Annotated in this window: 73 protein-coding genes, 7 pseudogenes and 1 riboswitch; of the genes and pseudogenes, 25 read left to right on the forward strand and 55 right to left on the reverse strand. The window is 72.8% G+C overall.

Annotation, left to right across the window (positions count from 1 at the left end):
• Positions 1-782: 782 nt before the first annotated feature.
• From ACH5AO_RS00005 to ACH5AO_RS00030, 6 genes are all read right to left on the reverse strand, one after another.
• A complete protein-coding gene (locus ACH5AO_RS00005; protein WP_383614157.1) occupies positions 783-1,589 on the reverse strand; it encodes an SDR family NAD(P)-dependent oxidoreductase in 807 nt (268 codons plus the stop codon).
• Between the two features lie 738 nt (positions 1,590-2,327).
• Positions 2,328-3,485 (reverse strand): polysaccharide pyruvyl transferase family protein, encoded by a 1,158-nt coding sequence (locus ACH5AO_RS00010; RefSeq protein WP_398920097.1) that lies wholly within the window; start codon positions 3,483-3,485, stop codon positions 2,328-2,330.
• A 405-nt stretch (positions 3,486-3,890) separates the two neighbouring features.
• Positions 3,891-4,052, reverse strand: a complete 162-nt coding sequence (locus ACH5AO_RS00015; RefSeq protein WP_383614151.1) for a hypothetical protein — start codon at positions 4,050-4,052, stop codon at positions 3,891-3,893.
• Positions 4,049-5,374 carry a zinc-dependent alcohol dehydrogenase gene (locus ACH5AO_RS00020; RefSeq protein ID WP_398920099.1) on the reverse strand — a complete coding sequence of 442 codons (1,326 nt, stop codon included), beginning with the start codon at positions 5,372-5,374 and terminating at the stop codon, positions 4,049-4,051. Before ACH5AO_RS00020 ends, ACH5AO_RS00015 begins: the two co-directional genes overlap by 4 nt.
• Before the next feature lie 107 nt (positions 5,375-5,481).
• Positions 5,482-5,700, reverse strand: coding sequence for a hypothetical protein (locus tag ACH5AO_RS00025; RefSeq protein WP_398920101.1), 219 nt, complete (start codon positions 5,698-5,700; stop codon positions 5,482-5,484).
• Between the two features lie 95 nt (positions 5,701-5,795).
• On the reverse strand, positions 5,796-6,977 hold the full coding sequence (locus tag ACH5AO_RS00030) for a PP2C family protein-serine/threonine phosphatase (protein WP_398921055.1): 1,182 nt from the start codon (positions 6,975-6,977) through the stop codon (positions 5,796-5,798).
• An 870-nt stretch (positions 6,978-7,847) separates the two neighbouring features.
• Here ACH5AO_RS00030 and ACH5AO_RS00035 point away from each other — a divergent pair.
• Both ACH5AO_RS00035 and ACH5AO_RS00040 read left to right on the forward strand, forming a co-directional pair.
• Positions 7,848-8,081 (forward strand): DUF5133 domain-containing protein, encoded by a 234-nt coding sequence (locus ACH5AO_RS00035; protein WP_398920103.1) that lies wholly within the window; start codon positions 7,848-7,850, stop codon positions 8,079-8,081.
• Between the two features lie 50 nt (positions 8,082-8,131).
• The gene (locus ACH5AO_RS00040) at positions 8,132-8,305 is read left to right on the forward strand and encodes a hypothetical protein (RefSeq protein ID WP_398920105.1); all 174 of its coding nucleotides are present in this window, start codon (positions 8,132-8,134) and stop codon (positions 8,303-8,305) included.
• 399 nt (positions 8,306-8,704) lie between these two features.
• Here ACH5AO_RS00040 and ACH5AO_RS00045 read toward each other — a convergent pair whose 3' ends face one another.
• From ACH5AO_RS00045 to ACH5AO_RS00055, 3 genes are all read right to left on the reverse strand, one after another.
• Positions 8,705-9,115 carry a DUF2795 domain-containing protein gene (locus tag ACH5AO_RS00045; protein WP_398920107.1) on the reverse strand — a complete coding sequence of 137 codons (411 nt, stop codon included), beginning with the start codon at positions 9,113-9,115 and terminating at the stop codon, positions 8,705-8,707.
• 34 nt (positions 9,116-9,149) lie between these two features.
• Entirely contained in the window at positions 9,150-10,301 is a 1,152-nt protein-coding gene (locus ACH5AO_RS00050; protein WP_398920109.1) for a Vms1/Ankzf1 family peptidyl-tRNA hydrolase, read from the reverse strand.
• A 231-nt stretch (positions 10,302-10,532) separates the two neighbouring features.
• On the reverse strand, positions 10,533-10,727 hold the full coding sequence (locus ACH5AO_RS00055) for a DUF2795 domain-containing protein (RefSeq protein ID WP_398920111.1): 195 nt from the start codon (positions 10,725-10,727) through the stop codon (positions 10,533-10,535).
• Positions 10,728-11,088: 361 nt separating this feature from the next.
• Here ACH5AO_RS00055 and ACH5AO_RS00060 point away from each other — a divergent pair.
• The 3 genes and pseudogenes from ACH5AO_RS00060 to ACH5AO_RS00070 form a co-directional block, all read left to right on the forward strand.
• Positions 11,089-11,781, forward strand: a pseudogene (locus tag ACH5AO_RS00060) (glycosyltransferase family 9 protein); the annotation flags it as partial.
• The gene (locus ACH5AO_RS00065; RefSeq protein ID WP_398920113.1) at positions 11,778-12,644 is read left to right on the forward strand and encodes a glycosyltransferase family 2 protein; all 867 of its coding nucleotides are present in this window, start codon (positions 11,778-11,780) and stop codon (positions 12,642-12,644) included. The pseudogene ACH5AO_RS00060 and the gene ACH5AO_RS00065, both read left to right, overlap by 4 nt.
• Positions 12,641-13,516: a glycosyltransferase family 2 protein gene (locus ACH5AO_RS00070; RefSeq protein WP_398920115.1), complete on the forward strand. Its 876-nt coding sequence runs from the start codon at positions 12,641-12,643 to the stop codon at positions 13,514-13,516. The genes ACH5AO_RS00065 and ACH5AO_RS00070 overlap by 4 nt, the downstream gene beginning before the upstream one ends.
• Before the next feature lie 106 nt (positions 13,517-13,622).
• Here ACH5AO_RS00070 and ACH5AO_RS00075 read toward each other — a convergent pair whose 3' ends face one another.
• From ACH5AO_RS00075 to ACH5AO_RS00085, 3 genes are all read right to left on the reverse strand, one after another.
• Positions 13,623-14,114: a hypothetical protein gene (locus tag ACH5AO_RS00075; protein ID WP_398920117.1), complete on the reverse strand. Its 492-nt coding sequence runs from the start codon at positions 14,112-14,114 to the stop codon at positions 13,623-13,625.
• Entirely contained in the window at positions 14,111-16,606 is a 2,496-nt protein-coding gene (locus ACH5AO_RS00080; protein ID WP_398920118.1) for a molybdopterin oxidoreductase family protein, read from the reverse strand. The genes ACH5AO_RS00075 and ACH5AO_RS00080 overlap by 4 nt, the downstream gene beginning before the upstream one ends.
• A 398-nt stretch (positions 16,607-17,004) precedes the next feature.
• Positions 17,005-18,468, reverse strand: a complete 1,464-nt coding sequence (locus tag ACH5AO_RS00085) for an aminotransferase class I/II-fold pyridoxal phosphate-dependent enzyme (protein WP_398920120.1) — start codon at positions 18,466-18,468, stop codon at positions 17,005-17,007.
• Positions 18,469-18,662: 194 nt separating this feature from the next.
• Here ACH5AO_RS00085 and ACH5AO_RS00090 point away from each other — a divergent pair, with 194 nt between their 5' ends.
• From ACH5AO_RS00090 to ACH5AO_RS00105, 4 genes and pseudogenes are all read left to right on the forward strand, one after another.
• Positions 18,663-19,859 carry an amidohydrolase gene (locus ACH5AO_RS00090; protein ID WP_398920122.1) on the forward strand — a complete coding sequence of 399 codons (1,197 nt, stop codon included), beginning with the start codon at positions 18,663-18,665 and terminating at the stop codon, positions 19,857-19,859.
• A 3-nt stretch (positions 19,860-19,862) separates the two neighbouring features.
• Positions 19,863-20,132, forward strand: coding sequence for a short-chain dehydrogenase/reductase SDR (locus tag ACH5AO_RS00095; RefSeq protein ID WP_398920124.1), 270 nt, complete (start codon positions 19,863-19,865; stop codon positions 20,130-20,132).
• A gap of 80 nt (positions 20,133-20,212) precedes the next feature.
• Positions 20,213-20,497, forward strand: a pseudogene (locus tag ACH5AO_RS00100) (CBS domain-containing protein); the annotation flags it as partial.
• A 122-nt stretch (positions 20,498-20,619) separates the two neighbouring features.
• On the forward strand, positions 20,620-20,838 hold the full coding sequence (locus ACH5AO_RS00105) for a DUF5133 domain-containing protein (RefSeq protein WP_398920126.1): 219 nt from the start codon (positions 20,620-20,622) through the stop codon (positions 20,836-20,838).
• A gap of 50 nt (positions 20,839-20,888) precedes the next feature.
• On the opposite strand, the gene ACH5AO_RS00110 is transcribed toward ACH5AO_RS00105, so the two are convergent.
• The 4 genes from ACH5AO_RS00110 to ACH5AO_RS00125 form a co-directional block, all read right to left on the reverse strand.
• Positions 20,889-21,173 (reverse strand): SpoIIE family protein phosphatase, encoded by a 285-nt coding sequence (locus tag ACH5AO_RS00110; protein ID WP_398920128.1) that lies wholly within the window; start codon positions 21,171-21,173, stop codon positions 20,889-20,891.
• A gap of 260 nt (positions 21,174-21,433) precedes the next feature.
• Complete coding sequence (locus ACH5AO_RS00115; RefSeq protein ID WP_398920130.1) at positions 21,434-21,760, reverse strand: plasmid stabilization protein; 327 nt, start codon at positions 21,758-21,760, stop codon at positions 21,434-21,436.
• Between the two features lie 53 nt (positions 21,761-21,813).
• Entirely contained in the window at positions 21,814-22,002 is a 189-nt protein-coding gene (locus tag ACH5AO_RS00120; protein ID WP_398920132.1) for a hypothetical protein, read from the reverse strand.
• 85 nt (positions 22,003-22,087) lie between these two features.
• Entirely contained in the window at positions 22,088-24,220 is a 2,133-nt protein-coding gene (locus ACH5AO_RS00125) for a SpoIIE family protein phosphatase (RefSeq protein WP_398920134.1), read from the reverse strand.
• A gap of 116 nt (positions 24,221-24,336) precedes the next feature.
• Here ACH5AO_RS00125 and ACH5AO_RS00130 point away from each other — a divergent pair.
• Positions 24,337-24,420: pseudogene (locus ACH5AO_RS00130) on the forward strand (flavodoxin family protein); the annotation flags it as partial.
• Between the two features lie 184 nt (positions 24,421-24,604).
• Here the strand turns inward: ACH5AO_RS00130 and ACH5AO_RS00135 are convergent.
• The 4 genes and pseudogenes from ACH5AO_RS00135 to ACH5AO_RS00150 all read right to left on the reverse strand — a co-directional run bounded on the left by ACH5AO_RS00135 (position 24,605) and on the right by ACH5AO_RS00150 (position 27,893).
• Positions 24,605-25,834, reverse strand: a complete 1,230-nt coding sequence (locus tag ACH5AO_RS00135; RefSeq protein WP_398920136.1) for a cytochrome P450 — start codon at positions 25,832-25,834, stop codon at positions 24,605-24,607.
• Positions 25,835-25,904: 70 nt separating this feature from the next.
• Positions 25,905-26,559, reverse strand: a pseudogene (locus tag ACH5AO_RS00140) (SDR family NAD(P)-dependent oxidoreductase); the annotation flags it as partial.
• The gene (locus ACH5AO_RS00145) at positions 26,558-27,088 is read right to left on the reverse strand and encodes an STAS domain-containing protein (protein WP_398920138.1); all 531 of its coding nucleotides are present in this window, start codon (positions 27,086-27,088) and stop codon (positions 26,558-26,560) included. The pseudogene ACH5AO_RS00140 and the gene ACH5AO_RS00145, both read right to left, overlap by 2 nt.
• A gap of 394 nt (positions 27,089-27,482) precedes the next feature.
• A complete protein-coding gene (locus ACH5AO_RS00150; RefSeq protein ID WP_398920140.1) occupies positions 27,483-27,893 on the reverse strand; it encodes a four-helix bundle copper-binding protein in 411 nt (136 codons plus the stop codon).
• Positions 27,894-28,505: 612 nt separating this feature from the next.
• Here ACH5AO_RS00150 and ACH5AO_RS00155 point away from each other — a divergent pair.
• Together ACH5AO_RS00155 and ACH5AO_RS00160 are read left to right on the forward strand one after the other, a co-directional pair.
• Positions 28,506-28,877, forward strand: coding sequence for a toxin glutamine deamidase domain-containing protein (locus ACH5AO_RS00155; RefSeq protein WP_398920142.1), 372 nt, complete (start codon positions 28,506-28,508; stop codon positions 28,875-28,877).
• 1 nt (position 28,878) lies between these two features.
• Positions 28,879-29,160, forward strand: coding sequence for a hypothetical protein (locus ACH5AO_RS00160; protein ID WP_398920144.1), 282 nt, complete (start codon positions 28,879-28,881; stop codon positions 29,158-29,160).
• 84 nt (positions 29,161-29,244) lie between these two features.
• Here the strand turns inward: ACH5AO_RS00160 and ACH5AO_RS00165 are convergent, their stop codons facing one another.
• The 3 genes and pseudogenes from ACH5AO_RS00165 to ACH5AO_RS00175 form a co-directional block, all read right to left on the reverse strand.
• Positions 29,245-29,622, reverse strand: coding sequence for a transposase (locus ACH5AO_RS00165; RefSeq protein WP_398920146.1), 378 nt, complete (start codon positions 29,620-29,622; stop codon positions 29,245-29,247).
• A 321-nt stretch (positions 29,623-29,943) separates the two neighbouring features.
• Positions 29,944-30,444, reverse strand: coding sequence for a tyrosine-type recombinase/integrase (locus ACH5AO_RS00170; protein ID WP_398921057.1), 501 nt, complete (start codon positions 30,442-30,444; stop codon positions 29,944-29,946).
• 287 nt (positions 30,445-30,731) lie between these two features.
• Positions 30,732-31,055 (reverse strand): annotated as a pseudogene (locus tag ACH5AO_RS00175) (integrase); the annotation flags it as partial.
• A gap of 526 nt (positions 31,056-31,581) precedes the next feature.
• Here ACH5AO_RS00175 and ACH5AO_RS00180 point away from each other — a divergent pair.
• Both ACH5AO_RS00180 and ACH5AO_RS00185 read left to right on the forward strand, forming a co-directional pair.
• Positions 31,582-31,992 (forward strand): FKBP-type peptidyl-prolyl cis-trans isomerase, encoded by a 411-nt coding sequence (locus ACH5AO_RS00180; RefSeq protein ID WP_398920148.1) that lies wholly within the window; start codon positions 31,582-31,584, stop codon positions 31,990-31,992.
• A 596-nt stretch (positions 31,993-32,588) separates the two neighbouring features.
• The gene (locus ACH5AO_RS00185; RefSeq protein ID WP_398920150.1) at positions 32,589-34,052 is read left to right on the forward strand and encodes an endo-1,4-beta-xylanase; all 1,464 of its coding nucleotides are present in this window, start codon (positions 32,589-32,591) and stop codon (positions 34,050-34,052) included.
• A gap of 391 nt (positions 34,053-34,443) precedes the next feature.
• Here the strand turns inward: ACH5AO_RS00185 and ACH5AO_RS00190 are convergent, their stop codons facing one another.
• From ACH5AO_RS00190 to ACH5AO_RS00215, 6 genes are all read right to left on the reverse strand, one after another.
• Complete coding sequence (locus ACH5AO_RS00190) at positions 34,444-35,979, reverse strand: glycoside hydrolase family 43 protein (protein ID WP_398921059.1); 1,536 nt, start codon at positions 35,977-35,979, stop codon at positions 34,444-34,446.
• A gap of 415 nt (positions 35,980-36,394) precedes the next feature.
• Positions 36,395-37,417 carry an ABC transporter substrate-binding protein gene (locus ACH5AO_RS00195; RefSeq protein ID WP_398920151.1) on the reverse strand — a complete coding sequence of 341 codons (1,023 nt, stop codon included), beginning with the start codon at positions 37,415-37,417 and terminating at the stop codon, positions 36,395-36,397.
• A 35-nt stretch (positions 37,418-37,452) separates the two neighbouring features.
• Entirely contained in the window at positions 37,453-38,226 is a 774-nt protein-coding gene (locus tag ACH5AO_RS00200) for an ABC transporter ATP-binding protein (RefSeq protein WP_398920153.1), read from the reverse strand.
• Positions 38,226-39,329 carry a FecCD family ABC transporter permease gene (locus ACH5AO_RS00205; RefSeq protein ID WP_398920155.1) on the reverse strand — a complete coding sequence of 368 codons (1,104 nt, stop codon included), beginning with the start codon at positions 39,327-39,329 and terminating at the stop codon, positions 38,226-38,228. The genes ACH5AO_RS00200 and ACH5AO_RS00205 overlap by 1 nt, the downstream gene beginning before the upstream one ends.
• Before the next feature lie 122 nt (positions 39,330-39,451).
• Positions 39,452-39,531, reverse strand: a riboswitch (cobalamin riboswitch).
• An 86-nt stretch (positions 39,532-39,617) separates the two neighbouring features.
• Positions 39,618-39,965, reverse strand: a complete 348-nt coding sequence (locus tag ACH5AO_RS00210; protein WP_398920156.1) for a (2Fe-2S) ferredoxin domain-containing protein — start codon at positions 39,963-39,965, stop codon at positions 39,618-39,620.
• A gap of 54 nt (positions 39,966-40,019) precedes the next feature.
• A complete protein-coding gene (locus ACH5AO_RS00215; protein WP_398920158.1) occupies positions 40,020-41,000 on the reverse strand; it encodes a ferric reductase-like transmembrane domain-containing protein in 981 nt (326 codons plus the stop codon).
• A gap of 231 nt (positions 41,001-41,231) precedes the next feature.
• Here ACH5AO_RS00215 and ACH5AO_RS00220 point away from each other — a divergent pair, with 231 nt between their 5' ends.
• Entirely contained in the window at positions 41,232-41,468 is a 237-nt protein-coding gene (locus tag ACH5AO_RS00220) for a hypothetical protein (protein ID WP_398920160.1), read from the forward strand.
• Positions 41,469-41,806: 338 nt separating this feature from the next.
• The gene (locus ACH5AO_RS00225; protein WP_398920161.1) at positions 41,807-42,634 is read left to right on the forward strand and encodes an SDR family NAD(P)-dependent oxidoreductase; all 828 of its coding nucleotides are present in this window, start codon (positions 41,807-41,809) and stop codon (positions 42,632-42,634) included.
• A 334-nt stretch (positions 42,635-42,968) separates the two neighbouring features.
• Here the strand turns inward: ACH5AO_RS00225 and ACH5AO_RS00230 are convergent, their stop codons facing one another.
• Positions 42,969-44,396, reverse strand: coding sequence for an endo-1,4-beta-xylanase (locus ACH5AO_RS00230; RefSeq protein ID WP_398920163.1), 1,428 nt, complete (start codon positions 44,394-44,396; stop codon positions 42,969-42,971).
• Between the two features lie 725 nt (positions 44,397-45,121).
• Between ACH5AO_RS00230 and ACH5AO_RS00235 the strand changes: the two genes are divergently transcribed.
• Positions 45,122-46,588 (forward strand): non-reducing end alpha-L-arabinofuranosidase family hydrolase, encoded by a 1,467-nt coding sequence (locus ACH5AO_RS00235; RefSeq protein WP_398920166.1) that lies wholly within the window; start codon positions 45,122-45,124, stop codon positions 46,586-46,588.
• A gap of 385 nt (positions 46,589-46,973) precedes the next feature.
• On the opposite strand, the gene ACH5AO_RS00240 is transcribed toward ACH5AO_RS00235, so the two are convergent.
• Entirely contained in the window at positions 46,974-48,893 is a 1,920-nt protein-coding gene (locus ACH5AO_RS00240; RefSeq protein WP_398920168.1) for an ABC transporter ATP-binding protein, read from the reverse strand.
• 947 nt (positions 48,894-49,840) lie between these two features.
• Here ACH5AO_RS00240 and rpmF point away from each other — a divergent pair.
• Together rpmF and ACH5AO_RS00250 are read left to right on the forward strand one after the other, a co-directional pair.
• Entirely contained in the window at positions 49,841-50,011 is a 171-nt protein-coding gene (gene rpmF, locus ACH5AO_RS00245) for a 50S ribosomal protein L32 (protein WP_398920170.1), read from the forward strand.
• Between the two features lie 425 nt (positions 50,012-50,436).
• A complete protein-coding gene (locus ACH5AO_RS00250) occupies positions 50,437-50,868 on the forward strand; it encodes a Fur family transcriptional regulator (protein ID WP_398920172.1) in 432 nt (143 codons plus the stop codon).
• Between the two features lie 60 nt (positions 50,869-50,928).
• Here ACH5AO_RS00250 and ACH5AO_RS00255 read toward each other — a convergent pair whose 3' ends face one another.
• Positions 50,929-52,017, reverse strand: coding sequence for a saccharopine dehydrogenase NADP-binding domain-containing protein (locus ACH5AO_RS00255; protein WP_398920173.1), 1,089 nt, complete (start codon positions 52,015-52,017; stop codon positions 50,929-50,931).
• 94 nt (positions 52,018-52,111) lie between these two features.
• Between ACH5AO_RS00255 and ACH5AO_RS00260 the strand changes: the two genes are divergently transcribed.
• Entirely contained in the window at positions 52,112-53,035 is a 924-nt protein-coding gene (locus tag ACH5AO_RS00260) for an NAD(P)/FAD-dependent oxidoreductase (RefSeq protein ID WP_398920175.1), read from the forward strand.
• Between the two features lie 44 nt (positions 53,036-53,079).
• Here ACH5AO_RS00260 and ACH5AO_RS00265 read toward each other — a convergent pair whose 3' ends face one another.
• The 14 genes from ACH5AO_RS00265 to rpmG form a co-directional block, all read right to left on the reverse strand.
• Positions 53,080-55,080 (reverse strand): condensation domain-containing protein, encoded by a 2,001-nt coding sequence (locus tag ACH5AO_RS00265; protein WP_398920177.1) that lies wholly within the window; start codon positions 55,078-55,080, stop codon positions 53,080-53,082.
• On the reverse strand, positions 55,077-56,501 hold the full coding sequence (locus ACH5AO_RS00270) for a class I SAM-dependent methyltransferase (protein WP_398920179.1): 1,425 nt from the start codon (positions 56,499-56,501) through the stop codon (positions 55,077-55,079). Before ACH5AO_RS00270 ends, ACH5AO_RS00265 begins: the two co-directional genes overlap by 4 nt.
• Positions 56,498-57,856, reverse strand: a complete 1,359-nt coding sequence (locus tag ACH5AO_RS00275) for a class I SAM-dependent methyltransferase (RefSeq protein ID WP_398920181.1) — start codon at positions 57,854-57,856, stop codon at positions 56,498-56,500. The genes ACH5AO_RS00270 and ACH5AO_RS00275 overlap by 4 nt, the downstream gene beginning before the upstream one ends.
• Entirely contained in the window at positions 57,834-59,564 is a 1,731-nt protein-coding gene (locus tag ACH5AO_RS00280) for an ABC transporter ATP-binding protein (protein WP_398920183.1), read from the reverse strand. Before ACH5AO_RS00280 ends, ACH5AO_RS00275 begins: the two co-directional genes overlap by 23 nt.
• A complete protein-coding gene (locus ACH5AO_RS00285; RefSeq protein WP_398920184.1) occupies positions 59,561-60,382 on the reverse strand; it encodes an ABC transporter permease in 822 nt (273 codons plus the stop codon). The genes ACH5AO_RS00280 and ACH5AO_RS00285 overlap by 4 nt, the downstream gene beginning before the upstream one ends.
• The gene (locus ACH5AO_RS00290; RefSeq protein WP_398920186.1) at positions 60,379-61,359 is read right to left on the reverse strand and encodes an ABC transporter permease; all 981 of its coding nucleotides are present in this window, start codon (positions 61,357-61,359) and stop codon (positions 60,379-60,381) included. The genes ACH5AO_RS00285 and ACH5AO_RS00290 overlap by 4 nt, the downstream gene beginning before the upstream one ends.
• Positions 61,356-62,921 carry an ABC transporter substrate-binding protein gene (locus ACH5AO_RS00295; protein WP_398920188.1) on the reverse strand — a complete coding sequence of 522 codons (1,566 nt, stop codon included), beginning with the start codon at positions 62,919-62,921 and terminating at the stop codon, positions 61,356-61,358. The genes ACH5AO_RS00290 and ACH5AO_RS00295 overlap by 4 nt, the downstream gene beginning before the upstream one ends.
• Before the next feature lie 46 nt (positions 62,922-62,967).
• Positions 62,968-69,684 (reverse strand): SDR family NAD(P)-dependent oxidoreductase, encoded by a 6,717-nt coding sequence (locus tag ACH5AO_RS00300; RefSeq protein WP_398920190.1) that lies wholly within the window; start codon positions 69,682-69,684, stop codon positions 62,968-62,970.
• Complete coding sequence (locus ACH5AO_RS00305; RefSeq protein ID WP_398920192.1) at positions 69,681-73,823, reverse strand: amino acid adenylation domain-containing protein; 4,143 nt, start codon at positions 73,821-73,823, stop codon at positions 69,681-69,683. Before ACH5AO_RS00305 ends, ACH5AO_RS00300 begins: the two co-directional genes overlap by 4 nt.
• A 115-nt stretch (positions 73,824-73,938) precedes the next feature.
• Positions 73,939-74,691 carry a class I SAM-dependent methyltransferase gene (locus ACH5AO_RS00310; protein ID WP_398920194.1) on the reverse strand — a complete coding sequence of 251 codons (753 nt, stop codon included), beginning with the start codon at positions 74,689-74,691 and terminating at the stop codon, positions 73,939-73,941.
• Positions 74,692-74,945: 254 nt separating this feature from the next.
• Positions 74,946-75,188, reverse strand: a complete 243-nt coding sequence (gene rpsR / locus ACH5AO_RS00315) for a 30S ribosomal protein S18 (RefSeq protein ID WP_398920197.1) — start codon at positions 75,186-75,188, stop codon at positions 74,946-74,948.
• 119 nt (positions 75,189-75,307) lie between these two features.
• A complete protein-coding gene (locus ACH5AO_RS00320; protein WP_398920199.1) occupies positions 75,308-76,477 on the reverse strand; it encodes a GTP-binding protein in 1,170 nt (389 codons plus the stop codon).
• The gene (locus ACH5AO_RS00325; protein ID WP_398920201.1) at positions 76,474-76,731 is read right to left on the reverse strand and encodes a type B 50S ribosomal protein L31; all 258 of its coding nucleotides are present in this window, start codon (positions 76,729-76,731) and stop codon (positions 76,474-76,476) included. The genes ACH5AO_RS00320 and ACH5AO_RS00325 overlap by 4 nt, the downstream gene beginning before the upstream one ends.
• A gap of 5 nt (positions 76,732-76,736) precedes the next feature.
• Entirely contained in the window at positions 76,737-76,901 is a 165-nt protein-coding gene (rpmG, locus tag ACH5AO_RS00330) for a 50S ribosomal protein L33 (RefSeq protein WP_037927404.1), read from the reverse strand.
• An 81-nt stretch (positions 76,902-76,982) separates the two neighbouring features.
• Here rpmG and rpmB point away from each other — a divergent pair, with 81 nt between their 5' ends.
• Entirely contained in the window at positions 76,983-77,219 is a 237-nt protein-coding gene (gene rpmB, locus ACH5AO_RS00335; protein WP_398920203.1) for a 50S ribosomal protein L28, read from the forward strand.
• Positions 77,219-77,524 carry a 30S ribosomal protein S14 gene (rpsN, locus tag ACH5AO_RS00340; RefSeq protein WP_398920205.1) on the forward strand — a complete coding sequence of 102 codons (306 nt, stop codon included), beginning with the start codon at positions 77,219-77,221 and terminating at the stop codon, positions 77,522-77,524. Before rpmB ends, rpsN begins: the two co-directional genes overlap by 1 nt.
• A gap of 99 nt (positions 77,525-77,623) precedes the next feature.
• Here the strand turns inward: rpsN and ACH5AO_RS00345 are convergent, their stop codons facing one another.
• Positions 77,624-77,836: an MbtH family protein gene (locus ACH5AO_RS00345; RefSeq protein WP_398920207.1), complete on the reverse strand. Its 213-nt coding sequence runs from the start codon at positions 77,834-77,836 to the stop codon at positions 77,624-77,626.
• 93 nt (positions 77,837-77,929) lie between these two features.
• On the opposite strand from ACH5AO_RS00345, the gene ACH5AO_RS00350 reads away from it, so the two are divergent.
• Positions 77,930-79,051, forward strand: coding sequence for an alpha/beta hydrolase-fold protein (locus tag ACH5AO_RS00350; protein ID WP_398920209.1), 1,122 nt, complete (start codon positions 77,930-77,932; stop codon positions 79,049-79,051).
• A 164-nt stretch (positions 79,052-79,215) separates the two neighbouring features.
• On the opposite strand, the gene ACH5AO_RS00355 is transcribed toward ACH5AO_RS00350, so the two are convergent.
• From ACH5AO_RS00355 to ACH5AO_RS00380, 6 genes and pseudogenes are all read right to left on the reverse strand, one after another.
• A complete protein-coding gene (locus tag ACH5AO_RS00355; protein WP_398920210.1) occupies positions 79,216-80,916 on the reverse strand; it encodes an ABC transporter ATP-binding protein in 1,701 nt (566 codons plus the stop codon).
• Positions 80,903-91,831, reverse strand: coding sequence for an amino acid adenylation domain-containing protein (locus ACH5AO_RS00360; RefSeq protein WP_398920212.1), 10,929 nt, complete (start codon positions 91,829-91,831; stop codon positions 80,903-80,905). Before ACH5AO_RS00360 ends, ACH5AO_RS00355 begins: the two co-directional genes overlap by 14 nt.
• A gap of 57 nt (positions 91,832-91,888) precedes the next feature.
• Positions 91,889-93,676, reverse strand: coding sequence for an ABC transporter ATP-binding protein (locus ACH5AO_RS00365; protein ID WP_398920213.1), 1,788 nt, complete (start codon positions 93,674-93,676; stop codon positions 91,889-91,891).
• A 40-nt stretch (positions 93,677-93,716) separates the two neighbouring features.
• Positions 93,717-93,959, reverse strand: a pseudogene (locus ACH5AO_RS00370) (iron-siderophore ABC transporter substrate-binding protein); the annotation flags it as partial.
• A gap of 352 nt (positions 93,960-94,311) precedes the next feature.
• Positions 94,312-94,515 (reverse strand): annotated as a pseudogene (locus ACH5AO_RS00375) (iron ABC transporter permease); the annotation flags it as partial.
• Between the two features lie 23 nt (positions 94,516-94,538).
• Positions 94,539-95,900, reverse strand: a complete 1,362-nt coding sequence (locus ACH5AO_RS00380; protein ID WP_398920215.1) for a lysine N(6)-hydroxylase/L-ornithine N(5)-oxygenase family protein — start codon at positions 95,898-95,900, stop codon at positions 94,539-94,541.
• Between the two features lie 266 nt (positions 95,901-96,166).
• Between ACH5AO_RS00380 and ACH5AO_RS00385 the strand changes: the two genes are divergently transcribed.
• Both ACH5AO_RS00385 and ACH5AO_RS00390 read left to right on the forward strand, forming a co-directional pair.
• A complete protein-coding gene (locus ACH5AO_RS00385; protein ID WP_398920217.1) occupies positions 96,167-97,111 on the forward strand; it encodes a methionyl-tRNA formyltransferase in 945 nt (314 codons plus the stop codon).
• Between the two features lie 129 nt (positions 97,112-97,240).
• Positions 97,241-97,726 (forward strand): VOC family protein, encoded by a 486-nt coding sequence (locus tag ACH5AO_RS00390; protein WP_398920219.1) that lies wholly within the window; start codon positions 97,241-97,243, stop codon positions 97,724-97,726.
• Between the two features lie 49 nt (positions 97,727-97,775).
• Here ACH5AO_RS00390 and ACH5AO_RS00395 read toward each other — a convergent pair whose 3' ends face one another.
• A complete protein-coding gene (locus tag ACH5AO_RS00395; RefSeq protein ID WP_398920221.1) occupies positions 97,776-98,750 on the reverse strand; it encodes an RNA polymerase sigma-70 factor in 975 nt (324 codons plus the stop codon).
• Between the two features lie 108 nt (positions 98,751-98,858).
• Entirely contained in the window at positions 98,859-100,016 is a 1,158-nt protein-coding gene (locus tag ACH5AO_RS00400) for a cellulose-binding domain-containing protein (protein ID WP_398920223.1), read from the reverse strand.
• Between the last annotated feature and the right edge of the window lie 198 nt (positions 100,017-100,214).

Genomic DNA, 100,214 nt, shown 5'->3' on the forward strand with positions numbered 1-100,214 from the left:
GAGGCGGGCAGGGCGTCGTGACCGGATGCCGGAGCAACGGGCGACACGGTCCGCCTCAGGTGCGCCGCCTGGAGGCCGGCGGGTTGCGCTGATTCTCGTGATGCATGACGATCCCGGCACCAGCGGGCCGGTCCTGTCCGACGCGCAACAGCGAACTTGTGCACGCCTGCATGCCGGCGTCCGCCGTCCTTGTTATGGACGAGCCGGCGGCGATGGGGATCGTGGCCGGTGTCGTCCCGCGTATTCGCCGTATGCACAGCCGTCTCGGCGTGTACGGTGCGTGATCACTCGCGGCGCACCGGTGCGCCGCCCTCTCGAAAGGAGAGCGGACACCGGCGACGCCCACATGGTCCTTCACTCCTGAGTCGGCGTCGTCGCCGCGTCCGCCCGATCTCGCTCGCGTGCGAGTGCCCCTCCGGACGCCTGACGGTGGATCATCTCTTCACGCATGACGAACAGCAGGAAGAGGAGCGTATGGAGCCGTATGGGCGGTCGGTCGGCGCATCGTGAAGTCAGTGCTCGAGGAACAGGGCGTGCCCGACTTCGGCAGACTGCCGCAGGCGCCCGGCGGGGATTGTTCGGCGGCTTGTGACTCAAGCGACCGTCGAGCTCGGAGAGACGATGACAGGGTCGGGCGCTCCGGGTGAGTCGGTGACCCGGGTCAAGGACGGCCTGCTGTTCTCCGGGCGCGGCCGGTTCACGGAGGGTGGGGCATGAGGCGTTCGCCGAGCGAACCGTGGCGGGGTGAGCCCACGCTTTCGGCACGTCGTCCCGCTCACCTCTCATTCCTGGGGCCCGGCGTCCTTGCCGGTTCCCGGTTCCGCCAGTTTCCGATGCGCCGCCGCCTTGACGCTGTCCGGCAGCGCCTTCCCCGCCGCACCCATCGCCTTGGCTTTCAGCGACCCGGTGACGGCCTTCTTCTCGCCCTTCACGATCGCCGTGAACGCCTGCTCGGCGACCTGTGCGGGATCGTCCTTCCGCGAAGTGCCCATCCGGGTGTCGTCCGCCATCCCCGCCCTGCGGAAGAAGTCCGTCTCCGTCGCGCCCGGCATGAACGACGTGATCGTCACGCCGGTGTCCCGGGCCTCCTCGCCCAGCGCCTCGGCGAAGGACTGCACGAACGACTTCGAGGCGTTGTAGACGCTCTGGAAGGGGCCGGGCATCATCGAGGCGACGGACGAGGTGAAGGCGATCCTGCCCGCGCCGCGCGCCAGCATGGCGCGCAGCAGCGGCTTGGCCAGCCGGACGGTCGCGGTGATGTTCAGATCGATGACGGCTTGGTCGTCGGCGGGGTCGGTGTCCACGAAGGCGCCGCCCCGGCCGACCCCCGCGTTGAGGGCGGCGACGTCGACCGTGAGTCCGTCGACTGCGGCAAGCAACTCCTCCACGCCCTCGCGGGTCCGCAGATCGGCGCGTACGGGACGTACCCGCGCGCCCGTCTCCCGCAGGCTGCGCGCGGCGGAGTCCAGCCGTTCGTCCTCGGCGTTGACCACGAGGTCGTAGCCGTGCTCGGCGAACTGCCGGGCCAGTTCGTATCCAATTCCGGCGGAGGCGCCGGTGATCAGGGCGAGAGGCCGTGTGTCGGTCATGCCGACCGGGTAACCCGCATGCGAATCGCCAAGCTCAGCCGGCGGGAAAGGGTTACCGGCACCGGCGGTGGTCACTGCCGCCCGTCGTCCCAGGACGAGCGGAGAGTGAACGCCGCTCCGTCGTCGGGCGTCGCGTGGGAAGGCTCGTGCCGCATCCGGTCCGCGACCTCGCCCCAGGCGCGGGACATCATGGCGGCAGGGCCGAGTGCGTCGGTGCCGAGGAGACAGTGCCGTTCCCGGCCCGTAAGGAAGGACCTCGGGGTCGGTGCGCTGCCGGGCCGCGGCACCGACAACAAGCTCAAGGACATGCCGACCGGCCGGGACACCGTGGTGAAGGTCCTCGGCGCGGGCAAGGGCCCCGCCAGTTGTCCGGCCGGAGAACCGGCCCAGGGCGATGCCGTTACCATCGGCGCCGACGACGCGCAGAAGATCCTGCGCACGAGGGCCGCACATGAGGTACGGCGCCTGCCGATGATCGACGGGCACGACCCGGTCGGCCGGCCGACACCGCCCATTCCCTGCCCGACCCTCGGATCGGCGACCTGTTGCGGGCGCTCTCCACCGAACCGACTACTGTCGTCGGTGATATCTGGCCGGTCGTCACAGTGCCGGTTACCCGACAGCGCCTCCCCCACCGTGTCCTTCGCTCTCTGCCTGATCATGAAACCGCGGTCGCAGTCACCGTGCAGGATCGCGGAGGCCGCGGCCTCGGTTCCCGGCGGTGCTGCTCCGTCCTTCTCACGTCTTGTCCACGGCCAGAAGCGGTCGCACTCGTACCGGGTCCGGCGCTCCACCGGTGTGGCTGTGGAGGCCGTCGAGTAGGGCCCCGCAGCGGACACCGGTCTCTCGTGCGAGGTCCTGCAGGTCCCGGACGCGTGCGAGAAGCTCCGGACGGCGCTGCGGGAACTCGTCCCACAGCCGGTCCAGTTCCGCCAGCAGCAGCCCGGACTGTTCGCGTGCCACGCCGACCAGCATGGGTGCGCCCAGTCGGCGGGCGAAGTCGAACACCTTGCCGGCGTAGGGCAGGGGCAGCACCGGCAGGCCGGCGAGCGCCGCGAAGATCAGGAAGTGCAGGCGCATGCCGACGACCAGGTCCAGGTGGCGCATCAGTCCGAGGATCTGTCCGGGGCTGTAGGCGCCGTTCAGAGTCCGGCTCCGGTCGGGCGCCGCCATCTTGGACAGGACGGCGTGGGCGTGCCGGACGTCCTGGCGTTCCATCGGCACGAAGAGCACCCGTGCGTCGAGGCGCCGGGCCAGGAAGTCGGCGACGCCGGCGAGCAGCGCGTGGTAGTCGCCCTCGTTCAGGTGCTCCGCCGCCCGGCCCGGCTCCCGCACCGACATCCCCACCAGGCGGGCACCGGCCGGGACGCCCTCCTGGGCCATCATCTGCGCGGTGAACGGCTCCGGCGGCAGCAGCAGCGCCGGGTCGGCGGTGACGGTGACGTCCCGCTCGAGGCCGGCCTCCTCCAGGACGAGCCGTGACTCCTCGTCGCGCACCACGACCTCGTCCATGGCGGACAGCACCGTCCGCACCGCCTCCCGGTCGTCCGGCTCGCGCAGGGGCCCTGCGCCGACCGCGTAGGCGAAGGTCCGAACGCCGCCGAGCTGCGCCGCCCTGACCAGTCGCAGGTAGCGGCGCGCCTCGCCGTCGTAGAGGATGCCGCCCCCGCCGAGCACCAGCAGATCCAGGCCCGAGAGGGTCTCGAGCAGCTTCCTGTGCGCGACGCCCTCCCGGGCCGGTGCCTCGTCCGCGAGCGGCTGGTGCGCGCGGGTGTGCTCGGCGTCGCGGCTGAGGACGACCAGCCGCGCCTGCGGGCGGCGGGCGCGCAGGCAGGTGAGGACACAAGTGAGGATCGCCTCGTCACCCGTGTTCAGGCCGCCGTACGAACCGAGCACTCCGATACGCAGCCCCGGTGGGACGGTCGGACGGTCATCCGGATCTCCTGTCGGAAACGCGAGGCGCACGGGGCGGAACATGTGAGTGGCTGCCGGGCGTGGCCGTCGCCGGACGACTGCGGAGGCGGACAGGGAGCCACACGGGGGTGTTACTGCTACGGCCACCCCATCCATACCTGCGGGGCACCCTGCGGCGAGGTGACGAATGGACGGGGGATCCACGGAACGGGGTCGGTATCTGGACCTCGGGTCCGGCCCTGAAGAAGGGCTGCGCCCCTGATCGGCGTGGATGGCACCGGAGCGGCAACCCGCGTGGCAGGTCTCCTTCCACAGCGGCGCGGAGCATGTGCCGCGCCCCCAAGACGGCCACTCCCAATGGAGCCGTATGCCTCCGGTCGACTCCGTTCAGGACTTGTTGCCCGGCTCGTTCCTGCGGGTCTGGAACTCATTGTGGCCGTTGGGGCAGGACGGGATCTTGTCGCCCTGCTTCACATGGACCTTCTCGCTGCACTCGGCGCAGTAGAAGTCTCCCGTCTTCTGCGCCTTCTCGCCCGCTTCGGCCGTCATGGCCGGTCGCCTCCGCTTTCCTGATTCGTCGCTACCGGTCCCTGCGTGCCGGCGGTGGTGGCGGCGCCGGTACCGGCCGCCTCGCCCAAGCCAGGAGCGACCGAGCCGTCGCCGGCCACGCCGAGCGCCACCTTCGTCCAGCCCGCTTCCCGCCGGTCGAAGGTGCGGTAGGCGTCGACCGCGTCCTCTGTACCCACCCAGCGGGTGATCAGCGGAGTCGGGTCCAGGCGGCCTGCCGCGACCATCGACACCAGCTCGGGCACGTACCGGCGGTGGTTGCAGTTGCCCAGTTTGAGCGTGAGGTTCTTCATGAACGCCTCGCCGAACGGATAGTGCTGGACCTGCGGAGGGTAGACCCCCACGGTGCCGACCGTGCCGGCCTTCGCCGCCATCTGCACGGCCCAGCGCGCCGCCAGCGTCGGGGCGTCGCCCGGCACCCACGTCCTCCCGTCCGGATTCTGCTCGGGGGCGGCCTCGTCCCGTTCGTGGTCGAACTGCCCGGCCTGTTCGCGCAGCGCGTCGGCGGCCGGTCCCCCCGAGGGCCGCTGAGCGTCCACACCCACGGCCTCGATCACCCGGTCGGCACCGATGCCACCGGTCAGTTCCAGCACGGTTTGCACCGGGTCCTCGGCGTTGAAGTCCACCGTCTCAGCGTGTTGGTCGCGGGCCAGCTCCAGCCGGTCGGCCATGCCGTCGACGACGATGACCCGTCCCGCGCCCCGCAGGCGGGCGCAGGCGACGGCGGCCTGCCCGATCGGCCCGGCACCTACGATCGCCACGGTGTCGCCGTCACCGATCTCGGCCAGTCTCGCCCCGAACCACGCGGTGGGGTAGATGTCGGACAGAAGGATGGCCTGCGCGTCGTCGACCGTGTCCGGCAGCGGGACCAGTCCGACGTGCGCGAAGGGAATGCGGGCGTACTCGGCCTGCAGCCCGTCCAGCCCGCCCGCCGCCTCCGGGCCGCCGAAGAACACGGTGCCCGCACGGGAACCCTGCGGATTGGCGTTGTCGCACTGCGCGTAGTAGCCCGCACGGCAGTAGCTGCACGTCCCGCACGCAACGGTCGACGGCACCACCACACGGTCCCCGGGCCGGAGGTTACGCACTCCCGACCCCACCTCCTCCACGACGCCGACGGCCTCGTGACCGAGAATCCGCCCCTCCCGCATGCCGGGCATGGTGCCACGGACGAAGTGCAAATCCGTGCCGCAGATGGCAGAGGCCGTGATCCGCACGACCGCGTCGTACGGGTCCTTGATCTTCGGCTCCGGCACGTCGTCCAGACGTATGTCCCCCAGCCCGTGCCACACGACAGCTTTCATACGGACCCTCCGTTCGTACGCCCTGGTACCCCGCCACCCATCCGAGGTACGGAGCCGACGGTGACATCACCTGGTTCGTCAGATTTCCTCCCGGAGTTTCCCTTCGGTCAACCCCGAAACCGGAACGTCTGATCCGGCACCGTTACGCAACCGGCGACGATCAGACGGGTGAGCCTGGTGGAGCCCAGGAAGGTGACACCGGGCAGGCCCGCGAATACCGCCTGGCCCTCACGCTGCAGGAGTGGCTGCAGGGCGTCGGCGAGACGGCGGGCGGTGTACAGGTCGAGATCACCCGCGACCGTCACAAGGTGACGGTCGGCGGTCACGGGGTGGACATGCACGTTCAGGGTGGCCTGCCGGCCGTAAGGGGCATGAGGTTGGTCGGTGCTCGCGGAACGCTCCTGTCCTGCAGGACCGCGGTTCACGGAGTCAACTCGTCCTGGTGGCCACCGCGCCATTCGACGAGCAGGACGGTGGCGTCGTCGTCGAGTTTTCCGCCGTGGTGATCCATGACGGCCGCCATCAGCCGGCGCAGGGTTTCGTGGAGGGTACGCCGGCCGGAGTGGTGACGTTGGATGAAGTCGACGAACCGGTCCCGACCGAACTGCCTGCCCCGGATATCGCGGGCCTCGATCACACCGTCGGTGTACAACAACAGGCGGTCGCCGGGCTCCAGCTGCTCGGTGCACACGCTCACCGGCAGGTCCAGGCCCGCGCCCATGGGGCCGGTCGGCGGGCAGGCCAGCTCGGTCGTCCACCGGTTCCCGCGGATCAGGATCGGCAGATGATGACCGCGGTTGACCCAGGTCAGCCGCCCGGTGTCCATGTCGAGGTCGGCAAGAATGCCGGTGACGTAGCGGCTGGCGCCGAACTGCTCCAGCAGCGTCTGTTCCACCAGTTCACCGATCTCCGCCAGTGACGCGCCGTGGCGGCGGGCATGGCGGCAGGCTGCCACAGCGACGTTCGCGGTGATCCCGGCAGTGGTGTCGTGCCCCATGGCGTCGAAGACACCCAGGTGCAGCACGCTGCCGGCCACGGCGTAGTCGAAGGCATCCCCGCCGACCTGGTAGGCCGGTTCCATCACCGCGCCCACCGTGGCGTCATGTCCGGCGTAGGCGGGCGGAGGAGTGAGATTCCACTGCATCTCCGCCGCCACGTTCATCGGCTCGGTACGCACCAGGCGCGCGTAGGAATCGCTGAAGGACCGCTTGCTGAGCAGGAGCAGGGCCGTCATCGACGCCAGATCGCGCACGGCTTGGCGGGTCGGCTCGTCGTCGGTGTCGGTATCGGTCCGCAACACGCCCAGACGCTCCACGCCGTCGGTGACCGCCACCCACCAGCGTCGCCGGCCACCCGGCGCGTTGCCCGTCGTCGGCTCGGTGAGCAGGTCCACGCGCTGATATGCCTGGCCCGGCAGGCTGCCCCGGACGGTGAACTCCTGCCCGTCGTTCCCGGCATCCGGACCCTTGCCCGTGAGCCGACGCAGCACACTCTCGCGGATGTCGACGACGAAGACGGCCGCGTCGTACATCCCGGCGCCGGCAGCGTGCTCGGCGATGAGGTCCGGCAGCTGCTCGAGCGTAGCGGTGTGGCTGGTCTGCATCAGCCGTACCAACGCCAGCGCTGCCACACCTCTGTCAACCACGGCCGACATCCGGCAGGGAGCGAGCACCCCGGACAGGCAGCCACAAGGCGGACGAGGATGTGCACATCCGGCGCGGATCCTTTTCGCCTCTGCCGGTCCGGGTCATACGGACACGTCCCGGCGGTGTCTCACACCCTTGCAGTCGTCCCGGCAGCGCGGGGCGGACGATCGGCATGGCGGCTTCCCTCCCGCCCGGCATATGCCGGGCATTCGGTTACTGCGGTGTCTACCCCCTTCCTCGGACAACTGCACGCAACCCGCACCGGCAGTCCGCACGCATTCCATGCGTGCGGGGCGGTCGTCCGCGCTCGGCACGCGACGAGAACGCGGCCCGCTTGCCGCCCCTGCGGCACGCGGACGTGAACTTTCCGAGCCTCTCCGGCTTCCACACCTGAGCCCCGGTCAACGGGATGCCGTGACCGTTGCGCGGTCCTTACCCCGGCCCGACCCCGGTACCAAGGCCACAGTAAGGGAGTGGGCGCGGCGCGAACGCTCGACGAGAATCAGTAGCGGGCGCCTGCGGTACGAGCTCTCGGAGGGATGGGACGACTCGGGAACCGCGCACCGCTGTGTGGCGCGGACCCGGTGCGGACGGGCTGTGGATCGAGCCGCCCCGCGGGGCGCTGCGCCGGGTGGCCAGGATGGTCTGTCGGCACCGGGGGACGAGGAGGAGAGATCCGGGGCCGACGGCTTCCTGCCCCAGGACGAACAGGGCGCTTGGGGACGTCACCGGCTCCATGGTGGCTGTGGGGCGTGCGGGGCGGAGAACCGGGTAACCGAGCGGACGACCTCCCCTGGGTCCGTGGCAGCGCGGAAGGAGAATCCCTGATGTTGATGGCTCACCCCGCAGTGCTGCGGGACCTGATCGAGCAGTATGAAGCCCTGACGGCCTTGAATGCCTCCGGGGCGGACAGCGCACGCGTGCGGCAGCGGATGGAGGACGTCGCCTACACCTTGTGTGTCTCCACCGGCACCCGTGACATCGACGCGGCCCTGATCGCGGCCCGTCACCAGTTGCCCGGCGCCCGCCTCCAGGACGATTCCGTCCTGAGTGACAGCTGACCCTCCCCGCTCACACTCATGCCCACATACCGAACAGAACGGACGAAGACGTGGATGCCACTGACAGAGCTGCTGCGCCGATCTACGACCGCTTGATAGTCGAGCGCGGCGACGTCATCGCGGTGGCCGCACTCACCGCGGAACAGACCCGACGCGAGGTCGCCGAGGTTCTGGACTTCGGCTCTTCGAGCGTGGGCGGCAACGTGGAGGACAACGAGAAGTAGAGTCGGCTGCCCGGGGCAGGTGGGGCATCGCCCGCAGTGGCGGACGCACAGCTCTTGGCCCGACATCAGGCGTATCGACGCGGGCAGGCGATGGCTGGTAGCCGTGTCCATAAGTGGTCATGCCACGGCGTGCGGCTCGGCGCCATGCTCGCACCGGCTCTTCGCCGACTGCTCCGGCTTCTTGGCACGAGAACGCACGCCACCATGTGTCCAGCTCCCGCTCGAAGCGAGTGACGTCCTCGGTGACGTGATCGCGCCGCTCGGACCGTGTGCCGTACGAATGCGCGGTGCCGGGTACCGTCGGCACCGCGGGGGCCGGGCTGTACCACTTCTTTCTCGGCGTCTCACCTCCCGTGCGTGATCCGGGCCGCGCGGGAGCCGTCCGCCGACTTCTCGTCGTCACCGTGTCGGTCGGTGGCCGAGCGCCTCGACGATCTCGGTCACGTTGGTGTACGTGCCGTCCTCCGGCAGGCGCCGCGCCGCCTCCAGCACCGGGTCCGGTGCGTGGTGTGCTTCCAGGGCCTCCAGCACCGACCGCCGGTCGGCGGGGAAGGCCGTGCGGTCCAGGTGGCGTGCCAGTTCGAGGCGCAGGGAGTCCGCCTCCGCCTCGGCGCGCGCCCGGTCGCGTTCCTCGCCTGGAGGGGGAACCGGTCCGCCCGGGTCCACCCGGATGTCGTCGTCCGCCGGCGGCTCCGGGTCGCTCGCTTCCTCCACGTGGGTCGGCCGGCCGGAGCGCAGGTGTCCTTCCAGCTCGTGCTTCATCTCGTCGTCGGTACGCGGACTGATCGGGTTGCTGCCTCGTTCCGTCATGTCTCCACACCTCGCTTTTTCGCCTGTGTCGCCGTCACGCCGGAGTCGTCTCGTAGGTCCAGCGCAGAAGGGCGCCCAGGCCGCCCGTCGGAATGTCCGTGGCGTCCGTGCCGTCCTCGTCCGCCGGGGGGACGACCAGTACGTCGGCGGCGGTGACGGCGGCTGCGCGCAGCAACGCGTCGTCCGCGCGTACCGCCGTCGGCTCGCTCTCCCCCAGCGTCCGGGCGTCACTCCGGCGCGCCGCGACCTGTTCGGGCCGGGCGCCCACCCATGTCTCACGGTCCAGCTCCGGTCCGTCGGGCCGGACGAGCAGCGTGTCGATGCGGTGTTCCCGAGCCGCTTCCACCAGCGCCGGGATGCCTTCCACCGCCTCCGTGGGCCGGTCGGTGCCCGCACGGCCGGCGCGGAAGCGGTCGAGCGCCTCCTCGACACGGTGACGCGTGTACCGCCGCCGGGCCTGCTCGATGGCCTCCTCCAGCGCGGGGGAGGCGGACCCGGCGGCGCGACCGCCGTGCTCGGTCTCCGTCGTGACCCGGCGGACCGCTTCGGGGAGCCTCTCGTGCACGGCCGGCCGCTCGCGGGGGTCACCGGCCAGGACGACCAGGTCGGCACCGGATTCCTCGTAGGCCGCACTCAGCACTTCGGCGATCTCGGCGGCGTTGCGCTCCCAGGTGTTCTCGACCTTGAGCTGGAAGTGCCGCTCGGACCAGTCGGACGAAGCCGTGCGGTGCACGGGGTGTCGCTCCCCCTCGACCTGCCCCGCGGACCGCGGACCGGCCGCCCCGCGCAGCTCGAAGTCGGCACCCGTCCGGTCGATGTACGCCACGAGGCAGACCGGGTCCTGACCCGCCAGTTCCAGCAGCGGCGTCAGCCGGGGCAGCGGGGCCCAACAGGCGATCGGCCGCTGCGGCGGGCGGGAGAGCCGGTGGCTGAGCACCACCTCACCCCCGGCCGCGAAGAGCACTCGGCCGGCCGGGTCCTCCGCGGGTCCGATCCGCAGGAGGGCGTCGCGTACCGCTTCCGTGGTCGCGGCGTCGGCACCCTCCTCCTCGAGCGTCCGGCACGCTTCGCGTACGGACAGCTCACGCCGCTTGGCACCCGACTCGTCGTTCTGGGCGGGGTCGAAGTACACGGTGGCCCACGGGCCCGGGCGGTCGAAGAGCGGTTGCAGGAAAGACAGCTGCACTTTTCCTCCTTCGGGCCGTTGCCGGACCGGGTGCCCGAAGCAGGGCGAGAGACACACGACGAACCCGGCACGCGGGGCTCATTCCGCGTGGTCCGGCTGCGGCCGGAGCGCCGTCGGTGCCCTCGGAGCGGCGGACGGTTTCTCCGCCCGGCTGCGCCGGCCCACCGGTCCCCATGACATCCTTCGAGGGAGTCGGCGACCCGACACCGGCGTCCTCGACAGCCGTCCGGGCTATTCGTTCCCGAACACGGCCTTCTGGACGTCGTTCGGGCCGTCGAACTCGTCCGCGGGGGCATCGGCGAGCTTCTCGACGAGGGTGTCGTCCGCACCGTTGTCCTTGGCCAGCGTGACCAGGTCGTCACGGCTGGCAGGGTACTCGGCGCCCTTGAGCGCCTTCTGCAGGTCGATCGGGCTGATGCTCGCCATGGCGGTCTCCTCGCTGTCCTGACGGTCCTCCGGCGGGACCCGTCGTACCGGGTCGCCGGCAGGTACATCGTGGCCACAGCAGAGGGGGCGGCGCATGTCGGCCCGTGCGTCCCGGTGCCTCGACGAAGTGGGCGACACCGCCTGCGGCAGGGGCCGACTCCGGTTCCGTGGAGGCCTCGGTCCGCCCGGATGCGCGCGGAATCGTGTCGGCCGGTCGCACGCTACGGACCTCGTGTGATCACTCAGGGGCCACCGAAGCGACGCGCGGTCACCAAGCGGGCACGACTGCACGCATGCGGCAACCCGATCCGGCTACTCACACCGACATCCGAGTCGACGCGAGAGCGAGGAGGGACCCGTGAGCGGACACCCCTGGCGCAGGGCCCTCCAGACACTGTCCTCGCGGCGCCTGTTCGCCTTCGCCCACCCGGAAACCCCGGAGATCGACGGACCTCCGTGGCGGGCCGAGGAACACGAGCGGGACCGCTGGTGCCGCTTCCTGGAGTTCTACGGCGTCCCTGCCGACCCCGCCGACCTGCTGCTGCCCCGCCCCGCGGGCCTCTCCCCCGCCCCGGGGGCGGTCGTGCTGCGCCCCGGCGCCGGCGCCCCCTCCCGATGCTGGCCCGTCGACCGCTACGCGACCGTCGCCACCGCCCTGCGCCGGCGCGGCCACCGGGTCGTGGTCACCGGCGGTGCGGGCGAGGACGACCTGATGGCGCGGCTCGCCAAGCAGGCCGGCCTGCCCGACACCGACGTCCTCGGCGGCGGCCTTCCGTTCGACCGGCTCTCCGCCCTGGTCGCCGGCGCCCGCGCCGTCGTCAGCGGCGACACCGGCATCGCCCACCTCGCGGCCGCCCACGCCGTCCCCACCGTCACCCTCTTCGGCCCCGTCCCGCCCAGCCGTTGGGGCCCGCCCGCGCACCCGCGCCACCAGGTGCTGTGGCACCCCGGCCCGCAGGGTGACCCGCACGGCCGCCGCACCGACCCGGCACTGCTGCGGATCGATTGCGAGCACGTGCTGGACGCCCTGAATCTCCTCCTTCACACGTCATGAGCCACACACCCACGGGCGTCGTCATCGCCACCCGCGACCGCTCGGAGAGACTGGCCCGCACCCTGCGCCGCCTACTCGTCCTGCCCGAGCGGCCCGAGATCCTCGTCGTCGACAACGCCTCCACCGATGGCACCCGCGCCATGCTCGCCCGCGACTTCCCCGAGGTCCGCGTACTGGCGCTGCCCGTCAACCACGGCGCCCTCGCCCGCAACCACGGCGCCCGCGCCCTCGACACCCCCTACGTGGCGTTCAGCGACGACGACTCCTGGTGGGCCCCCGGAGCCCTCGGCCGGGCGGCCGGGCTGATGGACACCCACCCGCGGCTCGGCCTGGTCTCCGCCCGCACCCTGGTCGGCCCCGCCGAAGAACCCGACCCGCTCAACGACGTCCTCGCCACCTCCCCGCTCGGCCTGGCAAAGGACCTGCCCGGCACGCAGGTCCTCGGCTTCCTCGCCTGCGCCTGTGTGGTCCGCCGTGAGGCGTACCTCGAAGCGGGCGGCTTCCACCCGCTGCTGTTCTTCGGCGGCGAGGAGACCCTGCTCGCCTACGACCTCGCCGCACGCGGCTGGGGCGTCACCCACTGCACGGACGTGATCGCCCACCACCACCCGGACCCGGCTCCCCGCACCGGCCGCCCCGCCAGGATGCTCCGCAACGAGGTCCTCACCTCCTGGCTGCGCCGCCCCCTGCCGCACGCCCTCACCCGCACCCGTGCCCTGGCCCGGGACGCCCCGCACGACCCGGCCGCCCGGCAGGCCCTGCGCGAGACCCTCGTACGTCTGCCGGCCGCCCTGCGCGCACGCGCGCCCCTGCCCCCGCATGTCGAGCGGGCCGCCCGCACGCTGGACGGAGCACACCCGTGACCGACCCCCGCACCACCGTCGTCGTCATCGCCCACAACCGCCGCACCGAGTTGCTGCGCACCCTCGAACGACTGGCCGGACTGCCCGAGCGGCCACCGGTGATCGTCGTGGGCAACGCCTCCACCGACGGCACAGCCGACGCGGTCGCCCGCCACCACGCGTGGGTACGGCTGCTGTGCCCCGGCCGCAACCTCGCGGTCCGCGAGGTGCGTACGCCCTATGTGGCGTTCTGCGACGACGACTCGTGGTGGGCGCCCGGCTCCCTGGCCGGTGCGGCCGACCTGCTCGACCGGCATCCGGCGCTCGCCACCGTCACGGCCCGCATCATGGTCGAGCCCGAAGGCGTGGAGGACCCGATCGTCGAGGAGTTGCGCGACTCGCCCGTACCCGGCCCCGAGTGGCTGCCCGGCCCTGCGCTCGGTTCCTTCCTGGCCGCCGCGACCGTGCTGCGCGCCGACGCCTTCCGGGCCGCGGGCGGCTTCCACCCCCGGCTGTGGCTGGGCGGCGAGGAGGAGCTGCTCGCCGTCGACCTGGCCGCCCAGGGGTGGTGGTTGACGTACGCCGATCACCTGACGATCCACCATCAGCCGTCCCGGATGAGGGACGCGACGCTGCGCCGGGCGCACGGCATCCGCAACACGCTGTGGTTCACCTGGCTGCGCCGCCCGGCCGGTCCCGCGTTGCGCCGCACTCTGCACCTGGCCCGTACGGTGCCGCGCGACACCGTGTCGCTGCGGGCCTTCGCGCAGGCCGCGGCCGCGTGGCCGTGGGTGCTGCGCGAGCGCCGGGTGCTGCCGGCGGAGGTCGAGGCGCGGATGCGGGTGCTGGAGGAGGCGCAGCGGTGCTCGTCCGCCCGTCGTTACATGGGCTGACGTCCGGGGAGCGCGGCCACCCCGACGGGGCGGGTCCCCCGGGAGCCCGGCAGCGTGCCGATGGAACGCACCAGGGTGGAGTCGACGTCGGTGTCCCGGCCGGCCGCTAGAGGCTGGTCAGGATCTGCGGGCCAAGGTTCTTGATCATGGTGTTGGTCCAGCGCGTCTGCCGCAGGGTCTGCGGGTGGCAGTGCGCGGCAAGGGTGAGAAGCCGGTTGTCCCGGGTGGCTTGGGCGGCCTGGGCGAGCATCTCCCAGTACAGCGAGTTCTCGGTGGCTCCCAGGTGCAGGTCACGCAGATCGCGCAGCAGGAGCAGACCGGGCTCGGGCCGGCGTCCCACGGCCTGAGCCGCCTTCTCCCGGAGCATCGTCAGGACGCCCAGGTCGGATGTGTCGGGAGCCTCGTCGAGGTTCAGGCCGTAGTGGCGGCCCGTGTCGGCCAGTCGTTGGACGTGTTCACGGGACCAGAGGGCCAGGTCGGTGGCGACGTGGTGGATCTCGTGCTCGGTGCGGTGGCGCTCCGCCACCGCGGTCAGGTGCTCGGCGAGGTGCTTCTCGCCGTGGTGCAGCGCGCGCAGGACCAGGGTGACGCCGTTCACCGGGTGCCCTCCTCACGGCCGTGCCACGTGGCCTCGTCGGACTGTGTGACCTGCGCGGTGGGGCCGCCCTGCGTCGGGGGGACGCCGGCCTTGCCGGTCCCGGACGGTGCGGAGGCGGTGGTGGTCGGCGCGGGGGCGGCCCGGCCGTCGCCGCGTTCGACGAGGGTGAGGGCCGCAGCGGCGGTCTTGAACAGCGGCTGCTTGGAGGCCGGATCCCAGTCGGTGATGGTCGTCTCGTTGGCGGCGCGCCCGGGTGTGTTCTCGTCCGGACCGTGGCCGGCCGGGGTGTCCCAGTAGCCGTAGTGGAACGGCACGAACAGCAGTCCCGGCCGGATGTCCGTGACACGGACCCGTCCCCGCAGAGAGCCGCGCGGCGTGGAGACCTCCACCAGGTCGCCCTCGTTCAGACTCCGCCCGGCCGCGTCGGCCACGGACACCTCCACCCAGACGTCAGGCGCGGCGGCGTTCAGCTGCGGGGCGCGCCCGGTCTTGGTCCGGGTGTGGAAGTGGTAGATCGTCCGGCCGGTGGTCAGCTGGAACGGATGCTCCTCGTCGGGCATCTGGTGGAGCGGCAGGTAGGCCGCCGCTTTGATCATGGCCTTGCCGTCCGGGTTGAGGGAGCGGTACTCCACCACGCTGTCCGAGGCGCCGGTGACGAGGTCCTTGCCGTAGGTCTCGCACACGTCGGGGTGGGCCCAGGCGATGCCGTCGGTGTAGAGGCGTTCCGTTCCCTGCGGGGCGTGCTCGTTGCACGGCCACTGGATACCGGAAGGGCCGCGCAGCTTGTCGTAGGTGAGACCGGTGTAGTCACATGGCCGGCCCGCGCTGCACCGCTTCCACGCCTCGAAGGCCGACTCGGGATCGTGCCAGTGGACCAACGGGCCGCCGTCCTTGTCGCGGAAGTCCATGCGGGCGGCGTAGTCGAGGAAGATGTCCAGGTCCGGCTTCGCCTCGCCCGGCGGGTCGACGGCCTTCTCGGACAGGTGCACGGTGCGGTCGGCGTTGGTGAACGTGCCGGTCTTCTCACCCCACGTCGCGGCGGGCAGCACCACGTCGGCCAGTTGGGCGGTCTCGGTCAGGAACAGGTCCTGCACCACGACGAACAGCCGTTCCTGGGACAGGATCGAGCGGATGCGGGACAGCTCCGGCAGGGAGACGGCGGGGTTGGTGCCACTGATCCACAGCATGCGGATCGAGCCCTGCTCGGCGTAGCGGAACATCTGCATCGCGTGGGTGGGCGGCGCGTAGTGCGGGATCTGCTCCGGTTCGACGTTCCACACCTTCGCCAGGTCCGCCACGTGCTGGTCGTTCTGCCAGTTCCGGAAGCCCGGCAGGTCACCGTTGGCGCCGCACTCCCGGGTGTTCTGGGCGGTGGGCTGCCCGTTCATCTGCAGGATGCCCGCTCCCGGTCGGCCCAGCATCCCGAGGAGCAGATGGATGTTGTTGACCTGCACGGCGGCGGCGGTGGCCTGGTGGGACTGGTAGACGCCCTGCAGCACCGTCGACAGCAGACGGTCGGCCGAACCGAGGATCTCCGCCGCCTCCTCGATGCGCGCGGCCGGCACGTCACAGATCTCGGCGGCCCACGCGGGTGTGCACTCCTCGACCCGGGCCTCCAGCTCCTCGAAACCGACGGTGTGGGCCGCGACGTAGTCGTGGTCGACCCGGCCGGTGCGGATGATCTCGTGCAGCAGCGCGTTGAGCAGCGCCACGTTCGTCCCGATGCGCGGGGCCAGGTGCACGGCGGCCCTGCGTGCCACCTGCGTCGGCCGGGGATCCACACAGACCAGGCGGGGCGGGTCGCCTCCTTCGAGCCGGTCGAGGATGCGCATCCACTGCACCGGCTGCGTCTCGGCCAGATTGTGCCCGAAGAGGGCGATGACGTCCGCGTGGTCGATGTCGTCGTAGCTGCCGGGCTGGCCGTCGCAGCCGAAGGACTCCTTGAGCGCCTCCGCGGCCGTCGAGGTGCACAACCTGGTGTTGCCGTCCAGGTGGTTCGTCCCAATCCCCGCCCGGGCCAGCACCGCCAGTGTGTAGTACTCCTCGAGGAACAGCTGGCCGGACGTGTAGAAACCGATCGAGCCGGGACCCCTCTCCCCCAGAAGTGACCGGGACCGGGACACGATCCTGTCCATCGCGGTCGCCCAGTCGGTCTCGACCAGACGGCCGTCCTGGCGGACGAGGGGCCGACGCAGCCGGTCCGCGGAGGCGTTGGCCTGCCAGCCGAAGAGGTCCTTCGGCCCGAGACGGCCGTGGTTCACCCGGTCCTGCGCGCGGCCCCGGACGCCCACCATGCGGCCGTCCATGACCGCGATGTCCATCGCGTCACCGTCGGAGTGCAGGATCGAGGCGGCCCGCACCCACTGCTGCACGTCGTCCGGTGTGACGCCCTCCGCAAGCCGGGTGTCCACCCGCGCCGGCCACGCCTCGTGCCGCCCGTACGGAGTACGACTGCCCCACGGTTGCGCGATACGGTCCACCGAAACGTCCATGCCCCAGCTCCTCCATCGCATCCGGTACCGGCCCTCCAGCCGCGTCATCGGTACCCGGCACCACCCGTGTGTAACGCCGCACCACGGGGCTCTCGACATTCCCTCCGGCTGCAACCGGAGGAGCGTCGGCCGCCGACCGGAGCCATCGCGGGGCGACCTTCCTGTCACCTGCCGGCCGAGATGTCGAGTGTCGCCCTAGCGAGTCGCGGCGTCGCCTGCTCCGGTGACATGGTGTCTGCGCCTCCGCGGTACCGGGCAGTGCCACGGGCATCAGCGCATCAGTCTGCCTCTGGACGCGGTGAGTTGCGGACGTCACGGTCAGTGTCATCCGCGACCAGGGAGCGGCGAACCCGGAACCTCGGACCCGGTTGTCCGAGCACGTCTTCGATCAACCGTCGTCAGTCCCGCGCCACCACACGGAGCGTCCTGACCGAAGGGTCGGCCGCGTCCGGGATCAGGACCCCGTGCTCGACGCCACTGCGCAGGTAGTCCAGTACCTCGTCGGTGATGACTTCACCGGGAGCGACGACAGGCACCCCCGGCGGGTACGGGCTGATCGTCTCCGCGGCGATCCGTCCCGCCGCGCGCTCGGCGGGCACGTGCTCCACCGGGGCGAAGAACGCCTCCCGCGGCAGCATCGCCTGCTCCAGTTCCAGGGACGAGGGCTCGGGCAGGCGCACCGGCGGCCGCTTCTCGATGGAGTCGGCGCCCTCGACGAGCGCGCGCAGGGCGTCCAGCAGGACCTTCTCGGTCTCGTCGTCGTCGGCGTGCGTGATGGACGCGCTGATCCGGCAGGTGTCGGAGCCGCCGACGTCCACCCGCCGGTTCGCCCGCAGCCACTCGGCCGCCTGCATGCCGCTGATGCCCAGCTCCCGTACGTCGATCACCATCTTCAGCGGGTCGAACGCGGCGGCGAACCCCTCCTGGACGACCTCCCCGCCCATGGGCCGCAGGCCGGGCAGATCGCCGGCGGCCGACCGGATGCGCTCCGCACGGCGCAGCGCGGCGTCCAGGAGATCGTGTCCGTGTTCGACCATCTGACGGCGCCAGCCGTCGAGGGTCGCGTAGACCAGGGAGGAGGCGCTGGTGGTGCCCAGCAGGTCCTCCCGCTGTTTGAGGGCCTCCGGCGACACCCGGTCGTACTGGAGGTGGAAGACGGAGCTCTGCTCGATGGCCCCGCCCATCTTGTGGACGCTGGTGACCACCAGGTCGGCCTCGGCGTCCATGCCCCAGGCCGGCAGCCCGGGATGGAACGGAAGGTGGGCCCCCCACGCCTCGTCGACGATCAGCGGGACGTCGAACTCGTGGCAGACCCGGGCCACGCCCGCCACGTCCGCACAGGTGCCCCAGTCGGTGGGAGTGATCAGCAGCATGCCCTTGGCGTCCGGGTGCTCCTCAAGGCGGCGCCGGACGTCCTCGGGCTCCGGCGGGTGCGCCAGGTGCCGTTCGGCGTCGAACTTCGGGTGCACCCAGATCGGCTCCACACCGTTGACGACGACGGCCGCGATCACCGACTTGTGCGCGTTGCGGGACAGCAGCAGCTTCTCGCCGGGACCGGCCACGGCCAGCATGGCGGTCTTGACCGACAGGGAGCTGCCACAGGTGGAGAAGAACGCCTGTTCGGCCCCCACCGCGTCGGCCATCAGTTCCTGGGCCTGACCGAGCACGCCCTGGGACTGACGGCGGTCGTCCAGTCCGTTGAGGGACAGTACGTCCGACCGGAACACGTCGAGCCCGACGATGTCCGCCACCCGCGGGTCCACGCCTCGGCCCTGCTTGTGCCCCGGCGGGCCGAAGACCACGTCCCCGCGCCGCCGGAACTCCTCGAGCGCCTCCAGCACCGGTACCCGCGAGTGATCCATCGTTCCTCCCAGCGGTCGTCCTCCACCCGGCCGTTTTCGGCACGGCGACGTCGCTCCGCGTCGTCCGGGAGCGCACCGGACGTGTTGCACCGGTTCCCCGGTCGAAACCCGGAGGTGTCACGACGCCCGGTTGACGGCACCCGGTGGTGCACGACGCGAAGACCGACGACCGCACCTTGATCCGAGGAGGCCAGGTGACCCGTACGCCTTCCGGCGACGACGTGAATGCCGACGTCCACGAGAGACTGCGCGCGGAGGTCGCGAAAGGGGCGGATTTTCTGTGGGAGACCGCCCTCGAGCTGCACGCCCACCCCGAGCACGCCTTCTTTGAGCACCGGGCCGCGGCGCTGCTGACGGACGCGCTGGAGGTGGCCGGTTTCGAGGTCGAGCGCGGGACGGCCGGGATGCCCACCGCGTTCACCGCCCGCTCGGGCCACGAGCGTCCCGCCGTGGCACTGCTGCTGGAGTACGACGCCCTGCCGGGTCTCGGCCACGCCTGCGGGCACAACCTCATCGCGGCCGCCGGTCTGGGAGCGGCGCTCGCGCTGAACGCGGTGCTGGACGCCTCGGCCGGACGCGTCATGGCTGTCGGGACGCCGGCCGAGGAGGCCGGGGGCGGAAAGGTCCTGGAGGTGGAGGCCGGCGTGTTCGACGACGTCGACGCCGCGCTGATGTTCCACCCCGGCGTGTACGACTGGACGCGGGCCCCGCTGACCGCGCAGGTGCAGTACCGGGTGGCCTTCCACGGCCGCGCCGCACACCCCACCGGCAACCCCACCGAGGGCGTCGACGCCCTCCTGGCGCTGGTCGAGCTGTTCAACGTCCTGACCGCCCTGGGCAGGCGTCTGCCGGAGGCCTCCCACATCCAGGGAATCGTCACCGACGGGGGCAGGGCCACCAACATCGTCCCGGAGTACGCGGAAGGGCTGTTCGGCCTGCGCGCGGCGACGACCGAGGCGTTGGAGGACCTGACCGGGCGGTTGCGCGCCGCCGCCGAGGGCGTCGCCCACGCCACGGGCACCCGGGCCGAGGTGGAACGGGCCACGCTCCGCTACGAGCACTTCCGTGACAGCGGCCCACTGTCCGAGACGTTCGCCGGACACCTGTCCGGGGCGGGGATCGGGCTGACGCCGCCCGCGCCGGGCGTCTACCTGGGATCGTCGGACATCGGCAACGTCAGTACGCGCGTGCCCGCCATCCATCCCTTCGTCGCCATCATGGACGACGGGTCCGACCACACCCCCGAGTTCGCCGCGGCGGCCGCCTCCCCGCGGGCCCGCGACGTGCTCGTCGCCGTCACCGGCGCGCTGGCCTGCACGGCCGCGGACCTGCTCCTCGACGCGGACTTGCGCGAGGAGGCGTGGAGACTGCACCGGGAGGCGGGACGCTGAGCCATGTCCGCCACAGCCGTCTTCACCAAGTCCATCGCCCCGCAGCACCAGCCTCGTTTCCCCTGGCCGACCTGGACCGTGCTCGATCTGACAGGCCGGCGCTTTGCGGGCGACTACCTCACGAAGCTGGGCAGTTCGGCCCCGACGGGCCGGGCCTCCCAGTCCGAAGAGGCAGACCCCGCGTACGTCCACCTGGTCTCGGACACGGACTCCAGCTTTCCGGTCAGCGAGGTGACAGTCGTCACCGGTGGCCTGACCGGCACCCGGCGGTGAACGGGCCATGAGAGTCGTAGCCACCCGCCGGAGAACGCAAGACGGTGCACATGGGAAACGACGGTGACGACGTCACCGGTCTGAAGGGTGTCCTGACCGACCGGGACGTCGTGGTGAAGGTCCTGGGTGCCGGAAAGGACCCGGGCACCTGTCAGGCCGGGGAACTGGCCCAGGGTGAGGCCGTCACCATCGGTGCCGACGACGACGTGCAGGAGATCCTGCGCACCATGTCCGCGCACAAGGTGCGCCGCCTGCCGGTGATCAACGGGCACGACCTGGTCGGCATGGTCGCCCAGGCCGACGTCGCCCGCTCCCTGCCCGACCCCCAGGTCGGTGATCTGCTGCAGGCGCTGTCCACCGACTGACGCCGTCCCCGTCCCGAGCCCCGGCCCCCTGTCCCACACGACGTGAGACTGCGGGCCGGGGCTCGGGGCACCCAGGTCCGTATGCGACCCAAGCGAGCGGCGGCGGCCAGGGGAGACCCCCGATGCTGATGACACACCCTGTCGTGCCGAAGGACCGGGTCGAGCAGTACGAGGCGCTGCACGCAGAGAGCGGCGGCGAGGAATACCGGCGACACCTGGACGGCGTCAGCTCCACCCTGTGCGTGTTCACCGGCACGCGTGACATCGACTCCGCCCTCATGGCGGCACGTCACCAGATACCTGTGGCCCACCGCGCGGACAACTCACTCCTCACGAGCTGAGAGCCTGGTCCGCCACAAGCCCACGTTGGGCTGATCCTGTTCTGGCGGCATCACGGCAGCATGATCGAGGAGGGCGGATCACCCCCGCCCTCGATGCGCTCGCCCTTCAAGGCAGAAGGATCCTGTCGAGTTTCGGGAAGCGGGACCTCGTCCGCGTGGTGGCGGACGAGGAAGTCGACGAAGCGGTCGGGTCCGGACATCCGTCCCGTGGCGTCGCGGGCTCCGGTGATGCCGTCGGTGTGGAACAGCAGCCGGTCACCGGGTTCCAGCTGCTCCCCCGGCAGACGGTGGAAGTCAGACCGGGATCGGTTCGGAGAGGATGCGTGGGCGGGCACTCCAGGGTGATGAGCAGCGGCTGCCCCGAATACGGAGCAGGTCCGTACCCGGTACGCGGAGGCGTACCGGGTCAGGCACCTTGAAGCCCAGGAAGCGGCATGGCGCCACGCCACCCGACTGACCGAGTACGTGAGCGCGATACGCACGCAGTCAAGGCCATGCCACCGGGACAGACCACAGCAGAAGCCGAAGCGAGGATCAGCTGGGCAGCAGCCACCTGGCCCCGTCCGTCTTCCAGCCGACGGTGTGAAACCTCGGGTCAGCGGCCCAGGGCGTTCTCCAACTGCTTCTTACTCATCGAGGAGCGGCCCTGGATGTTGCGCTTCTTGGCCTCTTCGTACAACTGGTCCTTGGTGGGCCCCTGCGCGCCGCTGTGTGAGCGCTGCCCGCCGCGCTGGGACGCCGACTTGGGGTCACGCGTCGAGGTCCTGCTGGCGCTCTTCGACTCGCCCGACCTGGCCCGCTCCTTGTTGACCGTCCGTGCGGCGATCTCCTTGGCGCGCTTCGACGATGCGCCGCGGTCCTCGGCGCCCTCCTTGATGTGTTCGTACTGGCGCTCACGCTTGGAGCTCGATCCGGCCGGCATGGCGTATCTCCCTTCTCGGGTGGATCGGTGACTGCGACAGGTCGCCGGGAGGGTTACGGATGCTCGGTCTGCTGGTCCGGCGGCACTCCGCCGCCTTCTCCGCCGCCCTTGTCGCCCTTGTCCGTGCCGTGGGCGCTGCCGCCCTTCGCCTCCATCTCGCGGGCCTTGTTCTCGCCGCTCTGCTGGGGCGTGCCGCCGCCCTTCTGACTGCGTCGCTGTTCTGGCTGCTGTGGATTGGGCATGTGTGAGCACCTGTCTCGTTTCGGAGATTGTTCGGGGCGACGGGTTCCCCTGAAGGACCACCCGAAGCATGCAGCCGTCGTGCGGTCAGCCCGCGTCGTGGTGCACCGCGTCGTGGTGAAGGACCAGGAGAGCGATGTCGTCGGCACGCTGCCCCTCCATGCCGGCTTTGCTGAGCAGGTGGTCGATGAGCAGGTCGAGGTCCCGTTCGTCGGCATGGGCGAGATGGTGCGCGAGGCCGGCGATGGCGTCGTCGAGGTCGATCCCCGGTTTCTCGATGAGGCCGTCGGTGTAGAAGGCGAGCGTCAAGCCCGGGGCGAGGGGGATCTCGGTCAGGGGGAAGACGGCCTCGGGGTCGATTCCCAGGAGGGGGCCGGGCGAGACGTCGGCGGGCCGGGTGTCGCCGTCGGCCAGGCGCAGTAGGGGTGGCGGGTGGCCGGCGCTGGCCAGCGTCACGCGTCGGCAGGCGAAGTCGAGGCGGGCGTAGAGGCAGCTGGTGAAGAGGTCGGGGGCGAGGTCGGCGAGGAGCCGGTTGGTTCTGGCGAGGATCTGGTCGGGGGACGTGCCGACGGTCGCGTGGGCGTAGATACCGGTGCGGACCTGGCCCATCACGGCGGCGGCGGCGACGTTGTGCCCTTGGACGTCGCCGATGACGGCCGCGGCGGCGGTGTCGCCGAGCCGGATCAGGTCGTAGAAGTCACCGCCGATGGCCATGCCCCGGGTCGCGGGGAGGTAGCGGGCGGCGACGCGCAGACCGGCGATCTCGGGAAGGGCGCGCGGCAGCACCGCCTGCTGGAGGCCGTGCGCAAGTTCGTGCTTGGTGTCGTAGAGGCGGGCGCGGTCGAGCGCCTGGGCGATGAGGCCGGCGAGCGAGGTCATGACGGCGCGTTCCTCGGCCGGGAACACGCGGGGGCGGTCGTAGGACAGGATGCAGCAGCCGACGGGCCGGCCGGAGATGATCAGCGGAAGGAAGGCCCATGCCTGTTTCCCGCTGACCTGAGGGGTCTCGGGGTACAGCCGGCGCATCTCCTCCGGATCGGAGAAGAAAGCGGGGACACCGCTGCTGAGGGCGCGCCCGGCCGGGGTGAAGTCGGTGTCGACGGACAGACCGTCGAGGCGCTCGATGATGTGGGGGTCGTAGCCGCGGTATCCGGTGATCCGCAGCCGGCCGGCCTCCGCTGTGGACAGGACCAGGCCCCGCGCACCGAAGGCGGGCATGACCTGCTCGGCGACCAGGGCGACGACATCCTGGACTCCGACGACCTCGGTCAGTCCGGCGGCCAGGTGGGTGAGCTGGTAGAGCCTGCCCGCGCGGGCCGGAGTGGCCGGGCGCGCGGAGTGGCTCGACGCCGGTGCGGGCGGGGGCTGTGCACCGCTGGGGACGATACGGATGCTGATCCCGCTGGCGTCCGGGTAGAGGTGGAACTCCAGCCAGTGATCCGGGGGACGGCAGGCGGTGAAGGAGACGGGCTCACGGCTGAGCACCGCGGCACGGTAGCGGTCCTCGTAGGTGGGATCGTCGAGCCAGCGCAGGGACTGCCACGGCACCGTGCCCAGCAGTCGGCCGGCTTCGCAGTCCAGTAGGTCGCAGGCGCCGGAGCTGACGTAGGTGACCTGGCCCTCGAGGTTCAGCGCGCAGCTCCCGCCGGGCAGGCGCTCCGCGAAGTCGGCGGCGGCCATCGCCGGGCTGTCGGACCGGTCCTCTGGGGCGAGAGGGACGACGCGGGTCCGCTCGTCGCCGGACGGGGGCCTGCCGCGCTCGGCGGCTTCCTCCAGCAACCGGGCCAGACGTCGGCAACTGGCCGTGATGTGACCACGCTCCCGTCCGGTCATGTACGGCGGACGGGTGGCCGGCCACATCAGCAGCAACGCGCCCCACCTGCGGGTGCCGGTGACCGGCGCGGCGGCCAGGACCAACGGGTAGGGAAGCACGACCGACGTGCGTGGATAGGTGCGGGCCATCTCCTCCTGACTGCCCACCCACACCAGGTGTTCCTCGCGGAACGCGACGGTCACCGGTGCGGGAGCGGCCACCGCAACTTTCGACCAGGGTGCGGCGAACTCGGCCGGGGCCCCGCACAGCACGTCCAGCCGCAAGGACTGCTCATCAGGCGTGAGCAGATACAGGGCACCGATCGACGCGCCGGTCCGGCGTGCCGTGTCCGCGAACACGGCGTCCAGCTCACCGTTGTCGGCGACTGGATCACCTGCGCTGGTCACGGAAACACCTCCAGCATGCGGGCCCTACGAGGACGCTACGCCCATGGGAGGTGGTCGGCACGCCGTCTCGCGCGGCCGGTCGCCGCCCTCCTCGGCCCACGGGACTGAGATCCGTTCTCGCCTACAACCGAGTGGCAGGCGTGGTAGTCATCCGCAACGAGGACGGCGCACACCACGTGAGCAGTGAGATCTCCGGTGCTTGGCAGACCCCACCGACGTCACGGCTGGCCGCGCGCCCATGAGGGGCGGCGCAGTTCGGCAGTAGTGGGGGATGACCGGTGAGATCGGTGATCAGTTCGTGCCGCTCGCCCGGAGTTCGGGTGCCGCCCGCGGTTCGAGAAACTGGCACGTGGCCGGCCTCAGGGTATGGCAGCCGCCCAGTGCCTACGCGAGCACCTTGATGATCATTCCGCTGCGGGGGCGGGTGGGGATGCGGTTCAAGGGGACGGTCGGGTCCTGCGGCGGAACCTCGTAGCTCAGCTGGGCCAAGCGCTGGGCGAGCGTCTCGAGGACACCCACGGCCATGGCCTCGCCGGGGCAGCGGTGTCCGGCGCGGGGATCCGCGCCGCCCTGAGGGATCAGGTCGTCCCGGCCGGGCGGGTGGTCGAGGAAGCGTTCCGGGCGGAAGGCGTACGGATCCTTGAACAACCGCTCGTCGTGGTTCTGCCCGTAGACGTCCAGCAGAACCAGCCCGCCGGCCGGGACGCGGCGGCCGTGCCAGGTCAGGTCGGTGACGGCCTGCCCGCCCAGGAACGGAGCGAAGGGATAGAACCGGCGGACCTCATGGGCGAACGCCGTGGCGAACGCCGCCTCGCCCGATCGCAGCCGCTCCGAATGCTCCGGCCAGCAGTGCAGGGCGTGCGCGGCGAAGGCCACGAACCAGCTCAGCGCGGTGGTGGGCCGGATGACGTTGAGGAGTTCCACCGCCGCGATCCGGGGGGACAGCTCGGCGCCGGAAGCGTCTCGGTGGCCGCAGACGCGGTCCAGTACGGAACCGGTCGGGGCGTCGACCGCCCCGGACCTGACCCGGGCCACCAGGTCCGCGAATCGCTGTTCCCGACGGGTACGGGCCCGCCTGGCCCGCCAGTGGCGTGGGCCCACCGTTGCGAAACCGTCGACCATGGCCAGCAGGTCCCGCGCGAGCGGTTCCTCCTCGTCCTCGGTAAGGGGCACGCCCGCCCAGCGGCAGACACCACGCGTGATCACCCGGCTGACGGCGTCGAGGAGCACCACCTCCGGCCGCTCCCGCCAGCGCGGTACGGCCTCGTCCCAGGCATCGGCGATGTGCCCGGCCGAACCTGTCACCGCGTCGGTCTCCAGCAGGGGCAGGAAAAAGGACTTCCGCTGCCGGTGCGCGTCGCCGTCGAGGGTGTGGACCGCGCCGTGACCGAAGAGAGTGCTCAGGACCGGGCCGGGGAGCGCGCCGTGGCGCCGGACGTGTTCCTCGTCGTAGAAGAAGCAGACCGCGTCGGGCCCCCGAACGGCCAGGGCCGGCTTGCCGAGGACGCGCAGGGTCAGCGCCGTGTCGTTCTCGGCGCGCATCAGATCGGGCAGCCAGGCGTAGCCCTCGGTCAGCAGAGCCAGGGACTCGGGAACCAGTCGATGAGCACTCATGTCCACTGGAGTGCCCGTGACGGCCCGTGCGATACCGGCGCGGTTCGGCCACCGGAAGGCCGCCCCCGCGTCACTCCCGTCGCGCGGAACCCGGTTCGTCACCGGTGCCCGGTTCCGCCATCCGCCGGTGGGCCGCCGCCTTGACCCCGTCGGGCAGGACTTTCCCTGCCAAACCCTGCGCCTTGGCCTTCCACGATCCGGTCGCGGCCTTCCTCTCGCCGTTCACGACCGCTTCGAACGCCTGCTCGGCCACCTGCGCGGGATCGCCCTTCACCGCGGTCCCGATCCGGGTGCCGTCCGCCATGTCCGCCCGCTCGAAGAAGTCCGTGTCCGTCGGGCCCGGCATGAAGGAGGTGACCCGTCACCCCAGTGTCCTTCACCTCTTCCGCCAGCGCTTGGGCGAAGGACTGCACGAATGCTTTAGAGGCGTTGCAGAAGGGCTGGAACGAGCCGGGCATCGTCGAGGCGAACGACGAGGCGAACGCGAGCCGGACCGCCCCGCGCGTCACCATGGCCCGCAGCAGCAGCTTGGCCGGCCGCACGGTCGCGGTGACGTCGAGATCGACGACCTACCGGTCATCGGCCAGGTCGGTGTCCACCAAGGCTCCACCCTGGCCCACACCCGCGTTGAGGGCCGCCGCGTCGACCGTCAGACCGTCGAGCGCGTCCAGCAGCCGAAACCGTCCCTCGCCGGTCCGCAAGTCGGCGCGCACGGCGCGGATCTCATGTCAGGGCACCGCCACCCTGCCGGGTCGGCGGTTCCGGGAGGGGCCGGCATCCGCGGGTGAGTCTCACGGCGCCGGGCAGTGTGGCTGCCACGCGCAGGTATCGGCAGACACCGGTTGCGCGGAAGACCCTGCGGGCCAGCGATCGACGCGCCACCACACACAGCACGGCTCCACGGCTATGGGCGAATCGCCGGGTACGCAGCAGGACACTGACAGCCATGGCGGTGACCAAGGGCGTTTGCACATCGATGATCACGGTGCGGGCGGCCGACCGCGAGATCTCCCCACAGAGGTGCCCGTGGGCGACGTCCTCCGTGTTGAAATCGATGGCGTCGTCGATCTCAATCACGATCTGGTCTTCGGTGAGGCGGTGGCACGGAAACAGCAACACGGACTCCTCGGATGCATGCCTGGCTAGCGGGCTGCCTCTTCCTGACGCCGTATCCGTCGTACCCCTGCCCCTGCGGCTGACGCCGAAGATCGGAGTGGTCTTGCCCACCCGACCCCGCAGACTGGACACGGGCACGGATTGCGGATCCGACGTGCCCCTGCCCTGCCGGCCAGAATGTCTGCGGTGATGTCGGACAGCGTCCGACCCGACCCGAACGCTCCGGTGCGGAAAAGCGCCAGGGCACCCTCGAACACAGGTGCACTCCGCCGCGCCGACCCCTGGCTGAGATCACCGCGTGCGCCGACGTCCTCTCGCGCACGGACATGCAATGCCTCCTCGCGACATAGCCGGCCCGCTGCGTGCCCCGGGGTTGTACCGAGCATTCCTTCAAGATCATCCGGCCACTTAGGACCGGCTCGCGTGCGGTCCGCGCGGACGCGACCGGGTGGAACTGGGGACCCGCAGGCTGCCGCCCTCCGAAGTCGGCCCCCGTCCGCCCGGTGCAGCGGCGGAGTGGGCGGGGAGTATGTCAGCCCAGGGAATCGATCAGGTCGTTGCACGCCTGTTCGCAGCGGCGGCAGGCTTCGGCGCACACGCGGCAGTGGTCGTGCTGGTCGGCGTGGCGCCCGCACTCGTCGGCACAGGCTTTGCAGACGGTGGCGCATGCCTGGAGGATCGCGCGGGTGATGTTGGCGTCGTAGCCGGTGTGGCGGGACAGTACCGCGGCGGTGGCGTTGCAGATGTCGGCACAGTCGGCGTTCGTGCGGATGCACTTGGTCAGTTCACTGACCATCTCCTCCGACAGGCATGCGTCCGCGCACGCGGTGCACGCCTGTGCACAGGCGGTGCATTCCTCGATGCACCGGGCGAGCTTCTCCCGGTCCACTCCGCCCAGATCGGCAGGGTAGGTACCGAGCATGTCCTTGACTGCAGTGGCCATGAAAGAACCCTCCAGTGGTGTCCAGCGACGGCTGATGCCGTCCACGTAGGGGTAACACCACGCCGGACGCCGCAAACCGCCGAGTGCTCCGTCAGTACCGCTCGGCCCTGATCGCGGTCGCGGTGCGTTGAACCTGGCGCGAACGGAGGCAACGGCCGCGGCCGCAGATGAGGGGGCAGGGTTGGGCAACGGCGAGGAGGCCGTGGAGACGATGCGCCGAAGGTTCGCGGCAATCAGCCCCTTCACGTCGCGTCCCGGAACCGGAGGCGTGCCGACGCTGCGAACAGGCGCCAACGCTCTGATCATCTCCCTGGGCCGACGGTCTTGCGGTTGGCCGGCACCCGTACACCGGGGTAAAGCACCGGCGACTCGTGCGGTTCAGGACCTGACGCGACGAAACAGCGCGTACCCCGTCCCGGCGAGGCCGGCCGCGGTCGCGGCGCGTCCGATGCGGTGGCGGCTCGCGGCTCGCGCGCCGCTCGTTGGTAGTGCCTACGCGGGTCCCTCCGGAGAGCCGGTTACGACGGCGGCGTCCAGGGCGGGACGTTACTACGGGGAACCGAGTTCGACGCGCTTCGGACTCCCCTACTACACACCGGAAACCCGTCGTCCATGAGTCGTATCAACCCGGAAGGCGGCCGGAGGAACTGCGGACTGTGTGCGACCGCCGGCAACGACCTCATGGCCGGCCGGAATCCGAACGGGGTGTCTGGAGCAGACCGCCCGCTGACGCGGGCCGAGTTGTCGGCGATGACGGGGCTACCGTTCCAGAAGGTCGGCGGCCTCAACGTCATCGTGAGCGACACGCTGCGCTGGGGACCCGGTGCTCGGGCGATCATAGGAGCATGGCCCAGGAAGGGCGTGGGTCACTGCTTCAATGTCGCGAACATCGATGGAAAGGTAGTCTTCCTCGACTACCAGCCGGGCAAGGCCGATCCAGCGCACAAGAAATACCGCGACTACTACGTGATGAGGACCAACTGACATGCTCGACCCGGAAGAAGCCGAGCGCAGGGCCGCGGAGTTCCTCACGGAGGAAAGCAGAGCATGGGGGCTGTCCTCCAACGTGAGGATCATTCCCGAGTACTGCTTCACGGACAAGGGACGGTTCATCGCTCCCTATGACCATGTCGAGTACCTCGATCACGGACGTCAGGACATGCAACTCGGCGGGAACCTGCCCGTGGCCGTCGACCTGAATACCGGAGCGTGCTCATTCGTCACCCGGGAGGAAGCGGATGACCTGATGGAGCGTGATCTGCTCTGAGTTCGAGCAAGCGGGTCAGCCCGGTGAAGTAGCGGATTTGCCGTGCCTTCTGGTTTCAACGGCCGAGTGAGCACCGCTGTAGGACTACTGGAAAGGCACGGCAGTCCGCACGCAGTCCGGCCCGGGTGATCGCGACGCTGCCGCGTGCGAGCCCCGGCCGTCACCCAGCAGGGAAGCCCTCTTCGATGTCTTGCCCTCCTGGATGCGGCGTTCGCCGTACGTCTGGGTGTGCGGGTCGTGGCGCAGGCGGGTAATGACGATGCGGTGCAGGGCGGTGTTGGCCCGCCGGTCGCCGCTGTGGTTGAGCCGGCATGTGCTACCTCGGCCGGAGGAGTATTCGATGAGGCTAGCTCCGCAAAGGGCGGTAAAGGACGCCTCGGTGTTCAGCCGCTTGGGACGTCCATCATGGCTGCGATCGCAAATGCAGCGTCCACGAGGACAGCGCTGGAAGACAAACTGCATGACGAGCCGAACGCGTCACGCGTGCACGCACAGTCAACTTCACGGCGCTGCCCCACCCGAGCCCTCCGGTGAGGCTGCATCGCATGGCTCCGGGCAGAGGCCCACCAAGGATGCTCCTCGGCGGAGCCTCGGTCTATCACCGGCGCTGTCACGCGTCTGTCACCAACTACGCCGACGCCCCCGGACTGTGACGCCCTGACCTGCTACAACGCACCCACGATGGACTGACGTGGACGCCCGTAGACGGTCTCTACAACCTGTGCCATGTGGTGCTGTTGCAGCCCGAACCGGAGGGCAATTTTGTCAGGCTTCGCTGCGGCCTCAGGCCGCGTCCCACAGCCCGGCGTCCAAAACCCGCGCCGCCTTGGTGATGCTCCCCGGCATCAGGTGCCGGTAGGTGCGGTACGTCTCCTCGATCGACTTGTGTCCCATCCACTCGGCCACGTCGGTGATCGGGATGCCGCTGCCCAGCGCGTTGGAGGCGAAGTAGTGCCGGAAGCCGTACATCCCTATCCCGTCCGCGACGGGCAGCTTCTCGAAGAGTGCGCGGACGCGCCGGCGTTCCATCGGCTCCGTGTAGTACCCGCTCGGCCCCCGCAGCAGATACCCCTCCCGCGTGGCGCCGTGCTTTGCCTCATGGTGTTCGATCGCCTCCCGTACCGAGCGGGGCAGCGGCACCTCCCGGAACTCCCCCCCTTGCGGTGCTTCAGCTTCGCCGGCCGGTGCGTGTTGGAGTGGATCTGCTCGTGCACCCGGTACACGTCCTCGGCCACCAGATTGTTGATGTTCACCGCCCGCGCTTCGCCGTTGCGCAGTCCGCACCCCGCCATCATCACGATCTCCAGTGCAAGGTCATCCTTCGCGACAGCCAGAGCCTGCTTCAGATAGGCCAGGTCCGGAATGACCGCCCTCTGGCGGACGTACTCCGGCTCCTGCACCCCCTTGACCGGGTCATCCACCATCGCCCCTTTGTCGTAGGCGTCCCGCAGAATCGCCTTGAGCGTGCGCAGGATGTTGACTTGATTCCCCCGGCCGACGCCATCGGCCTCCAGCTCGTCCAGGAAGCGCTCCACCACGATGGGAGTGACGGATATCAGCTTCCGTGACCCCAGGCGCGGAACGATATGGACGTTGATGGAGCTGCTGACGTGCTCGCCCGTGGCGTACGCGGTCATCCGGCGCTGGCGGGGCAGCCACTGCTTCGCGTATTCCGCGACCGTCTTCTGCCCCAGCTCCCGGCGCGCTTCCGCAACGGACGGCGCCGTGCGCTTCTTCTCCGCATAGATCTGCGTGAGGCGCTCGATCGCGTCGTCCTGCGTGTCGAACCCGCCCTCCTCGACCTGCTTCCCTCGACCGTCGCGGAAACGGATCGTGTAGGAGTGCGGGCACCGCGTCGGCCTGGCACAGCCGCAGTCCTTGAAGAACGACCCCATACCGCGGGCAATTTGACGAGCCACGTGACGCACCTTCCGAGCGGGAGCCGGGCATCTGCGCCCAGGCACCGCGCCGCGGCGGTCACCAGGTCAGCAAGCCAGGACGCCCTCGCGCCCGATGCTGACCATTTGCTGACCTGAGCGGCCCCACTACGCCTCTGAGCTGCACAAACGACCAGATGCTAGATCTTGGACTTGAACATGGTGCGCAGCATGTCGGACTCCCGAAAGACGGCTCCCTGCCTGCTTCGTGCAGGTCAAGGGCGGTCTTCACTGTACATGGGCACGCCTCCCGGTCGAAGACCTCGCAGAACATCGTGCACCGTACCGAGCAGGCTTCCCGCCCGGGCTTCTGTGCGAGGCAGGGGCTGGTGCGCCGGCCGTGCGGCGGACCGACGTACGCGGCCGCTGATCCGGTGTGTTCCGGAATCCGGCATGCGCGTTAGCGTGATCCCCTGCCCCATGGAGTGTCCATGGGCCGGGTCGGCCCGCATGAGGCTCTGCGACGGAGAGTGACGGAACTGCGATGAGTGAACTGACGAAGCCCGAGGTCGACGTCCCGGAGGGTGCCGCGCCTGCCGAGCTGACCGTCCGGGACCTGGTCGTCGGGGACGGGGCCGAGGTGAAGCCGGGCACGGTGGTCAGGGTCCACTACGTCGGGGTGACCTTCGAGACGGGGAAGGAGTTCGACTCCTCCTGGGAGCGTGACCAGCCGTTCAAGTTCGCCCTGGGCAGCGGCAGGGTCATCAAGGGCTGGGACCGGGGGTTGAGGGGGATGAAGGTCGGCGGTCGGCGCGAGATCGTCGTTCCCCCGCGTCTCGGCTACGGCAACCAGTCGCCCTCGCCGTTGATTCCGGCGGGCTCGACCCTGGTCTTCGTGGTGGACCTGCTCGACTCGTACTCCGCCGGCACAGGCGGCTGGAGCAACGCCCGCTGACCCGGACCGTTCCTGTTTCCGCGCCCTCGCCCCAGGCGTTCTCGTCAGGGATCCGCGCACCCGGATCGTCCGCCCACTCCGGCGCCCACGCCTTGAGTTCTTCGATCTGCCGGGAGGTGAGCCCGTACGCGGTGCGGTCCTCGTCCTCGTACCAGTCCGCGCCGACGAGCCGGTCCCGGAGGTCTTCGAGGCTGAAACAATGACGATCAGTCACAGCGGGGCGGCGCGATCGGTTGCGCACCGTTCTTGCCGCGGCTGGGGAGGACGGTGCTCGGCGACGGTGTGGCTGAGGGCTGCGATGCCGTCGGAGGACGGGCTGAGGATACGGAGTGCTGCTGTCCATGCGGTTTCGGAAGAGTGCTGTCATCGCGGTCGCGTGTGCCTTGGTCGCTGGTGTCTCGGGGGACCGCGCCGGCACCTCCGCGCCCGCGGGGGGACCCATGGAGGACCTCCTGAACGGCAGGGACTGGACTCACTTCGCCGGCGGGAAGCCCACGCGCACAGGGGTACGGATCACATCCCTCGACCGGCGCATCACACACCAGGACGGTACCGGCGGACAGCCGAACCCACCGGTGAACCTGCGCGGCCCCCACATGGTGTTCCGAGGGGATGTCCGGATCGAAGCCGGCCTGCGGCGCACGGATGACACGGATGCCTACCTGCATCTGTACGGTGAGACGCCGGTCGTCTACGACGAATGGCGCTACGAACGGCGCGGCGTGCGCATCGGCGTGGTCGACGGGAGGCTCCGGATCGACCGCTGGGACGGGGACTCCGACAGACCCGCGGCGACCCGGACCTTCGGGAGCGGCCTGGGGCGTGAAGTCCGCCTCGCCGTCGAAGTCCGCGCGGACAGGCTTGTGCTGGAGGCCGACGGCAGGGTCGTGGGAACCGTTCCCGCGCGGGACGTCTTCGGCAGTGGCCGCATCTGGTTCGGCGCGGACGCGGGAGCCCGCGGGAAGGGCTGGACCCTCAGCGATCTCCACGCGCGGTCCCTGGGAGGGGGCCGGATGTCCGTCGTGGACGCGCCTGACCTGCGAGTGCCCCGGTCCAGCGATGCGATGCGTGATCTGGCGGCGGTTCTCTCACGCCCGATCCGTATGGGAACCGCCCTGGCCGCGGGCCCCTTGCTGACCGACAGCGCCTACCGCCGGACGGCGGGTGAGGAGTTCTCCATGCTCACGCCGGAGAACGACTTCAAGCCGCAGTTCGTCCAGCCTCGACGCGGCGTGTTCGCGTTCGCGGAAGGCGATGCCTTGGTGGACTTCGCCGAGGCCAACAGGATGAAGGTGCACGCCCACACCCTCGTCTGGTTCGAAGCCCTGCCCGCATGGATGCGCGCCGAGATGACGCACGAGCAGCGCAGGCGCGTCATGGTGGAGCACATACGCGCGGTGGCGGGCCACTTCCGGGGGAAGGTGGCGGAATGGGACGTGGTGAACGAGCCCATGTCCGACGAGGACGAGGACTACTCCAACGGAAACCAGGGCGTGCGGCCTCAGTTGTGGTTCGACGCGATGGGTGAACAGTACATCGACATCGCCTTCCATGCTGCCCGCGAGGCCGACCCGCACGCGGTGCTGTACCTCAACGAGTACGGGGTGGAGGAGGACGGTCCACGCTGGGACGCCCTCTACGCGCTGCTGGTCCGGTTGAAGGAGCGGGGCGTTCCGATCGATGGCGTCGGTTTCCAGGACCACGAGTACGCCGTCGGCGACCGTACCGACCCCGAGGTCTTCCGACGCAAGGTCCGGGCTCTGGCCGGGCTCGGCCTGAAGGTCCGGGTCTCGGAGGCGGACGTCCTCGTCGACGAGGACGAAGAGGACATCCAGGCACGCCAGTTGGCGGGGAAACTCGCGGTCTGCGTCGAAGAACCCAACTGCACCTCGTTCTCGACCTGGGGTTTCACCGACAAGTACGGCTCCACGGCTGACCTGCGGCACTATCCCCCGAGTCCGGGAAACGCTCTTCCCTGGGACGCGACGTACGAGGCGAAACCCGCCTACTGGGCGCTGCGTGACGTCCTGGACGACGCTCGCCGCTCAGGTACTGAATAAGTACGGCGAACACCGCGAACGACCAGGTCGTACGTCCACCGGATCGACGTGCCGGTGCCGTCGGGCAGGAACGACCGCTCGCCGCGCACCCCGGAGACCGGTTTGGCCGGCACGTTGGTGAAGCCGCTCAGCTCATAGGCGAAGCCGTGCCCCTCCGCGGTCCCGGTAAGCCGCTCGTCGGCCTTGGAGCCGTCGGTGAACCAGGTTCCGCCTGCGGGCGCGGGCCGCTTTCCGCATCGCCGTCCTGCTCGGTTCCCGGGCCGGGGTCGTGCTCGGGCGGGCGGTCCCGCGGCACCAGGGCGGCCGGGCGTGCGGGTGTGCCTCGGCCGGGGTTCGGACCGGTCGCGGACGGGTTTTCCTCAGGGGGCGGCACCCGTCCGCGTGCCGGGTGTCACACGGACGGCGCCGGGGCCGGGGCGTACTCGAACCAGTCGAAGGCGACCGCGCCCTCGGTGGCGTACATGCCGATCACCCGGCCGGTGAAGCCGCAGGCGACCTCGGTGGACAGGTAGCGCCCGTCCAGTTCGGCGAGGGGCCGGGCGTCCGGGGCGTCGGGATCGTCGAGCCAGAAGGCGAGGGTGTCGGGGCCCGTGGTGCCGCCGTCGGTGAGTTCGGGCGACGCGGGTACGAGGCCGGCCGTCCGGATCGTCACGGTGAGGGCCAGCGGCCCGGCCGGAACGGGCCGACGGGCCACGGTCTGGCGCAGCGGTCCGATCCGGGCGACGACTCCTGCCTCCCCGTTCCCGACCTCCAGTTCGTAATGGTGGGCCTCGTCCAGGCGCACGCAGAGACCACCGCGTCCCGTACCCGGGTCGATCACGGTGGTGGCGCGGCAGTCGTGGTGCTGCTGGCGGCGGCCGACGAAGGTGTAGCCGGGGCGGTCGAGGGTGGGGCCGGTGGCGTTGAGGACCAGCCGGCCGGGGCGCTCGGTGAGCGACCAGGAACCCTCCGGGCGGGCGAACGGCGAGATCCAGTGCGGCGCGAGAGCGGGCCCGTCGAAGTCGTCGCGGGCGGGCGGGGCCGGAACGGGATGCCAGGCACCGCCCGGGGCCGCGTGGCTCTCGGGTACGGGTGCGACGACGGGCCAGCCGTCCTCGTCCCACTCCACGGGGGTCAGGAACGTCTCGCGGCCGAGCACGTGCACGTCGGGCGTGAAGCCGCGGGGGCGGACGCCGAGCAGCACCATCCACCAGCTGCCGTCGGGAGCCTCCACCAGGTCGGCGTGGCCGGTGTTCTGGATGGAGCGGGCGGTACCGCTGTGGGACAGCAGCGGGTTGGCGGGTGCGCCCTCCCAGGGGCCGCGTGGTGAGCGGCTGCGGGCGACGGACACGCTGTGGCCGCGTTCCGTGCCGCCTTCCGCGATCAGCAGGTACCACCAGTCGCCGATGCGGTAGAGGTGCGGCGCCTCGGGGTACTTGAGGCCGCTGCCCGACCAGGTGGCGAAGGGCCCCTCCAGCACCTCGCCCTCGACCGGGTCGATCCTGGCCATGTTGATGCCGCCTTCGGGGCCGGAGAAGGCGCACCAGCAGGTGCCGTCCTCCTCCCACGCCAGGTCGGGGTCGATCCCGGTCAGGTCGATCCACACCGGGTCGCTCCACGGGCCCTCGGGCCGCTCGGCCGAGACGACGAAGTTGCCGCCGCCGTCGATGTTGGTGTTGATGACCCAGTAACGGCCGTCGTGGTGGCGGATCGTGGGGGCGTAGAGGCCGCCGGACGCCTTGGCACCGGGGAGGGGCAGCGGCAGTTGCCCGGGCCGGTCGAGCACGTTGCCGATCTGCTTCCAGTGCACGAGGTCCTTGCTGTGGAAGAGCGGTAGTCCGGGGAAGTACTCGAAGCTGGAGCACACCAGGTAGTAGTCGTCACCGACCCGGCACACGCTCGGATCGGGGTGGAACCCGCTGATCACAGGGTTGTCGTAGAGGTGCACGTACACGTCTTCCCTTCGAGCCGCCGGGCGCCGTGGAAGCGAGTCTAAAGGGCCGTCCCGTCACCGCTGGTCGCACGTCGGTCGAGCCGCTCGTCCGGGGTCAGCGGGCCGGGCGGCAGGCCCTCCCGAGCACGGACGAGGCTCCTGTGCCGTCCGTTCGGTGCCGGCTGCGATCGCGGGATCGGTCACGTGGCCACGGCCCCGACGACCGCCGCTGTCATGGACGTCATCGGGGGGCGTGGCCGGAGCCGAGCCGATCGGCCGCCCCGGCGGAGGCGGGCGTGCGGGGTCCGGGTCCGCACGGTGGGCCGGGGTGGACGGGAGTCGGCGGTGGTGGGAGTCGGCGGTGGTGAACTGCCGTAGCGGTCCGAGGAGCGCTGCGAGACGACCCCGGGGTTGCGCGACGACCCCGGGTTCAGGAGCCGAGGCGCCTCAGGTCCGCCGCGAGTGAGCTGACGGCCGCGGGGTTGCGCGGGCTCTCGACGAGGTCGGCGTAGTCGAGGGTGAGGATCCGGTCGTTCTTGACGGCGGAGACGTTCGCGAGCGGCTCGTAGGACGTGAGGAACTTCCGCTTCTGTTCCGCGGTGGTGTCGCCGTAGTCGTTGATCACGATGACCTCGGGGTCGCGGGCGACGACCGTCTCCCAGCCCACGGTGGTCCAGCTGTCCTCGATGTCCTTCATGACGTGGTCGCCGCCGGCCTTGGTGATGATGTCGTGGGGTCCGGCGAAGGCGCCGGAGGTGAGCGGCTTGTCCTCCCCGCTGTCGTAGAGGAACACCCGCGGCCGGTCGGTGTCCTTCGGAGCCTTCGCCTGTGCTTCGGCCACCTGCTCCCGGAACGAGTCGATGAGGGTGTCGGCCCTTTCCTCGACGTCGAACACCTCGCCCAGGTTCCGCAGGTCCGTGTACAGCGCGTCGAGCGGTGGCATCACGCCGCGGGCCTTGCCCTGTCCGTTGCGGCACGACTCACTGAGCAGGTACGAGTCGACGCCCAGGCGTCGCAGCACGGCGGGTGTGAACCCCTCGCCCTCGTTGAAGCCGTAGTTCCAGCCCGCGAAGACCAGGTCGGCGCGGGCGTCCAGGACCAGCTCCTTGTTGATCCGTTCCTTCGAGAGCCACTCGGTCTTCCGGTAACCGTCCTTCCACGGCACTTTCGTGAGGTCTCCCTTGTCGTCGGGCATGACGTATCCGGCCATGTGGTCCTCGAGACCGAGGGCGAACATGATCTCGGTGATGCCCACGTCGTTGGTGACCACGCGCCGCGGAGCCCTCTCGAACGTCTTCTCCTCACCGCAGTTCTCGATCGTGACCGGATAGTGACTGTCGGACGCCCGGGCTCCGTCTCTCCTCCCCTCCTGCGACGAGACGTTCGCCCCGCAGCCGGTGACGGCGAGGGCCAGGACGAGGGCGAGGGCGGCGGGGCGTGCGCGGTTCGGCATGGGACGGTGACTCCTTCGAGGGGGCCGGAAGGGGGTTACGGGGAGGGGAGGCGGTCGAAGAGCAGCTGGACCGCGCCTGTTTCGGGGTGGAGGACGCGGTGCGCCCGGACGCCGAAGACGTCGGCCAGCAGGGCGGGCGTGAGGACGTCGTGGGGGGCGCCGGAAGCGACGGTCCGCCCGCCGTCGATGACGTGGAGGACGTCGCAGTGGAGCGCTGCGAGGTTGAGGTCGTGCAGCGCGGTGAGCACGGTCAGCCCGCTGGCCCTGACCAGGGACAGGACCTCCAACTGCTGGGCGATGTCCAGGTGGTTGGTGGGCTCGTCCAGCACCAGGACCCGGGGCCGCTGGGCGAGCGCGCGGGCGATCAGGACCCGCTGCTTCTCGCCGCCGGAGAGCGTGAGGAAGCCCCGGTCGGCCAGGTGGCCGGCGCCGACTCGTTCCAGTGCGGCGGCACACGTGCGCCGGTCCTCGTCGGTGTCCCGGGCCAGCGCCCCCTGGTGCGGCAGCCTGCCCATGGCCACGACCTCGGCCGCCGTGAAGTCGAACTCCGCGACCGCTTCCTGGGGAAGGGCGGCGAGCCGACGTGCGCTCTCGCGCGCGTCCATGGCCGACAGGTCGTCGCCGTCCAGGCGTACCGCACCGGCCGTGGGACGCAGCGCCCGGTAGACGCATCGCAACAGGGTCGACTTGCCGCTGCCGTTGGGCCCGACGAGTCCCACCACCTGGCCGCTGCCCACCCGCAGCGAGACGTCCTCCACCACCCGCGCACCGGAGATCTCCACGGTGACCGTGTCGATGTCGACCCGCATCACGCGCCTCCGAAGGTGTAGGCGCGGCGGCGCATGAGCAGCACGAAGCAGGGCACGCCGATCGCGGCCGTCAGTACGCCCAGCGGCAGTTCGGCGGGGGCGAGCACCACGCGCGACAGGATGTCGACCCAGACCAGCAGTACGGCACCGGCCGGGGGCGCGACGGCCAGCAGCCGGCGGTGGTCCGCCCCGACCAGCATCCGGGCGGCGTGCGGAACCATCAGGCCCACGAAGCCGATCGCCCCGCTGACCGCGACCACCGCCCCGGTGACGGCGGCGGTCGTGAGGAAGAGTTCCCTGCGCAGCCGCCCGGGGTCCACGCCCAGTGCGGCAGCGGTCTCGTCGCCCATCGCCAGGGCGTTCAGGCGCCGGGCCGACCATCCGAGGTGGACGAGGCCGCCCAGCACCGCGCCCGCGGCGATCGGTACGGAGGACCAGTTCGCGCCGCCCAGGCTGCCGAGCAGCCACATCATCGCGGAGCGGGCCGCTTCACCGTGTTCGGCGGCGAAGACCATGAACGTGGTCACGGCGGAGAATCCGTAGTACATCGCGGTACCGGTCAGCAGGAGGCGGAGCGGTGTCAGTCCCCGCGGGGTCCGGGCGATCGCGTACACCAGCGTCATGGCGGCGAGCGCGGAGAGGAACGCCGCCGTGGACAGCGCCCAGACACCGAGTGCGCCGAAGGCGCCGAAGATGAGCACGGCGTTGGCTCCCACGCCCGCGCCGGAGGAGATGCCGAGGACGAACGGGTCCGCGAGCGCGTTGCGGACCATGGCCTGGACGGCGACACCGACGGCTGCCAGACCGGCGCCGACGACCGCCGCGAGCACGGCGCGCGGGAAGCGCAGTTCCCACACGATGGTGTAGGAGGAGACCTCGTCCGGGGCGATGACCCCGCCGGTCAGCCCCGCCCAGAGGTAGTGCAGTGCCTCGCCCCACGAGAGCCCCGACGCCCCGATGCCCGCCCCGCAGACCAAGGAGACGGGGAGCGCGACGCACAGGCCGGTCACGAGCAGGGGCAACGGGACGCGCCGGGGTGGTGGGGGCCCGCCGCTCGTGGTGCGGTGCGGTACGGCGGGTATGCGGTCGCGGAGCGTGGCCACAGGCGGATCGCTTTCGCCTCGGGCCGTGCACCTACGTGATCGAAGGAGCGGCTCCGGGCGCAGGGCGCCGTACGCAGCGCCCTCTCGCAGTCCACGGCGATCGACAGGAGCTTCACCACCGCGGGTGATCGGGCTCACGGAACCCCGTACGGGACTCCGCCTACCGTTGCGGGTCAGCGCCGGACTTCGACCGGACTTCCCCCGCGGGGCGCTTGCAGCTTAGCGTGTGCCGCCGCGCTTCCTCCCCTGAGCCGGGCGCGGGTTCGCGCCACCGCGGCAGGGTCGTGCTCAGCGGGCGTCGGCCGTGCGCAGGGGCGGGGCGTGGACGGTGCGCTCGCCGGGACCGCCTGCGCGGGTCCCTGCGACGACGTCCCCGGTCGCGTCCGGGTCGTCGACCGGTCCGGGCCGGACGGGCCGGGCCGGCTGGATGGGCCGGACGGGCCGGGCGCCGGTGGTACGGCCTTCGGCGGAGGGCCGTACGACGACGGCGTCGGCCCGGTCGCAGACGTCGAGGCGGTCGGAGACGCATACCGGTGCCGCGGCGCGCAGGCGTTCGGTCCGGGCCGCGTGGTCGGCGCCGGTCGCTCCGGGGCCGCCGCGGCAGCAGTCGCGGCACACGACGACGCGGCACGGCACGGGGCCGGTCGCCGTTCCGGTCCGGGCGCCGTCGGTGTTCCGGTCCGGGCGCCGTCAGTCCGTCTCCTGGGCGTGCGGGGCCGTCGCGGGCGGATGGGTCGGACGGTCCCGTCCGCCGTCACGACCGGACACCACCACGACGACCAGCCCGACGACGACGGCTCCGACGGCGACCCGTCCCGCCACCCGCGCCCACCAGGCCGGGTGGGCCGCTCCCGCACCGGGGGAGCCCAGCCGTTCGGCCCGCCGGGCGGGTCTCAGCAGACGCAGCAACAGCAGCGCGGCGACCGGCAGTTGCAGCAGCCACAGCACGGTGCGCGGCCACTCCCCGTACCAGACGTTGGTCCCGTACAGCAGCGTGTGCCACACGCTCAGCACGTACACGACGATCACGAAGCGGTGCAGGCGCCGCCAGGTGTTCGCCCCGATGCGGTGCCGGACGTAGAACAGCAGCCCCAGCGGAACCGCCAGGTACAGGGCGCCCTGGCCGATCGGGATGGCGATCCGGCCGGTTCCGGAGTCGTACCAGCCCGGCACGAAGGTGTCCGCGAAGGCCACCCACAGCCGTTCCGCCCAGTCCACCTTGGTCTCGTAGCGGACGAGTTCCGCGGCGAACATCAGCGCGTGCGCGAACATCAGCGCCGTCGTGGTCAGGCTCGTGGTGCGGTGCCAGCGCTCCAGTGTCTGCCGGGAGACCGGCAGCCGGGCGGGGCGCGGCCCCGACAGCAGCAGGCCCAGCATGACCGTGCCCCACGCCCACAGCAGCCCCGACCAGCCGAACGCCTGGCTGAGCAGGTACATCCAGTAGGTGCCGGGGTCGTCCATGAACGGCATGACCGCGACGGTGTCCGAAGCACCCGACTCCATGCGCGCCCACAGGAGGGCGAAGACGAGCGCCGTGACCACCACCGCCGCGCCGGCGTCGGGCAGGGCGGAGCGCAGGTCGGCGCGGAGCGCGACGCGGTCGCCGGGAGGCCGTCGTCGTCCGGGCGGTGCCACCGCCCCGTCCTCGTCCGACCTCACGTCCGACGTCATCAAGGTCCTCCCGGGCACGGGCCATCGCGGCAGCGGTGCGCATGTGGCTTCGGACGACAAGTCTGGCTGAGGAGGCGGCGGACCACCGAGGCGGTATCCGGCCAGAGCCGCCGTCGCGAGGGGGAATCCCGCAGCGGTACGGCTGCGGGAGGACGCGGTCGCGCTCGGCGAGTGGGCCGCATGCGACGGACGCGGCGCGGTACCCGGTCGCCACTCGGAAAGGAGGACGCCATGGCGGTCTGCGAGGTGTGCGGGAACGACTACGCCCTGTCCTTCGAGGTGCACACGTTCGGTGGGGCGGTGCACACGTTCGACAGCCTGGAGTGCGCGGCCCACAGGCTGGCGCCGGTCTGTGACAACTGCCGGTGCAAGGTCCTCGGGCACGGACACCAGGTCGACGGGCAGTTCTTCTGCTGCGCCCACTGTGCTCGTTCGCGCGGTTACGAGGCCCTCACGGACAGCGCGTAGTCACGTGCGTACGTCCTTCCGGTCCGGTTCCGGGGAGCCCGTGCGCACCGGCACCGGTCCGTTCGCCGGGCGCGGGAGACCGCGGGTCCCCGTGTCCGGGGGCCCGGTGGCCTGCGGGGGGGGCTTCGCGGGCGTGTCCGTCCCCGGACCGCGTCCGGCGCCGGTGACGAGGACGGCCTTGCTGGTCGGGAGTCTCCCTCGGGTGCCGTGTTCCGGCACCCGGTGCGGCGGGTACTCGTGCGTGACTTCCGGTCTCCCCCACGCACGGGCCCCTCACCCGGGGCACCCGTCACCGGTCACGACATGCGCGCACCGTCGGCACGGAAGGTGGCATACCAGTGAGTACACGACGTGGCACGGCCCTGGTGACGGGAGCCTCCTCCGGCATCGGCGCCGCCTACGCCGGACGGCTGGCCTCCCACGGGTGGGACACCGTCCTCGTGGCCAGAAGGGCACAGCGGCTCGACGACCTCGCGCGGCGGCTGCGCGAGGCGACGGGCACCGCGGTGGAGACCCTCGTGGCCGATCTGTCCGAACCCGGTGACCTGGCGCGGGTGGCGCGGCGTGCGGCGGGCGACGACATCGGGTTCCTCCTCAACAACGCGGGGATCAACGGTTACGGTCCGTTCGCGGGACTCGAACCGGAACTCATGACGAAGATCCTCGACATCAACGTCCTCGCCGTCACCGCGCTCGCGCGGGCCGCGGTCCCGGCCATGCTGGAACGCGGGCGCGGAACCCTGGTCAACGTGGCCTCACAGCTGGCCTTCGCGGGCGCGCTGCCGCCGCGTCCGCTGCCCGAACGCGCGGTGTACGGCGGCACCAAGGGCTACGTGGTCACCTTCACCCGTACGCTCGCCGCCGAACTGGCCGGCACACCGCTGCGGATCCAGGTGCTGTGCCCCGGGCTGACCGCCACCGAGTTCCACCGGTCGCGCGGTGACGAGCCCGTGCCGGAGCGGGACCCGTCCGTGCACGAGGAAGGCGGCATGCCCGTGGACCAGGTCGTCGACGCGTCACTGGCCGCGCTGGACACCGGCGAGGTGGTGTGTGTGCCGGGGCTCGGGGACCCGGCCCTGATCGACGATCTGGCGGAGGCCGAACTGGCGATCCGCACGGCGGCCCGCCGGGGCGGGAGTCGGCCCGGCCCGCCCGCACGGGAGTGACCGCGTGCCGACGGGACCGGCGCGGGAGGGCCTGAACCGGCCGGAACCGGCCGCAGGCCGTCACGAGGCCGTAGCACGAGGCCGAGAGGCGGACGAGGCCGTAGCCGTGCTCGGTGAACCGCCGGGCCGGTTCGTGTCCGATCCCGGCGGAAGCGCCGGTGACCGGCGCGAGAGGCCGTGTGCCGGTCGTGCCGGCCGGATGACCCGTGGGCGGATCACCGGGACCCGGCAGCGGAAGTCGTGACGTCCGTGCCGGGCCGTGCCGGTCGCGAGGGCCGCCGCCACCACGGCGACGGCCCTCGTGATCATCAGCGGTGTCTTCGCGCGGGTCCGGTCAGGCGCGGGTCCAGCGCTGGTTGCTGCCGTTGGTGCAGGAGTAGAGCTGGATCAGGCTGCCGTTGGCGGATCCGGCGGCGTCGAGGCAGAGGCCGGACTGGACGCCGACGATGGATCCGTCGGAGTTGAGGCGCCACTTCTGGTTGTCGCCGCCCCAGCAGCTGTAGATCTGGACCTTGGTGCCGTTGCCGGTGCCGGCGGCGTCCAGGCACTTGTTGCCGTAGACCCTGAGCTCACCGGCGTCGGTGTACTCCCACTGCTGGTTGCTGTTGCCGTGGCAGTCCCACAGCTGGAGCTGGGTGCCGTCGGTGGTGCTGCTGCCGGGCACGTCCAGGCAGCGGCCCGAACCGACGCCCTTGATCGTGTCGCCGTCGGTGGGAGGCTCCGAGGTGTCGCCGCCGTTGAGCGCGTCGAGGACGGCGGTGTACGCGGGCTTCTTGCTGCCGTTGTTGTTGAACAGCAGCGGCGTGTCCCCCGACCGCCAGGAGTCGCTGTCGCGCACACCCCAGACGGTGACGCCGAGGCAGCGGGAGACGGCCAGGCAGTCGTTGACCACGTTGGCGTAGGTCGTGGACGAGGCGCCCTGGATGTCGAGTTCGGTGACGGCCACGTCGACGCCGAGGGCGGCGAAGTTCTGCAGGGTGGTGCGGAAGTTGCTGTTGTAGGGGCTGCCGCTGTTGAAGTGCGACTGGAAGCCGACGCAGTCGATCGGCACACCGCGCTGCTTGAAGTCACGCACCATGTTGTACATGGCCTGGGTCTTGGCCCAGGTCCAGTTCTCGACGTTGTAGTCGTTGTAGCAGAGCTTGGCGGACGGGTCGGCGGCGCGCGCGGTGCGGAAGGCGACCTCGATCCAGTCGTTGCCGGTGCGCTGCAGGTTGGAGTCGCGCCGGGCGCCCGAACTGCCGTCGGCGAAGGCCTCGTTCACGACGTCCCACTGCGCGATCTTGCCCTTGTAGTGGTTCATCACGCCGTTGATGTGGTTGATCATCGCCTGGCGCAGGGAGCTGCCGCTGAGGTTCTGCATCCAGCCGGGCTGCTGGGAGTGCCAGGCCAGGGTGTGACCGCGCACCTCCTTGCCGTTCTGCACCGCCCAGTTGTAGACGCGGTCGGCGGCGGAGAAGTTGAACTGGCCCGGCTGCGGTTCGGTGGCGTCGATCTTCATCTCGTTCTCGGCCGTCACCGAGTTGAACTCGCGGCTCGCGATCGACGTGTAGGCCGAGTCGCCGAGCTTGCCCGAGGCGATGGCGACGCCGAAGTAGCGGCCGCTCTGCGCCGCGGCGGCGCCGAGCGTGCTCTCGGCGGCCTGCGCGGACGGCGGCGCGACCAGTGCGGCGACCACACCGAGGACGCCGGCGACCAGTGCCAGCAGCAGAACGCGGACCTTCCGCCGGACTGCGGGTCTGGGAAGGGCATAAGAGCCCATTGCTGTGCCTCCAAAGTAGGGATGACGGGATGGCCGGACACCGCGGTCATGGGACCCGGGAGGATCTCAACCGGCACGGACGGGCCCGGCCGGCCGCCGGGTGACGTACGCCGGACGGCAGTGGTCTTCCGGCACGGACACGGTGATCCTCCATCGCGGCTCGGCCGGGAGACCGTCACTCGGCGTCGCGCACCTCTCCTGCTGCGCGGAGGGGCGGGATGCGTCGGTGCGAACCTCATCGGGACGAAGAACGGGGCGGCGCAGGTGCTTCGGTGTGCGGATCCGTCGTGCAGCCGTGCGCGGCTCTGCGGTGCGGCTCAGACTGCCCGGGACCAGCATTGTTCGATATCTCGTATTGCGATCGGTTTACCAGACAGGATGATTGAGGGGTTGACGGTGACTCGTCAACCCTTGCGGAAGAAAAGTTTCAACTTTCCATTCGAAACTTTCGATGCTCAGCCGAGGTGGGTGAACTCCTGGACCGGCTGGCCACACCGCGAACCACCTGGGGTTTCCTGATCAACGCGAGGACCCGTCACACCCCGAGGGAGGAAATGCTCGTGGAGATATCGGTGACAGACCTTGACCGGAGGGCCCCGCCTTCCTAGCTTGTGGCGTCACAGGACCGAGATCACTTCGAAACTTTCGAATCCCCTGTGTCGGCGCGGCTGCCGCTCCGCGGTTCATCGGCGGCACCCCCACCCCGCCCCCAAGGAGGCCCTCTGATGTGGTTCCGCTCCCCGTCCCCGGTCCGTCCAAGACGCTTACTGGGCGTCCTCGCGCCCCTGCTGCTGGTGGCCGCCTTCCTCGGCGCCCAGCCCGCCGAGGCCGCGACCGTGGACACCAACGCCTCGTACGTGCTGGTCAACCGCAACAGCGGCAAAGCCCTGGACGTCTACAACCTGGCGACCGGCGACGGTGCCCGCATCACCCAGTGGACCAGGAACGACCAGAACCAGCAGCAGTGGCAGTTCGTCGATTCCGGAGACGGCTACTACCGCCTCAAGTCCCGCCACTCGGGCAAGGTGCTGGACGTCCACAACTGGTCCACCGCGAACGGCGGCGCGATCGTCCAGTGGACCGACCTGAACGCCACCAACCAGCAGTGGCGGCTGGCCGACAGCTCGGACGGCTACGTGAGGCTCATCTCGCGCCACAGCGGCAAGGCCCTCGAAGTACAGGGCGCCTCCACCGCCGACAACGCGAACGTCGTCCAGTACGACGACTGGGGCGGCACCAACCAGCAGTGGCAGCTCGTCAAGGTCGGCGCCGACACCCCCGGCTCGTGCGACCTCCCGTCGGCCTACCGCTGGACGTCGACGGGCGCGCTGGCGCAGCCCAGGCAGGGGTGGGTCTCGCTCAAGGACTTCACCGTCGCCCCCTACAACGGCAAGCAGCTCGTCTACGCGACCACGCACGACACGGGGACGCGGTGGGGCTCGATGAACTTCGGCCTGTTCGGCAACTGGTCGGAGATGGCCTCGGCCGGTCAGAACGCGATGAACAGCTCGACGGTCGCACCCACGCTCTTCTACTTCGCACCGAAGAACATCTGGGTGCTCGCCTACCAGTGGGGCGGGACCGCCTTCTCCTACCGGACGTCGAGCGACCCCACCAACCCGAACGGCTGGTCGTCCGAGCGGGCGCTCTTCTCCGGGAGCATCTCCGGCTCCGGGACGGGTCCCATCGACCAGACGCTCATCGGTGACGGCACGAACATGTACCTGTTCTTCGCCGGCGACAACGGCAAGATCTACCGGGCCAGCATGCCGATCGGGAACTTCCCGGGCAGCTTCGGCTCGACCTCGACGGTGGTCATGAGCGATACGACGAACAACCTGTTCGAAGCCCCGCAGGTCTACAAGCTGCAGGGCCAGAACCGCTACCTCATGATCGTCGAGGCCATCGGCTCGCAGGGCCGCTACTTCCGCTCGTTCACTGCCACCAGTCTGAACGGCTCCTGGACACCCCAGGCCGCGACCGAGAGCAATCCCTTCGCCGGCAAGGCCAACAGCGGCGCCACCTGGACCAACGACATCAGTCACGGCGAACTGATCCGCACCAGCCCCGATCAGACCATGACCGTCGATCCCTGCAACCTGCAGTTGCTCTACCAGGGACGCAGCCCCAACTCCGGCGGCGACTACGGCCTCCTGCCCTACCGTCCCGGCCTGCTGACCCTGCGGCGCTGACGGCACGACGGGGTCCGGCTCCGAGGGAGGCGGTGTGACGGGCCCGGCGGACGATCGCCTCGGACCGGTGCCGACCGCGCGTCGACCCGCCTGACGGGTCACCACACGAGCGCGGGCGGCCACGAGGCGGTCGTCCGCCGGCCCGACTGACACCGGCAAGGCCGACGAGCGCCGGAGGACGACTGCGGGTTCCATTGTCGTCCGTGGCCGCCCGGCCGGTTGTACGCCGTCGGCCGCGGCACCGCCGGACTCCTCGTTCCGCGCCTCGGTCGGCATCCGTGGGGCCGACCGGATGCCGGCCGGTCCCGCGGAGGAGCCCGTCCCGCGGGGCGGGCTCCGGCTTCGTCGGCGACGGACGGCCCGGCGACGGCCGGGAGCGGCTCGGTCAGGTGGGTCCGGTGCTCGTGCGGGCCTGCGGGGACGCCTTCCGGTCCCGGTCCGGCGCCGGTTCGGGTGGTCCCGGCAGCCCGGCGAGACCGGCCGCCGGCGGATCGTCGCCGGGGGCCGGGCCGGTGCTCTCGCCGAGGAAGCCGCCCGACTGGTGCTGCCACAGTTTGGCGTAGGCGCCGTCCGCCGCGAGCAGTTCCTTGTGGGTGCCCTGCTCGACGACGCGTCCGCGGTCGAGGACGACGAGACGGTCCATGCCGGCGACGGTGCTCAGGCGGTGGGCGACCACGAGGGCCGTGCGTCCCTCCATCAACCGCCACAGGGCGTCCTGGACGAGGAGCTCGCTCTCCGAGTCCAGCGCGCTGGTCGCCTCGTCCAGCAGCAGGACCGGGGCGTCGCGCAGGATGGCCCTGGCGAGGGCGACGCGCTGGCGCTGGCCGCCCGAGAGTTTGACTCCCCGCTCCCCCACCAGGGTGGCGAAGCCGTCGGGGAGCTGGTCGGCGAACTCCGTGACGTGCGCGGCCGCGGCCGCCGCGTGGATCTCCTCGTCGGTGGCGCCGGGCCGGGCGAAGGCGATGTTGTCCCGCAGGCTGCGGTGGAACATGGCGGGTTCCTGCGGGACGTAGGCGATCAGTGAGCGCAGGTCGTTCTGGCGCAGCAGGCTGATGTCCTGACCGCCGATCAGGACGCGTCCGCCGTGGATGTCCGACATCCGCAGCAGGAGCCGGGTGAGCGTGGTCTTGCCGCCGCCGGACCTGCCGACCAGGCCGATCCGTGCGCCCGCGGGCACCTCCAGGTCGAGTCCCCGGAAGATCGGCTCCGCACCCGCGTGGGCGAAGGTCACCGCTTCGAAGCGGATGCCGGTGTCCCGCGGTGCGAGCGGTTCGGGTTCCGCCGGGTCCAGCACGGTGGGCGGATCCAGCAGCAGTTCCGTGAACTGCGCGGCCTCGGTCATCGAGCTCTCCAGACGCCGGTAGATCTGGTTGAACTCGAACATGATCTGGGTGGCGTTGGAGTAGTAGGTGAAGGCGACGACGATCTCCTCCACTCCTTGTCCCGGGCCCCCGAGGGCGATGGCGACCAGCAGTCCCAGCACGTTGGTCAGCACGGACATGGGGGCGATCAGGGTGTCGACGCGCAGATTGCCGTAGTCCCACGACTTCAGCGTCAGGCGCCGGGAGTCCGCGACGCGACTGCGGTGTTCGTCGGCCTCCCGCCGCTCGGCCGCGAACGCCCGGATGGTCTCCATGTTGGCGAGGCTGTCGGCGACGTGGCCGGAGACCCGGGCGATCGCCGCCTCACGGTCGTTGACCAGCCTCTGCCGGCGGCGGATCAGCGGCGTCGCGGCCACCACGGTCAGCGCGATCATCACGAGGAGGCCGACGACGAGCATCGGTTCGTAGTGCCAGAGCACCACGGCACCGAACACGAGGGGGACGAGGCTGCCCACGATCCGGTACGTCAGCGTGTCGACGAAGTCCTCGAAGCGTTTGCCGAAACTCAGCACCCGTTTGGTCAGGGAGCCGGCGAAGTTGTCGTGGAAGAACGCGGCGTCCTGGGCGAGGAGTTCGTCCATGCCGCTCACGTAGAGGTGTTCCATGCCGAGGGCGTCCACGCGGTTCAGGCAGTGCAGCCCGATCCGCCACACGGTCTCGGCGAGCAGCAGCACCACGCCGAAACCCAGCACGTACGGCAGCGCCGAAGCGAAGGTGAGACCGCCGTCGTCGGCGGCCTGCCCCGCCAGTTTGGCGATCAGCAGGGGGGCGACGTAGCGGATTCCGATGTTGCCCACGGCCGGCAGCAACAGCGCGGGCAGGGCCAGCCGTCGCAGTCTCAGCAGTTCCCGGCCGTAGCGGCGCAGCGCGAGAACGACCGCGCTCCTGCCCGGCGTCGGCCTCTGCGTATCTGTTGTCGCCATCACACTCCCGGAGGTCGGAGTTCGGAAGTCTTCCGTTGAAAGGCGGCGCCGGTCCAGGCATTTACCACGTACGGGTGAGAACCGGGCACCGGCCGCCGCTCGCCACCTCCAGCGACTGCCGAACGGGGCACACGGGTCGGGTCGGCGACGACCTCACCCCCGGCCTCGCCGGCGCCGTCGGTGAACAGGACGCCTTACCGGCGTGGTGCTCGGCGCCGCCTTCGTGCCGGACGAGGCACCGTTCCCTCTCCCCTCGGGCGCCAGGACCGCGGACACCGCGAGGGCGAGGACCGCACCGGAGACGGTTCTGTCGCATATCGACTCGCCCACCGCGCGTGTCCCCTTCCGGCCGCGCCGGCGTGCGTCGCCCGCAGGCAGGTGCCGGCGCCCTCCCCCTTCCCGGTCGGCGATCCGAAGGGGAGCCCGACGACGCGCACCTGGCCGCCGGGTTCCGTGCGCGGGGCCTCGGCCAGGCGTGTGGACCGGAAGAAATCCGCGAAGACGGTGCGTACTCCCGCTTCGCGCACGGCTTCGGTGAGCGAGCGCAGGCCGGAGGAGCCGGATGAGGCCAGGGGGTGCCGCCTGGGGCGGCCGCGCCGATCGCTTGGAAGCCGAAGCGGCCGGCGAGGCAGCCGATGACGTGGCGGTTGGCGGCCGGGGTGCGTTCGCCGCCGGGCGTACAGGGTTTCTTCGTCCGGGCGGGGGATTCGGCGAGTTGCGCGTCGTAGCGTTCGGCGTCACCCCGGACCGCTTCCCACCCAGGCCCGGCAACCGGCCTCGGACACCGGCAACTCCCGCAACTATCGCACATGAAAACCGTTGTCGTATGCTGGTGGCGTCCCGGCGCGGCATCACGGCCGACGGCCTCCGACCCGGCCGGTGCGCTCCCCTGCCCGCCTGCGGCACGTTCCGTGCCGCCGGACCGTCCCGACCGAGAGGAACCCCCCATGGCCGTACCCAAGCGCAAGATGTCCCGCAGCAATACCCGCCACCGCCGCGCCCAGTGGAAGGCGAGTGCCCCGAACCTGGTGCCGGTCACGGTGGACGGTGTGACCCACCGGGTTCCGCAGCACCTCGTGCCCGCCTACCGGCGGGGCCTGCTGCGCCCGGAGGGCTGACGCCGACGCCCTCGCGGCGTCGGCCCGACGCCGCGCCGCCGGGCGTCCCCGGCGCCGGGCCGGGTCCGGGAGTTCCACGCCGGACACGTCACAGAGGCCGGGGGCACCACACGGACGTGACGGGCCCGTGGGCCGCTTCGAGCCGTCCGGGACCGGGTACGCCGACGTCCCCCACGCGCGGGAGCCGGTGCTCATCGGTACCGGCCCGCAACGGCAGGACCCGCGCGCCCCTCTCCGCACGGCTGATGGCCGACGGCCGGCAGGCGCCCGCCGATGCCCTCTTCCCTCCTCGGGACACCGGCGGGTCCGCGCTCCCGGGCACGGTCACGAGGGCGTGACGGCGGCCGTCCGGCCCGGGCACGGGGCCGTCCGGGACCGCCCCCGCGGTGCCCGGACGGTCCTCATGAGCGACGGGAGACACACTCATGCACGGAAGGGCCCGCGGCGCGTGGCGCACGACCCCGCAGCGAGCCGCAGTCCTCGACGCCCTGCGCGCCCGCGACGTCTTCGTCTCGGCGCAGGGCCTGCACACGGCCCTGGTCGCGGACGGTACGGCGGTGGGACTGTCCACCGTCTACCGCACCCTCCGGCTGCTGGAGGCGGCCGGGCACGTCGACGTGGTGCGGGACGGCGACGGCGAACGCCTCTACCGGCCCAGGCCGGACGGCGGCCACCGCCATTACCTCGTCTGCCGGGAGTGCGGCCTCGGCCTGGCCGTCGACTCCGAGGAAGTCGAGGAGTGGGTGGTGAGGGTCGCGCGCGACATCGGATTCCACGCCGTGGACCACACCGTCGAACTGACGGGTGTGTGCGACGGCTGCCGCCCCGGGCCGGCGGACCACCGGACGGACTTCTGACCGGCGGTGCGCTCTCCCGGTGCGGCCGCCGGCGGACCGGGAGAGCGCACCGGCGGACGCCTACGACATGCTCAGCTCCGCCGCACCGTCCGCCGCCAGTTCCTCGGTGACGCGTGCGGGATCGAGCACGTCCGCGGCGAAGTGCACACCGGGAGCGATCACCCCGTCGAGCGTCCGGAGAGCGGCGACGGCCGCGAGGAACCCGCTCAGTTCGTAGGAGTCCGCGGCACGCAGGACGAGGCTCGCGACCGGCCGGCCGTCCCCGGCTCCGTCCCTGAGGTGGAACTCCTGTCCGTACCAGGCCCCGTGGCGCCGCACGTCCTCATCGGCCGCCGCGACCAGCCCGGCGGTCTCCGCGCTGTCCAGGGCCCACGCCATGGCCAGTTCCTCGGCCAGGCGCCCACCACCGAAGACGGTGTACCAGCGCACTTGTCCGATGCCCGTGGCGCGGGCCAGCCGGACGGCCTCGGTGGACAGGTAGGGGAAGGCGTCGACGGGGGCGGGGAAGGCGTCGAGCCGCAGCCCCCGGCGGGGCGACAGGGCGCGCTCCCGGACGCGGTCCCGCTGCCAGACCGCCGCCGGAGTGCCGTGTTCCGGCCCTCGGCCGAGCAGTACGTCGCCGGCCGCCGCCGGCGTGAGCGGCGCGACACCGCCCAGGTAGGCGTCCAGTGCCGTGGCGCCGGGGGTACGGGCGGCGAGGGCGCGGGGCAGCAGCGACGACAGGCCCGGCAGCGCGCCGGCGGACAGCACGGCCACCCGTCCTGCGGCCGCCCACCGTCCGGCACCCCCGTCGGTGGCGAGCAGGTGGTGGACCGGGTCGTCACCGGCCGCGTCGACGTAGTCGGCACCGCCGCGCAGCGCGGACCGCGCGACCGTGTCGAGGACCCGGTACGACGGCCCCGCGCAGTTGACGACGAGCCGGCAGTCCGCCGTGAAGCGGTCCAATGCCTCCGCGTCGGCCAGGTCGACGGCGCGGGCGCTCACGTCCGGGCCTCCTTCGGGGAGGCCCGCGATCAGTTCCTCGGCCCGGCCCGGATCGCGGCCGGCCACCAGCAACGGGCCGGCCCCCGCCCGGTGGAGCCGTCGTACGACGGCGCCGCCGACCGCTCCGTAGCCGCCCAGCACGCCGACGGTTCCCGTGTGTCGCACGGTTTTCCTCGTCATTCCCTATCTAACCCCTTCTTGAAAATGATAACTATTATCGTAATTACTGATCGGCACGACATGGGAGAAGTGACCGACGATGTACGACGTGATCGTGGTGGGCGGAGGCCCCGCGGGTCTCAACGCGGCGCTGGTCTCCGGACGTCAGCGCAGGCGGGTCCTCCTGTTGGACTCGGGCCGCCCGCGCAACGCGCCCGCGGCGCGGATGCACATGTTCCTCAGCCGTGACGGCTTCCCGCCCGCCGAGCTGCGCCGCATAGGCCGGGAGCAGCTCGGCACCTACCCGAACGTGGAGGTACGGGAGGCCACCGTCACGTCCGCCGCCCCCGAACCGCCGGGCTTCGCCCTGACGCTGGCCGACGGCACGGTGGAGCGCGCCCGCAAACTCGTCCTCGCCACGGGGCAGGTCGACGTGCTCGACGAGCGGATCGAGGGACTGTCCGCGTTGTTCGGCCGGGGGGTGTACCACTGTCCCTTCTGCCACGGCTGGGAGACGAGCGGGATGAGCCTGGCCGTCCTGGGGCACGAACTGCCGCAGGTCATGCAGGCCCTCTACGTCGCCGACCGGTTCAGCGGGGACGTGATCGTGTGCACCGACGGGCACCCGGTGCCCGAGCAGGCCGCGGGCCGGCTCGCCGAGGCCGGGATCGCCGTGGAGGAGACGGCCGTGACCCGCGTCGAGGGCGAGGAGGGTGCCGTCCGCCTGGTCCTGGCCGACGGGCGGGTGCTCGAGCGGCAGGGCGTCTACCACCGGGCGCCCACCCGTCAGCACTCCCCGCTGGCCGAGGAGTTGGGGTGCGTGATCCTCCCGGACGGCTGTGTGCGGGTGGACGAGTTCCAGCGCACGTCCGTGGCCGGGGTGTACGCGGCCGGCGACACCGCCCGTCTGGAGGCTCTGCCGGACGCCCTCACCTTCGTGATCACCGGTGCCGCCGACGGCGCCCGTGCCGCGGTCTGGCTGGACCAGGAGCTCTTCCGTGAGGACGCCGGCCTGAACGGCTGACACCGGGGTGCGGCGGGGACGGCCCCGCCCCCGCCGCACCCTCCTCACCGGTCGTCCGGTTCGCGCAGGGCGGCGGCGAGTCCGGCCACCGTGGGCTGCCGGAGGAAGCGCCGGGGGGTCACCCGCCCCCGTCCCTCCCGCGCGAGCGAGGCGAGCATCCGCACCGCGAGCAGCGAGTCGCCGCCGAGCGCGAAGAAGTCGGCGGTGCGCTCGTCGACCGGGCGGTCCAGCAGCTCGTGCCAGTGCGCCGCGACGGCCCGCTCCGTGTCGTCCCGGGGCGGCCCCGGCTCCGCTCCGCCGGACGCCGCCGCGGGTACGGACAGACGCCGGCCGGACGCCTGCCGGCGCGGCTCCGCCTGCTCACCGTCGACCGCGTCGGGCAGTTCCACCACGGCGGCCCAGGCGTCCGGTTCGACCAGCGCCTCCACGGTGGTCATGAGGTCGGCGAACATCCGGTCGACGTCGGCTCCCGCGAACAGCTCCTCGACCAGCGAGAAGACGACCACCAGTTCCCCGCGCAGCTCGAACAGCCGCACCTCCAGCGCCACCTGGGGCGTCCGCAGCTGCTGGTGGTGGCTCAGCAGGTCGATGGCCCCGAGGGGCCCCGCTTCCCGGGGGACCTCGCTGCCCAGTGCCGCGTCCACGCCGAGGGTGGACTGGAAGACGACGGGTGCCACCGGGCGGTGGGTGCCCCGGCGGCGGCCCAGTTCGCGGGAGACCTCCACGCCGGTGATCAGGTTGTGGGCGAGCGCGTCGCCGATGTCCTGCTGCGCCCGGCCGGCGAGGTCGGCGAAGACGGGGGCCTCCGGCAGGTCGACGGGCAGGAGCATGGTGGAGGAGAAGGCTCCCACCAGGCGCGACACGTCGGGGTGGAGCGGGAGGCGGTTCAGCTGGAGGGTGTTGAGCAGGAAGCGGCGGTGGCCGCAGGCCCGGGCGACGGCGGCGGCGAAGGCGGCGAACATCGCCGCGGACGGGGTCACCCCGTGCTCGGTGCACAGGCGGCGCAGCTCCGACCAGCGCTCCGGGTCGAGCACCGCCTGCCGGGTTCCCATCAGGGTGGGGCGCACCTCGGCGGGGTCGGCCACCAGCGGCAGGGCCGGAGGCAGCGGGAAGCCGTCGAGACGGTCCCACCACCAGTCGCGGTCCTGCTGCCACGCCTCGGTGCCGGGCAGGTCCCGCAGGGTCGTGACGTAGTCGCCGTAGTCGATGTCCAGGGGCGCGAGGACGGCGTTGTAGTCGGAGACCAGGGCGAACAGGTCGCGGTAGAAGACGCCGGAGGACCAGCCGTCGACGATCAGCAGGCTGGTCGAGGAGTGCAGCCGGGCGCGGTCCCCGGGCATCAGCGTCAGCCGCATGTCCAGGCCGCAGCCCTTCGACGGGTCGGGGCCCTCGGTGCTCATCTCGTGGCGGATCTCCGCGAGCCGGGCTGCGGCCGTCTCCTCGTCGGTGTCGCGCAGGTCGGTGACCCGCAGCCGCGGGACCGCCTCCGGGTCGTCCAGGGGCAGGACGTGCTGCCGGCCGTCGGGCAGGATGCGCGCCCGCAGGACGGCCTGGTGCTCGGCCAGGCGCTCCAGGGCGTCCTGCAGCGCCTCGGGGGCCTCGTCGGCGTCGATGTCCTCCAGTCCGATGTCGACGTAGTGGTGGGCGGAGCGGTACGACAGCTCCCAGGCGTCCTGCTGGCCCACGAAGTAGCCCTGCTGGAGCGGCAGGAGCGGGAACGGGGCGTCCGGGTCCTCACGCCGGCGCAGGTCGAGCGGCAGCGGACGCGGCGCGCCGGTGCCGGTGCTGCGTTCGTGGACGAGGGCCGCGAGCTGCGCGGCGCTCTGCTCGACCCGGACGTCCGCCAGCGCCAGCGGCGTGCCCAGCCGTTTGCGGAGCATCGCGGCCATGCGGACGGCCAGGACGGAGTCGCCGCCCAGGCTCAGGAAGCTGGCGTCCGCCGGTACGGCGGCCGGGTCGGTCTCCAGGGCGTCGGCCCACACGGCGCGCACGGCGTCGACCAGGTCGGCCGGTGCGGTGGTCTCGGGGGCGGGGGCTGAGGTCAACAGGGGGCTCCAGTCGGGTCGGTGGGGCGGATGATGTCGTCCACGGGGTGAATCCGCGGGAGGGGGAGGGCGGGGGGCAGCCGGTCGGCGAGCGCGGCGCGGACGCGGCCGGGGTCGGGGCGGGTGCCGCGGGTTCTGACGCGTCCCGCGATGACGCGCTGGCCCGCCGCCGTGGCGAGGGGGTGGGTCTCGTGCGGCAGGACGGGCAGCGGGTCGAAGCCCGAGGCGTCCAGGTGCCTCGTCCACTCCTCGGCCGTGAGGAAGACGCGGTCCTGACCGGCTCGCAGGTCCGTGAACCAGTCCCGTTCACCGGGAGCCGGCGACATCAGCAGGTACATGGAGGTGAGCGCCTGGTAGTGCTCCCGGCACGACTCGACCAGGACCAGCAGCCCGCCGGGGACCAGCAGTTCCCGCAGGGCCGCCAGAGCGCGTCCGGCGTGCCGTGCGTTGTGCAGGACGTTCGCCGCCAGGACGACGTCCTGGGATTCCGGCTCCAGGCCCTGCGCGAGCGGGTCGGTCTGGATGTCGAACAGGGCGTGCCGCAGTCCGGGACGGTCGCCGAAGACGTCCCGGGCCGCCCGCAGGAAGAACGGGGAGACGTCCGTGAAAAGGTAGTCGACGGGGGTGTCCACGAGCGCCTCCAGGACGGTGCCGGTGGTGCCGCCCACCCCGGCGCCCGCCTCGAGGACGCGCAGGGGAGCCGGTGCCGTACGGCGGCGGGCCTCGTCCGCGATCAGGGACGCGGCGGCGTGGTTGGCCCAGCGGCTGGGAACGCTGTCGCGGTAGTTGCCCTGCGCGGTGTCCGTCTCCCCGTCGGGGAAGAGCACCTCCTGCAGGGACGTGCGGTCCTGGAGCAGCAGCGGAAGCCGTTCGGCCGCGGCCCGGAAGAACCGGGTCATGGAGGCCGGGTAGCCCAGGCCCGTACAGGCGCCGTCCAGTTCGCGCAGCGCCCGGGCGTGGTCGCGGCGGTCCGGCGCCACGAGGGAGTGGTGGCGGCCCGTCGCCGGGTCCAGGCGGAGCCGGCCCTCCGCGGTCAGGGTGCGCAGCCAGCGCCGTACGATCCACGCGTGCCGGGGTGCGACCCCCAGGGCCCCGAGGACCTCTTCGGTGGCGGGCCGGCCGGCGCCGCGGAACAGCCGGGTCCGGTCGAGTACCCGGGCGATCGTCAGCAGCGCCGTCTCGTCGAGCTGCCGCATCAGCGCCGGCAGGGCTGCCGGATCGGCGTCGCGTACGGCGGCGTCACCGGCGTCCGCGGCCCGGCTCGCGGCGCGGGCGTCGTCGTGGCCCGCACCGGCCGGCACCCGTGTGTCCTGGGGCGGGCCGGCCACCAGCAGGGCGTCCCGCGCGCCGCCGCGCACCAGCTGCCAGTCCGTCACGCCCGGGAGCCCGGTGAGGACCTCGTCGGTGAGGGCGCCGTTCACGCGTGACCGCCGTCCACCACGGTGATCGCCGGCGGGGTCGTGCCCGGCTCGGCCCGGCGCAGGTGGTCGCGCAGCACCTCGGGCAGGCGGCGCCGCACGAACAGGGGGAACGGCTCGTGGGCGGCCGGACCGGAGGACGACAGCGCTTCCGCGGCGGCGGGGGCACAGTCCGCGGGCGCCGCCACGGCCAGCATGCGCGGGTCGGCGGCATCGAGCAGTACGGCGGCGTCCGCTCCCGCCAGGGCCTCGCGCAGGACGTACGGGGTCACCGCCCCGGGGACGTCGTGGAGCAGGGCGTTGGGGATTCCGTGGACGACGACGGGACCTCCGTCGAGCGCGCCGCGCAGTGTCTCCCGGACGTCGCTCCCCCGGTGTCCCTCCCAGGGCGTGCGGCGCACCCGCCGGGTGTCCGGGCCGCCGACGCGCAGCACGAGGTCGTAGCGGTAGCGGGTGAGTTCGGTGTCCTCGGCCATGGTACGGGCGTGCACGCTCATCCGGACCGGCCGCGGCCGGTCCGCGATCGCGGCGGCGACGGCCGCGGGGGTGAAGGACAGTTCCTCGTCCGCCTCGGCGGCGGCCGCCGCCCTGGCGGCGATCGTCGTGTCGTCCGCCCCGGGGTCGCGCGCCCGTTCCAGCCGTCCGAAGTGGTCGAGCAGCAGGCCGGAGTGCCGGATGTCCCCGACGATCACGGTGCCGCCGTCCTCGACGGCGGACAGCGCCCCGTGCAGGACGGCCGTCAGGTAGGCCAGGTCGGGGAAGCACTGGGTGACCGAGTTGAGCAGCACGCAGTCGGGGAGGGCACCGGGGCCGAAGGCGGCGTCCATGGCGTCCCGCACCCGGGGGGTGGCCGTCTCGTGGGCGGCGGCCCGGACGAACGCGGTGCGGGGCAGGCCGGCGGCGGTGAGGCGGTCCACCGCGACCTGGGCGACGTCGGTGCCGACGTACCCGTCCAGGTGCGGGTGCAGGCGGTGGGCGAGCAGACCGGTGCCGCAGCCGAGTTCGAGGACCCTCCTCGGGCGCCGGGCCAGGACGAGGTCCACCGTGCGGTCCACCCAGTCCCGCATGTGGGCCTCGGGCAGCGGTGCTCCGGTGTCGGAGGCCCGCCAGCCGGACAGGTCGAGGTCGTCGGCGTGCCGTCCCTCGGCCGTCTCGTACGTCCACTCGTAGACCTCGGCCCACTGCTCGAGGTGCTCGCGCATCAGGGGTCCGGGTTCGGGAGCGGCGGTCACGGCGTCCGGGTGGGGGACGACGTGGACGCCGCCGTCGGGTGCGGGGCGGGCCCGGGCCACCCAGGGATGGGCGGCCAGCGACTCCGCGATCCGGCTGGTGTGTTCAGCCGTCGTGTGGTCGGACACCGTGGTGCTCCGTTCTGTCGTCGTGGGGGTGGTCGGAGGGCGTGGTCGGTCGCGGGGCCAGGCGGCGCCCGGTCAGGTGGAGGACGCGGTCGGCGCGGGCGGCCGTGGCGGCGTCGTGCGTCACGGTCAGGACGGCGGGCCCGTCCTCCCTCAGCCGGTCCAGCAGGTCGAGGACGAGTCGCGCCGATTCGGGATCCAGGCCCGCGGTGGGTTCGTCCAGCAGCAGCGCGTCGGGCCCGGCGGCGAGCGCCCGGGCGAGGACGACCCGGCGGCGCTGGCCGCCGGAGAGCGCCGCCGGTCTGCGGCCGGACAGCTCGGCGGGGAGTCCCACGGCTTCGAGGAGTTCCCGTACGCGTTCCCGCCCGGCCGCCGCGGTGGTTCCGTGGAACACCTTCAGCGGCCGGGCCACCGCACGGCCCGCGGTGTGCGCCGGGTTGAGTTCCGCCACCGTGTCCTGTCCGGCCAGCTGGACGGCGCGCAGCATCCACCGGTCGCGCGAGCGGGTCCCGGCGGGCAGCGGGCGTCCGTGCAGGAGCAGGTGTCCGCCGGCCGGTGGACGACGGCCCGCGAGTGCGTGCAGCAGGGTCGTCTTGCCGCTGCCCGACGGCCCGGTGACGGCCAGCCAGCCGCCCGCCGGCAGGTCCAGGTCGGTGGGGTCGAGCAACGGTGCGCCGTCCGGGGTACGCAGGGTCAGACCCCGCGCCGACAGCACGGCGGCCGGAGCCGGGGCGGGGTCCGCCGTGCGGGGCGGCACGAGGCCGGTGAGCGGACCGCGCGGCTCCTTCTCCGGGGAGCGCGGCACCCGTCCCCGTACGGTGCCGGCCACTCGTGCCGTGGCCCGTGCGCGGGCATCCGCGGAGGAGGCCGGGTCCGCCGTACGGGGCGGCACAGGGCCGGTGAGCGGACCGCGCGGCTCCTCTTCCGGGGAGCGCGGCACCCGTCCCCGTACGGTGCCGGCCACTCGTGCCGTGGCCCGTGCGCGGGCATCCGCGGAGGAGGCCGGGTCCGCCGTCGCGGCGAGCACCAGTGTCCGGTCGGCCAGTTCCGCGGCCAGCCGGACGTCGTGGGTGACCAGGACGGTGCACCGGCCGGGAACTCCCCGGCGGGACCGCACCGCTTCGGCCACCAGATCGGCCGTCGCGCGGTCCAGTGCCGAGGTCGGCTCGTCGAGGACGAGCAGTTCCGGATCCGCGCACAGGGCCCGGGCCAGGGCGACCCGCTGGGCCTGTCCGCCCGAGAGTTCCCCCGCCCGGCGGGAGGCGAGCCCGGACGGAAGGCCCAGGCGGTGCATCAGTGCCTCGACCCGTCGGCCGCGGGCGTCGGCGTCACCGGTGAACTCCTCGCCGACCAGCCGGTCCACGCGCCACAGCGGGTGGAGGGCCGCACCCGGGTCCTGCGCCAGCCAGCCGCACCGGGCACGCCTCCACCGCCTGGCCGCCCGGCCCGGCGGCACCGTCGTACCGCGCCAGCGCACGGTGCCCGCCGCACGGCGCAGTCCGTCCGGGAGGGCGTCGAGCAGGGCGCGCAGCAGTGTGGACTTGCCGGCGCCGGACGCCCCGGTGACGGCCAGTACCTGCCCCGGGCCGACGCGGAGGTCGACCGGCGGCAGGACCACGGCTCCGTCGGGGGCACGGCGGACGGTCAGTCCCTCGGCGGCCAGCAGCGGGGCGCCGACGGGGAACGGCTCACCGTGGGTGTGGATCGTCATGTCGTCTCCCCCGAAGGCCGGGCGGCCGTCCGGGCGGCCGCGGCGAACACCCAGGCGCAGCCCGCCAGGGGGACCGCGGGAGCCAGCAGCGCCCAGGGGTTGAGCGCGGCGCCGGGCAGGTTCTCGCTCAGCATCAGGGCCCAGTCGGGGTCCGGGGGCTGGGGTCCCAGGCCGAGTACGGCGAGGGCCGCGGCGATCTGCAGCGCCGTGACGAGCCGGAGACCGGCGTCGGCGGCCACCAGGCGGCGCAGGGCGGGCAGCACCTCGTGGAGCAGCACGGCGGGTGTGCGCTCGCCGCGCTCGACGGCGGCGTGCACGTGCCCGCTGCCGCGCAGCTGCGCGCACTGCGTGCCGACGACCCGTGCGGTGAGCGGGGCCCCCGCGAGCACGGCCGCCACGACGACCGCCGTGGCCCCCGGCAGGGCGGTGGCCAGCACCAGGGCCAGGACCAGGGCGGGGACGGCCAGCAGCAGGTCGCACAGGGCCCGTACGGTGCGGGAGACACGGCCTCCCGACCAGCCCGCGGCCAGTCCGAGGGCCGTGCCGCAGGCTACGGCGGCGACCGCGGCGGTCAGGGACACCGCCAGGAGCTGGGTGCCCCCGGCCAGGACCCGGGACAGCACGTCACGCCCCAGGACGTCGGTACCCAGCGGGTGCCGTCCGCCCGGCGGCGCCCAGGGAGCGGCGACCGTGCGCTCCGGTGGGTGCGGAGCGGCGTACCGGCCGAGCGGCACGCACACCAGCAGGGCGAGGGCCGCGGTCACGGACACCGGAGGACGGACGGCTCCGGGCAGGAGCGGCAGGGACCGGCCGGTCATACGGCCCTCCCCGCTCCCGGTCCCGACGGACCGGTGCCTCCCGCGTGGCCGGGCACCGTGGTGCGGCGGGCGGCCAGGTCGGCCAGGAGCATGCCCAGCAGCAGGACGACGGCCGGAAGGAGGGCCGCGGCCTGGATCACGGGAACGTCCCGCACCGCGACGGCGGACACCAGCAGCTGACCGGTTCCCGGATAACCGAACAGCGTCTCCACCAGGGCGGTGCCCGCCACGAGGCCGCCGGCCAGCAGGGCCGTCACCTGGAGCGCCGGCGCGGACAGGAAGGGCAGGACGTGCCGGTGCAGCACGAGCGGGGCGGGCAGGCCGCGCAGCCGTGCGTCGGCCACGTGCGGGCGGCGCAGGGTGTCGGCCAGCGCCCCGCGCAGCAGGGCGGTGGCGAACGCGGCCGAGGGCAGTGCCAGGGTGAGCGCGGGCAGCACCAGGAGCCGGGGGTCCGCCAGGGGGGAGCCACCGGGCGGCAGCAGGGACACGGGGGGCAGCCAGCCCAGCAGTCCCGCCAGGACCGCGCCGAGCACCGCCGCGTAGACCGGCTGCGGCACGGCGGCCAGTCCGGTGGCGGCCGAACCGCCCCGGCCGCCGCGCAGGTACGTCACGGTCAGGGCCGTCGCGGTGAGCAGCGCGGTGACCGCGAGCGCCACCGCGACCAGGACTGCGGTGGCGGGCAGCCGTTCGGCGAACAGCGTCGCCACCGGTCTGCCGCCCGCCAGCGAGCGTCCCAGGTCCCCCCGGGCCAGGCCGTACAGCCAGTCGAGGTAGCGCACCGCGGCCGGCCGGTCCAGCCCGAGGCGCTCCCGCTCCGCCGCGACGTCGTCCTCGGAGGCCCGGCCCGCCGTCCTCAGCTCCCCGGCGTCCCCGGGGAGCAGTTCGGTGGCCGCGAAGACCACGACCGTGGCGGCGACGGCCAGGGCGGCGGCCCGGCCGGCCGGGCGCAGGGCACGGCCGGCAGCGCGCGGCGTCACTCGGCCATCCACACCTGGTCGATGAACATGCGCTGGAACCCGGGCCCGTCGGGCAGTCCGCGCACCCCGGGCGCGGCGAGGTCCAGGCCGTCCCCGGTGCCCCAGACGACGTAGCCGCCGTCCTCCCACAGCTCGCGCTGGATGCCGGAGAGCAGCTCCTCGCGCCGCGCGTCGTCCGCGGTCGACATGGCGCGGGCGAAGCCGTCGTCGAAGGTCTCGCTGTGCCAGGCGGTCTCGTTGGTCGGGGAGTCGGAGAGCAGCCCGACCCGGACGAGGTCGGGGAAGGAGATGCCGCCGTAGTAGCCGGTGTAGAACGCCTTCTTGGCGTAGACGGCGGTCCAGTAGGTGTCCGCCGGCTCGACCTTCACCTCCGCGTCGACGCCGATGTCGGCGAGCTGCTGGGCGTAGAGGGTGGCGGCGGTGTCCATGCCGGGGTAGGAGGTGGTGGTGTGCAGGGTGACGGTCAGTCCGTCGGCGTGGCCGGCCTCGGCCAGCAGCTTCCTGGCCTTCGTCACGTCGCGGGTGCGCTGCGGCAGGTCCTTCGGGGCCGAGGGGTCGTAGGGGGTGGGGAGGTCGTTGGCGACCTTGCCGTAGCCGAGGAACACGGTGTCGACCAGGGCCTTGCGGTCGGCGGCGAGGCGGAACGCCTCGCGGACCCGGGGGTCGTCGAACGGCTCGGTGTCCAGGCGCATGACGAACGGGTACTCGGTGACCCCGTCGCGCCGGACGACCTGGGTCCTCGCCGAGGATCCGGCGCTCTTGACGGCGGCGGGGCTGACGCTGCCGGCGACGTCGGCCTGCCCGGAGGCGACGGCGTCGGCCCGTGCCTGCGGGTCGGCGACGGCCTGGATCTCGATCCGGTCCAGGTGCGGGCGCTCGCCCCACCACCTGTCGTTGCGGGTCAGGACGGTGGTCTGGGCGCCGGTCCGCTCCACCCGGTAGGGGCCCGAGCCGGTGACGGGGCGGGAGAAGTCCTTGGTTCCCTCGGGCACGACGAAGGTGACGGATTCCAGGGCCCGGGGCGCGTCGGCCATCGGGGCGCGGGTGACCAGGACGACGGTGTTCTCGTCGGGGGCGGTGGACTTCGTCATGTCGAAGTCGGCGAGCCGGCCGTAGTTCTCGGCGGCCTTTTCGCCGATGCGGCGCAGGGAGTACAGCACGTCGGCGGCGCGCACCGGTGTGCCGTCGGTGAAGCGGGCGTCCTCGCGCAGGGTGAGGGTCCAGCGGTCCATGGCGTCGTTGGGTTTCCACGACGTGGCGAGTCGCGGCCGGGTCTTCCCGTCCTCGCCGGGGACGGTCAGGACGTCGTAGGTGAGGGCGAAGCGCAGGACGTCGGACTCGTTGCCGAGGCCGCCGTGCGGGTCGTCACTGGCGGTGGCCGGGGAGCCGGCGACGGCGTACCGCAGGGTGCCGCCGTCGACGGGCGTGCCGGTGCGGGCGGGCGGGGTGTCGGCGGCGGGTGTGCCGGAGCAGGCGCTCAGCAGCAGGGTGCCGACCGCCGCGAGGGCGGTGAGGGCGGATCTGCGGGAGAGGGGGGTGGTACGGGGCGAGTGCTGGTGCATGGGTGCTTTCCGCGAGAGGTTCGGGTGTCGGGGCGGACGGCCGGGTTCACCGGTCGGGGTCTGCGGCGGCCAGGGCCCGGTCGATCAGGGCGGCGGTCCGCCGGACCGCGGGGTCGTGCAGCAGGGAGTAGTGGTGGCCGTCGACCGTGTGGGCGTCCACCGGTCCGCCGACGTGCGGCAGCCAGCCCAGGGCGGGCAGGTCTTCCGCGTCGTCCACGCCCATGCCGACACCGGCGTTGTGCGGCGAGGGACGGGACGCGGCGATCAGCAGCAGTCGGGTGGCGGGATCGGTGAGGTGTCCGGCCCGGTGGTCGGCCAGCGCCCGCAGGTGGCGTTCGAAGACCTCGAGGCGGGTGTCGGCGGTGTCCCGCGGACCGAGCAGGCCGGCCTGCCGCAGCCGTTCGGTGACGGTCCGGCGGACCGCCGCCGGGTCCGGGGCGGTGCGGATCGGCTCCGCGTCCGCGCCGAGGTCCAGGTCGAGGTCGAGGAACGCCTCCAGCGAGCGCAGGTAGCGGACGGCCGCGAAGGCGGTGTCCTGGGCGCGGTCGGTGCCGCCCAGCGCCCGGATGCGGTCGGGGGTGTTGGAGTCGATCAGGACCAGCAGGTCGGTCCGCTCACCGCGTCGTTCGAGCTCCACGGCCATCTGATGGGCGACCGTGCCGCCCATCGACCAGCCCCCCAGCAGATAGGGGCCCCGCGGTTGGTGGGCGCGGAGCGCGGCGAGGTAGCGGTCGGTCATCTCGGCGATGGTCCGCGGCCCGGTGCCGCCGGTCAGGGCGGGGTCGGTGAGGGCCACGACGGGCCGGCCGTCGGTGAGGTGACGGACGAGTTCGCCGTAGCACAGCACGTCCCCGCCGGAAGGGTGCATCAGGAACAGGGGGCGGCCGCCGTCGCCGTCGTGCAGCAGCAGGGCCGCGTCGGTGTCGGAGCCCGGGCCGCGACCGGTGGGTGCCGCCCGTTCCGGTGCACGGACCAAGGCGGCGGACACGGTGCGGGGCTCGTGGAGGTCCCATGCCCGCGGTGCGTCGGCCAGCCGGCGGACCCGCTCGGTGTAGGCGGCGAAGGCCGCGTCCGCCTCGTCGGCGGGCAGGGCGTTCTCCAGTACGTCCCACTGGAGCAGGAGCGCGCCGTGCTGCTCGATCACCTGGTGGTCCAGCCAGGTCTGCGGGGTGCTGCTCACGCCGTACACCGGTGTGCCCGCCCAGTCCAGGTCGTGTCCGCCGCCGAGCGGCCCGGACAGGCCGAGGGCGCTGGTGAAGACCACGGGGACGGACGCGGTGCGGCCGGTGCGCGAGGACTTCTCGGCCAGCAGGTCGAGCGCGGAGAACTCCCGGTGGTCCAGGTCCTCGAAGAGGGTGCGCTGGGCCCGTGCGGCGGCGTCGGCGAAGCAGCGGGTGTCCGAGCGGTCGACCTCGTGCAGCATCAGCGAGGTGAAGTCGCCGACCACGGCGTCCGCCCCGGGCAGGTGCGCGGGCCGGTCGAAGAGGGTGAGGGTGACGGCGAACCGGTCCTGCCCGGACCACTCGGCGAGTGCCTCTCCGTAGGCCGCCAGCAGGACGGCCGTGGGGGTCAGCCCGCGCCGGGCGGCCTCGGCCTTGAGGGCGTCCCAGCGGTCCGGTTCCAGGCGGGCGGTGCGCCGTGCGAAGCGGGGCCGGTCGCCGGGGCTCCCGGTCCGTACGGGCAGGGCGGGGGCGCCGGGCAGGTCGTCCAGCCGGGCCCGCCAGTAGGCGGCGGCCCGTGCGTGCTCGGGGCCCTCGGCACGGCGTTCGAGCGCGGCCACGCAGTCCGCGAAGGTGGTCTCCAGCGGGGGCAGGGGGGCGTCGGGGTCCTGGTAGAGGGTGCGCAGTTCGCGGTCCCAGATCAGGTAGCTGGCGGTGTCGCACACCAGTACGTCCACGTTGACGAACAGGCGGACCACGTCGCCGGGCAGGCGGGCGGCCCGGATGTCGACCAGGGGCCAGCGGCCCGGCCGGGGTTCGCGGCGCACCATGCGCTCGCGGACGCGTTCCAGCTTCCGGGCGCGCTCGGTGTCGTCGTCCCGCGTCAGGTCCTGCACGCGGATCCGGTAGCGGGGCACCTTGTCGAGCACCCGGTTGCGGCCCTCCGGGGAGACGACCGCGCGCAGCATCGGATGGCGGGCGACGACCGCGTTCCACGCCTCCTCGTAACGGTCGGTGTCCAGGCCGGGGCAGTCGTACTCCAGGTGGAAGGAGCAGGGGACGTCGCCGAGGCGGTAGCCGCCCGATCCGCCGACCCAGTAGGCGTGCTGCACCCGGGTGAGGGGGAACTCCCGTTGGCTGTCGGCGAGTCGCGGGGACGTGCGGCTCGTGTCCGTCGCCGTGGCGGCGCGCCGCGGTTCCCCGCCGGGCAGCAGCGGGGCCAGCGCCGCGATGGTCGGCCGGGCGAGCAGGTCCTGCAGCCGCAGGTCGGCACCGTGGTCGTCGCGCAGCCGGGCCAGCATCCGGGTGGCCAGCAGGGAGTGCCCGCCGAGGGCGAAGAAGTCGGCGTCGCGGTCGGTGACGGGGAAGCCCAGCAGGTCCGACCAGACCTCGGCCAGTCGCGCCTGGGCTTCGGTGGTGAATTCCGCACCGGTCCGTGGCTCCGGCACGGGCGTGCCGGGAGCCGGTACGGCGGTGGGCGTGCCCGCGGTACGGGGCGCGAGGTCGGCCGGCGAGACGGCGACGGAGGCCGGGGTACGGCCCCGGGCCGCGAGTGCCAGCAGCCGGTCCACGGTGCGCATGCCGTCGGCCAGGCCGATCGAGTGGCGGGAGGCCACGGTGCGTTCGCTCCCGCCGGGGCCCACCCGCCAGCCGTCCCAGGCCACGCTGACCCAGCGGGGTGTTCCCGTGCCCGTGGCGCGCTCGTGTTCGGCGAGGGCGTCCAGGTAGCGGTTGACCGCGGCGTACGGGGCGAGGCCGAGGCCGCCGACGAACGCCGTGGCGGAGGACATCAGCAGCACGGTCGCCGGGCGGCGTCCGGAAGGGAGGGCGTGTACGGCGGCGCGCAGCGCGAGCGCCGCGGTGACCTTGGCGTGCGCGTGTGCGCGCACGGCCTGCTCCCCGGTGGCCCGCAGGGGTGCGACGGCGGCGGAGGCGACCACGCCGGCGGCGTGCACGACCAGGTCCAGCGGGCCGTCACGGTCGGTCAGTTCCCGCAGCAGGGCCGTGGTGGCGGTGGTGTCCGCGGCGTCCGCGGCGCGGACCTCGATGTCGGCGCCGGCCGCCCGCAGGTCACGGATCGTCTCCGCCCGTGCCGCCTCGTCGCTGCCGGGGGCGGGGTCCGGGGGAAGTCCGGTGCGGCCGGTCACCACGACCCGCCGTCCGGTGCGGGCCAGGTGCCCGGCCAGGGCCAGGCCGACGTCGCCGAGTCCGCCCAGGATCACCGCCGTGCCCGTCCCGCCGTCGGTGCCGGCCGGCCCGTTCGCGTCCGCCGCGGGTGCGGACGGCCGCCAGGGGGTGATGTCGCGCGTCCAGCGGTGTCCGCCGCGCAGGGCGCACTCGATGCCGCTCGGGCCTCCCGACGCCAGGTCGGCGGCCTCCGCCGGCACGGCCCGGAGGTCGTCGGCGTCCGGCGGTCCGGCCGGCAGGTCCACCGAGCGCCAGCGCAGGCCCGGGAACTCCTGGGCGAGGACGCGGGGCACGGCGAGGGCGGCGGCGGCCTGCGGCGTGGGCCGGTCGGCGCTCTCCACCTGCTGGGCGTTGTGGCCGAGGTGCAGCAGGCAGGTGCGGTGCGCCCAGGCCGCGGCGGCTCGCGCCACCTCCGCGTACCGCAGCACCGACGCGCTGACGGTGTCCGCCGGGTCGTCGCCGGTGTCCCCGTGCGGGCCGACCACGACGACGCCGTCGCACGGGGTGCCGGGGTCGCGGACCGCCTCGTCGAGGGTGACGGTGCGGGCCCCGGCGGCGGTCAGCTCGGCACGTACCCGCTCGGCCGACGGTGACCCGGGCGGACCGGCCACGAGCCAGCGGCCCCGCAGCGCCGACCGGTCCGCCTCGACGGGCGGGGTGCGCCGCCAGACGGGCAGCTGGAAGGGTTCGGACTCGTCCGGGGCGTCCTGCGCCTCCGGGGTGGCCGACGGGGCGGCCGCGGGCGGATCGATCCACAGTCCGCGGCGTCGCATGGGCAGCCCGGGCAGCACGGCACGGCGCCGTCCCGGGCGGTGCAGGGCCGCGGCGTCCAGGGGGACTCCGTGCGTCCACAGTTCCCCGGCGGCCGCGAGCAGCGCGGCACGTCCCGCGCGGGGTTCGTCTCGGTCGGGGAAGGCCGCCAGGGTGGCCAGGGGCCGCCGGTCCTCCTGCTGACGGGCCAGTTGGAGCAGTGCGCCGCCGGGCCCCGCCTGGACGAGGACGGCCGGTCCGTCGCCCAGGGCGGTGGCCAGGGCGTCGGAGAAGCGCACCGTGGACCGCAGGTGCGCCACCCAGTGGTCGGCGCCGGGAGCGGTGTCCAGCAGCTTCCCGGTGAGGGTCGTGGCGAGCGGTATGCCGGGAACACGCGGCTGAACGGTTTCGGCGGCCGCGCGCAGCTCGGGCAGGACGGGGTCGACCAGGCGCGAGTGGGCGGCCGCGTCGAGGGAGAGCCGTACGGTGCGCTCACCGCGTGCGGTCAGGGCCCGTTCCACCTCGGCCACGGCCGGCCCGGGTCCGGACACCACACAGGACCGCGGGCCGTTGACGGCGGCCAGGTCCAGTTCCGGGTGGTCGGCGAGCAGGGCCAGGGTCCGCCGCTCGGTCAGCGGGACCGTCAGCATCACTCCGCCGCCCGCCGCCCGGGACATGCCGCGCGAGCGGACCGCCACCAGTGTCGCGGCGTCGGACAGGGACAGGGCTCCGGACAGCACGGCGGCCACGTACTCACCGAGGCTGTGACCGACCACCGCGTCCGGTTCCACGCCCCAGGAGCGCAGCGTGCGCGCGGCGGCCAGGGAGACGGTGAACAGGGCGGGCAGTCCGTGGGCGGGGTCGCGCAGCAGCCGGCGCGCCTGCTCGTCGGAGGGATCGGCGGTGATCAGCGCGGTGAGGCCGGCACCGGTCCCGTCGTCGAAGAGGCCGGCGCACTCGCGCACGGTGCGGTCGAACTCCTCCTCCTCGGCGCACAGTCCGCGGCCCATGCCCGCGTACTGCGCTCCGCCGCCGGGGAAGGCCAGCACGATCCGGGGCGGGGTGGGGCCGGGACGGCGCCGCGGCGCGGTGCGCAGGGCACGGCCGTCGGTCTCCGCCGCCCCGGTGATCACGGCGGCGGCGCGGTACGGCAGCGTGCCGCGGCCGGTGTGCAGGGTGTGGGCCGCGTCGGCGGGCGCGACCCCCGTGGTGCGCAGGGCGGTCGCGGTGTCCTCGGCGGCACGGGCGAGGGCGTCGTCGCGGTGCGCGCTGAGCAGGACGAGCTGGGGCCGTGGATCGGCGGGGGGTTCGGGCCGGACGGGGGCGCTGCCCAGGACCACGTGGCAGTTGGTGCCGCCGATGCCGAAGGAGCTGACGCCCGCGTACCGTCGCCCGCTCCAGTCGGTGGGCTCGTGGACGACGGTGAAGGGCGAGTCGTCCAGCCGGAGGTCGGGATTGAGGGGCAGGGCGTCCAGGGTGGGCGGCAGTACGCCGTGGTGCAGGGCGAGGACGGTCTTGGCGAAACCGGCGATGCCCGCGGCCGAGTTGGCGTGCCCGATGTTGCTCTTGACCGAACCCAGGGCGCACCAGGCCGGGCCGGTGTCGCCGAAGACGCGGCGCAGCGCGGCGACCTCGACGACGTCGCCGAGGCGGGTGGCGGTGCCGTGGGCCTCGACGTAGGTGATGTCCCCGGGCGTGAGACCGGCCACGGCGAGCGCCTCGGAGACCGCACGGGCCTGTCCGCGCGGCGAGGGGGCGGTGAAACCGGTGCGGTCGCCGCCGTCGTTGTTCACGGCGGAGCCGTGCAGGACGGCCAGCACCGGGTCGCCGTCGGCGAGGGCGTCGCGCAGCCGCCGCAGGACGGCCACGCCGACGCCCTGGGTGTGCACGATGCCGGTGCCCTCGGCGGAGAAGGTACGGACGCGCCCGTCGGCGGAGAAGATCCCGTCGGGGACGTGGAGGTAACCCCGGCCCTGCGGCACGATCAGGGAGGCGCCGCCGGCGAGGGCGGTGTCGCACTCCCCCGCCAGCAGGGACTGGGCCGCCAGGTGCACCGCCACCAGCGAGGTCGAGCACGCGGTGCCGACCGCGACGGCCGGCCCGGTGAGCGCGAGGCGGTGCGCGACGTGCAGGGGGAGGTAGTCGGCCACCCCGGCGAGGGCGGCCTGGAGGCTGCCGACGGGGTCGGTGGCGGAGGCGGCGTAGCGGTCGGCGAGGTTGCGGGCGAGATAGTCGCTGTGGGCGGCGCCGGCGAAGACGCCCACGGCACCCGCGCCGGCGCCGCCGCCGTGCCCGGCGCTCTCCAGGGCGCGCCAACACGCTTCGAGGAAGAGCCTCTGCTGAGGGTCCATCAGGGCCGCTTCGGCGTCGGTCAGGCCGAACGGCTCGGGATCGAACATGTCCTGTTCGTCGATGATCCCGCTGACGGGTACGTGGGCGGGGTTGGCCGACAGCTTCGCGGGGACGCCGCGTTCGGCGAGGTCCCGCTCGTCGTGCCGGGTCAGTCCGCTGCGGCCGCCCACCAGCAGGTCCCAGAAGGCCGCCGTGTCGGGTGCGCCGGGGAACCGGCAGTCCAGGGCGGTGACCGCGATCAGGTCGTCGTCCACGGCCGGAGGTCCGGGCTCGGCGCCCGGCACGGGACCCCGGGAGGAGGTCGGTTCGGTCATCGTGCGGTCTCCTCGGCGAGGGCGCGTGCGGCGAGGCGGGAGCTTCTGCGCGCGGGGCGTTCGGACTGCGGATCGGTGGGCGCGGGGGCGGGGCCCGTGACGGGGGTGCCGGTGCGCGTGGTCCCGGTGCGCGTGGTCCCGGTGGCGTCGGGTGCGGAGGCGTCCCGGGCGCGTTGCGCGGTGATACGGGCGGCCAGGGCGGCGACGGTGGGGTGTTCGAACATGTCGGCCAGCGCGAGCCGGGGCGCGATGCCCTCGCGGAGCCTGCGGTGGGTGAGGACGAGGGTGAGCGAGGTCGCGCCGAGGGCGCCGAAGGTGCTGTCGGGCGTCACGGGGGCGTCGGTGAAGTCGGCCAGGACGGCGGTGAGCGCGTCCAGTACCTCCGGGTCCACGGGCGTGTCCGCGCCGGGCCGGCGGCCCGGGGACGGCGGCCGGTTCCCCGTGGGCGCCTGCGCTCCGTGGTCCCCGGCGCTCCGGTCCTGGCCGGTCGCGCCGAGCGCCGGGGCCGGTGCCGCGCCGGCGGCCGGGGAGGGTGCCGTGGCCCCGCCGCCGGACGGGGCGCAGACCACCTCGGCGAGCCCGTCGGCGGACAGCCGCGTCCCGGCGGCGGAGCCGGTGAGGTGTGCGACGTGGCGCAGCCAGCGGGCGGACGCCGCCAGCGCTTCGTCCGGCCGGAGTCCGCCGGGCCGGACCACGAGGGCGGCCTCGAGACCCTGTGCCGCCGCCTCGGCGGCCGCGGCGGCGATCCACGCCGGGCCCTCGGCGGGGGCGGCGACGGCCGGTGCGGCCCCCGGTGCGACGGCCGGTCCCGCCTGCGGGGCCGCGACGGGCCCGCTCCGTCCGGTGGCGAGGGCGCCGGAGCCGGCGTCCGAAGGGGGCACTTCGGCGTCCACGGCCGGTGCGGCTCCCGGTCCTGCCCCCGGTGCGGCGCCCGGTCCCGTCGCGGTCAGCGCCGCGTGGTCGATCTTGCCGTTGGCCGTGACCGGGAGCTGGTCCAGGATGACGAACCTGCTGGGCACCATGTAGTCGGGCAGCCGTTCGCGCAGGCCGTCCGCCAACTCCTCGGCCGTGGGCGGCTCGCTCGCGCCCCGGGGCGAGAGGTGCGCGACCAGCCGGGGCCGCCCGTCGGGCCCGCGCACCGACGACACCACGCACTGCCGGACCGCGGGATGCCGGGCGAGCACGGCCTCCACCTCGCCGAGTTCGATGCGGTGCCCGCGTATCTTCACCTGCCGGTCGACGCGTCCGAGGAACTCGATGGTGCCGTCGGCGGTCCACCGGCCGAGGTCGCCGGTCCGGTACAGCCTGCGGCCCAGCACGGGGTGGACGGCGAACCGCTCGGCCGTCTGCGCCGGGTCGGCGGTGTAGCCGCGGGCCAGTCCGTCGCCGCCGATGAACAGTTCCCCCGCCTCGCCGACCGGACAGGGGCCGCCGTCCTCGTCGAGGACGAGGAAGCTCTGGCCGCGCAGGGCCCGGCCGTAGGGGATGCTGACCCAGTCCGGGTCGGTGCGCTCCACCGGGTAGGTGATGGACCAGATGGACGCCTCGGTGGCCCCGCCCAGGCTCATCACCTTCGCCTGCGGGGCGAGCCGGCGCAGCCGGTCGGGCAGGGTCAGGGGGATCCAGTCGCCGGAGAGCATCACCAGGCGCAGGGAGCGCAGCGCGGTGGCGGCCTCGTCGGGTTCCGTCTCCGCGTACTCGACGAGCATTTCGAGCAGGGCGGGGGCGGTGTTCCAGACGGTGACGCCGTGCCGGCCGGCCAGTTCCAGCCAGTGCTGCGGGTCGCGTTGCCGAGCGGGCTCGGGCAGGACGAGGCAGCCGCCGGCGCCGAGGACGCCGTAGACGTCGAACACGGACAGGTCGAAGCTGAGCGCGGACAGCGCCAGTACGCGGTCCTCGGGGCCGATGCCGAACCGGTCGACGATGTCGTCGACGGTGGTGCGGGCGGCCCGGTGCTGGATCTCCACGCCCTTGGGACTGCCGGTGGAGCCGGAGGTGAAGATGGTGTAGGCGAGGTCGTCGGGGCGCGGAACGGCGGCGGGGGCCGCGGGTTCGGCGGCGGGGGCGGCGCCGCGGGCGGGACGCCCCGCCGCGGTCAGGCGGTGCGCGGTGACGCCGTCGGGCCAGTCGGTCCTCACACCGCGGCCGGTCAGCGCGTGCCGGACCCCGGCGCGTTCGCAGACGGCGGCGATGCGGGCGGCGGGCCAGGAGGGCTCGACCGGCAGGTAGCCCGCTCCGCTCAGGCTGACGCCGAGTACGGCGGTGATCTGCGCGGTGCCCTTCTCGCAGGCGACGGCGACCATGTCGCCGGGGCCCACCCCCCGCGCGGTCAGCAGGGCCGCGGTGGCGGCGGCGTTGTCCGCGAGGCGGGCGTGGGTGACGGTGGTGGCGGAGGTGCGCAGCGCGGGGCGCCGCGGGTGCCGCCGTGCCGCGTCGACGGCCGGGTCGTGCAGCAGGGGGCCGGCGTCCGGGAAGGGCACGGCGTCCAGGGGTTCCTCGGGCCGGAAGGAGGGATCCCAGCCCAGCGCGGTGTCGCGCCAGGCGCCGGCGTCCGTGAGGGTGCGCAACAGGCGTACGTGGGCGTCCAGGAGTGCCTGGATCCAGCCCTCGGGGAAGGCGCCCTCGACGGTGTCCCAGGCCAGGCGGAGCCGTCCGCCCTCGTCCCACACAATGTGGTCGAACAGGACCTGCGGGGTCTGGGAGATGCCGTACACCTCCCGGCCGATCCAGGCGGCCGGGGGCTCCCCGTCACCCGCGAGGCCCACCCCGCTGGTGAAGACCACCGGGTGGCTGGGGGCTCCCACCGCCGGCGCGTCCTGTGCCCGCAGTCCCCGGAGCACCTCGACGCCGGAGACGGACCGGTGGTCCAGGTCCTCCCAGAACCGGTGGTTGACGGCGGTGGCGTACTCGGCGAAGCCCTTCCAGTCGGCGGGGTCGAAGCGGGGCGTGCCGACCAGGGCGGTGGTGGTGAAGTCGCCGACCACGCCCTCGGCCCCGCCCTCGTCCTCCGGGCGGTCGAACAGGGTGGTGTTCAGGCACACGCGCTCCCCGGCGCCCCACCGGCCGAGTACGACGGCGAAGGCCGCGAGCAGGGCGGCGGTCGGTGTGACCGCGTGCTCGGCGCACCGGGCGCGCAGTTCCGCCCAGGCACCGGCGTCGAGTTCGGCGGCGGAGCGGACGAAGCGGGGCGGGGTGGTGTCGGCGGGGTCGCGCAGCAGGGGCAGCCGCGGCGCCGGCGGCAGTCCGGGGGCGCGTTCGGCCCAGTAGGCGCGGTCACGTGCGCGCCGGGCCGCCCACTCGGGGTCGGCGGCGCGGGCGCGCTGGAGGTCGGCGAAGCGGGCCGCCGGCTCGGGGAGGCGGTGGTCCGGGTCCGCGACCAGGCTGCCCCACTGGCGCATCAGCAGCATCCAGCCGGCCATGTCGGTCAGGAGGACGTCGACGCCGACGTGCAGCCGGGTCCGTCCGTCGGGGAGGAGCGTGGCGTGGATGTCGAACAGCGGCCAGGAGCCGGTGGGGCGGTTCTGGTGGGAGCGTTCCCGGCGCCGGGCCGACAACGTTTCCCGCACCCGCTCGGCGGGCTCGTGGCGCAGGTCGGTGACGCCGATGCGGTAGGGGCCCGGGGACGCGGCGATGCGCTGGTCCCCCCGGTCGTCCACCGCCATGCGCAGCATCGGGTGGTGGGTGACCAGCCGGTTCCAGGCGGCCTCCAGCCGGGCCACGTCCACGAGCGGGTCCGTGGCGCCGGGCGTGCGGTCGTACTCGTGGTAATAGAAGGTGGCCACCCCGCCCAGCGGCATGCCCTCGGCCCGTCCGGCCAGGTACGAGGCCTGGATGGGCGTCAGGGGGAAGCCGTCCTCCTCTTCCCCGTCCGGGGCCTTCTCCGGCGTGCGGCCGCCGGTGAGCAGGCGGTCCGCCACCGCACGGGCCGTCGCGTCCTCCCCCAGGAAAGCGGTCAACGGCAGGTCCTGGCCGGTGCGTTCGCGGATCCTCCGCCTCAGCCGCACCGCGGTGAACGATTCGAGCCCCAGAGCAGCGAACGGGGTCGCCGGCGCGACCTCGTGCGGTGGTGTGCCGAGGACTTCGGCGACGCAGTCGACGACGTGGGCAAGGAGGTCGTCGCTCGGCACAGGCTGGTTCATCCGGTCTCCGTCGCATAGGCAGGCAGGCGCACAGGCAGGCAAGAGAGCGCTTCCCCCGCAGAGAGATCCGGGGGAAGCGGAACACCGATGAACCTAATTGAAAATGATTATCAGATCAACCAACTTGCGGTGACGGATCGTTCGCGCGCTCCAGGACGCACAGCCCCAGCGCCGGATCACCCGCGCGGCGCAGCACCATCCCCGCCTCGGCGACTTCGGCCGTCAGCGCGTCCTCCGTCGCGACCCACCAGCGGTACTCGACCGTCGTTCCGGCCAGCGGCCGGCCCTGGCGCAGGACGCCGTAGTCCATGCGCCAGGTGATCTCGTCCGCCCCCGTGGGGCGCGCACTCGCCCAGCCCTCGTACTCCAGCTCGCCGATGACGGCCCGGGCCGTCCGCACCCGCTCCACCTCCACCGGGGCGAACGGCGGTACGAGGTTGAACACCAGCGCGCCGCCCGGGGCGAGTCGCCGGGCGGCGCGGCTCCACAGCGCGCGCCGCTGACCGGGCGGAAGGTGGCCGATCATGTTCAGGGCCACCACCGCCCGCACACCGTCGGGCCAGTCGGCGCTCGCGCAGTCGCCGGGAACCACCGTGACGCGCTCGCGCAGTTCGCCGTCCTCGTGGACCCGGGCGAGCAGGACGGCGCGCATCGCGGCGGACGGCTCGACGGCGAGCACCGGCACCCGCGGCAGCGCGTCACAGATGACGCGCACGCCCCGGCCGGACCCGGCCCCGAGGTCCACCACGGCCCCGGCCGCGGCTCGGACGCGCGACAGGACGTCCGCCAGCGCCGGGGCCAACGGCTCCCACGACTCGGCGATCAGGATGTCGAGGTACTCGGCGGACCGCTCGTAGGGGTCACTCATCACTGCTCCAGACACTCGATGCCTCATGGTTCACCCCGTACGGTAATCAGAAATGAATTTCATTACTAGAAGGGGATCGAGAGCGTTGACGCAGCGTCAGGGAGGTCCGGCGAGAACCCCGGGGCCCCGCTGCCGGTCCGCCCTCGGTGCGAGCGGGTCCGCGCGGCCGTTCCCCGCCCAGCGGGTCCTCGGTAGCGCGAAACGGTGTCCGCCCCGTCTCACGGACGGGGCGGACACCGTTTCGACGACGGGCCTCAGCCCTGCCGGGAGCCGTACGGGAGCAGGGCCATCTCGCGCGCGTTCTTGACGGCCCGCGCTATCTGCCGCTGCTGCCGACGTGTCACATGGGTCACCCGGCGGCTGCGTATCTTCCCCCGGTCGGAGATGAACCTGCGCAGCAGATCGGTGTCCTTGTAGTCGACGTAGGTGATGCCGGCGGTGTCCAGCGGGTTGGCGCGTTTCGCGGTGCGCCGGTCGGCGCCCGTGCGTCGGGGCATGGTGGGGTCGTTCCTTTCTTCGAACACGATGCGGTGCGTGCGCGGCCGGGGCACGGCGCCGCCCGGAGGACGGGGGAACCCCTCTCCTCGGACGGGCCGCCACCGGGGCGGGAGGGGCTTCAGGACACCGGGTCGAGCAAATCGTCGAACACGTGCGGAAGTTGTTCCCAACGGCTCCTGCCCGCCGCGTACTCGTCATCGGTGAGCAGGCACGAGTCGAGGAGGGCGAGCAGGCCGTCGCGGTCCAGGCCGGGTGCGGTGAAGGTGAGGTACTGGCGGCGGTCACCGTGCTCCGGGTGCCAGTCCACCGAGGCGGCGACGCGGCGCTCCGCGGGCACCATCTCCCAGGCGGCGTCGGGCAGGGCCGCCAGCCAGGGCCCGGCCGACTCCACGCACAGCGCGCCGCCCGCGGCGTCCCAGGACAGCAGGGTGTCGGGGCGGTCCGCCAGCCAGAACCGCCCACGGCTGCGCGCGGCGGCGCAGGTCAGGTCCTCCAGCGCCGCGTAGAGGCGCTGCGGGTGGAAGGGCCGCTCGCGCCGCCAGACGAAGGTGCTCACACCGTGCTCGTCGCACTCCTGCGGCAGCAGCGCGCACGCGGGATGCACGCGGGCGCCGGCCGCTTCGGGGTCGAAGCCCGCCAGCAGGGCGGCGCCCAGGGCCCCGCCTCCCGCCGGCACCTTGCGCGCGCCGGGCGTGAGCTGGGCGAGCAGCGCGTGGTCGCCCTCGTCGGCGGCCTCTCCACCGGGTCCGTCCTCGACGACGGCGATCACCGTGGGGTACTCCAGTTGCCGGGCGAAGGTGTCGGCGATCGTGCGCCGGTCGGCCGGGGCGGCGGCGAGGCCCGCCTCGGCGAGGTCGTCGCCGTTGGACAGGTACGGCAGGACCAGGGCCGGGTCGACCACGGTGGCCACCCCGGTCAGCGCGAGCGGCGCGCCCTCGGACGCGATGACCGGGGCCATGCCGTGGGGCTCGACGGAGTCCCACAGTTCCACGACGGCCAGCCGGTGGCCGCCCGCCTCCGCGAGCCGCGTCAGTTCCGGGACGAGGTCCTCACGCAGCGCGCAGCACGCGCAGTCGTTCACCAGGGGCGCGTCACCGCTGCCGAGCAGGCCGCCGGCGTCGCGTACGGTCCGGCGCACCGAACCGTCGACGGCGGACGTCAGGTCGTGGTGCAGGGCGACCGAACCGGGGACCGTGCGCAGGATCTCGTCGACGGCGGCCCGGCGGGCGTCGGCGTGCAGTCCGGCGACGATCGCGACCGGCAGCGGCCGTGTCCGGTCCCCGCTCACCGCCCGCTCCGGTCGCGTCCGTAGCGCCGCTCGAAGCGCTCGACCCGTCCCGCGGTGTCCAGGACGCGCTGGGTTCCGGTGTAGAAGGGGTGGCTCGCCGAGGAGATCTCGACGTCGATGACGGGGTAGGTGTTGCCGTCCTCCCATTCGACGGTCCGGTCGCTGGTGGCCGTCGACCGGGTGAGGAAGGCGAAGTCTGCGGCCCGGTCGCGGAAGACGACGGGGCCGTACTGGGGGTGGATTCCGGGCTTCACGGTGTTCAGCGCTCCTCACGGAAGTCGACGTGGCGCCCGGCGATCGGGTCGTACTTGCGCAGCGTCAGACGGTCGGGGTCGTTACGGCGGTTCTTGCGGGTGACGTAGGTGTAGCCGGTGCCGGCGGTGGACCTCAGTTTGATGATCGGGCGCAGTTCGTTACGGGCCATGGACCGCACTGTACACGGTATTGAATTTCATTTTCATGTAGCTGCTAGTGTGCTGCCACCGATCGAACTCGAGGAGGAACTTTGTCAGCCCACTGCCAACTCACCGGCCGGAAGCCCGGCTTCGGGCATCGGGTCTCGCACTCCCACCGGCGGAGCAAGCGCCGCTTCGACCCGAACGTCCAGCACAAGCGCTACTGGCTGCCGAGCGAAGGCCGCCACGTCCGGCTCACCCTGTCCGCCAAGGGCATCAAGACGGTCGACACGATCGGCGTCGAGGCCGCGGTCGCGCGCATCCGCGCCCGGGGAGGGAAGGTCTGATGGCGAAGAAGAGCAAGATCGCGAAGAATGAACAGCGACGGCTCGTGGTGGCCCGCCACGCCGAGCGCCGCGCCGAACTGAAGGCGGTCATCGCGTCCGTCCGGACCTCCGACGAGGAACGCGCCGCCGCCCAGCGGGAGCTGCGCCGGCAGCCCCGCGACGCCAGCGCCACCCGCGTGCGCAACCGCGACTCCGTGGACGGCCGCCCCCGCGGTCACCTGCGCGCCTTCGGCCTGTCCCGCATCCGCCTGCGCGAGATGGCCCACGCGGGCGAGCTGCCGGGGGTCACCAAGAGCAGTTGGTGACGCGCGCCCGGTCCGCGCCCGGCGCGACGTCCGGGTGACCGCCCGCCGTCACCGGCCACCGTCACCGGCCGGTGAGGGACCGGACCGGCCGGTGACGGGTCAGCCGTCGGCGGACGCCGCGAGGGAGCGGGGGCGCAGGTCGGTCCAGTGGGTCTCGACGAACTCCAGGCACGCCTCCCGGGAGCTCTCCTCCAGGACGACCGTCCACCCGCCGGGCACCGCCGCGAAGGACGGCCAGAGGGAGTGCTGGCCCTCGTCGTTCACCAGGACCAGGAACCGGCCTTCGGCGTCGTCGAAGGGGTTGGTGCTCATGCTGAGTGCCTCCCGGTCAAGCCAAGATTAGGTTAGCCTTGCCTAATTGACATAAGCCTAGCTTTTCCCCCTCCCCCTCACAAGGAGACGTTCATGCGGGGCCTCGCGGCCGGTACGAAGGGCGGCTTCGGCGAGTTCGGGCTGCCCGGCACACCCGGCACCGACGCGTTCTGGGCCGCGGTGCGGACACCCGTGTCGGTACCCGCCGGCGACGGCGGCTGGGTGACCTTGTTCCTGTGGCGCGGCCCCGGGGCGGCGAGCATCGACTTCGAGAGCTGGTCGGAGCCGGTGCGCCTGGACCGGTGGGGCGACACGGACTGCTGGTACGCCCGGGTGCGCATGCCCGCGCGGCTCCGGGTGACCTACCGGTTCCTCGTGGACGGCGCGGCCTTCGCCGACCCGTTCAACCCGGCCGGTGCGGGCGGCGACCGGTCCGTCGCGGCGACGCCGGACGCCCCGGCCCAGCCGTACTGGCCCGACCTCGGCGCCGAGGACGTCCTCCCCCTGCCGCGCACCCGGATCCGCTGGAACGGCGGGCGGCTCGGCGGGCGGCGCACCGTGCGGGTCCATCCGGTGGGCGGCGGCGGGCCGTTGGTGCTGCTGCTCGACGGGGACGACTGGCTGTACCTGCACCCGGCGACGACCGCGTTCGAGTCGGCCGTGGCCGCCGGCGCGATGCCTCCGGTCACGCTCGTCTTCCTGCCGGCCAAGGACCGCGCGGCCGAGTTCGGGTGCCGGCCCGAGCTGTGGGAGGCGGTCCGGGACGAACTGCTGCCGCTGGTGGCGGAGACCGGCGTGCCAGCCGACCCGGACCGGCTGGTGGTCGCGGGGCAGAGCCTGGGCGGGCTGAGCGCGCTGTACGCGGCCCTGGAGTTCCCGGACCTGGTCTCCCGCGTGGCCTGCCAGTCGGGGGCGTTCTGGTGGACGCCCGGCGCCGCCGGCCTAGCAAACCCACTGGGCGGCCCGGCCGGCGGCACCGTCGCCGCACGCCTGCGGGGGCGGTCCGGCCTGTCCGGTCTGCGGGTCGCGTTCGACGTGGGGGAACACGAGACGCGGATGCTCCCCCACTGCGCCCGGGTGGAGGAGCTGACCGAACGGGCCGGTGCGACCGTACGGGTCTCCCGCTCGGCGTCGCACCACGACCGGGCGGGCTGGCGCCACGCCCTGCTGCGCGACGTCGCCTGGACACTCGGGGCGCCGCCGGAAGAGGACTGAACCAGCCGGGGGCCGGTGCGACCTCGGCGTCGCACCACGACCGGGCGGGCCGGCACCACGCCCTGCCGCGCGACATCGCCTGGACGCTCGGGACGCCGCCGGAAGAGGACTGAACCAGCCGGAGCCGCACGGGCGACGTGGCCCCGTCGGTGCTCCGGGGCACGTCAGCGTGCCACCGCCGCGCCGTAGTCCTCGTCGGTGGCCAGCAGGTTCCGGTGGGTGCCCTCGGCGGTGACGACCCCGTCGTCCAGGACGAGCACCCGGTCGGCGGCGTCCAGCAGGGCCGGGCTGCTGGTGATCACGACGGTGGTACGGCCCCGGCGCAGTTCGGCGATGCCCCGCGCGACGAGTTGCTCGGTGACGGCGTCGACGGCCGTCGTCGGGTCGTGCAGGACGAGGACGTCGGTGTCCGCGGCCAGGGCGCGGGCCAGGGAGAGCCGTTGGCGCTGCCCCCCGGACAGGTTCGCGCCGCGGTCGCGGACGGGGTGGTCGAGTCCTTCGCGGTGCAGGGCCACGACGTCGGTCAGCATGGACGCCTCGACGGCCTCGCGGACCAGCCGGCTGGTCCCCGACGGGTCGATGTTCGTGCGGAGGGTACCGGCGAAGATCTCCCCGTCGTACGGGTTCACCAGCATGTGCTCGCGGACCGCCTCGACCGACAGTTCCGCGAGTTCCCGCCCGCCGACCCGCACCACCCCCTCGTAGGCGTGGGGCGGCACGTTGACGGCCAGGACCGACGCGAGGTCGGCCGCCGCGCGCGGCCGGTAGGCGGCGATCGCCACGAACTCGCCCGCGGCCACCTGGAACTTCAGCTCGTTCAGGGACCCGTACCGTACGCAGTCGACCTCGAGGCCGCCGCCCGCGGCCGGCCGCTCCGGTCCCGGTCCGGTCACCGGCGGCGCGGTCAGCACCAGCGCCATCCGCTCGGCCGACGCGCGCGCCACCATCACGTACTTCGGCATCTCCGAGAACAGTTTCAGCGGTTCGATGATGAACTGCGCCAGTCCCACGGCCATGACGAGCTCCCCGACGCCGATCCGGCCGTCGAACGCCAGCCATCCCGCCGTCAGGGTCACGGCGGCGGCGAGGACCGCGTTGAGGGCCAGTGCGGTGCCCGCGTACACGCCGTTCGCCTTGGCGACGGTGATCGCCTGGAGCCTCGCCTCCGTGCTGACCTTCCGGTAGGATCGGAAGGCCGCGTGGTTGCCGCCGAAGCCGTGCAGCGGGCGCAGGCCGGTGATCAGGTCGGCGACCTTCGCCCCCGCCCGCGCCACCCGGGCCTGCTGTTCCCGGGTACTGTCGCCGATCCGCCTGGACATCACGCTCAGGACCGTCAGGATCGCGGCGGTGCCTGCGATCACCAGCAGGCCGAGCCGGAGGTCGGCGAGACCCAGCGCGACCGCCGCGACGAGCACGGCCACCAGCGAACTGATCAGCAGCGGCACCACCTCGATGATGTCGGCGGTCTGGTCGGCGTCCTCGGTGGCGATGGTCAGCACTTCGCCGGACTTGAGGTCGACGTCCCTGGCCACCGGCTGGAGTCCGCAGGCCGCGACCCTCACCCGCCAGCGGTGCGCCTCCGTGGTGTTGGCCTTCTGCAGGATGCGCATCCCGAACCGCCACGACAGCGACACCGTCGTGGTGATCACGGCGAGCGCGGCGACCGACAGGGCGAGCAGGCCGGGGCTCCGGTCCCGCATCGTGTGCTCGACGATCAGGCCGAGCGCGATGGGGAAGGCCGTCTCACCGGCCTGGTACAGGCCCATGAGGACGGTGCCACCGGCCATCGCGCCGATGTTGCGGCGCAGGGCGGTCCGCAGGATGTCGGACCCCGGGCGGGGCCTTCGTACGTCAGGAGTGGTCATCGATGTGGCGGGCCATCGCTTCCGGGGTGCGCAGGGTGAACAGGTCGCGGATCGTGACGACAGGACCGTACTCCCGGCGGAGCAGCCCGATCAGCCGCACCGCCAGCATGGAGTGCCCGCCGAGGGACAGGAAGTCGCTCACCGCGCTGACCTCGTCGTCGTCCAGGTCCAGTGCCTCGGCGAAGAACTCGCACACCGCGGTCTCGGTCCCGGTGCGCGGGCCCCGCTCCCCCGCCGTGGTCAGCGCGCCCAGCGGTCTGGCCTCCGGCAGTGCCCTGGTGTCGGCCTTGCCGTTCACGGTCAGCGGGATGGCGTCGACCCGCGCGTAGTGCGTCGGGCGCAGGAAGTCCGGCAGCCCGGCGCCCACTTCGGCGGCCACCTCCGCCAACTCCGCCCCTTCCAGCACGAGGTAGGCGGCCAGCCGGTGGGCGCCGTCGACCCCCGGGTCCGGCTGGGCGACCGCGGCGGCGAACCGCACCGCCGGATGGGCCGCGAACGCGGCCTCCACCTCGCCGGGTTCGACCCGGTGGCCGCGTATCTTGACCTGCTGGTCGGTGCGGCCCAGATACGTCAGGTTGCCGTCCGGCCGGCGGGTCACCAGGTCCCCGGTGCGGTACATACGCTCACCCGGCGCGCCGAACGGGCACGCGACGAACCGGTGCGCGGTCCGGGCGGGCTGCCCGAGGTAGCCGCGCGCGATGCCGATGCCCGACACGTACAGCTCACCGGGCACCCCGTCCGGCACCGGCCGCAGCCACGGATCCAGTACGTACACGTCCGTGTTGTCGATCGCCACGCCCACCACCGGGTCCTGGCACTCGAAGGTGCCGACGCCGAGGGTGTTGATGGTGTACTCGGTGGGCCCGTAGAGGTTGTAGCCGGCCGTCCCGTCGGTCTCGGCGAGCCGCCGCCACAGTGTCGGGGTGACGGCCTCGCCGCCCAGCAGCACCAGCGCCGGGCGCCGCTCCGGGTCGTCGAGCAGGCCCTCCGCCACGAGCTGCTGCGCGTAGGTGGGGGTCACGTTGACGACGTCGATCCGGTGTTCCAGGCAGTACGCGACCAGGCGGGGCGCGTCACGGCGCAGCTCCTCGTCGCAGATGTGGACCTCGTGTCCGTCGGCGAGCCACAGCAGCTCCTCCCACGACATGTCGAAGGCGAACGACACGGTGTGCGCGATCCGGAAGACCCGGTGGCCGTGGTCCGCCAGCACCGGCTCGAAGATCCGGCGCTGGTGGTTGACCAGCATGTTGGTGAGCCCGGCGTACTCGGTCACCACGCCCTTCGGTTTCCCGGTCGAACCGGAGGTGTAGATCGTGTACGCGGGATGCCGCAGCCGGCCCGGGTCGTCCGGCGCGAACGACACGAACGGCTCGGCCGCGGGCAGGGGACGGTCCAGTTCGATCAGGTCACCGGTGAGCCCGGTCAGCCGGGGCGTGACGGAGGCGACGGTGAGGATCACGTCCGGGCGGGCGTCCGCGACGATCGCCGCGATCCGCTCGTCCGGGTGGTCCAGTTCCAGCGGCACGTACGCGGCGCCGGTGCGCAGGACGGCGAACAGGGCGACGATCGAGTCGAGGGAACGGGGGATCGCGAGACCCACGGTGGTCTCGGGTCCGAGGCCGCGCCCGGCGAGCACGCCCGCCACCGCGCGGCTGCGGTCCCGCAGCTCGGCGAAGGTCATGGACGAGCCGTCCGCGACGAGCGCGGTCCGCTCCGGGGCGCGGTCCGCCGCCCGGTCGAACCGGTCGACGACGGTGTCCGTGCCGACGTCCGTGCGCTCCCCGGGCGACGGCCGCGCGCCGAGGCCCGGCAGCGCGCCCACCGGTCCGGTGGCCCGGACCAGGTCGTCGAGCACGCGCAGGTAGTCGTCGAGGAGGCGGCGGGCGTGCCCGGTGTCGCCGACGCGGTGCTCCAGCTTGACCGTGAGCCGGTCGCCGGGGGTGACGACCCAGGTGTACGGGTAGTGCGTGGAGTCGTCGGCCCGCACCGAGGTGATGCCGTGCGCGGCGTTCATCTCGGCGAACGCGTCCATGTCCAGGAAGTTCTGCAGCACGAACAGGTTGTCGAACAGGGTGTCGTGTCCGCCGGCCCGCTGGATCTCGCCGAGCCCCAGGTGCTCGTGGTCCATCGCCTCGACCCTGGCCGCCTGTACGGCCGACAGGTATTCCCGGACGGTGTCGTCGGGCCGTGCCCGGGTCCACTGGGGCACGGTGTTGAGCAGCACGCCGACGATGCCGGACAGTCCCTCGCCCTCGCGGCCGGAGACGGTGACGCCGAACACCGCGTCGCCGCGGCCGGTGTACGCGGCCAGCAGCAGGCCGAACGCGCCGGTGAGCACCGAGTTCAGCGTGACGCCGTGGGCCTTGGCCGCTTCCCGTACCCGGTCGGACCGCTCGGCGGACAGGGTGTGCACGAGGGCCCGCGGGAGGTCGTCCGAGAGGGCCGGCGCCGGTCCGGCGAGCAGGGTCGGGCCGGGGAGGCCCGCCAGGTGTTCCGCCCAGAAGCGTTCCGACGCGGTGGTGTCCCTGGCGGCGAGCGCCCGGGCGTGGTCCTCGAAGCCCGGCGTCGCCGGGACCGGGTCGGTCGACCGGCCCTCGACGGCGGCGCGGTAGGCGTCGAAGAGGTCCCGCAGCACGATCTCGCGGGACCAGCCGTCCCACAGCAGCAGGTGGTAGCTGAGCAGCAGGCCGTCGCGGTCGTCGGGCAGGCGCACCACGGTGAGCCGGATCAGCGGCGGCTCCCCCGGATCGAACCCCGTGTCGCGGTCCCGGGCGCGCAGTTCCTCGACCTCCGCGTCGGTCGACAGGGTGACCGTGCGGACGCCGACCCGCCGGCCCGCCTTGAGCACCTGGACCGGGTTGCCGTCGTCGTCGGTGGTGAAGCCGGCGCCCACGGCCGGGTGCCGTCCGATGACGTGGGCCATCGCCTGGGCCAGCGCGCCGGCGTCCAGGCGCCGGTCGAAGGTGAACCAGTTCTGCGCGACGTAGTGCCCGGCCGTGCCCGCCAGTTGGGCCTGGAAGAACAGGCCCCGCTGGAGCGGGGTGACCGGTGCGGTGCGCTCGGCCGTGACGGAGGCGTCCGCGAGGTGCTCCAGCGCGCTCAGCCAGTGCCCGGTGATCTCGTCGGGGACGCCCTCGGCGAGGGTGAAGGCCGCGCGCAGGGATCCGGTGGTCTCGTCGAGCCACGCGTTGACCTCGACGGCGTACGGGCTGCCCGGTTCGCCGCCGGTGAGGCGCAGTGCCCGGGACTCGCTGCCCCGGCCGAGGTAGTTGAACAGCACCTGCGGGCGGGCCGTGAGCAGCGGTGCCGTCTGCGGGTTGAGGTACCTGAGCCGGCCGTACGCGACGTGCGCCTGCTCGTCCGGCCGGCGCTCGGCGACCTCGCGCGCCGCCGCCACGGGGTCGGTGTGCGCCGTGAGGCGTACGGGCGCGATGGAGGTGAACCAGCCGACCGTGCGGGTGTAGTCGTGGTGTTCGAGGGCGGGGACCCGGCCGTGCCGCTCCAGTTCGACCGTGAGATCGGTGGGGGACGGCTGGACGCGGGTCAGCGCGGTGCGCAGGGCGCCGCACAGCAGCTCGGTGAGTCCGACGCCGAGCGCGGCGGGTGCCGTGCGCGTGAGGTGTTCGCTCACCTCGGGGGCGAGCGCGACGGTGGTCTCGCGCGGTTTGCCGGGCGCCGGCAGCAGTGCGGGGGCCCGGAGCGTGGTGACCCAGTGGTCGAGGTCGTCGACGTCCTGTGCGGAGCGGAGCGTCAGGGCTTCGGCGTACTCGGCGTACGACGTCGTCGCCGGGGCCGGGGTTCCCCCGCGCAGGGCGGTGGCCAGGTCGTCGAGGAGGATCAGCCAGGACACCGAGTCGACGGCGAGGTGGTGCACGGTGATCACGAGGGTCCGGGTCGCCTCCAGCCACGCGAACGCGACGACGTCCCCGGACTCGGGGTCGAGCCGCCCGGCCGCCTCGTTCGCGACGGCCGTCGCGTCGGTGGTGTCCGGCCGTGCGACGGCGATGTCGCGGGCGGGTTCGGTGCGCAGGGTCCACACGCCGTGTCCGGTGCGCAGCCGCAGCCGCAGGGCCGGGTGTGCGGCGACCACGGCGTTCGCGGCGCGCCGGACGTCCGCGAAGTCGGCGCCCTCGGGAACGTCGAGGGTCCTGGCCTGGGCGAACCGGGTGAGGGAGCCGCCCAGTTCGCGTTGGCGGAGGATGATCGGGGTCGGTGTCAGGGGCCCGTCCTCGCGGCGAGCGGGAGCGGACGCGCTCGCGGGCGCGGCACCGGCCCGGGGGGTCCGTGTCCCCAGGTGCTCCGCGAGCGCCCGCGGTGTCCTGAGCAGGAACACGTCCCGGGGCGCGATCGGCAGGCCGAGCGCCCTGGCCCGGTTGACCACGGTGATGGCGACGATGCTGTCGCCCCCGGCGCGGAAGAAGTCGGTGTCGGCGTCCACGGCCGTGCCGGGCAGCGCCCGGGTGAAGACGTCCACGAGTGCGGCGGTGGCCGCGGGTCCGTCCGCGGGTGCGGCGCCGTTCCCGGCGTCCTTCCGGGCGTGTTCGGCCAGGGCCGCGCGGTCGAGCTTGCCGTTGACCGTCAGCGGCAGGGCGTCGATCGTGAGGACCCGGCCCGGAACCATGTGCGCGGGCAGCTTCCCGGCCAGCAGGTCGGTGAGGTCGCCGGGGGTGCGGCCCACCACGTGCGCGACCAGGTGGTCGCCGGTGTCCGCCACGGTGACGGCGGCGTCGACCACGCCGTCGAGCTCCCGGATCGCGGACTCCACTTCGCCCGGCTCGATGCGGAAGCCCTTGAGCTGTACCTGGTCGTCGGCGCGCCCGACGAACTCCAGCTCGCCGTCGAGGGTGCGGCGGGCCAGATCGCCCGTGTGGTACATGCGGGAGCCGTCGCCCGCGAACGGGTCCGCCACGAACCGGCCCGCGGTGAGGCCGGGCCTGCCCAGGTAGCCGAGCGACACCTGGTCGCCGGCGACGTAGACGGCGCCCACCCGGCCGGACGGCACCGGCCGGAGCCGGTCGTCGAGGAGGTGGGTGACCAGGCCGGGGATCGGGCCGCCGATCGGGCTGACGGCGTCGCCGGGGCCGAAGTCCTCGTCGGTCAGCACCCGGTGGGTGACGTGGACGGTGGTCTCGGTGATGCCGTACATGTTGACCAGTTCGGGCGAGGCGGTGCCGTGCCGTTCGACCCAGCCGCGCAGCCGGCCGAGGTCCAGCGCCTCCCCGCCGAAGACGATCCGGCGCAGCGCGGGCAGTGGCTCACCGGCCAGCCGGTCGGCCTCGGCGAACTGGTGGAACGCCGACGGGGTCTGGTTGAGCACGGTCACTCCGCGCTCGCGGACCAGGCGGTGGAAGTCGACCGGGGAGCGGGTCAGTCCGTACTCGGGCACCAGCAGCTCACCGCCGTGCGCCAGCGCGCCCCACAGCTCCCAGACCGCGAAGTCGAAGGAGAAGGAGTGGAACTGTACCCACACGTCGTCCGGGCCGAAGCCCATGTCCGGCTGGGTGCGGGCGAGCAGGGTGACCACGCCGGAGTGCGGGACGACGACGCCCTTGGGCCGGCCGGTCGATCCGGAGGTGTAGATCACGTACGCGGGGTCGTGCCAGTCGGCCGCGGGTGCGGGCCCGGTGGCATCCGCCGGTGGCGGTTCCTCTCCTTGTACGAGCACGCGGGCCGCGACGCCGGCCCGGTCGAGGAGCGCGGTGAAGCGGTCGCGCTGCTCGCGGTCCACGAGGACCACCCGCGGGGCCGCGTCGGCGAGGACGTACTCCAGCCGTTCGTCCGGGTACGCCGGGTCGAGCGGTACGTACGCGCCGCCCGCGCCGGCGATCGCGACCAGCGCGACGACCTGCTCGACGGAGCGCGGGACGGCGACGGCGGCCAGTTCGCCCGGACCGACCCCGGCCGCGCGCAGGACGGCGGCCAACGCGTCCTTCGCCCGCGACAGTTCACCGTAGGTCAGGGAGCGGGCGGTGCCGTCGAGGCCGCACTGGGTGACGGCGGTGGCGGCGGGGTCGCGGCGCGCGGCGGCGTCGAAGAGTCCGCCCAGGGTCGTCGGGGTGACGGGTGCGAGGGGGCGCCCGCGCCCCGGCTCCAGGTGCGCGACCGGGGTGTCCGGGCGGGTGAGCAGGCGGGTCAGGGTTGCGGTGAACGTGCGCAGGATCGCCCGGGCGGTCGTCTCCCGCAGCAGTTCACCGTCGTGGATGAGGTTGAAGCGCGGGCGGCCGTCGGGGGCGCGCTCGACGACGAGGGTCAACGGGTAGTGCGGGGCGCCCTCGTTGACGATGCCGGTGACGGCCAGGGTGTCGCCGGGCCGCCGCAGGGAGGCCGGGTCGGTGGCCACGTCGAACACCACGAGGGTGTCGAAGAGGGGCCCGGAGCCGGCCTGGCGGCCGATCCTCGCCAGGGACACGTGCTGGTGCGGCAGGACCGCGCTCTGGTGGTCGCGCACCGAGGCGAGCAGGTCGCCCGCCGTGGTGCCGGAGGACCAGCGGACGCGTACCGGAACGGTGTTGATGAACAGGCCCACCATGTCCCCGATGCCGGGCACCTCGGCGTCGCGGCCGGACACCGTGGAGCCGAACACCACGTCGTCGCTCCGCAGGATGCCGCCGAGGGTCAGCGCCCAGGCGCTGTGCACGGCCACGCTCAGCGGCACGCCCGCCTCGCGGGCGGCGGCGTCGACGTCGTCCTCGGGCTCCACGACGGTGTCGGCGAACCGGTCGGACGGGGTGTGGTCCTCGGCGACCAGCGACGGGCCGGGCAGGCCTGCGAGTTGCTCGCGCCACACCCGGTCGCTCTCGTCGGCGTCGCGTCCGGCGAGCCAGCGCACGTAGTCGGCGAAGCCGCCGGCCGGGTGCACGGTTCCCGGCGCGTGGTACTCGGCCAGCAGCGCGCGGAGCATCGGCGGGATCGACCAGCCGTCGGCGATGATGTGGTGCACGGTCTGCACCAGGACGTCGCGGCCGGGGCCGCGGCGGACGAGGGTGCAGCGCATCAGCGGGCCGGTGGCCAGGTCGAAGCCGGCGCGGCGGTCGCGTTCGGCGAGGTCGCGCAGCTCCTCGTCGGTGATGCCGGGGCGGTCGGTCACGGTGAAGGGGACGTCGGTGCCGCTCTCCAGCACGGAGACCACGCGGCCGTCGGCGAGCGCCGTGAAGCGGGCGGCCAGGTTGGGGAAGAGCGTGAGCAGCCGGGTGGCCGCCGCCGCGAGCCGGCCGGCGTCCACCTCGCCCTCCAGGGTGAGGAGTTGCTGCTCGACGTAGGCGCCCGCCGAGTCGTCGTCGAAGACGGAGTGGAAGTACAGGCCCTCCTGCAGCGGGGTCAGGGGCAGGATGTCGCGCAGTGCCGGGCCGTCCAGGGCGTCGACGTCGCTCTGGGTGAGCGGTACCAGGGGGAAGTCGCTGGGCGAGTGGCCGCCCCGGTCGAGGGCGGCGAGTCCGTCGAGGGCGGTGCGGAAGTACGCGCCGAGGGTGGTGATGTCCTCGTCGGTGAACATCCCGTCGGGCCAGGAGATCGTGGTGACCAGCTCGTACCCGCCGCCGACGGCGGGTTCGGCGATCGCGTTGAACTCCAGGGCGCGCGGCAGGCGCATCCGGGGGTCGCGCCTCTCGCCCAGCTGACCGGTGGTGCCCGCGAGCTGCCAGTCGCCGGAAGCGCCGGCGGCGAAGCGGCCGAGGTAGTTGAAGAGCACCTGGGGTGCGGGGGCGTCGAACTCCGCGCCGGCCAGGTACCGCAGGGCGCCGTGGGAGACGCCGTTGTCCGGGACGCGGGCGAGGTCCTCCTTGACGGCCTTGAGGGCGCCGGCCAGGTACTCGGGCGCGGTGGGGTCGGGTGCCGTACCGGGGTCCACCGTCACCGGGAAGAGGGTGGTGAACCAGCCCACGGTCCGGGACAGTTCCGGCTCGAAGCCGGCGGAGTCCGCCACGAACCCCGGCTCGCGGCCGTGGCCCTCGAGCTCGATGTACGCGAAGGTCTGGTCCTGGCCGAGGTCGCGGCGCCGGCGGGCGAGGGCGACGGCGAGCGCGGTGAGCAGGACGTCGTCGACGCCGGCGTGGAACTTCGCGGGGATCTCGCCCAGCAGCGCGGCGGTGGTCTCGGGGCCGACCGTGACGGTCCGCAGGCGCTCGCCCGCGACGGTGTCGTCCTCGGACAGGGCGCGCCGGCCCAGCGGCAGGTCCGGGCCCGGCAGGGGACGCCGGTGGTAGGAGCTGTCGGCGTCGAAGGCGGCGCGTTCCAGCAGTTGTGTCCAGCGCCGGAACGAGGTGCCCACCGGGGGCAGTTCGACGGGCGTGCCGGAGGCGACCTGCCGCCAGGCGGTGGCCAGGTCCTCCATCAGGACGCGCCAGGACACCCCGTCGATCACCACGTGGTGGGCCACGAGGACGAGTTGGCGTGCCGCGCGGCGCCAGACGGCCCGCAGCATCACGCCGCCCTCGGGGTCCAGTCCGTCGGTGGCGAGGGCGACGCACTCGTCGAGCGGGCGGTCGCTCTCCTGCCAGCCGGCCGCGGCCCGGTCGGCCTCCGGGATGTCGAAGCTCCAGGGTGCGCCGCGCACCAGCCTGGCGCGCAGCATGTCGTGGTGCCGGACCACGGCGGTGAGGATCTCGTCGAGGGCGTCGGCGGTCAGGTCCGCCGGGGTGTTCAGCACCACCGACTGCACGAAGCCGTCGATCGCGTCGGTGGTCCCGCCGAGCCACTGCACGACGGGCGATCCGACGACGGAGCCGGTCGGGACGTCGCGGTGGTCCACGGCGGAGAGGTCCTCGCGGCTCGCCACCGCCGCCAGCGCCCCCGCGGTGGTGTGGGTGAAGACCTGCCGCGCCGTGACGTGGAGCCCGGCGGCGCGCAGCGCGCTCAGCAGCGAGATCGCCAGGATGCTGTCCCCGCCGAGCCGGAAGAAGTCCTGGTCGGCCCCGACCTCCTCGAGTCCCAGCACCGCCGCGACCGCCGCGCACACCGTGCGCTCGTTCTCGGTGGCGGGCGGGACGAGGGTGCCCGTCGGGACCGCGGGTTCCGGCAGGGCGTTCCGGTCGAGCTTGCCGTTCGCGGTGAGCGGGAACTCCGTCATGACGACGATGTGGGCGGGCACCATGTACTCGACCATGTGCTCGCGGGCCCACGCCTCGACCTCGTCGGCCCGCAGGTCCTCGCTCCCGGCGGCCGGGAGGACGTACCCGACCAGGTAGGTGCCGCCCGCCGTGTTCTTCTTCGGGACGACGCAGGTGTGCCGTACCCCGGGGTGCTCGGCGAGGCCGGCCTCGACGTCCTCGATCTCCAGCCGCATGCCGCGGATCTTGACCTGGTTGTCGGCGCGGCCGAGGAAGTCCAGTGATCCGTCCGGGTTGTACCGTGCGAGGTCACCGGTGCGGTACAGCCGGGACCCGTCGTCGGCGAAGGGGTTCGCCACGAACCGGGAGGCGGTCAGGCCGGGCGCGTTGACGTAGCCGCGCCCCAGGAGGAAGCCGCCCACGTACAGTTCGCCGCCGGCGCCGAACGGGACCGGGCGCAGTTCGTCGTCCAGGACGTACAGCCGGGTGTTGGGGTTGGCCCTGCCGATCGACGTGGACAGGCGTTCCGCCGTGCCCCGGTAGACGACGTGCGAGACGCCGATGGTGGTCTCGGCGGGGCCGTAGCCGTGGTACATGGGAATGTCGAGCCGGGCGCGGAACCGCTCGTACAGCTCCGGGGTCAGCACCTCGCCGCCGCACCACACGTGCCGCAGGCTGTCCAGCCGGCCGGAGTCCCCGGCGATCTCCAGCAGCACGTCCAGCATGGACGACACCAGGTAGGTGAAGGTGACGCGCTGCTCCTCGATCACGCTCAGCAGGTGGTGCGGGTCGCGTTCGCCGCCGGGTCGCAGGACGACCAGCCGGCCGCCGGAGACCAGCGGCAGGAATATCTCGTTGACGGAGATGTCGAAGGAGAGCGGGGCCTTGAACAGGGACGCGTCGTCGTGGCCGAAGCGCAGGATCTCGTCGACCTGCCACAGCAGGCGTTCGCTGATCGCCTCGTGCCGGATCATCGCGCCCTTGGGCCGTCCGGTCGAGCCGGAGGTGAAGATCACGTAGGCGAGGGCGTCGCCGGGGAGGGGGACGCCGGTCTCCCCGGTGGGGTGGGAACCGTACCGCCAGTCGGCGAGGTCGACGGCGACGGCCTCCGGTTCGGCCGGGTCGTGCTCGCCCGAGTCGTTGAGCTGGAGGACGACCCGGGCGTCCTCGATGACGACGGTCCGGCGGGCGGCGGGCCACCGCGGGTCGAGGGGGACGAAGGCGCAGCCGGCCTGGAGCACGGCGAGCAGGCCGATCACCATGTCGGCGGAGCGGTCCAGTGAGATGCCGACGACCTGTTCGGCGGTGAGTCCGCGTTCGAGGAGGTGGTGGGCCAGTTGGCCGGACAGTTCGGCGGTCTGGCGGTAGGTCAGCGAGCGGTGCTCGTCGACGACGGCGACGGCGTCGGGCCTGGTGCGCGCCTGCTCGCGGAACATCTCCACGACGGTCGGCCGGGCCCGGTCGGCGTCGGTGTCGTTCCATTCGGCCAGCGTCGCGAGCCGCGCCGCCGCGCTGGACGGGCCGATGGTGCCGAGCGGCCGGTCCGGGAAGTCGGCGAGGTCGTCCAGGGCGAGCTGGGCGCCGGCCGGCAGGACGCCCTCGGGGGCGGTGATGCTCAGGCCGTCCGCGCCGTCCGCGCCGACCCGCCAGCCGGCGGGTGCCGTCCCGCCGTTGTCGACCCAGCCGAGGACGTCGGCGAACAGGGTGCCGGGGGTCAGGTCGATGCCGTCGGGGCTCTGGCCGGTCGCCCAGTACGACAGCCCGATGGCACTCGCTTCGGCGATGGTCCTGTCGGAGCAGGCGCCGGTGCGCCGGCGTGCGCCGGCCAGGCGTGCGGGGGAAAGCAGTACGACACGAGCGTTCGGTTCCATCGACGACTCAACGCCCTTTCTCGGCATGAAAGTCAGCCACACCCGACTTAGGCTTACCTAACTACCTTCTCGCCAGGCCCGCCACAACCGCGCGTACCGGCCGCCCAGCTCCACCAGTTCCTCGTGCGTGCCCAGTTCGACCACGCGCCCCGCGTCCAGGACGGCGATCCGGTCCGCCGCCATCGCCTGGGTCAGCCGGTGCGCCACGAACAGGGTGGTCCGGCCGGCGCACGCGGCCAGCACGGCCCGCTCCAGTTCGGCGGCGCCCTCGCTGCCCGCCTCGGCGGTCGACTCGTCGAGCACCACCACCGGCGACCGGGCCAGCACCAGCCGGGCCAGGGCGAGCTGGGCGACCTTGGTGACGTCCAGGCGTTCACCGCCCTCGCCGACCGGGGTGGCCAGACCGTCGGGCAGCGCCTCGGCCCATTCGCCCGCGCCGACCGTGCGCAACGCGTCCATCAGCTCGGTGTCGGTCGCCGTCGGCGCGGACAGCCGCAGGTCGTCGGCGAGCGGGCCGGAGAACACGTGCGTCTCCTGGGTCAGGATGCTCACCAGGGCCCGCGCCCCGGCCTCGTCCAGTCCGGCGAGGTCGGTCGGTCCGATGCGCACCGAGCCGACCTGCGGGGTCCCGATGCCCGCGATCAGCGCGGCCAGGGTCGTCTTCCCGGCGCCCGTCGCCCCCACCAGCGCGAGCGAACCACCGGCCGGAATGCTCAGGTCGACGTCCTTCAGGACCGGCTCGTCGGCGCCGGGGTAACGGAACGTCAGCCCCTCCACCGTCACCGGCAGCGGCGCGGGGTCCGCCGGCGCGACCGCCGGGTCGCCCACCAGCCTGCCCTCGGCGGCCTCCCCCAGCACCCCGACCAGCCGGGTCAGGCTCGCACCCGACTTCTGGGCCTCGTCGAAGGTGAACATGATCAGGCCCAGCGGGCCGAAGAGCCGGTGGAACAGCAGCGGGGCCGCCGCCACCTCGCCCAGTCCGGCGGCGCCGGCCTCCAGCAGGGCGTACCCCACCAGGAGGATCAGCACCAGCCCGATGAACTCGGCGCGGTTCTCCCGGCCGACGAACCGGCCGAAGAACCGGAACACGTCGATCCCGAGGTTGCGGACCCGCCACGACTCCTCGGTGACCTTCTCGCGGAAGGCGCCCTCAAGGCGGTAGGCCCGGACCGTGTCGATTCCGTCCAGACCGCTGATCAGCGCCTGCGCCCGGTCGGCCTGGGCCGCCCGCTGCCTCTGGTACAGCGGGGCGGAGCGCGGGAGGTACCAGCGCAGCGCCAGTGCGTACGCGGGCAGCGCGCCGGCGCCCGCGAGGCCGAGCCGCCAGTCCAGTCCGAACATGCCGAACGTGGCGACGGCGACCAGCACGCCCGCCGAGAACACGGTGGGGACGGCCGTGCGGATGCCCTTGGAGACGACGGCCACGTCGTCACCGACCCGGGAGAGCACGTCCCCCCGGCCGACCTGCTCGATCCGCGCGCTCGGCATGCCGAGGACCGCCCGGACGGCCCGCTCCCGCAGCCGTGCGAGCAGGTCCGCGCCCAGTCTGCCGATCAGGTAGGTCGACACCGCGGTGGCCGCCGCTCCGAGCAGGGCGGCGGCCGCCATCAGGGCGCCGACCGTGACGAGGAGCGAACGCGGTTCGCCCTCGACCACCCCGTCGACGACCCGGCCGAGCAGCAGCACGGGGAGCACCTGGAGGGCCGCCCCGGCCACCGTGGTGAGCACGGTGGCCGCGGTCAGGCCGGGCACCTGCCGGCAGTGCGCGGCGACCCATCGGGCGGCCTCGCGCCCGGTCGCCGTCCGCAGGGTCGCCGGGGCGGGGCGCGTGTCGGTCGTCCTCACACCGTGCCCCGGGTGGGCCGGGGGCGGGACGTGTCGGCCGTCATCCTCGGCCGGCCGCCGACTCGACGAGCTCGCCGACGGTGTACGGCAGGGACAGCGGGGTGCCCTGGGAGATGACCGCGCCGACCGCCGGGCCCTCGCTGTCCGGCAGGCAGGACACGTTTCCCTTCTTCATGGCGTCCAGGTCGGCGGACAGCCCGGACTTCTTGAGGGCTTGCGTGTCCGCCTCGTCGTCGATGACGAAGATCCGGTCGACGTCGACGAGGTCGGCGCGCTCGGGGGCCTCCTCGACCGTCGTGGATCCGGACGTGTGCTCCACGGTGACCGGGAAGGCGCCGGCCCGGGTGGTGGGCCTGCCGTCGCCCGCCCGGTCCGCCGGGTCCGATGCGGAACCGCGGCCCGCGAGGAGGCCCGTGTCGAGCGTCGTGGCGGACAGTACCGTCGCCGGTCGCCGCCACGGCCTCCCTCGCGTCGTTCTGTGGAGGAGCATCCGCAATTCCCTTGCTTTCCGCGCTGTCGCCACGCCCCGCGCACAGGGCAGGCAAACCGTACCGCATCAAAATAAGGATAGCCTAGCCTTACTTGAACAACTTTCCTGGCCGCCGGTCGAGTTGGACGTGTGTGCGGCCGATCGGCACGATGAGCCGGATCCCGGTGAGCCGCCGGTCGGGGTCGGGCGGCGCGGACAGTCCGTGCCACACCTCGGCGGGACTCGACGCGCGCGCCGACGGCCGGCGACACCGCCGCCGCGATCACGAGGATCCCCGCCCCACGACTCGCTGTCGGCGGACCCGTGTGGTGGCCACGGTCGCGGGGCGCTCCACGGCAGTCGTGCCCATGGGGACGTACGTCATCCCTTCGGTCAGCCCCGGCGGGCGTGGCCGCCCGTGCGGTCGGCGGCCGTCCGGACCGCGCCGGAGGCCGGTTCGCGGCCCCGGTCGAGGAGCGAGTCCAGGATGTCGCCGACCCTGACGGCGGTGTTGGAAAGCAGGGACGAGGTGATGCCGTGGGTGTGCTCCGTGCCGCCCTGCAGGTAGATCCCGCAGCGCAGTTCGGGGTCCGTCGCGACGCGGTAGTCACGCTCGACACGGATCCGGCCCTGGTCGTCGCGCAGGCAGCGGTCGGCGACCTCGCCGAGCAGGCCGACGGGGTCGGCGGGGCGGTAACCGGTGGCGAAGACCGCCACGTCGGCGTCGAGGAGGGTCTCCTCGCCGGTGACGAGGGAAGTGACGGTGGCGCGCACCTTGTCCGGCGTCTCCTTGACGTCGGTGAGCCGGGAGACGTTGAGGAAGCGCAGCCGCTCGGTGCCGAGGACCTTCTCCCGGTACATCTGCCGGTACAGGTCGTCGATCAGGTCGATGTCCACCACGGAGTAGTTGGTGTTGCCGTGGTAGTCCATCAGCCGGCGCTTGACGGTCTCCGGCGCGGTGAAGAACTCGTCGACGGCCCCGGGGTCGAAGATGCGGTTGGCGAAGCCGCTGTCGTCGGCGGGGCTGTAGCCGTAGCGGGAGAAGACGGCGCAGACCTCGGCGTCGGGGAACCGGCGGTGGAGGTAGGCGACGTTCTCGGCGGCGCTCTGTCCGGCGCCCACGACGACGAACCGGGAGGGCGAGGTCCCCTCCAGTTCGTCGATCCTCGCCAGGAGTTCGGAGTTGTGCCAGACCCGGGCGCCGCGCTCCACGCCCTCGGGCATCAGGGGTCGCAGGCCGGTGCCGATGACGAGGTTGCGCGCACGGTGGACCGCGAGCCCCTCCCCCGACCGGACCGTCACGTCCAGGTGCTCCACGGTGCCGTCACGGACCACGGGCATGACGCCGACGACCTCGTGGCCGTAGGAGACCAGGTCGCCGACCTGGCCGGCGGCCCACTCGAAGTAGTCGTGGAACTCCACCCGCAGCGGGAAGAGGTTCTTGTGGTTGATGAAGTCGATCAGCCGTCCCCTGCTCTTGAGGTAGCACAGGAAGCTGAACTCGCTGGCCGGGTTCCGGAGCGTCACCAGGTCCTTGAGGAAGGACACCTGCATGGTCGCGTCGTCGATGAGCATGCCCCGGTGCCAGCCGAAGCGCGGCTGCTGTTCGAAGAAGTGCGCGGTGACCGCTTCATCTCCGCCGACGCGTGCGTTGTGCTCGCTGAGCGCGATCGCCATGGCCACGTTGGACGGCCCGAAGCCGATACCAATGAGGTCGTGGATCAGAGGGGCGTCGCCGGGACGAGCCTGTGCCATGTCACTCCCATCGTGCGGTGCGGCCGCCGTGCGGGGGCAGGCGTCCGTCGGTCATGCATCGGGAAGTACGGGCGTCCGGGCACGCCGAAGATCAGCCGCCCTGAACTTAGGTAAGGCTAAGCTCATCATCTCGGGGCTGTCCATAGACAAAACGGGCACCCGGGGGCGCGCCGATCGTCAACACGCGCCCAAATGTGCCCCGTTGACCACTTAGGTAAGCCTTGCTTTACTGACCGTGGTCATTCCCTGCCCCGAGGAGGAACCCCATGCGGGTCGTCATGTTCGGCTACCAGACCTGGGGGCACCGCACCCTGCGAGCCCTCCTGGACTCCGAGCACGACGTGGTCCTGGTCGTGACCCACCCCAGGAGCGAGCACGCGTACGAGAAGATCTGGAGCGACTCGGTCGCCGACCTCGCCGAGGAGAACGGCGTACCGGTCGTGATCCGCAACCGCCCCGACGACGAGCTGTTCGACCGCCTCGAGGAGGCCGACCCGGACGTCATCGTGGCCAACAACTGGCGTACGTGGATCCCCCCGCGCATCTTCGGCCTGCCCCGCCACGGCACCCTGAACGTGCACGACTCGCTGCTGCCGAAGTACGCCGGCTTCTCCCCGCTGATCTGGGCGCTCATCAACGGCGAGTCCGAGGTGGGCGTCACCGCGCACATGATGAACGACGAGCTCGACGCCGGCGACATCGTGCGGCAGGAGTCGGTCCCGGTCGGGCCGACGGACACCGCGACCGACCTCTTCCACAAGACCGTCGACCTCATCGCACCGGTCACCCTCGGCGCCCTCGACCTGATCGCCTCCGGGCGGACGGAGTTCACCAAGCAGGACCGCTCGCAGGCGAGCTTCTTCCACAAGCGGTCCGTCGAGGACAGCCGCATCGACTGGACGTGGCCGGCCGCGGACCTGGAGCGCCTGGTCCGCGCCCAGTCCGAGCCGTACCCCAGCGCCTTCACCTTCCACAGGGGCAAGCGGCTCGAGGTCCTGGCCGCCGTCGTCTCCGAGGGGCGGTACGGCGGCACGCCCGGCCGCGTCTTCTACCGCGAGGGCGACGGCGTGGTGATCGTCGCCGGCGCCGACGCCCGTACCGGCCGCAACCACGGCCTCGCCCTCACCCGCGTACGGACCGAGGACGGCCGGGAGCTGCCCGCGACCGAGTACTTCACCTCCATGGGCGGCTACCTGACGAACCACCCCTGAGCCGCCGGGCCGGGCGGCTCAGGGGTGGTCGCGGGCGACGTCGGCGCTTGACCTCAACCGGACTTGAGCTTCTACGTTCGGCGCGCAGCCGCGGGAACCGACCGGCGGCGCCTTTCGAGGAGGTTCGTCATGACCGAGCGCACGGACGGCATCGAGATCCCCGACCGCTACCGCTATGCCGTGGTCCCGCACATCATGGTCGACGACGCCGCCGCGGCGATCGACTTCTACCGCCGGGCGTTCGGCGCCCGCGAGGACTTCAGGGTCGACGCCCCCGGCGGCGGGATCCTGCACGCCGAGATCACCGTCGGGCGGTCGGTGCTGATGCTGGGCGACGCGAGCGTGGACGAGGCGGAGGCCGGCTCCTTCGCCGCACCGGCCGCGCTCGGCGGGGGCACCTCCGTCGCGCTGCACGTCTTCGTACCGGACGTCGACGGCCTGGCGGAGCGCGCGGAGGCGGCCGGCGCCGAGATCCTCCAGCCGCCGACCGACATGTTCCACGGTGACCGCACCGTCATCCTCAAGGATCCCTCGGGCCACGTGTGGGCCTTCATGACTCACCTGGAGGACGTCCCGGAGGAGGAGCTGCGGCGACGCCTGGCCGCCGCCGGGTGACCGCATCGGAAAGGGCGGCGCCCGGAGGCCGACGTGGGCCCCGGCCGGTTCAGCGGCGCAGGACGGTCTCGCTCTCCATGCGCGACAGCTTCTCGGGGTTGCGCACGGCGTAGAGGCCGGTGATGCGGCCGTCGTCGACGCGCACCGCGAGGACGGTGTCGAGCACGCCGTCGAGCCCGACGATCAGCGCGGGCCGGCCGTTGACCTCCGACGGCCGCAGCGACACCTCGACGGTGAGCCTGCCCAGTCCGCCCCGCAGCAGGCGGGCCACCTTGTCCGCTCCCACGACGGGCTTGAGGACGGCCTGCTTGACGCCGCCGCCGTCGCCCAGGAGGACGACGTCCGGCGCGAGGACGTCGAGCAGGCCCTGCAGATCGCCCGTCTCGACCGCCCGCCGGAAGGCGTCGAGGGCGGTGCGCGTCTCGGCCGGTGACACGGTTCCGCGTGGCCGGCGTGCGGCGACGTGCGCCCGTGCCCGGTGCGCGATCTGGCGCACCGCGGCCGGGCTCTTGTCGACGGCTCCGGCGATCTCGTCGTACTCGAGGCCGAACACCTCGCGCAGCACGAACACCGCCCGCTCGGTGGGGGCGAGCGTCTCCAGCACCAGCAGCATCGCCATCGAGACGCTGTCGGCGAGTTCGACGTCCTCGGCCACGTCGGGGGCGGTGAGCAGCGGTTCGGGGAGCCAGGAGCCGACGTAGGACTCCTTGCGGCGGCCGAGCGTGCGCAGTCTGCTCAGCGCCTGCCGGGTGGTGATCCGTACGAGGTAGGCCCGCAGGTCCCGGACCGCGGCGAGGTCGACGCCCGCCCAGCGCAGCCAGGTCTCCTGCAGCACGTCCTCGGCGTCGGCGGCCGAGCCGAGCATCTCGTAGGCGACGGTGAACAGCAGGTCGCGGTGGGCGACGAACGACTCGGTCGCGGTGTCCGTGTGCTCTGTTTCCTCGCTCTTCACCGGCTTCTCCCGTTCGGTCGCTTCCCACGGTCTCCCGCACACGGGACGCCGGCCGCCGCGGTTCTGTGACATGTGCGGGGAGGGTCCGTCCGGAAGACGGCCGTCCGCCCCGGCGTCCGGGCGTGTTCCGGGCGGGACACCGGGGCGGGATTCCGGCCGGGAGCTCCGGCCAGGGAGCCGTCAGCAGCCGATGGGGTCGGAGCCGACGGCCACGTCGTCGAACCACAGGGTGTCGTCGCCCGTGCCGTAGCTCTCCCAGCCCAGCCGCAGGGCGGTGGGGCGGGGCGGGGTGGTGCGGGCGAGCCACTGCCGGTCGACGTCCTGCGTCGGCACACCGTCGGCGTGCAGGCCGGGGACCTGCTCGTCGCCGAGCCAGGTGTCGAGTCCGGGAGCCGTCGTGTCGATCGCGAAGCGCAGGCACTGCCAGCTTCCCGTCGGCAGCGGCCTGCTCAGCGCCACGCCGGCCGGGCTCTGCTCCGGCAGGGTGGCGTCGTCGCTCTCCCGGTTCCACTGCAGGGCGCCGTTCTGGCCGCCGACGCGCAGGCTCCGCCCGCCCTGGGAGGAGTCGGGCAGGGACACGAAGGTGACGTGGGCGGAGGGGAGCGCGGTGGTGTGCCGTACCCACATGCGTACGTGCATCACCGGACCGACCGAGGACAGGTCCGCGGTGGCGGCGACGAAGGCGTGGTTGCAGTAGCCGGCCCGGCCGTCGATCCGCAGCGACCGGCTGCCGCTGTGCGCGACGGCGGTGTCCACGGCGGCCGTCCCGGTGCCCTGGCAGTCGGGTGCGGTGAAGCGCCAGGCGCCGGACGGGGTGGAGCCGGTCTGGTCCTCGAAGTCCGAGCAGAGCGCGGCGTCGCCGCAGTCCGCACTGGGTGGCGGGGTCGTGGGCGGGGGCGTGGTCGGCGGCGTGGTGCCGTCACCGCCGCACGGCACGCCGTTGAGGGCGAAGTCGCCCGGTGCGGGGTCGGCCGAACGCCAGGTCCCCTGCAGGCCGAACTCGGCGGCGCCTCCCGTGGGCAGCGCGCCGTTCCAGCCGAGACTGTCGGCGACGACGGACGCACCGGTCTGGGTGACGGTCGCGTTCCACGCGGAGGTCACCCGCTGGTCGCCGGTGTAGGTCCAGGTCAGCCGCCAACCGTCCAGCGCGGGGCCGAGATTGGTGACCTTGACCTGTGCGGTGTAGCCGTCGGCCCACTTGTTCACGGTGTAGTCGACCCGGCAGCCGGTCTCGGCGCCGCTCGCGGGCAGCACCGTGAGGGCGGACGCCGACAGCACGGCCGTGGTGAGGACCGCGGTCCAGGCCCGGCGCGGTAATCGTGCGAGGAGAGCGCGCACTTGTGCCTCCGAGGTGAGGGGTGAGGAGTGGGAGGGGTGGGACGTACGAGGTGCGGAAACAGGGGTACGGGATGGGGAGCGCTCCCCATCGGCGGGGGGGGGGGGGGCCGCGCCCCCCCCCCCCCCCCAAAAAAACAATGGTGGGAGTGTGGGCGGGGGTGGTTCCGGGGCTTGTGGCACCCCCCCGCGAGCTGACCA

Origin of the sequence: Streptomyces sp. NPDC018964 (assembly GCF_044390325.1) — a bacterium.
Lineage (GTDB): Bacteria > Actinomycetota > Actinomycetes > Streptomycetales > Streptomycetaceae > Streptomyces.

Coding starts and splice junctions, on each gene's coding strand:
- ACH5AO_RS00035 (WP_398920103.1), top strand. CDS start 7,848: ATGTTGATGGCTCACCCCGCAGTGCTGCGGGACCTGATCGAGCAGTAT.
- ACH5AO_RS00230 (WP_398920163.1), bottom strand. CDS start 44,396: ATGGGCTCTTATGCCCTTCCCAGACCCGCAGTCCGGCGGAAGGTCCGC.
- ACH5AO_RS00300 (WP_398920190.1), bottom strand. CDS start 69,684: ATGACCGAACCGACCTCCTCCCGGGGTCCCGTGCCGGGCGCCGAGCCC.
- ACH5AO_RS00390 (WP_398920219.1), top strand. CDS start 97,241: ATGACCGAGCGCACGGACGGCATCGAGATCCCCGACCGCTACCGCTAT.
- rpmG (WP_037927404.1), bottom strand. CDS start 76,901: ATGGCCCGTAACGAACTGCGCCCGATCATCAAACTGAGGTCCACCGCC.
- rpsR (WP_398920197.1), bottom strand. CDS start 75,188: ATGCCCCGACGCACGGGCGCCGACCGGCGCACCGCGAAACGCGCCAAC.
- ACH5AO_RS00305 (WP_398920192.1), bottom strand. CDS start 73,823: ATGAACCAGCCTGTGCCGAGCGACGACCTCCTTGCCCACGTCGTCGAC.
- ACH5AO_RS00220 (WP_398920160.1), top strand. CDS start 41,232: ATGGCGGTCTGCGAGGTGTGCGGGAACGACTACGCCCTGTCCTTCGAG.
- ACH5AO_RS00080 (WP_398920118.1), bottom strand. CDS start 16,606: ATGGACGTTTCGGTGGACCGTATCGCGCAACCGTGGGGCAGTCGTACT.
- ACH5AO_RS00280 (WP_398920183.1), bottom strand. CDS start 59,564: ATGACGATCCACACCCACGGTGAGCCGTTCCCCGTCGGCGCCCCGCTG.
- ACH5AO_RS00160 (WP_398920144.1), top strand. CDS start 28,879: ATGCTCGACCCGGAAGAAGCCGAGCGCAGGGCCGCGGAGTTCCTCACG.
- rpmF (WP_398920170.1), top strand. CDS start 49,841: ATGGCCGTACCCAAGCGCAAGATGTCCCGCAGCAATACCCGCCACCGC.
- rpsN (WP_398920205.1), top strand. CDS start 77,219: ATGGCGAAGAAGAGCAAGATCGCGAAGAATGAACAGCGACGGCTCGTG.
- ACH5AO_RS00120 (WP_398920132.1), bottom strand. CDS start 22,002: ATGCCCAATCCACAGCAGCCAGAACAGCGACGCAGTCAGAAGGGCGGC.
- ACH5AO_RS00015 (WP_383614151.1), bottom strand. CDS start 4,052: ATGACGGCCGAAGCGGGCGAGAAGGCGCAGAAGACGGGAGACTTCTAC.
- ACH5AO_RS00285 (WP_398920184.1), bottom strand. CDS start 60,382: ATGACCGGCCGGTCCCTGCCGCTCCTGCCCGGAGCCGTCCGTCCTCCG.
- ACH5AO_RS00260 (WP_398920175.1), top strand. CDS start 52,112: ATGTACGACGTGATCGTGGTGGGCGGAGGCCCCGCGGGTCTCAACGCG.
- ACH5AO_RS00310 (WP_398920194.1), bottom strand. CDS start 74,691: ATGAGTGACCCCTACGAGCGGTCCGCCGAGTACCTCGACATCCTGATC.
- ACH5AO_RS00045 (WP_398920107.1), bottom strand. CDS start 9,115: ATGACGGAACGAGGCAGCAACCCGATCAGTCCGCGTACCGACGACGAG.
- ACH5AO_RS00105 (WP_398920126.1), top strand. CDS start 20,620: ATGCTGATGACACACCCTGTCGTGCCGAAGGACCGGGTCGAGCAGTAC.
- ACH5AO_RS00355 (WP_398920210.1), bottom strand. CDS start 80,916: ATGACCACTCCTGACGTACGAAGGCCCCGCCCGGGGTCCGACATCCTG.
- ACH5AO_RS00240 (WP_398920168.1), bottom strand. CDS start 48,893: ATGGCGACAACAGATACGCAGAGGCCGACGCCGGGCAGGAGCGCGGTC.
- ACH5AO_RS00195 (WP_398920151.1), bottom strand. CDS start 37,417: ATGCCGAACCGCGCACGCCCCGCCGCCCTCGCCCTCGTCCTGGCCCTC.
- ACH5AO_RS00165 (WP_398920146.1), bottom strand. CDS start 29,622: ATGCAGTTTGTCTTCCAGCGCTGTCCTCGTGGACGCTGCATTTGCGAT.
- ACH5AO_RS00115 (WP_398920130.1), bottom strand. CDS start 21,760: ATGCCGGCCGGATCGAGCTCCAAGCGTGAGCGCCAGTACGAACACATC.
- ACH5AO_RS00085 (WP_398920120.1), bottom strand. CDS start 18,468: ATGGATCACTCGCGGGTACCGGTGCTGGAGGCGCTCGAGGAGTTCCGG.
- ACH5AO_RS00065 (WP_398920113.1), top strand. CDS start 11,778: ATGAGCCACACACCCACGGGCGTCGTCATCGCCACCCGCGACCGCTCG.
- ACH5AO_RS00030 (WP_398921055.1), bottom strand. CDS start 6,977: ATGCAGACCAGCCACACCGCTACGCTCGAGCAGCTGCCGGACCTCATC.
- ACH5AO_RS00380 (WP_398920215.1), bottom strand. CDS start 95,900: ATGGCACAGGCTCGTCCCGGCGACGCCCCTCTGATCCACGACCTCATT.
- ACH5AO_RS00135 (WP_398920136.1), bottom strand. CDS start 25,834: ATGAGTGCTCATCGACTGGTTCCCGAGTCCCTGGCTCTGCTGACCGAG.
- ACH5AO_RS00095 (WP_398920124.1), top strand. CDS start 19,863: ATGTCCGCCACAGCCGTCTTCACCAAGTCCATCGCCCCGCAGCACCAG.
- ACH5AO_RS00395 (WP_398920221.1), bottom strand. CDS start 98,750: ATGTCACAGAACCGCGGCGGCCGGCGTCCCGTGTGCGGGAGACCGTGG.
- ACH5AO_RS00020 (WP_398920099.1), bottom strand. CDS start 5,374: ATGAAAGCTGTCGTGTGGCACGGGCTGGGGGACATACGTCTGGACGAC.
- ACH5AO_RS00150 (WP_398920140.1), bottom strand. CDS start 27,893: ATGGCCACTGCAGTCAAGGACATGCTCGGTACCTACCCTGCCGATCTG.
- ACH5AO_RS00360 (WP_398920212.1), bottom strand. CDS start 91,831: ATGGAACCGAACGCTCGTGTCGTACTGCTTTCCCCCGCACGCCTGGCC.
- ACH5AO_RS00185 (WP_398920150.1), top strand. CDS start 32,589: ATGGTGTTCCGAGGGGATGTCCGGATCGAAGCCGGCCTGCGGCGCACG.
- ACH5AO_RS00155 (WP_398920142.1), top strand. CDS start 28,506: ATGAGTCGTATCAACCCGGAAGGCGGCCGGAGGAACTGCGGACTGTGT.
- ACH5AO_RS00350 (WP_398920209.1), top strand. CDS start 77,930: ATGCGGGGCCTCGCGGCCGGTACGAAGGGCGGCTTCGGCGAGTTCGGG.
- ACH5AO_RS00005 (WP_383614157.1), bottom strand. CDS start 1,589: ATGACCGACACACGGCCTCTCGCCCTGATCACCGGCGCCTCCGCCGGA.
- ACH5AO_RS00385 (WP_398920217.1), top strand. CDS start 96,167: ATGCGGGTCGTCATGTTCGGCTACCAGACCTGGGGGCACCGCACCCTG.
- ACH5AO_RS00055 (WP_398920111.1), bottom strand. CDS start 10,727: ATGGCGAGCATCAGCCCGATCGACCTGCAGAAGGCGCTCAAGGGCGCC.
- ACH5AO_RS00215 (WP_398920158.1), bottom strand. CDS start 41,000: ATGACGTCGGACGTGAGGTCGGACGAGGACGGGGCGGTGGCACCGCCC.
- ACH5AO_RS00235 (WP_398920166.1), top strand. CDS start 45,122: ATGTGGTTCCGCTCCCCGTCCCCGGTCCGTCCAAGACGCTTACTGGGC.
- ACH5AO_RS00345 (WP_398920207.1), bottom strand. CDS start 77,836: ATGAGCACCAACCCCTTCGACGACGCCGAAGGCCGGTTCCTGGTCCTG.
- ACH5AO_RS00180 (WP_398920148.1), top strand. CDS start 31,582: ATGAGTGAACTGACGAAGCCCGAGGTCGACGTCCCGGAGGGTGCCGCG.
- ACH5AO_RS00250 (WP_398920172.1), top strand. CDS start 50,437: ATGCACGGAAGGGCCCGCGGCGCGTGGCGCACGACCCCGCAGCGAGCC.
- ACH5AO_RS00200 (WP_398920153.1), bottom strand. CDS start 38,226: ATGCGGGTCGACATCGACACGGTCACCGTGGAGATCTCCGGTGCGCGG.
- ACH5AO_RS00295 (WP_398920188.1), bottom strand. CDS start 62,921: ATGCACCAGCACTCGCCCCGTACCACCCCCCTCTCCCGCAGATCCGCC.